The sequence below is a fragment of the Streptococcus sp. Marseille-Q5986 genome (assembly GCF_946902915.1).
In the GTDB taxonomy this organism is placed as follows: Bacteria; Bacillota; Bacilli; order Lactobacillales; family Streptococcaceae; genus Streptococcus.
In genome coordinates this window covers 57,672-173,014 of sequence record NZ_CAMPPY010000003.1, presented here as the reverse complement: position 1 = coordinate 173,014, position 115,343 = coordinate 57,672, and the positions used below count along the sequence as shown (strand labels likewise).

Here is a 115,343-nt window from a genome sequence, read left to right as displayed (position 1 = left end):
GGTTGTATTGGCATTCAGCAAAGGACGTTCACGCAGATATAGGATAAAGGATTCCATGTCTTTCTTTGACATATTTTCCAAGATCGATAAAGGGATATCAGATATTTTATCGGCGTTTGAAATTCCAGACTCCAAAACCCAGCTGAAAAATCGATCGTATTCCTTGAGGTATTCGTACAAGGTTGTAAAACTATAGGGAACAGCAAGTTTAGATTGGTAATATTCCAAAACATACCAGGGCATGATCTGTTTTAGCTTGTCGATTCGTTCCAGTAAAATCTCACGTTTCATGTATTTTCTCCATAAAGTAAGTCTACTAGTAGTATAGCATGGACTTATATATTTTTCAAGAAAATTACAGTTTTTCGGAAAGATATTATCGGTAAAAAATGAGTGAGAGGCAGGAAAAAAGTCTTTGAAATCAGAAAAACGCATAAGTATCCTGGTATTGAATAACCTTGATATTATGCGTTCTATTGTGCTGGAAGATTTAACCCGTTTTCGCCTGAAATTGAGTTTTTGTCCAGCGTTTTCTAGTTTATTTACATAATATGAATTATGTAAATAAACTCTACAACAATAAATCTTTTACTTTGCCAATTTCACTTTTTGGAATCACCAGGTGAATCATATCACCGAGATACATTCTGGTTGAACCATTAACTATTTTGCTCTTTCCGTTATGAACTTGTGTTGTGATGAGGACGTTATGAGGTAAGTTGAGTTCGTGTACTTGTTTTCCAGCGATTTTGTCAGATATAGGGATTTCAATGAGTGTGACTTCTCCTTTATCTGTCGCTTCTTCTGGCAGCATTTTTTCCAACATAGCCTCATAGACTGGTGCCCCTTTAAGCAGATCCATGACGATGTAGGCTACCAAGGTCACTAAGCCAAGTGGCATAAGATTGCGAATGTCCCCTACCATCTCAGTTACGAGGATCATAGCGGTTAAGGGTGCCTTAGATATGGCTCCAAAGTAGCCACTCATTCCCAGAATGACAAATATAGGGAATTGCTCCTGACTGACAAGTCCAAAATTTACACAAATGACACCGACTAGGGCACCAAGTAAGGAACCGAGGGCCAAAATGGGTAGGAAGATTCCTCCTGGAAGACCACTTCCATAACTAATCATACTCCAGATAAAACGAATCAAAAAGTAAGCTAATAAAGCTTGGAAACTAAAATTTTGCTCCGTTAAGGAAAGAACCAGCTGATTTCCACCACCAAGGATTTGTGGCAAGAAGATCCCGACTGGTATGATGAGAATAAAGGCAAGAATTGGGTAATAAGCTCTATCCAAACAGATTTTTTGCCCAATCCAGTCATAAATTCTACCGACATCAAGCACAGCTTTTTCATAGAGAAAACCGGAAAGTCCAAGGAAAATTCCCATCACAAGATAAATCCAGTATTGATCTAGGGTCATGAGAGGAATGTTATCTGGCATATCCAATACTGGTGTCAAACCGAACATGAGCAGCGAGACAAAGTTTGCTACGAGACTAGCTGCTAAAGTTGAGACCCAGAAAAAGCGTGAAAAATGGTGATAGACTTCCTCTACAACAAAGAGGAGACCTGCGATTGGTGCATTAAAGGCAGCTGCTAATCCTGCTGCAGCACCACTGGCAATCAAGGAACGTTCCTCTACTGGGCTGGATTTGAGCCACTTGGCAATACCTTTACCACCAACTGCTCCAAGTTGAATACTTGGTCCTTCTCTACCTAGCATAAGGCCACTGGCAATAGCAAGAATCCCTAGAATATATTTTTTCCAGAGGACACTCCACCAGTTAAGAGTCATGAGTCCTTTTAATTCGGCTTCGACTTGAGGAATTCCTGAACCCTGGATATCTTTTTCCGATCGAGTCAATTTCGCACTGAGCCAGCTAACAATTAGATAAAATAGACCAATGATAAAAAGATTGCGGACTAGGGGCGCTTGATTTTGATAAAGTCCTTGTATCAGATGAAAGCCTTTTTCGATTGAAAACCGAAAAGATCCGACGATTAGCCCGACGACGAGACCGACAATGACTCCTCGCCCAACTTGGGATAATATGGTGCTTGAGGCAAAGGCAAATTCCTTCTTGGAGCTGAGTATTTCTGACTGTTCCTCCATAATCATTCATTCCTTCTAACTTAAACTTTCTTTTTCTCCTGCAACCAGTGACTTAACTGGTTCAAAACTGGTCCGGTGAATTGGGGTGACTCCTAGTTTCTCGAGTCCTTCTAGATGTTTAGCTGTTCCATATCCTGCATTAGCCCTGAAGTCATAACCGGGATATTGATCATCATAGTCCTTCATAATATTATCCCGTGTCACCTTGGCTACTATAGATGCAGCTGCTATAGAGAGAGAGTTGGCATCTCCTTTGATGATGGAAGTTTGGGAAATTGGCAACTCCAGTTTCATGGCATCGATCAAGAGATGCTCAGGTTGCGGACTGAGCTGGGATATTGCTTCTTTCATGGCCAGTTTGGTCGCCTCGTAGATATTGACTTGGTCAATGATGTGATTATCAATGATACCAATACCGATTGCCAAGGCTTGGTCTTGAACGGCTTGATAAATTTCCAGATGTTTCTTTTTGGGAATCTTTTTGCTATCGTTAAGGCCTTTAATCTTACAATTTTTCGGCAAGATAACGGCTGCAGCGACTACAGGTCCAGCCAGAGGACCACGGCCGACCTCGTCAACACCTGCTATTAAGGTCACTCCTTGTTTATAAAGCTCTTTTTCATAGGAAAGCATGGATTCCAAACGAAGGTTTTCATCCAGTTCTGCCCGAATAGCTTTTTTTCGCTTGCTGATTTCCTTTTGAACTCCAGAACGAGGATCTTTTTCGAATTCCAGAAAAAGAGGATTGTCTAATTCTTTGACAGTAGCAAGAAGTTCTTTGATTTCTTTAATCGTCGCCATCGAGGTCTTCCAATGTATCTAAGGTATAGTTACCGAGTTTGCCATCACGAACTTCCTTCACGAAGAGACTGTAAAAGCGGTCGTAATCATCTCGGAAACCGAGAGCACGTGTCATATCCATAATAATCACAGGCGCTTCCTCTTCAATTTTCATTTGTTTGAAGCGTTCAGCTAGCTTTTCTGGATAATGTTTTTTGAAATAATTGAGACCAAAAATGGTCACCTCATCCATAGGAAGCAACTGGTCTTTGATAGCTCCAGTCAAGGCTAGTTTTAGAGCGACAGTTTCATCTTCGAACTTAGGCCAGAGAATCCCTGGTGTGTCTAGGATTTCAAGGTCTTTATTGGTTTTGAGCCATTGTTGCCCCTTGGTAACACCTGGTTTATTGCCGACAACCGCAATCTTTTTCCCAGCCAAACGATTCATGAGAGTTGACTTACCAGCGTTTGGAATTCCGATAATCATGGTTCGTAAGGTTTCAATTTTGATACCGCGTTCTTTCTGGCGTGCAATCTTATCAGCCATGAGCTTTTTAGCCGCATCTGTCACAACTTTTACAGTCACTTGCTCTTTGGAGTTGATAGCCAGAGTTTGGATTCCCTGTGATTCAAAGTACTGACGCCATTCTTTAGTCATTGATGGATCAGCAAGATCTGCCTTGTTCAAAATCAAGAGTTTTGGTTTATCACCCACAATCTTGTTTAACATAGGATTTTGACTAGATAGAGGTAAGCGAGCATCCACCAAAATCGTTACAAAATCAACAAATTTTAGATTCTCCTGAACTTGTCGCCGAGCCTTAGACATGTGGCCTGGAAACCATTGAATTGTAGCCATAAATTTCCCTTTCCGACTGAAAAACGTTTTCTTTCTTACTACCTATTCTATCATAAATTAGGAACTTTTGCACAGGCTTTGACCACAATAAATGACAAATAGTAATCGTGAGAAACATCCCTGATACCAGTAAAGATTTACTTGACTTTTTTTACCAACAGGTATATACTTAGTGTATACAATTTCGTGGAGGTAGAGCGATGAATACAGTAAAGACTCGGAAGGTAGGGAATTCTCTCACTGTGACCATTCCTAAAAATTTGGGGATGACAGAAGGTCAAGAAATGGTTGTCTACAAAGGGATTGACGGAGTCATTGTCTTAGCTCCAAAACTGAAAGATCCTTTTGATGGGATTACTGATTTGAGAATGACAAATGATTTTGAAGGGGTAAGGTCACTTGATAGCGAAATATGAGTATATTCCTGAAAAGCAGGATATCATTTGGCTGGACTTTGATCCATCAGTTGGTCGAGAAATCCAGAAACGGCGACCTGCTTTGGTAGTTTCTAGGAGAGAATATGCCTTGCAAACTGGTTTTGTGGCTGTCTGTCCTATTACTCATGACCAACAACGTTTGGCAGAAAAAGGTTTGCTCGTTCCTGTTTCATCGGACAAGGTAGATGGTGCTGTTAATCCATTTCAACTATATACATTTGATTTTCGGATGCGTAATTCTCAAAAAATAACAAGAATGGACACGCAGTGTTTTCAGAAAGTAGTCCAACTTTACCAGTACATCTTCGGAGATACATAAATCCTACCATGCATAGACAAGGTAGGATTTTTTCTATATGAGTAACCTATTTAAAAATGGGTGAAGGTAGTTTGTCAAAATCACTCTAATCCAGCTTTCTTGAGCTGATGATAGATGTTCTGCCTGAAGGCATTCTTTTAGAAAATCGCGAACTTGTTCTGGTGCAATTTCAAACTCAAAAGCCTTCATCTTGTAGAAAAAGTCGATGAGATGCTCAGATAAGTAATCATCTGAAAAGGGTACTTCTCCACTTTTTCGATATTCAAATAAGAGACGAGAAAATCTAGCTTTTTCATCAGGCAAATCCTGAAAATAGGAATTAAGAAGCCAAGTCTGCTTCTGCTTTCGTTCAATAGGATCTTGATTTGCAATTCGCTAATCCTTTTCCAGCTCTTTCTGGTTTTGTTTAGCCTTGATAGCCCGTTCGTCTCTATTCTTACCAAAGAGGATTTTCTCCCATTTTCGTTCTTCTAGGGTTAGGGTTTCTGTAAAACCAAAGTAATCTTGATAGACTCGTTCTGCAGGTCCCATGGCAAGAATGAGGTTTTCAGCGTCTTGCTTGGCAATTTTATCTATCTTCCTGCGTTCCTTCTGTGCCTGAATCCGTAAATGCTGCTCGTAGTCGATTTTCTCCTTGCCTAGTTTGACAAGGTAGAGTTTGTCATCGGTCTTATCAAGTAAAAAAGGTTTGATACACTTTTCCAGCACCTCTTCCATACGAACTTTTTCTTTGGCTCTGCCTTGTCAAACTTCCTCCTTGAAAGACTTATAGGAAGAGCCGATAATCTTTCTCAGGCGAGAATTAATTACCACGATTAGAAGTCGTTTGTCAAAATCGCTTTTATTGATCTTGATTTTTTCCTTTTTCTTGACTTTTCTAGTCAGATTTTCAAGCTTTCTGAGAAGTTTTTCTTCCTCTTCTAGTTGCTGGTCGAGGCTAATACGATGAAAATGGCGAACACAATCGCTACCAATCGGAAAGAGGCGTTGACCTGTAGCTCCATTAAAGAGTTCGTATGCGTATTTTATGGCATTCCCACAGACGCAATTGCTACGGCCGATACCGTTAAAAACCAAGGAAACTTCATTCCATTCCTTGGTTGCTTGATCCCAAGTATCGGCTTTTGAAGCCTGTAAAATGGCATCGTGCAGGGATTTTCTGACTGGAAGTGGCATGAGGTCTCCTTTCTAGGTTATACTTTTACAACTTGAACTTCGTCTTTACCGAGTAAAATCAAGTATTTCTCAATATTTTCAATCGAATAGGATCGAGATAAAGCCTCTCCGTATAGGGCTAACTGACCACGATAGCGATCTACGAGTTGACTTGGATCATCATATCGGTCTGTCTTATAGTCGAAAAGAACGATACGCTCCTCATAAAGCAGATAGCTATCCAAGATTCCACGTACAACGAAGTCTTCTTGACTCTTGTGTTCCCGCTTGAGCATAGAAAAAGGTTGCTCACGATAAAGATGGCTGGTATTAGTGAGAATTTCCTGACCAAGTGCTGTGTCAAAGAATGAGAGAATTTTAGAAAGATTGATCTTGTCTCTTACGGCTGGACTAGTCTGAACTTGTTTGAGAGTTTCTGTCAGGCTAGCAAGTGTTGGTTGCTGACTAAGGTCAATTCTCTGCATAAGTTCATGAGTGGCACTACCAATTTCTGCTCCAGTTACCCTTTCTTTAGTTGAAAAATCTGGCAAATCAAAGCTAATTTTATTCTCTGGTGATGGAGTTTGGTTAGTAATTTCTACCCCTTCCATATCCATAACGGGTTCGTAGAATTTCTTGATTTGACTTGGGGTTTGAACACTAGGCAGTTCAATGGCTGCGCGATGAAGAGTATTATAGACTTCCACCTCTTTTAGCATTTCCAGAGCTTCTTTAATGGTTTCAGACTGTCGGTTGCTTGCTTGAGAGCTATCTTGTAGAGGACTCTTGTTTTCCAATTGACCAATAGCTTCTCTAGTTAGCTGGTCTTCACCAACAAAACGATAGCTAAAATTGAGATTGTCCTTGGCAAATACTTTGCTGATAGCCCAGACCCAATCTTGGAAATTTCTTGATTGCAGTCTGGTATTGCTATCTAATTTTCCGTTTTCAGTTGCTGGGTATTCCTTGGCTTCTAGCTTTTCACGAGATTCCTTGCCAACAAGATAAAGCTTTCTCTCAGCTCGCGTCATGGCAACATACAGCAGACGCATCTGCTCTGAATAGCTAGCCAATTGCAGTTCTTTCTCATTCTGGATATAAGTTAGACTAGGAATGGAAAGTTTGATGGTTTTAGGATAGTGTGCTTCCACTGCTCCTGTTTCCACCTTTGCAATGTATTTGACACCAAGCCCATTTTGACGGCTGAGAATGACGTCTGACATTGAGTCTTGCTTGTTGAAGTCCTGATCCATATTGAGGATAAAGACATAAGGGAACTCCAGCCCTTTGCTCTTGTGAATAGTCATGAGTTCCACAGCATCTTTTGGCGATGCGACAGCCATGCTTGCAAGATCGTGCTGGGCTTCTAAAACTTGGTCAATCATATGTATAAAACGAGACAAGCCCTTAAAATTACTCTTTTCAAACTGGTCAGCGCGCAGAGCTAGGGCATAGAGATTAGCCTGTCTAGCAGGTCCGTTTGGCAAGGCTCCAACAAAGTCATAATAAAAACGGTCATTGTAAATTTTCCAAATCAAGTCATAGAGAGAGTGGGTTTTGGCATACAGGCGCCAAGAATCCAAAATATCCATGAATTGATTTAGTTTTTCAGCTAGAGCTGTATGAATTAACTCTTTCTGGTTTGTTACCAGTTTTTGAGCATTGACCAGTTTCTCATAGAGATTTTCTTGGACCTTATCTTCTACTTTCTGAAGGGATAAGCGTGCCAACTCGTCCTCATCAAAACCAAACATAGGAGACTTCATCAGCGCAACCAAGGCATAGTCTTGCAGGGGATTGTGAATGACACGCAGGGTGTCCAGCATGACTTGTACTTCTAGGGATTGGAGATAATTGTTTTGTTCACCGTCGGTTTTAACAGGAATTCCGTACTCAGACAGGGCGAGGAGAATCTGGTCATTACGACTGCGACTAGAAGTCAAAAGGGCAATTTCTTTAAAGGCAACACCTTTTTCTTGATGAAGCTTCAGGATTTCCTTGATGACTAGGCGCATTTCACCTGTTAATTTCGTTTCTGTTTGGTTCTCTTCTTCCTCTTGCCCACTATTGTCCTTGTCGTAGAGGAGAAATTCTGCCTTGTTCTCAGGGCTAGGAGTCAGTTTGGTATTGGCAAAAACAAGCTGATGCATGCTATCATAGTTGATTTCGCCGACCTCTTGGTCCATGAGACGTTCAAAAACATCATTGGTTGCAGACAGCACTTCTGAACTACTACGGAAATTTTCCTTGAGGAGTATCAACTTACCCTCTTTAGGATTTTGCGCATAGCGTTGGAATTTTTCATTGAAAATCTGCGGATCTGCCTGACGGAAACGGTAGATGGACTGCTTGATATCCCCCACCATAAAGCGATTGTGACCATTCGACAGCAATTCCAGTATCCGTTCTTGAATATGGTTGGTATCCTGATACTCATCGACCATGACTTCGTGGAAACGCTCTTGATAAGTCTCACGGACTTGTGGGAAGTTCTCTAAAATCTCAATGGTGTAATGGCTTATATCAGCGAATTCAAAAGCATTTTCCTGGCGTTTACGTTCACGATAGGCCTCCACAAAATCACTCATGAAGTTTTGGAAGGTTTTAGCTAGTTCCCAGGTGTCTTCATGATAAAGCTCCTGATAGTCGAGAATTGCTATCTGGTCTGCTAGTTGTCCTAGTTTAGCAAACTGGGTCTTTCTCTCATCATTATAGGCATCAGCCAGTGGCTTCAAATCGCCCTTACGACTGGAGTTAGCCAGAGCTCGACCATTTTTCTCCTTCGAAATGGCAACAACACGCACAAGCACGGCTTGATAAGCCTGACAATCGGACTCTTGATTTAAGGAGCCAATTTCATCCAGAACCTGTTGAACAGCTTCTAAATAGGCAGCTTTGGGGAACTCCTTGGCATCGTTATCCAGATGATAACAGAAGAAACTTTCCAAGTCCCAAAGCGCCCGCTTGATTTGCTCAGTTAGTTTCTCTTTTTCATTTGCAAAGTCAGCTTTTTCAAGCCCTTTGAGGAAAGACTCGTTCAGCCATTTTTGGGGACTGCTGGTGGATTGAAGGAAATCATAGATTTTATAGACTTGCTGACGCAGACCTCGTTCATCCTTGCCTCGCCCAGCAAAGTTCTTCACTAAACGACTAAATTTCTCTTTATTTTCACCTTGGTAATGGTCTTCAAAAACCTGATGAAAAACTTCGTTCTTTAAGAGTAACTGTTCACTTTCATTTTGCAGAATACGGAAGTTCGGTGCGATATCAATCAGATAACCATGTTTCCCAAGGAATTTTTGTGTGAAGGAGTCCATGGTTCCGATGGCAACGTTTGGCAGGTCTGCCAACTGGCGTCCCAAGTGTTGTTTGAAATCAACATCGCTACTTTCTTGGATTTGTTGGCTGATTTTTTTCTCCAAACGTTCCTTTAGTTCAGTAGCAGCCTTGACAGTAAAGGTCGAGATAAAGAGTTGGCTGATTTCCACGCCACGTGCTAATTGGTCGAGAATGCGCTCGGCCATAACAAATGTTTTCCCAGAACCAGCAGACGCTGAAACCAGGATATTTTGACCAGAAGTGTAGATGGCTTCGATTTGCTCGGCAGTTTTCTTCTGTTCCTTTCTCGAATTCGCTTCTGCTTCCTGCAATTTTTGAATTTCTTCCTCAGTTAAAAAGGAAATGGACTTCATCGATTCAACTCCTCTCTCATTTTCTCAAACCAAGCTTGCTTGAGTTTTTCTCCGACCAGACGCTTGCCATCAGCTAAGTTCAACTTCTCTAGGAAACGGGCTTGCCCCAAATGGTAATTGGCTTCAAATCCTGTGATGGCTTGGTGTTGCTGGACGTATGGGGCAATACTTCTGCCATTTTCAGTATAGGGATTGATGGCGAACTGACCTGCTAAAATCTTCTCAGCTGCTTTCTTGTATAGATGGGCATTATAGTCCAGTAGGAGCTGGAATTCCTCATCCGTCAGCTGGTTAGCCTTGTTTTTGTTGTAAAATTCGCCCAAATGACTGCTTTCTTTTTCTAAAAAGAGACCTTGGTATTTCATGGATTTGCTGGCTTCTACTACTGCTCCTGCCAGACTTTTAACAGCTATCAGAGATTGGACAGGCTCAGCCATTTCCAAGTACATGGCACCGAAAAAGTTCTGCTCCCCTTCTCTTTTTAGGGCAGCTAGATAGGTTGGCAGTTGAGAATTGAGCCCATTAAAGAAATGAGGAAACTGAAACTGAGTCAGACTCGACTTGTAGTCCACCACTCCTAGCGCACCATCTGCTTTCAGGCGGTCAATTCGGTCAACCTTTCCTCGCACATGGACACTGCGACCATCATCCAATTGAATAAAGGTCTGGTCTTTTCCACCAAAATTTGCCTCTTCTTTGATGGTTTCGATGGCCGGATTATGACGAAGGATATGTCCCGTAGTCCGAGACACATCAAGCAGAACTTCCTTGGTAAATTGGGCTTCCAAACTTTCCTGATAAATAGCTTCAAATTCGCGTTCTTGACTGGTTTCTTGAATAGCCTGTTCCAAACGTTTGTCAAAGGAATTTTCGTCAGACAACTGTAAGGCGCGTTCAAAAATGCGGTGCAAGAAATTTCCGTGACTACGGGCATCAGGACGCAAACGTAATTCCTCCTGCAAGCCTAAAACATAACGGAGGAAATAACTGTATTCATTGCGGTAAAACTCCGTCAAACCAGAGGTAGACAGGTAAAACTCCTGATCAATAGGATAGAGAGCTTGTAAGGTGTCCTTAGCCAACTGCTTACTACTTGGACTGGTTGGAAGGGCTGGATTTTCCAGACCTTGCTGGTCTAGTTTTTTACCCATGACACGCGCCAGAACCTTAATAAATGTCAAATCTTGCTCAGTATCACTCGTCTCGCCCTGCTGGTGATAGGCAACCAGACTGGACAAAAGACTGTGATAGGAGCCCATATCCTCTTTAGACAGCCCTTTGTGATTCATTCTCTTCTCTATCCGGCTAAATCCAAAGCTCACCAGTTCCTGAAGATAGGCTGATTCCTTGCTTTCACTTTCATTAAAGAGGCTTGGAGCTGACAAGACCAACTGCTTACGAGCAGCATTGACTAAGGAAAGCATAGTGTAGCGATTTTTCTTGAGGTTTTCACTACTTGAAATCAGTAATTGCGCTCCCTCTTCAGTCGCTTGATTTAAGCTTTGTCGTTCTTCGTCTGTCAAAAGACTGGTGTTTTGCGCAATTTTTGGTAAATGATCCTGAGTCAGCCCAATGGCGTAAACAAAGTCAGCAGTCAGAGGAGCAATCAAGTCATAGCTCTGCACCAGAACGGTATCAACAGTTGCTGGAATGGTGCGATACTGAGATAAACTCATTCCAGAATGAAGCAAGACCAAGAAATCCTCCAGACTAACTTGTGAACCAGCAAAAATCGTCGTAAATTGTTCTAAAACATGACAAAAGGCTTTCCAAACTTCGGCTTGTCTTTCCTGTTCTAGAGTTTCCATAGTAGCTGTCAAGTCTTGCATCTGCTTGCTTAAAGCAGCATTTTTTAGAAAAGTATTCCACTTTTGCAAGAGATTTTCAGTCTTTTGCTTTCGACTGGCAAATAAGGTTTCAAGAGGTGACAAAATACGCAAACGAAGAGTATTTAAATGAACTAAATCAAATTTTCCGTGGTGGGATTTTGTGAAGGTCTGTTGAAAAGCTGGCAAGCCATTGATGCCAAGATAGCGGAGATATTGCTCAAAAGCATCAATATCCGCTTGGTTAAGGTCAGTATATAGACCAGTTCTGAGGAGATTAATCAAATCTTCCTGACGGAAACGGTAACGTTTCAAACGTAAAATAGACTCCACAAACTGAGTCAAAGGGTGGTGAGCCATGGATTCATTTCTACCAAGATAGAAAGGAATCTGGTACTGGTCAAAAATGGTCTTAAGAGACAACTGATAAGAAGCGACATCCCCCAGCAAAATACGAAGATTCTTGTAACTCAGATCTGGATGGTCATGTAATTTTTGACGAATGCTACGTGCTACCAGCTCCAACTCCTCTTTTTGCGTCAAGCAAGACCAGATTTGCAGATTCTCACGGTCCTTCTCATCTACATCCAAAGTGAGTTCTGAAAAGTCATAAGAAGACTCCAGCAAACGAGAGGTCTTGTCAAAACTATCCATGTATGCATGAGTCTGTGAACGGTCTTGAACAGGCGTTTGGTATTTAGTAGCTAAATGATGAAGAAATTCCACACTGGCTTGGTAGAGATTCCCTTCAGTGAACGGACTGGTATAAGCCTTCTTACTTGCATAGGCACCAATGACAATCTCGACACCTTTTCGATGAAGCAGATCCACTACACGCTCTTCCTCGGCAGAAAAACGGGTAAATCCATCAATAACCAAGGCAATCTGACTGAAATCACTACTTACCTTGCTATTTTCAATAGCCTCAATCAAATGGGATAACTGACTTCCCTGAGCCAACTGACCTTGATTGAGATAGGCCGTTACTTTCTCAAAAATCAAGAGTAAATCTACTCGCTTATCCTCATCTGTCAAACTTTCCAAGTCTAAAAAGCTCATCTGAGCAGTCGTCATCTCATGATAAAGTTCAATCAGCTGCTGGATAAATTGAGGGTCTTGTTTAATAGCACCGTAAACTCGTAACTCTTTGGGATCAAGTTCAGCAAGGCATTTATAAAAGGCCATTCCAAGTCCGATGTCATCAAGACTGGTCTTTGTAGGCAAGTCATTTAAAACCAGGTAACGAGCCATTTGAGCAAAACGCGTAACGGTAATCGCAAAAGAAGCCTGCTGGGACAAGCATTCCAGCACAGCACGTTCTTTTTCAAATGAAAGAGAGTTGGGGGCAATGTAGAAAACCCGCTTGCCAGCAGCAACCAGCTCTTCCGCCTCTCTGGTCAAGATTTCTGTCAAAGAAGTCCGAATATCAGTATAAAGTAATTTCATCTCAGCCTCGTTTGGTTTCTCAAAGTTTCTTACTCTATTATAGCAAAGTTCGCTTCACAGTCCAAATTCAAAATTCTAGTTGACAATCATTTAACTAACAAATCAATCATACCTCATCATCCACTTTCATATACTGAAAGATATAGAGGAAAAAGTCTTTGGAAACTTCAAAATGTCCATAACGAAGTCGAGAAGTATAGTCTCTCCATTCAGGATGTTGTCTGGCTATTTCTATGGAACAATCTTTGACTGGTAGATAATACTCGATATTTCGTCTAAAGGGAAAGAAGCCTTCAAATTGCTCTACTTGATAGGCTTTGTCATCTATAATTTTACCTAAGGCCACAAAAGCCTGTAACTTATCTTGACCATTCATATCGTATTTTGGACTATAGTATAAAAGATAGTCACCTTTTTTCATACGATTTAAGGGACCGCCCTTTCCATGACAGACCTGACAAAAATTTCCCTCAACTCCTCTTAAAACATGGTTCTTTGAAACAACTCCGACCCAATATCTAGGCATTTTTATCCTCCAACGCTGCTAACATGCGATTAAAACTTTCTCTATCGTTAGAAAGTTTTTCAAAAAATTTTTCATCAATCCCTTCTACTAAGGGGAAAGCTAGATTGACCTTCTCCGCGCCAGACTTCGTTACTGAAACCAGTTTTGCCCGACTATCCTTTGGATGTTGATCACGTCTAATGTAGTCCTTCTTCTCCAGTAGCCTAACAATCTGGGAAACCGTCATGACATCCATACCAGTGAACCGAGCAATATCAACTTGCGTTACATATTCCTCTCTATTGATCAGAAACAAGAGCGAGGTTAAAACGATAAATTGAGGCAAAGTGAGGCCAACCGATTTCAAAACTCTTTTTAAATTACTTTCCCATTTGTTGTAAACTTTAATGAAAAGAAGACCTGTAGACTCTGTTTCATCATTTTTGTAAATTGAATTAAAGTGATACTTTGTCATTATCTCTCCTCAAATATTAAGCATACACATTATATAAGAATTTATTTTGTTTTTTAAGAAAAGGAAAGTCGAATGTTACAATTCTGTCAGACATTTTATAGTCTATATGCTATAATAAAAGCAAAACACCTAGAAAAGGAAGTCTTATGATTAAACTACTAGCCTTGGATATGGACGGAACCCTCCTTAACGAAGCCAAGGAAATCCCGCAAGCCCACATCACTGCTATTCACCAAGCCATTGAAAAAGGTGTCAAACTGGTTCTCTGTACAGGTCGCCCGCTTTTCGGTGTCCTCCCCTACTATAAAAAACTAGGACTTGACCTCCAGAACGAGTATGTCATTGTCAATAATGGTTGTTCAACCCACCAAACCAGTGACTGGAGTCTAGTTGACTGGCAAGAACTCAGTCCAGCTGACATTGAATACCTCTATGACTTAGCAGAAAAAAGCGACGTCCAGTTAACTCTTTTTGATGAGGAACATTATTTTGTTATCGGTGGCAAGCCAAATGAAATTGTTCAAAATGATGCCAAGCTAGTCTTTTCAGACCTGACTGAAATTTCCCTTGATGAAGCCACCAGTGGTAAATATCGTATGTTCCAAGGAATGTTTTTAGGAACCAAAGAACAAACAGATGATTTTGAGCAGCGTTTTTCCAAGGAACTCTGCCAACGATTCAGTGGAGTTCGTTCGCAGCCTGTCATTTATGAAGCGATGCCACTTGGAACTACCAAGGCTACTGCTCTTTCTCGATTAGCAGCGATTTTGAAGATCGAGCCCTCAGAGATTATGGCCATGGGTGATGCCAATAACGATATCGAAATGCTCCAGTTTGCAGGACTTGGTATTGCTATGGGAAATGCTAGCAACCATGTCAAATCCCTTGCTAATGACGTCACAGCCAGTAACGAAGAAGACGGTGTCGCGCGTGCCATTGAGAAGTATATTTTATAAAAAAAGAAAAGCAAATAGACAGAAATTACTGCTATTTGCTTTTTTTGCTATTTAACTAAACAAGCAATCAAGGTTATAATCCATAGATGAGCTGGGTAGAAAATATAAAAGAAATATTTGCTCCAGCTGGTTTCCTTTCCTCGCTGTCCATTATAAAGTGCCATAAAAGGAAATACGGTGATAAAGAGCCAGTCAGAATTGAAAAGTATCATTTCCAAAGTTTGGTACCAAGTATCGTAGATTTGGATGGAAGTCACTAACAGAAAGGGTCATAGAAAAGCATAAAGGAGATTTCGACAAGAGTAACTAATTAAGAGAAATGGTAGCATGGTGATACCGCCCTCAGTAAAAAGACAACCGAAAATCAGAAGACCAGCAACCCCAATCCGACGCCACAACTTCTCTTTTTGATCTACCTCTTTTCTAGGAAAACCAACACAAAGCATGGTAACACCGATGGCTAGAGTCAGGAAAATATTATTATTGACCATTACCCCTTTAGATGCAAATAGGGCATTGAGTAGGCTATTTACAGCAAACATGATAAACGCCCAACTCCAAAGGGGGATGAGGTAGTTTTTCAAATTTCGAGTATGGATGAAGGCTTCCATAGCCATATACGCAAACCAAACTCCCACACAACGGGTCAAGGCGTGAAGAATACCTTCCCACATAGGAGAAATAATTCCGGTGATATGAGGAATATAATCCAAAACCATTAGCAGCTATCAGACACTTCAACTGCGTCGCATTCCATTTTTTCATAATAAACCTCTTTCTTTTTGATCTGCATAGAGTATAGCATATATTTTTACGTATAATCGTACACCCATCTTACATTTAAAAAGCCTATCTTACATTTTGGTAAGACAGGCTTTTAGCAACTGATTTTTATAAAAGAATATTATTTGATTTTATGCTTATTCATTTTTTCTTTGAAAATATCTGTAATGATTTGGCGCAATTCTTCTCGTTCTTTCTCAGGAATCTCACCACTTCTTTTCGCAATAGCATAAAGTTCTGGATGTTCGATAGAAATTCGCTTTATTGTCCGAGTTGTTGCGTGTTTTCGCACGAAAAAGGGAATGCGTTTGATCCATTCCTGAGGCACTAGAGCAAGGATTTTAGTTGCGGTTTCCTTATCTGAGATTAGCGATAAGGAAACCGCATTCAAGTAAGGGCGTATCTAAGTTAACGACTTCTACTCGTTTCTTTTTCCTTTTTACTGATGATTTTTTAATCAAATTACCCTTAAAGTACTGCTCAATAATATCATTGAGTTCCCGTTTTGTACCTCTATATTCAAGTCCTAATGAGCTGTATATCTGTGAAAGTTCATCACGATACCAATAGTCTTTTATTAAACTCAGGTCTGCTTTCTATCAATATTTCACCTCCTTAAAACCAATTTACTTTTTATCTTAAAAGAGAACTCTACTTTTGCCGTTTTTCATACTTAGAATACCGGATCACAATATAAATTACATCACCTTAAAAAACACCAAACCAGAAATTGAGCTTGTCATAAATCTTCAACAATTATATTCGCAGTAAATCTTATTTGAAAGATAGTTTACAAGTTCCTTATCCTTTGAATACTTAAGTATATGATCAATGACATCTTTTTTAGACAATACTTTTGCTATAAATTCCTGTTCCAACTGCTCCAAAAACTCAATTAAAGATATCTTACTTATTTTATTAAAATATTTGACACGGTTGGTTTCTTTAATCTTTCGTTCTGCAACATCCGGTGGAAAACTACTTCCAAATTCTCCATCAAATAGCTTTTCCAGAGTATATTCAAGATTAAGATTTCCTAACCAACCAAATCCCAGTCCCAAAGGTAAACTAGCTACATTCCCATTGTTAATTCTTCCAAATAAGTATGCGTCTTGCGGATTCTGAAGAAAGGCTGATAATAACCCTGGCAGTGTGTTACATGCCAAATTCATTCCTTGCCCTGAAGAACATTCAGTTATTACAAAATCAGCTGCCTTGCTATTAATGAGTAAGGCAATCGAGACCGCGATTTTTGTATATGAATATGAATTTATTTCTTCTGGATAAACCCCAAAATTTATAACTTCATAATTCTTTGATGACACTACTTTGTTTGTTATTCTATATATCATCTCATTTTTATCAACTTGCGTTTTTTCCTTGTCAAAGGCATAGCCTGCTGGAAGGTAATCTTCAAAGGTGAGGCTGGTGGTTTCCACACGATTTGGAGAAAAGGTGTCTACCGTTAAGGGGTAAATGAGCGTTGAATCTTTTGCGACAGTTTTGTCATGAAGGATCACTCGGTCTGTATTGATAACTTCCTTAACAATTTCGGGAGTCGTTATTAGACGATAGTCGTGGTAATGAACCGTTGGCACTTGTGGTGCTTTAGGTAACGGTTCTGGTTTAGGTTCTTTAGGCAAGGTCACCTTGGTGAGTGTCAAACTAGGCTGAATGATTTTCTCCAGTGGTTTTTCCTTAAAGCTCACAGGTTGTTCTGGGGTAAACGTCTTTGGCGTAAAGGTTTTTGGAAGGACCTTAATCGGTTCTGGAATAGGGTCAAGTTTTGGTGTCACATGTGGTTTTGGACTATAAGGTTTGACGGTTCGTGCCACAAGTAAAGTGTTTAAGGCAAACCAATAAGAGAGACCAACATTTTGGGGCATATCTCCTTGACCAAAGGTCACCGTATAGGTGTTGCCTGAAGTAACCGTTGAGACAATCGCTCCCTTATAGGCATATTTACTGTATGACGTATCCCGTTCTTCAGGAAGATTTCAATCACTGGCACGGTTTGACCCAAGTGAACGAGCTAGACCTTCGTCTGTCACTTTAATGGTTGAGCCATTAATAGGGATAAATTTACCTGATATGTCCTTAACGTACTCTAGCCCAATGTTATTATGGTTAAGTGAGGAATGGGTAAAGACGTCTGGTTTTTCCTTGGTAAAGCTGACTTGAGAGCCATCTGCTAAGAAATACTTTGCTTTGACACGAAACTCCATCTTATCTGTTCGCCAATTGCCTGTCCCATCATTACGGTAGGCGATAAAGCCTTCTGTTGGGTCATTTGGTACAACTAACTGCACAGCATTGGTGCCAGTCGGTGAGACAAGATTGGTGATGTCATAAGCGACCTTTATGATTTTCTTACCATCAAAACTGGCATTTTGAAGGTTTTGATAGGTAAAGGAAAGGGCTTCTCCAGTTTTAAAGGTGTCATAGACAAAGAATCCTGTGGAATCTAGGATTTTAGAATAGCCTCCAAGCATGGCGTCACCCTTCGCAATGATACGATTAGGGTTTCTAGTATCTGCTGAATGGCGTGCTTGCGGTTCTCCATTATTCAAGTTGAGAGCCTGAGCAAGAGCTTGAGATATGTAGCCTTCTTCTCCTTTTGAAATCTCAGCTAAATCACGTTTATAGCGCTCCATTTCCTTGGCGTTGTAGGCATCAATGGCTTCATTCTCTGTTCTAGCGACTTCTTCTTTTTCCTTGTTTCGTTTTGTGATAGCAGCAATCTCAGCTTCACAGTCTCTCACCAATTTCTGTTGGATCTTATTGTAAGTATCCACTGCAGCTTGACCGACCTTGTTTTCATCATCCACTGCTTGTTGTCCGGCTTGATTGCGTTTAGTAATAACTTCATTATCTGCCTTTGCCTTAGCAAGACCCGCTTCATTTTCCTTTTGAATCTGAAGGTTCTTTGCGACAATGGCATCTGCATCTTTTTTCTTTGATTGATATTCTGCTAGATTATCTTTGTTTTGCTTATCAATAGCAGCTACAGAGGATAGATAATCCCGATAGCCTGAAACCGTTGAGCTATCTCCTGATGATACGGTTTGAGTTGTAACGGTCACATTATCCGACTGATCTTGTCCTTTAATTTTTGAAGCTGTGCTATCTACTGAACTATTCAAGGTCTTTCCTGCTTGAGTAGCGTCATTATAGTTAGCCTCTAATGTGGCGTTCCCTTTTTCAACACGTGCTTTATCTTGTTCATAAGCGGGTTTATCTACTTTATAGGTACTGGTCACCTGAGTGATGTCCTCAACCTGTTCAGAAGCATCTGCTTCTGCCTTATCCAATTGCTTACTGGTCTCACTCGCAGAGGTGGTGTTTCCCAAATCCATAGGTTTATCCTGAATGGTCGTAACCCCTTCAGCAGTTGCTTGATTAACTACCTTTGTCACAACATCGTGAGGAACGGTCACTGTGATAGCCCCATCTGATTGACCAGTTGAGGCAAGACTAGCTGTCTGTTCAGCAACTGGTGTTGGTTGTGCTTCTGGTAAGTTGGTCGCAGGATTTTCTGTCAACTGAACAATCTTATCTTGCAAGTGTGTTACCACTTCGTCAGCTTGTGCTACTTGGCCACCCCAAGCGACAACAGCTGTCACCATAGTTCCAATAGCTACCGAACAAAGCGTACGGTATTTCTTGCTTTTACGGAAGACGTGCTTTTCTGCCTTTTCCTGATTCACTAAAAAGTGATGTTGACATTATTTGGTCATAAAAAAGTCACCCACAAAAAGTGGATGACCCAATAATTCTCATATCAATATTTCCATTAAGACGACCAATTAACCTTTCTAGCTTTAGACGTCTTAAAACGTTTCTTGTCAACAAGTTTCAACTCTATTTCTCTACAACTTGTAATTAAGGTGTCGTTGATTTTAAGACTTCTTGGAAAGTATTGGTTTCCTTGTTCACGCGATAATTCAACGGTATAACTAATACCATTACTTAATTTGAAGACCACAAAATAAATATTATCTCTTCTAAATCGTTTGCCAACTTTTCTATTCAAAATACCATCCGTTGTGTAGAATTTACATTCCATCACATGTAACATTTGATAAAGTAATAATGTTCCAACGATTTTGAATTTATTTTCGTTAAACCAACCATTATCAGCCTTATTTAGACGCTCCAATGTCCAATCATCCTTTAATCCTTCAAAAATACTCCCTGCGTTATTAGTTGGTAAATTAACATGATGATTTCTTGATAATCCTAATAAATGGGGAATAGAGGAATTTGGGACAGAAAGAACAATTTCGGGATAGTCCTCCATATTTGTCAACACTTATGTTCACTCTTAAGGTTTAGATGAGATGACGCTTTATCCCAAATATCATACAACATTTGAGGCAAAAAGACAAGTATTCTCATATTGTCATTTCGTTGTATAGGCAAAGCTAATCGTATTATCGCCCCCTGATAACTTACGGAAGGTGTAGTTAGGGTTGCTATTATAGTTGGTTTCTGAGATAAGGAAAGACCCATCTGGGTAAACCTTCTCGACAAATGATACATGACCGTAAGCGGCAGGGGTTCCATGAGCGCCTCCCGCAAAGGAAACAATCGCTCCTCCTTTTGGTACATTACCTGTTTCACCACCAAGGCGTGCTGCTGTGGCTACCCAATCTTGACCATTTCTCTAAAATCGCCGCGATCGCTTGATTGATCGCTCCTTGACTTTTCAAATACTCATAGATAGCTTTAGCCCTCGCAAACTCGTCTCCACCAAATTGACCGATAGTAGGTAAAATAGTGGTTTGAAGTTGAATCACTTTAGGAAAGTAAAAGACTAGATTGACGTAAACCAGTTTCTCTGAGTCATCGTCAACCTTTTGATAGGCCACTTTAAGACCAGCACCATCCTTAGTTTGCCCAATCACCTCTCCTGCTTGAACTTTTTGACCGTCTGTCACTCGACCTGTATGGACATTAAACAAGATCAGTTGTGACTGTTGAGTCCCTTACCTGATATCAGAATCATATTCTCCCCATCTAGGGAAATCTTACCATCCATGGGAGCCACAATCACTTGATTTTCTTTAGCTTCTAGAATGATATGGTGATGAAGGGTTGGCTTGTCATCAATCACCTCATAGCCATAGCGAACCGTCATGGTAAGGGCACCTTCTTCGGTTTGTCCTTGAAAGGGATTATCTAATTCTTGAAGAGCTAGGTAAGTGCCTTCTTCACTCAATTCCTTTAAATCTTCTCGATCGTCATCAGAGAGTTTATAGGTAGGTTCTTTGGTCAACTCAAGCATGGTTTTTAGAGAATCCCCACCGTTTAAGTCCTGCCAAAGCTGACTCAAATAAGCTTGATAGGTCCTATCCCCATTTTCCATAACTTCTTCTAAAGCATAATCTTGATACTTGAGGTTCATAAAGACCATGACGTCATCAATTTTCGTGTAGTAGGTAATGCCAGTATCGTTGGTTCTGGTGTTTTCCGCCTCTTCCCACGTCATGTGCGTATAGGCTTTTGTCAGCTCACCCTCATCTTGTTGGATAAGGCTGGTGCCTGAAATTCCAACGACAAAACTCATCATCAAAAGCAAGAAAAATAAGAGACCTGACACGACCCAAGTCATGGGATTGAAAACAATCGTTGAAAAGAAGGTTAGGCTACTCTTAATCGCTTGAACAAGCCCCTTGAGTCCTGAAACACTGTGTTTCCTAGCTTGTTTTAGAAAAATCTGGTAGCGTCTTTTAGGTCTTAGGGGCTTCTGACGAGTAAAGCCTTTCCCCTTTTTGAAGTTCTGGTACCGTTCCTTACCATGGGCAATTTTAGCCTTGGTAAAACGCACACCAGTCTGTCCACTATTCACCAGCAGTTTTCCTGACTGATAGGTAAATCTTCCGTAACGTCTGCTTTTAATGCTCAACTCCTTGACGGTTCGGATACCTTCTAAATCATCATCTTGAGCGACTAAATCCAGTGATTCCAAAGCGACATAGCGTACCCCTCGTTTGACCCTGGTTGAGGGTTTCTTGACCTGATGAACTCTTTTCAGTTGCTTCACTTCACGCTTCGCTGATTTCACCTCTAGGATCGGTTACACAATAGCTACTGTGCATTTGCATTAAGTTCGGTTTTACATAAAATTGAACTTTCCCAGAACCACTACCTCCTATAACAAGTACATTTTTGTTACGAGCATATTTGGGATTTTTAGGTCTACCATTCATAGTTAGTCATTCTGTTTGTGTAAGCAATATAAGATAATTGCTTCCGCTGACAGCCCCTTAAATTCTTCTCCATCAACTAATATCTCCGGTACTTTAAGAAAATTAAATCTCTCTGCTTCTCTGTTATAGAAATAGTCAAAGTCCATCACTTCACCTCCTCTCTTAAAATTTGCAAAGAAAAAGACGATAGTTTTTCTATCGCCTTTGGTTACCATTTGTATTAAATTTTTTAAATTGATTTTATCTCTTCATTGATTCCCTGAAAGAATGCTATAACGGTTGCTCCAATCATCGGTACGCCGTATGGACTAACTAAAAATCCGATAATCAATGCTTCGATTCCGATGGTAACTTCTTTTTGTAAGAAAGATGCTATTGCTCCAAATATGCAAAACATCATCAGCAAATATAGCAGTGCCGTTCCTATTCCGAGTAAGAATGTCAGAAAGGCAGTGAGAATACTAAGCAGGAAGCTGATTGGGAAAAAGATTATTTTTATTATCCATCTCATAAAATATCTTCCCTTTCTATTCAATCATTTTGAAGTGTCTCAAGGCATCCATGATGGCTTCTTCTTTTTCAGGTGTACACTGTGGAATAATTTGTTTCTCCTTTTTAGACTTGTTGTAATGTTCTCGTAATTCTATTCCACATTTCCTTTTTATCTGTGCAATATATAATGTTGGAACTTTTAATTCAAATTTATTCCAAACATATTCTTTGATTTGAGCATACGTTGCCTTACTTTCAGTACTTGTCAAATCAAGCCCATCCAGCTCAATTTCAATATCTATATGCTTATCGACATCAAGTTTGGACAAAAGCGCTACTGTCTCCACGTGGCACGATACGTTCTGATTGATGTCAGTTTTCGGTAACCGATCCAGACTAATGTGGACTGTAGCAAAATATCTCCGTTTGTTTGCGGAAACATATCAACCAATTCTGTAGCGAAAAAGTATTAATACAACTCGCTATCCATATCACAGCCTGAACCTCGCCCGTCCATGGAAAAAGTTCAACTTTTTTATTCGTTTCTACTATTATAGTGATTCCAATAGAAAAGTCAAATTTAACGGAGAACTGCCATCGTCTCAACCTTGTCTGTTCTTCGTACAGAGAACAGGTCAACAGCCATTTTTCTCCCCGACTGATGGCTCAGCTTCCATGCACTCGACCTTGGAAAACTGAAAACTTTAATGGCACTGCTGCTACTTCTTCGCATTCTCTTCCAGTTCCAGCATGTACTTATCAAAGTCAGACATAAACAGTCTATCCTGAATAATACGATATTTTTCAAATTCAGTTTCAGCTTTTGCCTTGGCAATCTCAGCAGTGATCTTACCTGCATCCTGAAGTACCTCTCTGTCATCTGCCATCAGGAATAGATCCAGTCGCTTTGACCAATCCTCTGCCAAATCCAGATAAGCAGATACAATACGCTCCAGTGAACGCATTTCTTTCTCTGAAAGATAATTCTTCGCAATGCTCACATCGCTTTTTATAATCTTACCTTCCGGTGCTGCTGCCCAAGTAGTTAATCCCATATGAGGCTTATCTGCATCGGCTCGCTCATAAATCAACTCCGCTGCTGTATGTCCATGAACTGCATAATGCATCTTGTTTTGAACCTTTGCAAAGAACTGCTTTGTTGTTTTTGCTGTTCGGTCATAATCAAGAGCTGTAGCATAGATGTCTGTTATCTTCTGATAAAATCTACGCTCAGACAAACGAATCTCACGAATCTGCTCAAGCAAACGGTCAAAATATTCTACTGTAAGTACGGATCCACCATTTTTCAGACGTTCATCATCCATGACCCAGCCTTTGATGGTGTAATCCTTCACTATGCCATTGGCCCATTTGCGAAACTGCACTGCTCGTTCATTGTTCACCTTAAATCCAACCGCAATAATCATTTGAAGATTATAATGCTTTGTATCACGAGTCACCTGACGGGAACCTTCGGTTTGAACTATTCGGAAATTCCGAATAGTTGCAGTCTCTTCTAATTCACTATCTGCATAAATCTTTTTAATATGTTCATTTATCGTTGGTAAACCAACGTCATACAATGTGGTCATCATCTTCTGTGTCAGCCATATATTCTCATCCTCATAGCACATCTCAATGCTGTCCTGCTGATCACCAATAGTGGCAACATAGGTTAAGTATTCTGCAGCACTGGAACGAATAGTAATTTCGTCTTTTTTCTTTTTCAAATAGGAGGCCTCCTTTAACGTCCCAAAATCATTATTCTGCCTGTACATCAAAGGATTGTTTCACAATTTCCATGATTTGATCTAATTCATCCTGATGCTCCATAAACAATTCTACATCGCCATTTCCCCAACGTCCTAAGCCAGCAATATCTTTGCAAATACCATTAGGGTCATTAATCTCTGAGAACTTCATATTAATCGAAATACGCAATCTTTGTTTCTGAAAAACAATATCAACAAAATTAGTATCCAGTTTATAGGCAACATACAACTTTTTATATTCCTTCTTTACCGCTGGTGATAAGTTCATAATACGCTTATCTAAAGACTCGAACAATATTCTTGTAAAAGCATTCACATCATACGTTTCCAGGGAATATTTCTGCACTGTTTTTTCTTCAACTTGATATGGCGCAAGTTCTGCGGCTATTAAAGTTGGATATGGCCAAATAGATTCTGCTTTCTTTGCTAATTCGTTTGCTCTCTCTTGGATATGTTTTTCATTCCACTTATTTTGCAAAACCACATATTTATTAAGCCTAAGTGCACTTTCTTTGAATCCACCTGGCATATCCATCTTTTCCAAGAAAGGTCTGTCACTCATCTCAGAATTATATGCAGTCAAAGTAAGATTGCCAATTGTATGTAAATACTTTTTTTGAACCTCCTGCCACTCGGCACCAAGATCAGCTTGCCACTCTGAAGAAAGATTTTTGTTCTGCGGCATAATATGCTCAATGGTGTAATTCTCTATTATAATTGGAGCTTTGTTTTCAAAGTTTTCCAAACGACTAAGAATATAATTTCTAGCACGCATATTATAAATATCACGGCTTACAAATGCACCTTCAAACTTATCGTTATCCGGGAATTCTTTATATGTATCCTGCATCACGAAAAATGCCTTAACAGAATTCATATAATCATCTGGTCTAATATAATTTTTCAACGTTGCAAATGTTTTGTTCATTGAGTTAGTCGGAATCTCACAAATTGCACGTCTGAGAACATAGCTAATACAAAGCTTCAAAATTTTCTTCAGTTCATCTGATGTAATTAGTCCTTCTACGCAGTCATGGTGAATTTTCAGCAAGAACGGGTAAGATACTTCCATTCTTAAATCGATAATGTCCTCATATAACTTCTTTAAATCCGTGTCAGTATTTCGCTTGAATATAATGTTTGTATAATATTTTGCATATTCAAGCAAATCTTGACATAATTCTCTGATAGTTCCAAATTCACAATTCAAATGATACAATTTAAATTCTTCATATACACGTCCTTGCTTTGGAATACGAGAAAGTTTCATGGTCAAGTAATGGCGGAAGAAAGCGTCCATTACCGTTCCTTGCGTTTCATAGATAAACAGCTGTTCCATCGGCCGCCAAAGATGTTCATATACATAAGTTTGTTCAGATGACTCTAATCCCATCAAAACATAGTTACGAATCAAATCGGATTCAGAAAGTTCCTTACCAGTAGAATTCAAACTTTCAAAAATTGCCTGTGCATCGTCAACAGCACGATCTAATGTAATATTAACAATTTGCAATTTTCCAATTGACTCATATACCTCTGCAGGCTGCATTTCTTTATCAGCTAGCTTGTTAGCAAAAAAAATGTAATTATCAATCAGTCTTGATCTAGTGCCTTCTGCAATTGGTTTTTCCTCAACAAGGCTTATAAGAATATCTCTATCTGTTTCAGTCAGCAGTAACTTATATCGTTCATCACCACTTTCATACTCGTTTTTTAGAAGCATATTATCTATACGACGAGCATTAATTGTTGTGTCACTCGAATTCTTTATTGCATAATCGCGCAAAGCCAGAAGAAGCAGTGTTAAGGTAGTCATTCGCTGTTGACCGTCAATAATCATATATTTCTGAACACCTGTTGGCATTGCCTGTTCAGCAATATTAACAATAGAACCTACAAAATGACCAGCTTTACCTTTTCTCTGCATCTCTACAATATCGCTCCAAAGTCGTTTACACTGATCTATATCCCAGCTGTAGAATCTCTGATAAACTGGAATCAAAAACTGTTTATTTCCATTTAATATCTCATAGATATTGCCTTTACGTGCATCCATATCGCACCTCCATTACTTCTTTTCTTCATAAGAAACCGTATCCTCTGCCACCTTGCTTAGTTCTATTTCAGATACATATTTATAGAGATTTTCCTCTTTTCGTGGCTCCACATTATCTGTCCAAAGCTCACACTGACTAATTACTGTGCTTATTGCAAAATCATAGTCTTCCGGCGGATACTTATATTTCTTAAGGAGTCGCTTAACCATCTTACGCATCTGCGCTCTTGCAGTTTCTTTCTTCTGCCAATCGATAGTGCGATTCTTACGAAGCATTTCTGTAAGTTCTCTTGTCAGAGCAATCAACTCATCATTCTTATAAAAATCCTTGATATGTTCTGGTTTTGTAAGAGCATCATAAAATGCAAGTTCTTCTTGTGAAAGCCCCAGTTCCTGACCATTCTTATAGAGATTTGCAATCTCTTCTGCAGTTTTCAGAAGTTCTTTAATAACCTCTTCATTAGTGATCAGTCCGTTATAATAAGAATTCATCAGTTGTGCTATCTTCTCCGAAAATTTTTGTGACTGTACCACATTTGTTCTCTTGTAGAGAGCCACTTGCTCAGCCATAAGTTTTTTCAAAATCTCGACAGCTATATTTTTTTCCTTCATTCTAGAGATTTCATCCAGGACTGCTGGATCAAACAAGCTGAAATTTTCACCGCCACTCTTGCTGCTGTCAAATAAGCTAATGACACCTTCGCTCTGTACTGTCGCTTTCAAAAGTTCATTGATTTGATCATTAATCTCAGTAAGCGATAAACTTTTTCCACCTGTTCCACCATACGTGATCTTAATAACCGTAGAACGCAAAGCCTCCATATAAGCCGCTTCATGCCGTTCCTGCTCTGTTGTCATGCTGGAACAAAGCGAGTGTGACTGTTTCAAAAGCGTGGCTTCCTTCAAGAACAAATCTTTTCTTTCTGGTACACTTGCATCAAGAATAAAGTTTACACCACCCGTAATAAGCTTAGCCATTGTAAGTGGAGAGCCACCTACAAATCCGCTAAAATCAAAGCCATACAATAAATCTTTGCAAACTTGTAGCTTTTCCTGAAACTTCGGATATGCCATCTTTGCAATGTTCATATCACCGTATTTAGACTGATCGCGTTTCGTGTATTCCTTCATTGCAGCCTTTAAAGATGATGCAATTCCAACATAGTCTACGATCAATCCGCCCTCTTTATCCTTGAATACACGGTTCACACGAGCAATAGCCTGCATCAAGTTATAACCATGCATCGGCTTATACACATACATGGTAGCCAAAGAAGGTATATCAAAACCGGTGAGCCACATATCAACTACAATGGCAATCTTCATCGGGTCATTGTTATCTTTAAACTTCCTTGCAAGCTCTTCTTTGTGCGATTTTGTTCCGATGATCTCTTTCCAATCTTCCGGATCGTTGTTGCCGCCAGTCATAACTACACCGACTTTATCCGTCCATTCAGGTCTAATTTTCAAGATTCGGCAATAGATTTTCATTGCAATCGGACGAGAATACGCCACAATCATGGCTTTACCCGTCAGAAGATTTGCTCTATATTTTTCGTAATGTTCAACAATATCATCACAAAGAGATTCTATTGTCGAATCAGCTCCCAGTACACTTTCCATCTGACCAAGCATTTTTTTACTCTTCTCGATTGTTTGTGCATCGGACTGCTGCTCTAAGACATCATAAGTAGAATCAATTAACGCCAATGTGTTCTCATCCAACTTCAAATGAACAACTCGGCTTTCATAATAAACCGGGCGAGTAGCACCATCTTCCACAGCCTGTGTCATATCATAAACATCGATATAATCGCCAAAAACTTCACGAGTATTTCTGTCTTTGGCTGAAATCGGTGTACCGGTAAATCCAATAAATGTAGCATTCGGCAATGCGTCATGGATAATACGAGCATTACCAATTACAGTATGCGCTTCCTTTTCACCATTTTCATTCTCTGACATAACGATTTTTTCATCAAAACCATACTGCCCACGATGTGCTTCATCTGCCATAACAACAATGTTTCTGCGTTCTGACAAAGCTTTCTCTCCACGTTCAAACTTGAACATTGTTGTAAATATAATTCCATTTGCACTTCTGCCATCAAGAAGTGACTTCAAATGTTCCTTGCTCTCTGCCTGTATCGGTGTCTGACGCAAGAAATCTGCGCATTGTGAGAACTGTGCATAAAGCTGATCATCCAGATCAATACGGTCTGTCATAACTACGATAGTTGGACTATCTAATGCATCTTGCAATAAATGTGCATAGAATACCATCGACAATGATTTACCAGAGCCCTGCGTATGCCAGAACACACCACCCTTACCATCGGTCTTCGTTGCCACCTTTGCTTTCTCTATCGCTTTGCGAACAGCAAAATACTGATGGTATCCGGCTAACACTTTGAAACGACTATTGCCAACGCCTGAGAAAAGAATAAAATTTTTCAAAATATCCAACAGACGTTCCTTTTGGAACATACCCTCATAGAAGGTTTCAAAGGAAGCATACGCAGTATCTTCGTAATTACCGTCTGTGGTTTTCCATTCCATAAAACGATCTAATCCAGAGGTAATAGTTCCGGCCTTATTTGTAGACAAATCGCTAATTACACAGATTGCATTGTAATAAAAGATAGATGGAATATCTTGCATGTAGTTGCGGATTTGATGGTAGGCATTCTCTGCTCCAACTTCATCCTTAGCCGGACTCTTCAATTCCATCAAAACAAGCGGCAATCCATTAATAAATAAAATAATATCTGGGCGACGGTTGTTTCCGTTTTCTAAAAACGTAAACTGATTTACCACGTAGAAAGAGTTGTTCCTTACATTTGCGTAATCAATCAAACGTACAATCGATGATTGCTCCTCGCCCTTTACAAAGAACTTAACCGTGATGCCATTTTGCAGATAATCCATGAAAATGATATTCTTCTGCAAGAGACTTCCGGTATCAAAATTCTTCAATTTGGCTAGTGCCTCATCTATAGCTTCTACAGGCAGACCACGGTTGATACGCACCAAGCTATCTCTCAGAATAGAGTCCAGAAGCGGACTGGTATAATCTCTATCAAAATCCGGAGCGTAGAGGTGGTCATAACCCATGTTTTCAAGCAATTTAATGATTGCTTGTTCGTATGTATCTTCTGTAAATAAACTCGGCATATTCAACCTCCTGTATTTTTCGTTATGTTTCTATGGTAAACAAGAATTTAGAGCAGCAATCAAGTGCCTTATTCGTAAATATGTTTGGTCATTTTATTGATTCTCTAGATAATAGCGACATTAAATTAGGCGACTTAATTGAAAGTGTCGATAACAGAGGGAAAACGCCACCATTATCTGACGAACCAACAGACTACCCAATAATTGATGTTAGAGCATTATCCGGTAATTCAAGAATAATTGATTACACCAACTGTACTAAATACGTTTCCAAAGAGACATACAATAATTGGTTTAGAAGTGGACACCCTAAAGAATATGATATTCTCATTTCAACTGTGGGTAGTTTGGCTGAAATGAAAATATTTCTAGGAACTACAGGCTGCATTGCTCAAAATGTTGTGGGATTTAGAACAAAAGGTATATCACCACTCTACTTGTATCAATATCTGAATTACATAAAAAACGACTTGGTAGCATACAATATTGGTTCTGTTCAACCAAGTATTAAGGTAACTCATATAATCAAACATTCTATCTATGTTGCTTCAAAAGAAGATATAGAAATATTTGATAGTATTGCTCGAGACATTACGAAAAAAATATTTGCAAATTGTCAAGAAAACGAAGCATTAAAGCAAATGCGAGACACTCTTTTACCTAAACTGATGTCCGGCGAGCTTGACGTCTCCGACATCGACCTTTAAGCCGCTAAATTCTTGTTTATTTCAGCATTCGTACTAATTTTTCCCTCAATAACATCCAAAATTCCAACTATTCGGTCCTGTGTTTCCAAATCAGGTACATTTATCGGTGTTGGTGCCAATTCAGAAGAAAATGTAATTTGAGGAAAGGTTCCAGATCTCGTCTCAGCAAGTTGTTGCAATTCCTCAAGCACTGATTTTGACGCCAAAAAAGAAAACAAAAATCGTGGACGGACAACATCCTTTCGTGGTCTAAGCACCATCAATTTTGTTGACGCTATATAATTATCTGTATCACCAAAATCCACAAACGCATACCTTTTGTTTGCTGGTCTAATTTCCGAATATAGAATATCATTTTCCTTGAAAGTCTTTTTAAACTGCCCTTTCAAGTTTTTATTTTCAACTACTTGATGGTTTAACACCTTTCCTTCTAATACATCAGAGGTGTTTATTAATACAACATCTTTATCATAACCGCGGTAAGTGTCCGAGATTGTGTCACACAAATCACCGACCGTCATTTTTTCCCATTTTGGCATATTGTCACCTTCATTAACCTATGTATTTCTTGTGAGCCAACTTAACATTGCTCTGTTTAACCATTGCGTACTGCAAGGTCGTATCTATTCGTTTATGCCCCAAAAGCTGCTGTAATTGCTCAATCGGCATTCCTTTATCAATTGCCATCGTTGCAAGTGTCCTGCGGAACTTATGCGGATAGACTTTTTGAATATCCAACTGCTTCCCCATTTCACGCAGGCGAGATTCGATACCGCCTACCTTGATTCTCTCATGCGGAGAACGCAAAGTGACGAACAATGCCGGATTATCATCCGTTCTGCTATCAATGTAGTTTTGCAAATGAATCTTTGTCCTCGCATCAAAGTATACAATGCGTTCCTTATCACCTTTACCGAATACTACACATTCACGCTCGTTAAAATTGATGTCTGCTTTGTTTAGCAAAACCATTTCACCGATACGCATTCCAGTAGAAGCAAGCATATCAACTATCGCTAAATCCCTAAGTTCTGTGCAACTATCCCGCATTTTCTCCAAATCCTCATCTGTGTAAGTTTCTTTGATATTAGTTGCCGTTTTCACCTTATGGATACGGCGAACAGGACTTTTCAAAATGTAATCTTCATCCTCCAACCATGAGAAAAAGCTGGACAAGATCCTGCGAATATTATCTATCGTCACACGGCTAGACTGGTTCTTGCCTTGATAATCTGTCAGATAGGAACGCAGGTCCTCCGTCTGAATGTGGCGAATACCTTTGTCTGTAGAAGCTACCATCGTTTCAATGGTTGTGCGGTAATATTTCAGCGTTTTTTCTGAACAGCCTTCAATCCGCTTTGCTGAAATAAAAGCATCTATCAGCTTTGGATTGTCGTCTGTATCCTTCTTTTCTGTCTGTGCTGTAATCTCGCAGCCAAACAGTGTGTTTTCAAGCACTTTTTGTAACTGCTGCATTTGTGCGTTATCGAGGTATGGTAGCATTTGCTGCATCACCTCTGAAATAATTTGTTGTTTCATAGGTCATTCTCCTTCAAATTTATTTTCCAGAGAACGATTCAACGGCAGTTCCGTTGGCTTTATCTCCCGCCGTTGGTGGGAGTATTTAGGATAAACAAGAATTTAACGGCTTAAAGGTCGATGTCGGAGACGTCAAGCTCGCCGGACATCAATTTTGGTAAAAGAGTGTCTCGAAGTACAGCAAGATGTTCGTCTTGCTTGCCATTGGCAAAAATCTGATTAAAAATTGATTTGCAATAATCGTCAAATGCTATAACTTTATCTACTGGCGGAATTAAAATAGTTTCCGTTTCGATAAAACCTGAAAAGTCAAGGTTCTTAATACCTGTTGTGCCGTTTTCATAAGAGAAAAAGACACCTTTACCATACAGGTATTGCCAATAATAGTAGATAAACAGACTGTATCCTTCTTTTGGCTTCATTGCCTTACAGAAATTTGTACAAACCATACCACTATCATAACGGTCGAGTAATGATTGAGTTATAGCTGTACATCTACCGGTTGATTGAGTAGGACTACCTCCTGAAATTTCAACAACAATGTCACCGGCTGTAAGTTGTTTTGTGGCAAAGTTTTTAGGAAGAATATACCTTGTGGGCATTTTACCTTTATTGCCTACTTTGACTTCGGGAATATCTGCACCCCTAATGCAGTAAACCTTTTCGGTATTATTGCCTGTTGGTGCTTCTTTTCCCCAATCACCATTTAAGGTTGATTTTATAAGTTCAGAGAATGTCCCTGTTGACCATTCATTGTTTTCGGGATTGTCTATAAACCATTCTTTGAATATTGCCTGAACTTGCTGCTCTAAATTCTTGTTTATGTTGCTATTTAAAGCAATTTTGTCATCTATATCTGCCAGGATTCCTGCTATTTTCTTTTGAATCGGCAAATCAAAATGTGGTACTTCATATTGCATTATTGCTGTTTTGTCACCACGTGGCATTTTTGTACCTTTTGATGTTGCTGTTGAATAATCAAAAAAAGCATCATCGGCAAGCACATAGTAAAGGAATCTTGCATCGGTACCCTCTTTTGCTCTAAAGACCAGTACATCATTTGAACAGCCACCATCGAAATCGGCAAACCATATTTTCTTGAAATACGGTCTTATATTTGACACCAAAACATCATCTTTCTTATAAGCCTGTGTTTGAATAGTACTTGGGAGCGATGACGCAGTAGTTATCCCCCCCTTATTGGGAAGCATATTTTCTGTTGAAATATAGTCTGCATCTGATAAACCAGATATATTAACTTTTCCTTTAGCATAGAAGCAAATATCCGATAACTTAGATTTCATACCCAATCGCCTCCAGTTTTTCACGAATTACAAATTCGTTTATTCTTTCTTGTCCTGTATTCATAAGCTAACTCTAACTCTCACTTTCAGTTTCATCTTCATCCGTTCTATAAGCATCTTCAACCGAATAAGTAGCATCATCCAGCATCTTAACATCTATGCCTACGTTGATTGTATCCTGTATTTTTCCTCCATCCTTCAATTCGTATATAAACTGCAAGGCTGCTTCAATATAATATTCAATTCCATTCTCGTCCGAATTCAAGGATTCAATATTATCAATGCTAATCAAATGAGCTGTAGTTGAAGTAATCAACCGTCCTTTTTCAACAAGACCAAAGTCTCGCTCTATTATCTGCACAGAAAAATCTCCAGAGTTTAACCAATCAACAATTTCCTTATTTTCATCATAATCTTCAATTGGTTGATACGAATATTTGTCAATTTCCTTTGCCCACGCTTCTAACTGCACTTTAACTTGATTTTCATTTTTGCATATGAACAGTGATGAATCTGATACATTTTCTGCAAACTCCTTTAGCAGAAATTCTCCAAAAGCATTATCTTTGGAATAATATATGATTTTTGAGTTGCGGTGTTTTAATGCAAATTCCAAAACACTTTCCCATAGCAATGCATCCTTAAATCCTTTATCAGACTTTTTGTCTTTTCCTTCAAAAGGAGGCAATTTACTAAATGCACGATTTACAATGCTTTCAAACCTATTATTAGAAGCAATCGGAATTTCTATAACTTCATTTAGCCCTTCTGAAATTTCTTTCTTATATTCCTCAATCTTAGTTTTTATGTATTCCGAATAATTTATTTCCGGATTCTCATATATAGAATACTCAGGGAACCGTTTCTTCGATATCGTGTTTTTATAGATTATAAGTAATTCATCATGCTTTTCTATAATCTGCTTTTCCATTTCGCTCCAGACAACGGATGGAATTGCTATGGTTACCTGATTATATATATCAAGCTGATTAATCATATCAATTACATTTTCAAATGTTGCATTGAAGCTAAAAGTTGTAAAATCCGCTTTCTTTTCATATGCTTGAAACAGAGCATTCGTATCAAAAATCAAACAATACGTTATTTCATTGCTTGAGCTCATATCCGATCGCCCCCAGCTTCTTTCTGATTTCGTCCTCCAGTTCATGTGACTTTGCAAACATTTCCGCAAGTTCAGATGTTAACCGATCCATCTTTTCTTCAAAGGGCTCATCGTCATCTTCCTGCTCTTCAATACCCACATAGCGTCCAGGTGTAAGTATATAATCTTGTTTCTCAATTTCAGCTGTATCCGTAACAGCGCAAAATCCCTTAACGTTTTCAAGTGTTCTATCAACAAAAGCTTCATAGGTATCTGAAATCTTCTTGATATCATCATCTGTCAACTCTCGAAGCTTACGGCTCACCATCGTTCCCATTTTGCGAGCGTCAATAAATAAAGTCTTTCCTGGTTGTTTCTTCTGCTTATTGATAAACCAGAGCGAAACTGGAATCTGCGTTGTATAGAAAAGCTGAGTAGGCATTGCAACAATGCACTCAACTAAATCAGCATTGATAATATTCTTACGAATATCACCCTCTCCGCCTGATTGAGAAGAAAGGGAACCATTTGCTAATACCATACCAATACGGCCTGCAGGTGCAAGATGAAAAATCATATGCTGAAGCCATGCAACGTTGGCATTTCCTGCTGGTGGTGTTCCGTATTTCCATCGCTGATCTTCTTTTAGTTTATCCAATCCCCAATCGGAAAGGTTAAACGGTGGATTCGCCATAATATAATCTGCTCTCAACGTTGGATGACGATCGTCAAGAAATGTATCTGCCGCATAGCTTCCAAGATCAGGCTCAATTCCACGGATTGCAAGATTCATCTGCGCCATTTTCCATGTAGTAGGGTTTGAGTCCTGACCATAGATAGAAATATTGCTGATGTTACCGCTGTGATTCTCAACAAACTTCGCAGACTGAACAAACATACCTCCTGAGCCACAACAAGGGTCATATACTCGTCCTTTGAAAGGTTTCAAGACTTCCACCAAAGTACGTACTACACATGATGGTGTAAAGAATTCACCACCACGTTTTCCCTCTTGCTCAGCAAACATAGAAAGACAATATTCATAGGTACGGCCCAAGATATCTTTTTCACTGCCGTGTTCAATCATCTGGATGTTGGTAAACAGGTCCACAACATCACCAAGCCTACGCTTGTCCAGCTCCGGACGTGCAAAGTTCTTAGGCAAAATATCCTTCAAACGCTTATTTTCTTTTTCGATGGCACGCATGGCATCATCAATCACCGTTCCGATTTCCGGAGTATGTGCTTTTGCTGCAATCTCACTCCAACGTGCACCAGTTGGTACAAAGAAGATACCCTCAGAAGTATATTCGTCGATATCCTCCTCGAATCCATCGCCTTCTTCAATAAGTTCCTGGTACTTATCATCAAATCTATCTGAGATATACTTCAAAAAAATCAATCCCAGAACAACATTCTTATATTCTGATGCATCCATATTGCCACGAAGCACGCAGGCTGCATCCCATATTTGTTTTTCAAATCCAATATCGGCTGTATTTTTGTCTGCCATTTTATTCTTATCCTTCCTGTTTTGCAGTTTCATCATGTTTTATCGGAATTCGCTCCATAATATCCTGTATATCGCAATCAAGGGATTCGCAAATTCTAAGCAGGACTTCTGTTGTCACATTCTCATTTCTACCAAGCTTTGCTATAGAAGTAGCACTTACTTCACTCATTTCCTGTAGCTCTCGCTTTTTCAATCCCCGATCTATTAACGTCTTCCAAAGTGGATTATAACTAAACTGCGTTTTTAATACTTTTTTACTCTTGCTCTTATTCTCCTTACTCATTTTGCTTCTCCTTATTCCATGCCCAACCAAATAATTCATAACCTCCAGCTTCAAGTTCAATCACCTTACATTTTTCAATTGTAGTTCTAATCTCCTCAGCATAAAATTCATAAGATCTAAAAGATACAAATGCCTGTTTTTCTGTTCTTTTAAGGAATCACAATCCTTAAGCCAGAATGTAAAGATAGGCTTGCAATACCGCTACCAGCAAGGCAAGGTACAAATCAACCATAATCGCTTCCTTGGCTACACAAAAGATGCGGACGGCAACCTTATCATCGATCCAGAACAGGCAGAAATCGTAAAGCGCATTTATCGAGAATATTTAGAAGGACTCAGCATGGATAAGATTGCCGCCGGGCTGGAACGTGACGGTATCCTTACCGGAGCCGGAGGAAAAAGGTGGCACACAAGCACCATCAACAAGATCCTGCGCAATGAGAAATACATCGGCGATGCCTTGCTCCAGAAAACCTACACAACTGACTTCCTGAACAAAACCAGAGTCAAGAACAACGGTCTCGTCCCTCAATACTATGTAGAAGGTAACCACGAAGCTATTATTCCGAAGGAAATCTACTTACAGGTTCAAGAAGAACTAGTCCGCAGGCGAGTGGTCAAAACCAGTGCCAATGGCAAGAAACGTAGCTATAGCTGCAATCACTGCTTCTCCCAAATCGTCATCTGCGGAGAATGTGGTGAAATGTTTCGAAGACTCCACTGGAACAATCGTGGCGTTAAATCTATTGTCTGTCGCTGCATCAGCAGGCTGGAATCCACTGGACTGGAATGCCACGCCAGAACCATCAACGAGCTGGTCCTTCAGGATGCTGTCGTCAAAGCAATCAACCAGATGCTTGGAGACAAAAGTAGCTATCAGGCACAGCTACAGCTCAATATTGCCTCAGTCATCCGAGCTTCACAGGCGACCTCCGTTGAAAACATCGACGAGAAGCTGATGGCCTTGCAACAGGAACTTATCCAGAAAGCCCAGAGCAAGGAAGTCTATGACGAGATTGCCGATGAAATATTCAGGCTTCGAGAACTCCGTCAGCAGACCACTGTCGACACTGCCGCAAGAGACGAGCAGATAAAGCGGATCAATGACCTGCAGGATTATATCGCACAGCAGACTACCCACCTCACCGAATTTGACGAATCGCTGGTGCGACGCTGGATCAAACAGATCACCATCTGGGATGACCACATCACCGTCGAACTGAAATCTGGTGTTAGCATCGATGTGGACGTATAATTTTATAAATGCACGAAGGCTCCTCACCGCTGGAACTCAATCCGGTGATGGGGAGCTTATTTTTAATTATTGTGCGAATAAAAATCTATAATTGGTACTTTTTTATCTATCAAATAATTCCCGATTCCCAACTCTAAATCTCTAACTGAACGATTACCAAGAATTTCAGAAGTCATAGGAAATATCATTACAAAAGATTTATCCCATGCCTCTCCTACCTCTTCAACTAATACAGTAGAACTTATTGGCTGTCCATCGCTTGTCTTTCTATCAAAATTAATATCAAAACTTTTAGCAACCACACCTACATGTCCCTTTGTAGTAAACTTTATCCAGACTATATCTGATGGTTTACAAAGATTAAATTTGTTTTTTATAACATCATACTTGTAATCCCATTCCACATATTTCTGTTTTTTACAATCATATATAGGAGCATCCCATTTTAGTCCCATAGTCAAAATTCCATTATCCATAATTGTATGAATTGTATTATCTAATACAAAAGGTTCAAATCTTACATTCTTTTCACAATACCCATTTGCGGTTCTTAATAGTTCAATGAATTCATTCACATATGAGAATACATTGCAAATTTGAATAGGCGGAAGCTTTGACTGTTCTCTTGCCTTATCGTTTCTTACTGTATCCCCATAATATTTATGTACTCCTCGAAACTTTTTTTCACCCTTATCATTAATATAGAATGCATCATCATTTTTTTGAAAATATTTTTCTAATTCCATCATTTAAAAGGCACCTCTTTTGTTACGTATTTCTGCTTAATATCATTTTCATCGTGTGACAACGCTCCTTGCATAGTGTTGTCAGATTTATACCAATTTTACTGAATTATCATCCATAAATATTATAAAGTCAATTGCACCTTTTAATAAATTAGAAAATGTTTCCGCATAATTTTCATTCTTCATATCAAGTGCTTTTGTTATTTTCTGATATCCTTTCCCTTTACGGTGACCTGTTCCACTTGAACGTAACTTCTGTAAATTTCTTAAGAATTTTATATGTTCATCATAATTCTCTCTATTTTTTTCAATTAACCAAGCCTCTAATTTAGATATACTCCCCACCAACTTTTCATAACTTCCAGTCAGTTGACTGATAATTTTCTTCTCATTCAAAGAATCAATTAGTACTTTTACTAAAGAAAGAACAAGCATATCCATCTCTGCGATTGAATTATTTACTGGTATTCGCAGAGTTTCAAAGTTATATATCTTGCTCTGTTAACAGCAAAAATAATGGTCAACCAAATCTATCTTCATAAGCTTGGTTTGCTCTCCTATATGTTCTTTTAAATACAAAATCCGGAGATTCGGAATCAGATGCAATACACATAAAATCTCTTTTTACTTTTGTTGAGCTCAATTTACCACCAACTGCTTTATTAAAACCTCTCCAGTAATGCTGCTCAGATTCACTTGGTAAATCTCTTCCTAAATCCCCTAAATATGCTGATACATAGTCAGAATTACTATTATCAATATATAATGACCATAGTACGCCACATCGTATAATACCATCTTCAACTTTATAAATCTCTGGTTTAGAATAATACTTGTTTAAAACTGCTGCATCAAAATAAACTGGAGTTAAATAGTGAGGTGCAGTTGGATTTGCACCAAAATAATTACTTAAGCTGCTTGGATTACATATATGGCGTATTTCTTTTCCATTTTCATCTATTCCAATAATGAAATCGACATAGTTCTTTTTCTCATTGTATGACCATATGTTGCTATCACATAAACTGCAACCCCAAATAACGTTTTTAGCAAAAATATATGAATAATTCTCTCTTTTAGTTCCAGTAGATATATTTCCAATGTTCAGTGTATAAAATATAGAATTTTCGTCATTTCTGTATGCTAATCCATCCTCCTCAACCTTTTCTGATGCATCAAGAGCAACACATCTACTGTCAATATGAATAATCAATGCCTTTTCCTTTACTGCTAAATATGTCTTTAAATATCTTTTATGTATAGTAATGTATCCCTTATCATTCATTTTAACAACAGTAATTCCTTCTCCATCAGAAACATCAACATATTCATTTTTTTGCGAATTAAAATATAGATTAAACAGCAGTCTAAATTCTTCTGCAACTTCAACCGAATCTGTTGCTACACCGTTAAAATTTCTTTTAATGATAAGAGGTTCAAAATCATCATCATTTCCCCATCGATGATACACCTTTTCATCATTTTCCCATGAACCATATACTGTTATTCCTGGCTCCATTGTATTTGCATTATACGTATCATTTTTCATATCTGATTCAACAGCATCAATTGGAAGTAAAAAGCTTTGAAGATATACGTCATATTTTTTATCAACTCTATTTTCCAAAACTGGAACCATAATTTCAGCATCTAATCCATTTTCTATCCATTCACGTATATCCACTTGATACAAATGCTTTCTTTCCATATACCAAATTCCTCCTTAGCATCTAATCCACAGCCTAAACCCTACCGCATTTTTTCGGTCATCGACTTTTTCTCCGGTTGAGCTACAAAGTAGATATGTTTCCATACAAGAAAACCGAGCTTTTCACAAGGCTTCTCTGATGATGCTGATCTCGCAAAAATCCTGGAAATACGCCACTTTTCGGTATTTATTTATCTTTTCTTGACAGCAAACAGACCGTCTCCACGTGATGCGTTTGAGGAAACAGATCCACTGGCTGTACTTTCTTCAATTCATATCCCAATTCTTGATAGAGTTTGATATCACGCGACATGGTTGCGACATTGCAGGAGATACAGGCAATACGATTAGCTCCTGTTTGAGCGCTTGCTTTGATAAAGCTCTCGGTCAAGCCTTTGCGTGGAGGATCAACATATATGACGGTTGGTTTAATACCTTCCTTTATCCAGTTATTCATGGCATTTTCAGCTGTGTCACAGATATAGTGAGCATTAGTAATATTGTTTAATGCAGCATTCTTCTGGCTATTCTCTACTGCTTCTGGAATAACCTCTACACCATAGACTTCCTTAACGTGCTTGGCGACTGATAAACCTATCGTTCCAATTCCTGAGTAGGCATCGATAACCACATCATCTGATTTTAATGCTGCAAAGTCAATGGCTGTTTGGTACAGTTTTTCTGCCATTTCTGTATTGACTTGATAAAAGGCTGGGCCGGCGATTTGGTAGTCATTTTCCAACATCTGGTCCGTAATATAGCCTTGACCATAAAGAGTCTTCCACTCCTTACCCAAAATAGCATTAGTATTCTGGTCATTGATATTCTGCATGACAGACACAATCTCTGGGAACTGCTTGATAAGTTGTTCAATCAACTGCTCCACTTGGAAAACTTTAGGACGAGTTGTTACCAAAATCACCATGATTTGTCCTGAGTAGTGCCCACGACGCACTACAAGATTCCGAATTAAGCCAGACTGTTCTTTCTCATCATAAGGTTTCAAATCATAACGACGGAGCAAGTCACGTAGGGCTACTACTACCTCATCAATCACAGGATCTTGGATAAAGAAATCTTCTAGAGGCATGAGGTCGTGGGAATTCTTACGGAAAAATCCAGTTTCCAAGATACCATTTACTCGACGAACAGGGACCTGTGCCTTGTTACGGTACTTGATTGGATTTTCCATACCAAGCGTTTTAGCAACCTCTATATCAGCAATTCCAGCAATCTTGTAGAGACTGTCCTTAACTTGCTTGGTTTTAAATTTGAGCTGTTCTGGATAGGAAAGATGACCTAAATCCGCGATTCCTGAACGCAGGTAAGCCAAATCTAAATCTTGATTACGGTGTGGTGATTGGACAAGGTATTCTTCAACTTTCCCAAAACCAATCTTTTTATTAACCTTGAGGACACGCATAAGGATTTTTTCACTCGGTAAAGCATTCTCAACAAAAAATACCAAACCATCCACCTTGGCAACTCCTGCCCCTTCATGGGTCAAGTCAACAATTTCAACTTCTACAATATCATTTTTATTCAACATTCTCTTCTCTTTCTATTGGCCGACAAAAAAGACGGCAACGTTACGGTTACCATCTATTATACCATGAAATTTCTTAAGAACCAAAACTCTTGAAGAAGTTGACAATGGCTTGCCAGAGGGAGCTTAGGAAATTACCCCCGTCCTCTAGCGCCTTATCAGCATCAAAGTTAAGATTGATATTTTTAAAACTGTCACCAGCTTGTGAAACAATGCTTTGTTTAAGGTCATTTAGAGTTTTAGTGAAGTCTGTATTGCTGAGGATATCACTCTTTGAGAGATTCAAAGCAAAATTGATGATGATATTAACCTGGTTTCCTGTTATAACCTGATCAAGTTTGTAATTTTTTAAGGTATCTTCAACGATTTTACGGACATCTTCCTCCGTCAGATTTCCCTTGCTTTCTTTAGCTTTGGCGAGTCCTGACTTGATATCAGCTAGGGCAACGTTTAATTTATTAGCATCAAAACCAGTCTTATCCTTGTTTTCAGCATTGATATCGGACAAAGCCTTCAACTCTTCTTGAGCCAAATCTTTGTTGGCTTGTGGCACCTTGGCTCCATTAGCTTCCAGCGAATAGTAAATTCCGGCTAAGGCACTCTCACCTGTAACTGGAATAGGTGCTGCTACAGTGATTTTGGCGTGTTCCACACCCAAAGTTACGGCTGCATTTCGGTACATATCCTGCGTCACCTTAGTGATGTTTTCTGGTGTTTCAATCTTGACCTCAAGGGGCGACTTGTCACCTAGTTTTTGAATCTTGGCTGATGAATACAACTGTAAACTAGAGTCATTGGCCACATTCATGATTTTAGAATAGACATCAGGTGTCATAGTCTTGAGTTCTTTAGTATCTGTTGAGGCATTGTAGCCCAGTTTTTTTAAAGTTTGATTTTTTTGGTCTTCAGACAATGATGAACCTAGGACATATTCAGGTTGGACATAGGTTTCATCGATGACTTTTTGAACATCTGTTGCTGCATGGGCGCTATTTATAGCTGTTACTGCCCACAAGACCGCAGCACTGGTCAGAAAGAGTTTCTTTCTCATAGGGAATTTCCTCCTTTACCTTTCTAGAGTAATATATCTATCTTAAAGAAAACTTATAACAAAAACACCTGGGCTAGCCAGATGTCGAAAAGAGAGTGAAACATTTGATGATGTAAAGGTTGAGATGAACCTGTCTAGAATAGTAATAGTTTCCTCCATTTACATAGAGTTCGGCTCCATGAAAAATGGAAATGGGATGAATATAACTATAAGTCTTTCCAGTGGTATTGCCAAGCAAGGGAGCAACAGTCTCACGAGAGTACTGTTTGGCCAGAGCCAAGGTATTTTCCTTGCCATTTTGGGCGATAAAATCGATATAGGCAGGTCCAAAATTATAGGCTTGAACAGCCGTCCAGACATCTACCCCCTTCTTCTGGGCCAGATAGAGATTGTCTGTCAGAGTTTGAACGCCTTGCCGAATGCTAGAGGCGTTATCATTGATGGTATTGGTTGAACCACTGGCAGACTCACTAGACTGCATAACATCGCCTTCTTTTCCTTTTGTTTCAGTATAAATCATAGCGAGCACAAGCTCTTCGTTTGCTGGGGTGTCTTTTTCACTCAAGATTTCTCGCACCATGGGTTGATAGGTCATGACTTGCTTGACATCTTGGTGAACGCGGTAAGCTTTATAGCCAGCAAAAAGGAAGACTGCTAGTACAAGCACTCTTCGAATTCGTTTAAACATTATTTACTTTGGATATCCTCGATATTTTTGATTAAGATAGAATAGGTTCCATTGTCATTTTGGATAAACTCAACAGACTCGGCGTCTTGATAGACGTTATTGGGAACGATGAGCTCAATTCCATTTGACAAGGAAAGTTTTTGGTTTTTAAATTTTTTAAGCTGACGACTGGCATCAATTTCATCAAATTGAACAGGTTCTGGTACGGCTTCCTTGACTTGGTCGATAAAACTTAAGCGAGCTGTCAGATTATTATCAAAAAGGTCGTTAGCCAATTTTTCAGGTGACAGTTCATTGCTTTCTTCAAGATTGTTGAAAATCGCTGATTTGACCTTAGATTGAAATTGAAAATCATCTGTGTTAAAAGTCTCAGCAATTCTCTGGGCTGTTTTTTCTAGTTCCTTGATGGATTTCTTGGGTGAAATCTTAGGGGCGACGGCAAGAAGATTTTCTGAAAAATAGTTCAAGAAAGCCCCGTTGTACTTGATTCGTTTTTCAATCAGATGGTACTTACGGCTCTGAAGATTAACCACCAAGGCCTCATCAGCCCCTGTTCCAAATCCAGGCAGGTTATTCTGAGTCAGCTTGATTGGATTATCAACTTCTACTCCGAGGTGAGTCAAGGTCTCACGCAGGGCAATTCGTAAGAAAGCAAAATGTTCTACACCTTCTTTAGAAAATTGCACAAAAATCAAGTCATTGGTCTTGAGGTTTTCAGAAATACTGAACTCTTCTTTCCAGAGATTAGCCAGTGTTACTGATGTCTCCAACAAATCGTCAGTGATGTGATTGAAGAAGGGATTTTCTTCTTCGAAAATCCCAGTCTTAGCTTCATCTGAATACACTCGTTCGATTTTTTTGCGCAGGTATTCTTCGATTTTTGGAGTAATATTGAGAAATTTATCCGCTAGAAACAGCTCGGTATCATCCGGACTGAACTGGTGAATAATTGCTTTCTTAATATAAATGTCCATAAAAGTTTTAGTCCTCGTATAGTGGGAAGGCATCTGTCAATGCTTTGACTTCACTTCTCACTTCTTCTAAGACAGCTTCATTTTCTGCATTCTTAAGGGTTTTAATGATAAGTTCAGCCACTTTGCGACTTTCTTCTTCACCAAATCCACGCGCAGTGATGGCTGCTGCTCCAATACGAATCCCACTTGTCTTGAATGGTGACAAAGTTTCGTAAGGGATTGAGTTCTTATTTAGGGTAATATTGACTTCATCCAGCAAGTTTTGAGCAACTTTTCCGTTTTCTACAACCTTAGTCACGTCCACTAGGAAGAGGTGATTTTCAGTCCCTCCAGAAATAATACGGAAATCAGGGTCTTGCAAAAAGACATCTGCCATAGTCTTGCTGTTCTTGATAACATTGGCAGCGTATTCCTTGAAAGCCGGATCTAAGACCTCTTTAAATGAAACTGCCTTAGCAGCAACAACATGCTCTAAAGGACCGCCCTGAATACCTGGGAAAATAGCTGAATTGATTTTCTTGGCAAGTTCTTCGTCATTAGTCAAAATCAAACCACCACGTGGTCCACGAAGGGTTTTGTGGGTCGTTGTTGTAGTGATATGAGCGTATGGTACTGGGCTTGGGTGAAGACCAGCAGCAACCAAACCAGCGATATGAGCCATATCTACCATAAGTTTAGCCCCAACAGCGTCCGCGATTTCACGGAATTTTGAAAAGTCAATAATTTGAGAATAGGCTGAAGCACCTGCTACGATTAATTTTGGTTTTACTTCTTGAGCTTGTTTCAAGATAGCATCAAAATCCAAGAGTTCCGTTTCAGGATCTACACTATAAGAAACAAAGTTGTAGGTTTGACCAGAGAAGCTGACAGGAGCTCCGTGGGTCAAGTGTCCACCTGCTGCTAAATCCATTCCCATAACTGTATCGCCAGGCTCAATCAAGGCCATGTAAGCCGCACAGTTGGCTTGGCTTCCTGAGTGAGGTTGGACATTAGCGAATTTAGCGCCGAAAATTTCTTTTGCACGTTCAATAGCTAGACTTTCTACCACGTCTACCACATCAGTTCCACCATAATAACGGTGTCCTGGGTAACCTTCAGCGTATTTATTCGTCAAGATAGACCCTTGAGCTGCCATAACGGCCTTGGATACCACATTTTCGGAAGCAATCAACTCAATGTTGTTTTGTTGGCGTTCTTCTTCTTTGGCAATAGCATTCCAGAGATCAGCATCATATGCTTTAAAATCGTCTTTATCAAAAATCATAGGTCTTCTCCTTTATAGTGTGACTGAGTGTGACTGGTCCTTTAGTTTGTTTTACAATAAGAAAATAAACTAAAAGATGCGAATAAACCGTTTCTGCACTTTATCACAAGTATAACCAACTTTTTCATAAAATGCATGAGCTCCCAGACGATGATCGGCAGAGTTTAAGCGGATAAACCCATAACCACGTCTTTTTGCTTCTTCTTCCAACCCTTGTAATAAGCTTTTACCAATACCTTGCCCTTGTGCTTGAGGTGAAACTGCTAAGCCTAAGATATTAAATCCTGCTTTGGAATAAAGGGATTCATAAACTTCAGCGTGGACATATCCAAGCAAGGCATGACTAGCTTCATCCTCATAAGCAAGTAGGAAATGATGTGAATCCTGAGATAATCTAGCTAGTTGACTAGCCGTGTCCTCTGGACTAAAAGAATAACTCAAAGCCTCTTGGTTGATCTCACATATAGCTTTCACATCTGTTTCTTGCAAATCTCCTAGCATCTCAGTCCTCCTCAAAAGAAATCTCTGGCAACTGTGCAAGAATATCTTCTCGCTTAATCGCCCCCTGGCGTAAGATTTTCACCTTGTCTCCAGACAAATCCAAAATCGTCGAATCTTGTCCAGTTAGAAAAGCATCGTCTTCCAGACCCAGAACCTCTTGGTCAAAATCCTTCAGAATTTGTTCAAAGGTCGCTCCACTTGCCTGACCTGAAATATTGGCAGACGGTCCAATCAAAGGACCTGTCTCTCTAATCAAATCAAGTGTAACGGGGTGACTCGGCATCCGAAATCCAACAGTCGCGAGGCCAGAATTGACCCAATAGGGAACTCGGCCATTGGCTTCGAGGATAATGGTCAAGGGACCTGGTAAAAAGGCCTCTACAAGTTTTTGTAGATAGGTTGGCTGGTCCTTTGAAAAGTGCAAGATGTCCTCTAGAGAAGCGACATTAAGATTGAGCGCCTTATCTCTAGGACGACGTTTGAGTTGGTAAACATGGTTGACAGCTTTTTCATCTAAGGCCTTAGCAAAAAGACCGTAAACTGTCTCTGTAGGCAAAACAACAGCTCCGCCCTTTTCCAACTCTTGTCTAATCCTGTCCATCATCAACTACAACCATCCTATCTTGACCAAATTGGTCCTTGAGTGTTCGTACACGTTTTTCAGGAAGATATTTCCTAAAGAGCGCAGGAACACTTTGACCTTGCTTGTATCCAATTTCAAGGTAAATCTTACCACCATCTGTGAGATAGTCTTTTGCATCTTCCGCAATTCTGCGGTAAATAGCTAGGCCATCCTCATCTGCAAAGAGAGCTAGATGAGGTTCTGAATGCAAAACATTCAAACCAACCTCTGACTCATCTTCACGAGAGATGTAGGGTGGATTGGATACAATTATATCATATTTTCCAGAAATTTCTGTAAAACAGTCAGATTTTTTTAAAAATATTTGAAGATTTTGATTTTTAGCATTTTCGCTAGCTACATCTAAAGCATTTTGAGAAATATCCGCTGCCGTCACTGACCAAGCTGGTCTGTTTTTTGCTAATACAAGAGCAATAGCTCCACTACCTGTTCCAATATCCAGAACTGAAAGATTCGTCTCAGGACTTTCAGCTAAGATAAGCTCCACTAACTCCTCTGTCTCTGGACGGGGAATCAAAACCCGCTCATCAACTTTTAACTGCATTCCATAAAAATCTGCATGACCGATGATGTACTGGGCCGGCTTGTGAGCTGCTAGTTGCTGGTAAATCTCTTTTACAAATTGTTTTTCTTCCTCTGTTACCTCTTGCTGAAGGGCAAAGACAAAGTTCGTAAAAGAGAGATTTTTCAGACTACGATAGACAAAAGAGAGGCTTTCTGCTTCCTCTCCTTGTCTGATCAACTCTTCTTCAAAATCTGAAAATAATTGAGCTAATTTCATTATTTGTTTAATTCTTCTAATTTCTGTGTTTGATCATAAAGAACCAAGGCATCCACGACTTCATCCAATTTACCGGACAAAATGGTATCTAGTTTTTGGAGGGTAAAGCCGATACGGTGGTCTGTGACACGGTTTTGTGGGAAGTTATAAGTACGGATACGCTCTGAACGGTCCCCAGTACCAATCGTTGACTTACGCTCAGCGTCTTGTTCGTCTTGTGCAATCTGAGCAAAGTGGTCAGCAACACGCGCACGAATGATTTTCATGGCTTTCTCACGGTTCTTCTGCTGGGTACGTTCTTCCTGCATCTCAACCTTTATATTGGTTGGCAAGTGAACGATACGAACCGCAGTCGCAACCTTATTGACGTTCTGTCCACCAGCACCAGAGGCGTGATAGATGTCGACACGAAGGTCTTTTGGATCAATGTCGTATTCAACCTCTTCAACTTCAGGCATAACAAGGACAGTCGCAGTCGAGGTGTGAACACGGCCTTGACTTTCTGTCACAGGGACACGTTGCACACGATGGGCTCCAGACTCATACTTAAGTTTAGAGTATACAGATTGACCCGAAACCATGGCAACCACTTCTTTGAAACCACCGACACCATTCATAGAAGCCTCCATGACTTCAAAGCGCCAGCCTTGGGCTTCCGCATACTTTTGATACATAGTTAGAAGGTCTCCAGCAAAAAGTGCTGCTTCGTCTCCACCAGCAGCGCCACGGATTTCAAGGATGATATTCTTGTCATCATTTGGATCCTTTGGAAGCAGCAAGATTTTCAGTTTTTCTTCGTATTCTTCTTTTTCAGCCTTGGCATCTTTGAGTTCTTGCTTGGCCATTTCTTCCAAGTCCGCATCTCCGCCTGATTCCTTAATCATCTCTTCGGCATCGACGATATTTTGAAGGACTTGTTTATACTCACGGTAGGCTGTTACTGTGTCACGAGTTGAAGCTTCTTCTTTTGAAAGCTCCATGAAACGCTTGGTGTCTGAAACGACATCTGGGTCACTCAGCAATTCTCCTAATTCTTCATAACGGTCTTCTACAGCTTGTAGTTGATCATAGATGTTCATTTTTCTTCATTCTCCTTATTGATTTCAGGGGCAAAATAATGTTTACGGCAAACCGAGATATAGGTTTCATTGCCACCAATCTGGATCTGTTCTCCATCGTAAACGGGCAATCCATCCTGAGTACGCAATACCATGGTCGCCTTTTTCTTACAGTACTGACAGATGGTCTTGATTTCTTCAATCTTGTCTGCTAAGAGCAAGAGGTATTTTGAACCTTCGAACAATTCATTACGAAAGTCATTTTTCAAGCCAAAAGCCATGACAGGTATGTCTAACTCGTCAACAACACGAGCCAGGTCGTAAACATGGTGACGCTTGAGAAACTGGGCTTCATCGACCAAAACACAGTAAGGCTTTTCTGGTAGGTCTCGGATATAGCCAAAGATATCCGTCGACTCCTCAATCGCAAGGGCAGGGCGTTTCATACCGATTCGACTCGACACATAGCCAACACCGTCACGCGTATCCAGAGCCGAGGTCATAATCACAACACCTTTTCCTTGCTCCTCATAGTTATAGGCCACCTTGAGAATCTCAATCGTCTTACCAGAGTTCATGGTCCCATAACGATAATACAACTGTGCCATGTTTCTTGCTTCACGTCCATTTCTAAATTTTTGCTACATTCTAGTATATCATAATTTTCTGAAGCTTTAAACGGCAAAATGTGGTAAAATAGAAGAAATACAAAACTAGTGGAGGAAGCTATTATGCCATTTGTACGCATCGATTTATTTGAAGGACGCACGCTCGAGCAAAAGAAAGCTCTTGCTAAGGAAGTAACGGAAGCCGTTGTTCGTAATACTGGAGCCCCTCAATCAGCCGTTCATGTCATCATCAACGACATGCCAGAAGGAACTTACTTCCCACAAGGGGAAATGCGCACCAAATAAGCTAGCTTAAGCAGAATTGCTTAGGCTTTTTCAATCTCCAAGTAGCATCCATTGAAGAAATAGTCTAATTTTGTTACAATTTGAAGAGATACTTGGATACATATCCTAAGAAAAGAATTACAAAAGGAATTAGTATGATTACACGTGAATTTGATACCATCGCTGCTATCTCTACTCCGCTAGGTGAAGGGGCTATTGGTATTGTCCGTTTGAGCGGAACTGACAGTTTTGCCATTGCGCAAAAGATTTTCAAAGGAAAAGACTTAAGCAAGGTTGCTAGCCACACTCTTAACTACGGTCACATTGTTGACCCTCAAACTGGTAAGGTTATGGACGAGGTTATGGTTGGGGCTATGAAGTCTCCAAAGACCTTCACTCGTGAGGATATTATCGAGATCAACACCCACGGTGGGATTGCGGTGACCAATGAGATTCTCCAGCTAGCTATCCGTGAAGGAGCTCGGTTGGCAGAACCTGGTGAATTTACCAAGCGTGCCTTTCTAAACGGTCGTGTGGACTTGACACAGGCTGAGGCGGTGATGGACATCATCCGTGCCAAGACAGATAAGGCCATGAACATTGCTGTTAAGCAATTAGACGGTTCCCTTTCTGATCTTATCAATAATACTCGCCAAGAAATCCTCAATACGCTTGCCCAAGTAGAGGTCAATATCGACTATCCTGAGTATGATGATGTTGAAGAAGCTACTACTGCTGTTGTTCGTGAGAAGACTAAGGAGTTTGAGCAATTGTTAACCAATCTGCTTCGAACAGCCCGTCGCGGCAAAATCCTCCGTGAAGGAATTTCCACTGCTATCATCGGACGCCCAAACGTTGGGAAATCAAGCCTTCTCAACAACCTCTTGCGTGAGGACAAGGCTATCGTTACAGATATTGCTGGTACTACTCGAGATGTCATTGAAGAATACGTCAACATCAATGGTGTTCCTCTCAAATTGATTGATACAGCTGGTATCCGTGAAACGGATGACATCGTTGAACAAATCGGTGTTGAGCGTTCGAAAAAAGCTCTTAAGGAAGCTGACTTGGTTCTGCTAGTACTAAACGCTAGCGAGCCCTTAACTGCCCAAGACCGACAACTTCTTGAGATTAGCCAAGATACAAACCGTATTATTCTTCTTAATAAAACCGACCTGCCTAAAGCGATTGAAACTTCGGAACTACCTGAAGATGTCATCCGCATTTCAGTCCTTAAAAACCAAAATATCAATAAGATAGAGGAGAGAATCAACAACCTCTTCTTTGAAAATACTGGTTTGGTTGAGCAAGACGCAACTTACTTGTCTAACGCCCGTCACATTTCTCTGATTGAAAAAGCAGTTGAAAGCCTACAAGCCGTTAATCAAGGTCTTGAACTGGGGATGCCAGTTGATTTACTTCAAGTTGACTTGACTCGTACTTGGGAAATCCTCGGAGAAATCACCGGGGATGCTGCTCCTGATGAACTCATTACACAACTCTTTAGCCAATTCTGTTTAGGAAAATAAGAAAAATCCATGATCGTTCTTGCGGTCATGGATTTTATTGTCTTATTAGTAATCTGGTCTTAAAACCCCTGTTACAGTTGCCTTAGTCGCTTCATAGTCACCATCTACAACAACCTTGATAATGCGTTTGGCATCTTCTTCTGGTGCTGGAACAAGAGGTAGACGAGTGGGTCCAGCTTCAAATCCCATATAGTTAAGAACGGCCTTAACTGGAGCAGGACTTGGATAAGAGAAGAGGGCATTAACCTTAGGAATGAACTTGCGCTGAATAGCTGCAGCTTTCTTCATATCACTTTCTGCAATGGCAGTGAACATTTCATGCATCTCATCCCCATTTATATGGGAGGCAACAGAAATAACCCCATCCGAACCAAGATTCATAGCATGGAAAGCATCTCCATCCTCACCAGTATAAATCAAGAACTCCTCTGGCTTGTGCTCAATCAAGTATGCCATATTAGCCAAGCTAGTACATTCTTTGATACCAATAATATTTGGATGGTCAGCCAAACGAAGCATAGTTTCTGGAGTCAATTCAACAACCACACGACCTGGAATATTATAGATAATAATTGGTAAATCAGAAGCATCTGCAATGGCTTTAAAATGCTGATACATTCCTTCTTGAGAAGGTTTGTTGTAGTAAGGTACAATAGCAAGACCAGCAGCAAAACCGCCAAATTCTGCGACTTCTTTGACAAACTCGATAGAGTCACGCGTATCATTAGTACCTACACCCGCAATCAAAGGAACGCGTCCATTGACAATCTTTTGTACAGCCGCAAAGAGTTCCAACTCCTCATCGTGGGTTAAAGTTGGACTCTCAGCAGTCGTTCCAGCTAGAAGAATGCCGTCTGTATGATGGACCAATAAATGCTCAATCAAGGCTGGAATGGCATCAAAGTTAATGGAACCATCCTCATGGAAGGGGGTAATGAAGGCCGTGATGATTTTACACTCTTTTAAATCTTGATAAGACATGAAAACACCTCTCTATTTCAAAGAAGGAGTTCATCTGAACTCCTAAACAATATGACTATTTTAATTCAAATTTCAATTCGGCAGTTGGACGAACCAAGCCACGTTCGTGCAAAGTTTCTGCAATCTGAACTGAGTTCCAAGCAGCACCTTTGAGCAGGTTGTCTGAAACAACCCACATGTGAATTCCTTTTTCAGCATCCAAGTCTTTACGGATACGACCAACAAAGGTATCACGCGAACCCACTGCATTGATGGCTTGAGGATAAATTTGATGAGCGACATCATCTTCAAGGACAGCACCTGGGAAGGCTGCGATAGCTGCTTTGACTTCTTCTATTGGAGCCACTTCTTTTGTTTCGATGTAAACAGACTCAGAGTGAGCTGACAAGACTGGAATGCGCACACATGTTGCTGAAACTGCAATGCTATCATCTCCCATGATTTTCTTAGTTTCCTTAGTCATCTTCATCTCTTCGTAAGTGTAATCATTGTCAGTGAAGACATCGATTTGTGGAAGAGCGTTAAAAGCGATAGGATAATGTTTCTTGTCACCGCCTGAAGGTAAGATTTCCGCATGCAAATCACGTGGTTTCACTCCATCATTCAATACTTCACGAAGTTCACATTGTGTCTCAAGAATCGCACCCATACCAGCACCTGAAACGGCTTGGTAAGTTGAAACGATGATACGGTCCAAGCCCCATTTTTGGCGGACCGGCTCAAGAGCCACCATCATTTGGATTGTTGAACAGTTAGGGCAGGCAATAATACCGTTGTGGGCATCAAGTGCGTGAGCATTGACCTCTGGAACAACCAATGGTACATCAGGATTTTGACGGAAATAAGATGTGTTATCCACTACTACCGCTCCAGCTTGAACTGCGTATGGTGCATACTTAGCTGATGTCGAACCACCTGCTGAAAAGAGAGCAATGTCAACTCCTTCAAAAGCTGTTTCAGTCGTTTCTTCAATTGTAGTATCTTGATCTTTAAATTTCAAAGTCTTGCCCGCTGAACGTGCAGAAGCAAGTAAACGAATTTTATCGATTGGAAGTGTTGATTCTTCCAACATTTTTATCATCTGAGCACCGACAGCACCTGTCGCGCCGACTACAGCAACTGTATATCCCATAAGCAACCTCTTTCGGAATTTTCTAAAAATTTCTATAATATATGTATTATACTACTTTTTCCAGAAATTGAAAAGCATTTTGGGGTTATATTTTCTGAAAATTAAAAATCCCTAGTCATTGACCAGGGACTAAGAGGCATCTTCATGTGATGAGCAGGTTCACACAACTCATCAAGGTCCGCTCCTGCGTTATGGCCTCCTTATGCTCAATAGTAATCCGAAGATTACCTATCGACTCATCGCAACTACTATTCTACTAGATAGAGTCACTTTTGTCAACAGGCAAAACGCTTTTGACTTCATTTATACAGGTAGATAAGAAAAACCTTGGTCTCCCAAGGTCATTTCGTCTCTATCATGCTAATTGCCGGGATTGAACCGGCGACCTCATCCTTACCATGGATGCGCTCTGCCAACTGAGCTAAATCAGCTTACTTGAAAAGTATACTATAATCAGAAAAGCTTGTCAAGTTTCCTTAGAAATTTTCTATAAGAAAAAGCCAGGTAAAGGCTACCTAGCTTGTCCTGTTCTATTTGCTTAAATCGATTCGACGACCAATTTTACCAATGATAATCGCTCCAATAATCAATGAGGCAAATTCACCGATCCCTGTTGTGAACCAAGTAAGGAAGAATGGTAATTCTGCTACAATATTTAACTCTGCAGCGATAGTAAACATAGAAATTGAAAAGAGGATTGAAAAGAAGAAATGATCTTTTCGAATCAATCCGTTAAAGAGGTAATCCTTACTATATTTTGCAAAAAGCCAAACACCTAAACTAAGGAATACTAGGGTTGATCCACCACCAACAAAGACATCTAGCAGTCCGAAGCTAAAGAAATTAGCAATCATACAACCGATGGTAACTCCGATGATGTACTTAGGATTGTAAAAAGCCATAAAGTTCATCATTTCTGAAATACGAAACTGATAAGCACCATAGCTAATGGCATTTAGGGGCGGTGTGACAGTCAAAACGACATAAATAGCAGCAACAATTGCAATGTCTGCAACATCACGAATAGTTAATTTTTTCATCTTTTCTCCTTTGGCGGTTATCCGCGTGTAATATGCTTGGTGAAAGAAGCTAAGCACCAAGGGTTGCTTTATTCAACCTTACTAGTATAGCACAATAGCCTGCTTTATGCTATACTTAAAGCATGAAAAAACCTATTCAAAAATTTTTTAACAATGAAATCTTAGCCTATCTCTTTTTTGGCCTTGCAACAACTCTAGTTTCGATTCTCTCACGACTAGTCATTTATCAACTAAGTCATCAGGAACTCCTTGCTACGGCCTTGGCAAATATTATCGGTATCTTATTTGCCTTTATCACAAATGATACGATTGTATTTAAGCAAAAAAAGAAAAATAGACTTATCCGTTTAGTGAAATTTTCTCTTGCTCGCCTTTCTACTTTTCTGTTAGACTTGTTTTTAACTTTTCTCTTTGTAACCCAATTTCCTCACATCATAGGGCAATTCGTAACTGAAAACATTGATAAGATAAATGCTATTGAAACAATAATTGCACAAATATTCATTATTATCATCAATTATATCTTGAGCAAGGTCTATATTTTTAGAAAATAATGCTCCATTTATGAGCCTTTTAATTGCCTTCTATAATGATTTAGGATACAATGAAACACGAAACATTGAAAGGAAAACAGTATGTTAAAAAATCTAAAATCGTTCTTGCTTCGAGGAAATGTTATTGACCTTGCTGTCGGTGTTGTAATTGCCTCTGCTTTTGGTGCTATCGTTACTTCACTTGTAAACGACATTATCACTCCTCTTATTTTAAATCCCGCTTTGAAAGCTGCTAAAGTTGAACGTATCGCTCAACTTTCTTGGCATGGAGTCGGCTATGGTAACTTCTTAAGTGCTATTATCAATTTTATCTTTGTGGGTACCGCCCTCTTCTTTATTATCAAGGGCATTGAAAAAGCACAGAAACTGACTGGCATAAAGGAAGAAAAAACTGCCGAAAAAAAACCAACCGAATTGGAAGTCCTTCAAGAAATAAAAGCTCTCCTTGAGAAAAAATAATCGATTAAAAGGATCTAGCGCAAAGCTAAATCCTTTTTTCTTTACTCTTTGGGTAACTTGCCTGCTTTTTCAAGCATTTTTTTGATAAAATAAGGCATCTTAACATTCTCCCGCCCTTTTTTCTCAATCAGTTTTTTCACAAATTCTGGCATTTGTAAATCTTCAGATTCAGCCAAAATGTTTTTCGTCTCGTCTGAAGGAACTAACTCATCAAAGGTCTCTTCTTCTGGGAGAAATTCCTTAAACTCTTGATTTTCATTGACTCCAACTGTATTGACTAAAGCATCAATTAAACGGGAATCTGTGTTTGGCATAGGTGGTCGATGGTAGGTTACACCTAATTCTTGACATAATTCATAACATTCTACATCGTTATCAAAAAGAACCTCAATATGCTCACTGATAAAACTGATTGGGACAAAGATTATAATGCTTTGGCTGTTGTTTCTGTTCTCTCAAATACTCGAGTACATCTGACTTAATCCAAGGAATTCCTATATCACTTTCGCTCTGCCAAGTATTGGTATACTGATCTGCTGTTAGACTGAGTTGCTCTGCTCTCAACTTGCTATTATCAAAAATCTGATCAATATAAGGAGCTCCAAAGTCCAAGGCAAAAATTGGAACACTGTGGGCTGAAAAAATCACCTTAAAAGAATCTTCTCTCACATGGTTTCGTAAAATTTTGCTAATCTCATCTGTCCAAAAGTCCAGCAAAGATTGTTGCTAATACCAATCCTTAATGACTAAAAATTGTATTTGCTAGCTCTCCAGAAACTTCTCACACCCTATAACCGGGTAGAAGGAATAATGTGGTTCTAAAATCAAACAAATACACTCTTCAACGCCATCAACCTCCATCTGCTTGATCACATCAGGGATAAAGGGGCGAGAAAAAAAGGTAATCTCTTCTGGCGAGCCGAATATCATCATTAAAATTGCTTTTTTCATTGATATGTTCTTGTGATATTTTTTCAATTACCATTGTACCATGAAATATATATTAAGTGAACGCTTCCATTCATTTTATTTACTCCTCTTTGTTTTTCTCTCCATTCTATGATACAATGAAAAAAATGATATTAAAGGAGTTTTTATGTCTTATCCGAACCTTTTGGAACGTTTTTTAACCTACGTTAAGGTCAACACGCGTTCTGATGAACACTCTACTACTACTCCAAGTACCCAGAGCCAGGTAAATTTTGCGACCAATGTTCTTATTCCTGAAATGAAACGTGTCGGCCTGCAAAATATTTACTACCTCCCAAATGGTTTTGCCATTGGGACCTTGCCAGCTAATGATCTGAGCTTGACACGTAAGATTGGATTTATCTCCCACATGGATACAGCTGACTTTAATGCCGAGGGTGTTAATCCGCAAGTCATCGAAAACTATGACGGTGGGATTATCAACCTAGGTGATTCAGGCTTTAAACTGGATCCTGCTGATTTCAAGAGTCTTGAAAAATATCCAGGTTAAACCCTCATCACAACCAATGGCACGACTTTGCTGGGGGCTGATGACAAGTCAGGAATTGCTGAGATTATGACTGCTATCGAATACCTGACTGCTCATCCTGAAATCAAACACTGTGAAATCCGTGTCGGTTTTGGACCAGATGAAGAAATCGGTGTTGGTGCCAATAAATTTGATGCAGAAGATTTTGATGTGGATTTTGCCTACACTGTTGATGGTGGTCCACTAGGTGAACTTCAGTACGAGACTTTCTCAGCAGTAGCTGCTGAACTCCATTTCCAAGGACGCAATGTTCATCCCGGTACTGCTAAAGGACAGATGGTCAATGCCCTTCAGTTAGCAATTGATTTTCATAATCAACTTCCTGAGAATGATCGTCCTGAACTGACAGAAGGTTACCAAGGTTTCTATCATCTTATGGATGTGACAGGTAGTGTCGAGGAGGCGCGTGCAAGCTACATCATCCGTGACTTTGAAAAAGATGCATTTGAAGCGCGTAAAGCAGCTATGCAGTCTATCGCTGACAAGATGAATCAAGAACTTGGGAATGACCGCGTGACACTCACTCTCACTGACCAGTACTACAATATGAAAGAAGTCATCGAGAAAGATATGACGCCCGTTACCATTGCTAAAGCTGTTATGGAAGATTTAGGTATCACACCTATTATCGAACCAATTCGTGGTGGAACAGATGGTTCTAAGATTTCCTTTATGGGAATCCCAACTCCAAATATCTTTGCGGGTGGGGAAAACATGCATGGACGTTTTGAATACGTTAGTCTTCAGACCATGGAGCGTGCGGTGGATACCATCATTGGCATTGTATCTTATAAAGACTAAAAAAGACGAGGTAGCTCGGCTACTTCGCCTTTTTTTATTCCTTTGGTTGAGTACTTGTCTCGGTTTTGCTTTATGCTTGCTATCAGCCATATACAGTACATTTTTGTTTTGAAACTGTAATAAAAAGGATATCATTCTTTCAAAGCAGAACAATATCCTCTCAAATGTATTACAATCACCAAGAATCTTACTATGGTTTTATTTGTTTAAGAGTCTTAATGTCATACATCACTAATTCTCCATTTTTATTGTAAAACTGAACCCCTTCTGGCTGAAAGATTAGAAACTTAGGATCGATTTGTGCAATTTTTGCTAACTTTTCTATATGTTCATTTAAAGTTACTTTATCTAATCCATAGTTTGGTAAATCATCATCACTTTCTTCTTTGGAGTTTTCTTTATTTTCTGAAGGAATTTCGTTGGTTGCACCAGTCTCATTTTCCCTTATATTTTTCTTTGGTTGCTCCTCAGTTTTATCTACAGTAGTCTTATTTTTATCACTATTTTCAGTATTGTTTGAATCAGGTTTTAATTCTTCATTATGATGCGTAGACGTTTCAGTTTTGGATTCTTTTTCTTTCATCCTTTTGGCTATTAAGTCCTGCGCTTGTTTCCATTCTACTTCTGACAAGTGGGATTGAGTGATACTTCTCAATGAACCTCCACCAGCTCTTGGAATACTAAATGATTTGTCTCCCCATACAAAAGTTTCTTTTGCCAATACATCTTTCGGATCAAAAATATAACCATCTGGAGTTGCAAATCGACCTTCCGCAAGAGCTTTCTGAACTTCTTCAGCAGAATGGATAATTTGCCAATTCTGCATTCCAGCGCGTTTTTCAAGAGGAGTTACATTAGCAATAACTGATCCAGAGTCCTCGTGACCTGGCTTAGACCAAACTTCGGGACGAACCTCAGGGTGTTGCATGACATATTTAATAGTCGCAATTTGATCAGGCTCTAACCATGAGTAAGGCACAACATGAATATGATCAATGTGTGGGATAATGAATGAAGTGCCAGTATCATAGGTAGTATTCGCCGCATGCATCGGCAAACTTGAGACATCTACAGCCAATCGTGGTTTGATCCCTGTATCCACAATATCATAGCGATAATGATCTCGATCCTTAAGCATGAGTTCTTGTTCAGAAAAAGCAATTTGAGTAAGATCAAGTTCATCTCGAGAATAGAAATATTCCTTTCCGTCTTCTTTAAGAACATAACCAACTTTACCATCTTTAGTCACTTTACCAGTCACTTTTTTTGAATCAAATTTTGGTTTTTCTTTGTTATCCATACTCTCTGAAGGAATAACACTCTCATTAGGTTGGCCTTTTTCCTTCATCCACTTGCTAACTTCATCTAATTCGAACTGTTCTAACTCTCCAAATCCCACATAATGGAAATGATTTCCATGTCTCGCTATAATGCCTGATTTATCAACTGAATAGATAGAATCTTTACTGAATACATATCCATCACTAGTATCGTATGGTTTGCCATCCAGACCTTTACCATAAGCCTTAATTGAATTTCCTAAAAATGTATGCTCAACTGTACTGTTTGCTGGCTTTTGAGTATTTACTGGCCTGTTGTTTCCGTTATTTTGTCCTTTTACAGAAATCATTCTCGCAATCTTCTGCTCTAAATCAGACATTTGAGAGTAAGGGATGAAGTGGTAATGATCTCCATGTGGCACTGCAACACCTCTAGCTGTTCGACTTGTAATTTGTGCTGGATCAAAGACAAGGCCATCAGATTCCACGTGTCGTTGACTGTGTGGCAAGGCGTAAAGTTGTTTCAGAAGGCTATCAATATCCTCATCGCTTTGACTTGCTTGGCTATCGTCGCTACTGTTGTTAGCTGTGTTTGTGTTCGTATAGCCACTGCCTTGATTATGATAGGATGGGGTCCATCTATCTACAACGCTGCTAGCACTGTTGCTATTGGTACGGCGATAAGTAGGCGTATTTGATTGACCACTTCTACCAGATAGGAAGGCTTCTGCGGCAGCTAACTCGCTGGCTGATAACTCGCTCTTAGGAATATAATGGTAATGGTCGCCGTGAGGAACGATATAAGCATCACCAGTATCTTCAATGATATCAGAAGCATTAAAGATGTAGCCATCATCTGTGGTGTAGCGTCCTTGTGAACGTGCCAAAGCTACCGCACCATCGTTTGCTGAAGTTCCTCCTTCACGATGCTGACTATGCTCTTGTTTTTGTCGATTAATTTCTTCTTTCGTACGGACATTATCTGCGTGGGCTGCATCCTTAAGGTAGACATAGTATTTTCCGTCCACCTTGATGACATAACCACCCTTGATTTCACTGACAATATCTTCGTCTTTTAGTGTATAGTTTGGATCCTTCATCAGCAACTCTTCACTGATGATAGCGTCATAAGGAACCTTGCCATTGTAATAATGATAGTGGTCGCCATGTGAAGTGACATAGCCTTGGTCTGTTATCTTGATGACGATTTGCTCAGCATTGATTCCTTCACGCTTGCTAACCTCATCAGGAGTCAAATTCTCCGTTTTTTGCGTCGCTTGTTTTCCATCTATATAGGAAACACGATTATTTTCCTTGACTGTTCTAGCTTGATACAGTCCCAACTCATAAGAACAAACACTTAAAATCAAGGCTGCCGCAGAACCTGCTAGGTATTTTTTATTAATTTTCATAATCTCCTCATTTTAATTCTTCTGCAAGAACATTCATATTTTCTTCTAGATTTTCTAAGTACGTTTTGTCGTTTTCGGGGTCTGCTTCCAAAGGATTAAGAGTTTTCAGACTAACTCCTGTTGATTTGACTAAGGTTTCAGCAACTTTAGAGGAAGCATTGCTCTCAGTAAAGATCGTTTTGACATTATATGTTTTGACAAATTCTTGGATTTCGGTCAACTGTCTCGGACTTGGCTCTTGTTCAGGGGAAATCCCTGCAATACCAAGTTGTTTCAAATCAAAACGTTTAGCGAGGTAAGAAAAGGCTGTGTGTTGGGTAACAAAGGTCTTTTGACTCGCTTTTTCAAAAATAGGCTGGAATTTCTTAGTCAATTCCTGAGCTTTTTTGATAAAGGCTTGAGCATTTTTCTGGTAAGTTTCTTTGTGCTCACTATCAACCTCTGAAAGTTTGTCAGCGATAATCTGGGCCTCTTCGCCTGCTTTTTCAGGATCTAACCAAGTGTGCGGATCGTAAAGTGTTTTTTCATCAATACCGTCACCAGCTTCTACATCTTCTAGCCCTGGGACGCGGTCCAAAGTCATCCCTTCAGAAGCTTCAAGAACCTTAACTTTAGATTTTTTCAAGTTAGGATCTAGACTTCCCGCCCAAGATTCGAGTGTATGAGAATGGTAGACAAAGACATCCGCATCATAGATAGCAGCAATGTCATTTGCTGACGGTTCAAAGGAGTGAATCCCGTTACTTGACTGAATCATCCGAACATCATTCAAGTCACCCGATACCTCTTTGACCATGGCATAGATCGGGTAAAAACTTGTTACAATCTTGAGCCCTTTTGCTTCTTGTTTTTCTTTTTGATTACATGCTCCTAAGACAAGAGCCAACACACTGGCCATCAATAATAGTATTGTTCTTTTTTTCATCATTACTCCTTAACTAGTGTTTAACTGATTAATTAACCAGTAAATAGTTTACCTTTATTTACACTATCTGTCAAGATATTTTGTACATTTTCATGAAAAAAATGAGAACTAAAACTCACATTCTGCTCTCATTTTTTGTTTTCCCGTTCTCCTATCCTGTTTTTGGGAGTTAGAAAATACTGCTACCTTTACTTACTCCCCTTTAATAAAGCCAACAACTTTTCAGCTTCTGCCATAATGGTATTGTTGTCCTGGGCACCAAATAACAGATTATTCTTTAATCCAGTAAGAGTTTCGGTAGCATTGGACTTAATAATGGGGTCTTGGATTTTTGCAAGTAGCTCTTCAGCCTCTCTTAACTTCACTTCAACCTTTTCCTTTTCAGTCTCAACCTGAGGTTCTTCTGGATCCTCTGGTGATTCTTCTTCCGGTTCCTCTGTTAGTTTTGGAGATTCTGGTTTCTCGCTTTGCAGTTTCTCTTCGCGTGGCTTTTCTTCTTCAGTTTTTTCTGTCTGAGGTTTCTCCTCGTTTGGTTTTTCCATTTGGTTGGTATCAGCTTGACCATTTTGGTTTCTTTGAACATGGTCACTTGCATTTCCCCAACCACTATCTGAATGCGGACGTTCATTTGGATGTTCGACATAGTACTTGACAGTCGCAAAGAGATCCTCAAGACTATACCCCTTAGGTGCCTCATAAATTCCTTCGTCAAACCACTCAAATTTGATATTATGGTAATGGTTATAATGAGGAATAATCAAACTTCCGTTTTTAACTTCCACAGTATGTTGGAGATTGTAAGGCATACGATCAAGTGGAACCTTCTTAGCTGCTTTCACTCGATTGTAGATTGCTTCTGCTCCTTTTGCCTCAGTATTTCCTGAATCCTGATGGTCTGTCGAAGGAGGGGTCAAACCTTTCTCTTTAGCATAAGCCTGGGCTGCCGCTCTTTCGGCTTCAGACAAACTATCTTTCTTAATCCAATGACTATGGGTCATATGTGGAGTTACATAGGCATCCCCCTCATCACTGGTGATATCACGAGAATCAAAGATGTAACCGTCTTCTGTTGTATACTTGCCTGCCAGTTTGGCTATTTGTATCTCATCATCAGTATAGGCAATTTGCGCATTTGGTTTTCCTAAACGTTCTGGATGACGAATCGGTGCTAGGAAGGCCAGGATATCATCCACCAACTTGATTTTATCACTTGAGGCATCATTGAGACGTTCCAACAGTTTATCCAAAGCGTCAAAATCAGCTTGGCGCCCTTTATTATCAAGTAAATCTTGATGAACTCTTACTAGTAAATCATAAGCCTTATTGTAAAATTCTCGATCACTAGATGGGAGGTTGGTTTTCTTAGATCCAAGCTTATGAGTTAAACTTTCTTGCTTGGCTAGTTTACTATCAATGGCTGCTGCTGTTTCAGCTGAAAGTTCCTTAGCAGGAATATAACGTGAGGTTCCATTCTCCTCAAATACATAGCCATCAACTACTTTTCGAATCGCCTGTTTAACCAATTTTTCGTCAATTGGATTACTTGGAGCTGGCTGAGGATTTGGTGCAGGTTGCGGGCTTGGACTAGGTTCCGGAGTTGGTTGTGGACTTGGTTGTTCTGGTCTTGAATCCGGCACCCAATGGTTTGAACGATAGCGAAGTGGGATGATGCGAGCGATTCGTTCTTCCAATTCAGACATTTGAGAGTAAGGGATGAAGTGGTAATGGTCGCCATGTGGCACTGCAACACCTCTAGCTGTTCGACTTGTAATTTGTGCTGGATCAAAGACAAGGCCATCAGATTCCACGTGTCGTTGACTGTGTGGCAAGGCGTAAAGTTGTTTCAGAAGGCTATCAATATCCTCATCGCTTTGACTTGCTTGGCTATCGTCGCTACTGTTGTTAGCTGTGTTTGTGTTCGTATAGCCACTGCCTTGATTATGATAGGATGGGGTCCATCTATCTACAACGCTGCTAGCACTGTTGCTATTGGTACGGCGATAAGTAGGCGTATTTGATTGACCACTTCTACCAGATAGGAAGGCTTCTGCGGCAGCTAACTCGCTGGCTGATAACTCGCTCTTAGGAATATAATGGTAATGGTCGCCGTGAGGAACGATATAAGCATCACCAGTATCTTCAATGATATCAGAAGCATTAAAGATGTAGCCATCATCTGTGGTGTAGCGTCCTTGTGAACGTGCCAAAGCTACCGCACCATCGTTTGCTGAAGTTCCTCCTTCACGATGCTGACTATGCTCTTGTTTTTGTCGATTAATTTCTTCTTTCGTACGGACATTATCTGCGTGGGCTGCATCCTTAAGGTAGACATAGTATTTTCCGTCCACCTTGATGACATAACCACCCTTGATTTCACTGACAATATCTTCGTCTTTTAGTGTATAGTTTGGATCCTTCATCAGCAACTCTTCACTGATGATAGCGTCATAAGGAACCTTGCCATTATAGTAATGATAATGATCCCCATGAGAAGTCACATAACCTTGATCCGTGATCTTGATGACGATTTGTTCGGCATTGATGCCTTCATGCTTGCTAACCTCATCAGGAGTGAGATCCTCCGTTTTTTGCGCTGCTTGTTTTCCATCAACGTAAGACACACGGTTATTTTCTTTGACCGTTCTGGCTTGATACAGTCCCAACTCATAAGAACAAACACTTAAAATCAAGGCTGCCGCAGAACCTGCTAGGTATTTTTTATTAATTTTCATCGAAACTCTCTTTCTATTTGATATTTCTAGTTGCAATTCATTTCTAAATCGCAGAAACTCCTCTCTATTACTTAACTGGTTAATAGTTTACTCCTAAATCTTCAACTTGTCAAGAATTTTATGAACCAGTTAAGTATTTTTTGTTCTGACCACTACTTTTTCAAGGTTGGACTCTCTATAAGAAAGATTTTCTTGAAAATTCTTTTTAAAATATCAAAAAATCCCTGCAACCTAGTTGCAGGGATTTTTCCATTAATCAAAGTCAACGTATTCTTTTTGAAGTTCAAGAACTTCTTCCATTGTTGAGCATTCTGTAAGGGCACGGTTTGCGTACTCTTCCATCTTAGCTGTGTCTAGTTTCTTCATCAAGCTACGTGTACGAAGGACAGATGTTGCTGACATAGAGAATTCATCCAAGCCCATTCCAACAAGAAGTGGAACAGCTTGTTGGTCACCAGCCATCTCACCACACATACCAGCCCATTTACCTTCAGCGTGAGCTGCCTTGATAACGTTGTTGATCAAGCGAAGGATTGATGGGTTATATGGTTGGTAAAGGTATGAAACTTGCTCGTTCATACGGTCTGCCGCCATTGTGTATTGGATCAAGTCGTTTGTACCAATTGAGAAGAAGTCAACTTCTTTAGCAAATTGGTCTGCAAGCATGGCTGCTGCAGGGATTTCAATCATGATACCAACTTGGATATCATCCGCAACTGCAACTCCTTCAGCAAGAAGGTTTGCTTTTTCTTCATCAAAGACTGCTTTAGCTGCACGGAATTCTTTCAAAAGTGCAACCATTGGGAACATGATACGCAATTGACCATGAACAGAAGCACGAAGAAGGGCACGGATTTGTGTACGGAACATTGCATCTCCAGTTTCAGAAATAGAGATACGAAGGGCACGGAATCCAAGGAATGGGTTCATTTCATGAGGCATATCGAAGTAAGGAAGTTCCTTATCTCCACCGATATCCATTGTACGAACGACAACAGGTTTACCGTTCATTCCTTCAAGTACAGCCTTGTAAGCTTCATACTGCTCGTCTTCTGTTGGGAAGTCTTGAGAATCCATGTACAAGAACTCTGTACGGTAAAGACCAACAGCTTCGGCACCGTTGGCATTGACACCTTCAACGTCTTTTGGAGTACCGATATTAGCAGCCAATTCAAAGTGTTTACCATCAGCAGTCACTGTTTGAGCATCTTTCAAAAGTGCCCATTCAGCTTTTTGCTTCGCATAAGCTTCACCAGCAACCTTGAATTCTGCCGCTTGCTCATCAGTTGGGTTAATAATCACTTCACCAGTGATACCGTTAACAGCAAGGATATCACCATCTTTAACAATTTCAGTGATGTTGTTTGTACCCAATACTGCCGCGATTTCAAGTGTACGCGCCATGATAGCTGAGTGGCTTGTACGTCCACCAATGTTGGTTACAAAAGCTTTTACAAAGTTTTTGTCCAATTGAGCTGTATCTGAAGGAGTCAAGTCATGCGCAATCACGATCACTTCTTCATTGATAGAAGCTGGGTTTGGCAATTTTTTACCAAGGAGATTTGCCAATACACGTTTTGTCACGTCGCGGATATCCGCTGCACGTTCTTGCATGTATGGGTTGTCTTCCATGCCTTCAAAGATAGTGATAAACATGTCTGTCACTTCTTTCAGACCTGCTTCTGCATTCACTTTCTTCGCACGGATTGTCTCCTTGATTTGGCTGATCATTTCTGGGTCAGCAAGAACCATTAAGTGAGCGTCAAAAACTTGAGCAGCTTCTTCACCGAGCGTACCTACTGCTTTCTCACGAATAACAGAAAGCTCGTCTTGTGATGCTTTTAGAGCGGCATCAAGGCGAGCTTCTTCTGCGTTTGTATCTTCGACTGTAATAGTCTCAAATGACAAATCCGGTTGAACGAGTAGATATGCTTTTGCAACTGCAACACCGTCTGATGCTGCGATTCCTTTAAGCATTTCTGTCATTTTCCTTATGCCAATCCTTCTTTTTCCATTGTTTCTGAGATTGCAACGATAGCGTCATCTGCATCTGCACCTTCAGCTGAGATAGTTACGTCAGCACCTTGGCCAACACCAAGACTCATAACACCCATGATTGATTTAAGGTTAACTGATTTACCTTTGTACTCAAGAGTGATATCTGAAGCAAATTTGCTAGCAGTTTGAACCAACAATGTTGCTGGACGTGCGTGGATACCTGTTTCTGCCACTACGTGGAAATCTTTAGAAGCCATAGTTTGACTCTCCTTTAATTGTTTCTTATTTGGATTATATGTGATAACCCTTACAAGACTGTATTATATCACCTTCTAGATAATTTTTCAAGTATTTTATGGATTTTCTTCGTTTTCCTTTCTGATAACTTGCTGAAAATCTTCTATCCTAGATAACAAAACACAGGATATAGTTTCTTTAAAAACGATTTATAGGATAATCATTGCTGTTTTATAAAACAAACACTATATATTGTGTTTGTATATAAAAACAACAAAAGAACACCACTATATTTAGTTCAAATCGTTGACAAAAATTTATTTTCTGATATACTAAGATAGTATTAAATTTTGAAGAGGAGTTACACAATGGTAACCGTTTATTCTAAAAACAACTGTGTCCAATGTAAAATGACCAAGCGTTTCTTGGACAGTAATAATGTCTCTTATCGTGAAATCAATCTTGATGAGCAACCTGAGTACATCGATCAAGTTAAAGAGCTTGGTTTCAGCGCAGCTCCTGTTATCCAAACACCAACTGAAGTCTTTTCAGGTTTCCAACCAGGAAAATTGAAACAATTAGCATAAGCTTAGTACATCATCCAGAAGAAACTGCTTCTAGGGCTAACTTAGAAGCCTTTCTTTTGTAATTAGATAAGGGAAATTTTATGGGATTAAAACATCTTGAAGACGTGACTTACTTCCGTCTTAATAACGAAATCAACCGTCCTGTTAATGGACAAATCATGCTTCATAAAGATAAGGAAGCCTTGGATGCCTTCTTTAAAGAAAATGTGGTTCCAAACACTATGGTTTTTGATTCAATTAAAGATAAAATCAACTACCTCATTGAACACAACTACATCGAAACAGCCTTTCTCAAGAAATACCGTCCAGAATTTTTGGAAGAATTGTCACAATTTATCAAAGATCAAAACTTCCAATTCAAGTCTTTCATGGCTGCTTATAAATTTTACAATCAATATGCCTTGAAGACTAATGACGGTGAATACTATCTTGAAAGTATGGAAGACCGTGTCTTCTTTAACGCTCTTTATTTTGCTGATGGGAATGAAGCTATTGCCATCGATATTGCCAATGAAATCATCCACCAACGCTACCAACCTGCTACTCCTTCCTTCTTAAATGCTGGACGTGCTCGTCGTGGAGAGTTGGTATCTTGTTTCTTGATCCAAGTCACTGATGATATGAACTCTATCGGACGTTCAATCAACTCTGCCCTTCAACTTTCACGTATCGGTGGTGGTGTGGGAATTACCCTCAGCAACCTTCGTGAAGCTGGTGCACCTATCAAAGGCTATGAAGGAGCAGCTTCTGGAGTCGTTCCAGTTATGAAACTCTTCGAAGACAGCTTCTCTTACTCCAACCAATTGGGTCAACGTCAAGGTGCTGGGGTGGTTTACCTCAATGTCTTTCACCCAGACATCATCGCCTTCCTTTCAACTAAGAAAGAAAACGCCGATGAAAAAGTTCGTGTCAAGACCCTTTCACTTGGTGTCGTTGTACCAGATAAATTCTACGAATTGGCTCGTAAAAATGAAGAAATGTACCTCTTCAGCCCTTACTCTGTAGAAAAAGAATACGGTGTGCCATTCAACTACATCGATATTACTGAAAAATACGATGAACTAGTTGCAAATCCAAATATTCGCAAGACAAAAATCAAGGCGCGTGATTTGGAAACTGAAATCTCCAAATTGCAACAAGAGTCTGGCTATCCTTATGTCGTCAACATTGATACGGCTAACCGTGCAAATCCTGTTGATGGAAAGATTATCATGAGTAACTTGTGTTCTGAGATTCTTCAAGTCCAAGAACCAAGCTTGATCAACGATGCTCAAGAATTCCTTCAAATGGGAACAGATGTTTCATGTAACCTTGGTTCAACCAACGTGGTCAACATGATGACCTCACCTGACTTTGGTCGTTCTATCCGTGCTATGGTTCGTGCCCTTACTTTCGTTACAGATAGTTCACACATCGTGGCTGTACCTACGATTGACTATGGAAATAGCCAAGCTCATACTTTTGGTCTTGGTGCTATGGGACTTCACAGCTACCTTGCCCAACAATTGATTGAATATGGATCGCCTGAGTCTATTGAGTTTACAAGTATCTACTTTATGCTTATGAACTACTGGACCTTGGTTGAGTCAAACAATATCGCGCGTGAACGTGGTATTACCTTCCATAACTTTGAAAAATCAGACTATGCTAAGGGAAGCTACTTTGATAAGTATATAACTGGCGAGTTTGTTCCAAAATCAGACCGTGTTAAAGAACTCTTCAAAGATGTCTTTATCCCTAGTGCTGCTGACTGGGCTGAACTTCGCGACAAGGTTCAAGCAGATGGTCTTTACCACCAAAACCGTCTAGCTGTTGCTCCAAATGGTTCGATCAGTTACATCAATGACGTTTCTGCTTCTATCCACCCGATTACGCAACGTATCGAAGAACGTCAAGAAAAGAAAATCGGGAAAATCTACTACCCTGCTGCTGGATTGTCAACAGAAACCATTCCTTACTACACTTCTGCTTACGACATGGATATGCGTAAAGTGATTGATGTTTACGCTGCTGCGACTGAGCACGTGGACCAAGGACTTTCACTCACACTCTTCATGCGTAGTGACATTCCAAAAGGTCTTTACGAATGGAAGAAGGAAAATAAGCAAACGACACGTGACTTGTCTATCCTTCGTAACTATGCCTTTAACAAAGGTATCAAGTCTATCTACTACGTCCGTACCTTTACAGACGACGGTGGAGAAGTTGGTGCTAACCAATGTGAAAGCTGTGTGATTTAATCACACCAAACTAAATTTGGACAAGTATCTTAAATACTATGAAAAACCAAAAAGTCGGTCTTCCGACTTTTTGTGCGATACTCTTCTCAGACTATGATAAAATAGAGATGATTGTGAGTTCGCAATACTAAACACAGAAAGAGATTTCAAATGGAAACTTACTACAAAGCCATTAACTGGAATGCCATCGAAGATGTCATCGACAAATCAACTTGGGAAAAACTGACGGAGCAATTCTGGCTTGATACACGTATTCCCTTGTCAAATGACTTGGATGACTGGAGAAAGCTATCTAACAAAGAGAAAGACTTGGTTGGAAAAGTCTTTGGTGGTTTAACCCTTCTCGACACTATGCAATCTGAAACTGGGGTTCAAGCCCTTCGCGCAGACATCCGTACACCACATGAGGAAGCTGTTTTCAATAACATCCAATTTATGGAATCTGTCCACGCTAAATCTTACTCTTCTATCTTTTCGACGTTGAATACCAAGGCTGAAATTGAAGAAATCTTTGAATGGACCAACACTAATCCCTACCTACAAAAGAAGGCTGAGATTGTCAACGAAATTTACCTAAACGGTAGCCCACTTGAAAAGAAAGTGGCTAGCGTCTTCCTTGAAACCTTCCTCTTCTACTCAGGTTTCTTCACTCCCCTCTACTATCTAGGAAATAACAAGTTGGCCAACGTTGCGGAAATCATCAAACTGATTATTCGTGACGAATCTGTTCACGGAACCTACATTGGTTACAAATTCCAACTTGGTTTCAATGAATTACCTGAAGAAGAGCAAGAAAAACTTAAAGAATGGATGTACGACCTGCTCTATACTCTCTACGAGAACGAAGAAGGTTATACAGAAAGTCTCTATGACGGTGTTGGCTGGACTGAGGAAGTTAAAACCTTCCTTCGCTACAATGCCAATAAGGCCCTTATGAATCTAGGACAAGATCCACTCTTCCCAGATTCAGCTGATGATGTCAATCCTATCGTTATGAACGGAATTTCAACAGGAACTTCTAACCACGACTTCTTCTCTCAAGTCGGAAATGGTTACCTCCTTGGTGAAGTTGAAGCCATGCAAGATGATGACTACAACTACGGTTTGGACTAATACTCTTCGAAAATCAAATTCAAACCACGTCAGCTTCGCCTTGCCGTACTCAAGTACAGCCTGCGGCTAGCTTCCTAGTTTGCTCTTTGATTTTTATTGAGTATAATTCTCCACCACTCTTAACCATCAAAAAGTAAACTTGAAACAACAAAATAATAACTTAATAAAAATATCGAAAGTTTTGAAAACAAACCTCGATATTTTTGTTTTTGTTTTATTTTGTTGTTTTTGTATTTGAATGATGAGCTAGTTTATGGTAAGATAGTAGTAGGAAACGAGGTGATAATATGCTCAAACAAGAAAAATTAACCAAAATTTTAGAGACAGTAAATAGTAAAGGAACCATAACGGTTAAACAGATTATGGACGAAATAGCCGTTTCAGATATGACTGCAAGGCGCTATTTACAGGAATTAGCTAATAAAGATTTGCTGATTCGTGTGCATGGTGGAGCTGAAAAACTTCGAACCAACTCCCTTTTGACTAATGAGCGATCAAATATTGAAAAACAAGCTCTCCAAACGGCAGAAAAACAAGAGATAGCCCGTTTTGCAGGCAGTCTAGTAGAAGAAAGAGAAACTATTTTCATTGGACCAGGAACAACATTAGAATTTTTTGCGCGTGAGTTGCCTATTGACAATATCCGCGTCGTGACCAACAGTCTACCTGTTTTTCTGATTTTAAGCGAACGAAAATTAACAGATTTGATTTTGATAGGTGGAAATTATCGCGATATTACAGGTGCTTTTGTTGGCACATTGACCCTACAAAATCTCTCTAATCTCCAATTTTCTAAAGCTTTCGTTAGCTGTAATGGTATTCAAAACGGAGCTCTAGCTACTTTTAGCGAGGAAGAGGGAGAGGCTCAATGCATCGCTTTAAATAATTCTAATAAAAAATATTTACTCGCAGATCATAGTAAGTTCAATAAGTTTGATTTTTATACTTTTTATAATGTAGCAAATCTTGATACTATTGTTTCAGATTCTAAACTAAGTGATTCAATCCTTCTTGAGCTATCTAAACTTACTAAAGTCATCAAGCCTTAATAAACTGAAAGATTCTGGGTAACAACTCAATTTCAGAAGAAAAAAAGTAAATCTTCCCGCAATAAAATGCATAGTATCAAGGTTTTTCAACACCTGATATTATGCGTTTTTCTGTATCAAAGACTTTTTGCCCAATTGCTTTATCTGCAACCTCAAAGCTATGCATTGAGAAACCTGCGACTCGCTTTCTAGTTTAAAGTTACTCTTTGATTTTCATTGAGTATAAGAAACGTGATTAGATAAGAATTTTGCAGAGTACTAGATATAAGATTTAACTTTTTGGGAAATTGGTTACGATTGTTGAAACAGCATAAAATCTGAATCAAAGGAGATAGTATCCCATTCTTCAGGATTGATAAAATTTAAAAATAGATTTTTAAATTCTTCCAGCTCATAATCTAAATGACAAATCCATTCTTTACCGGTCGAGACATACCATTTCCCAAGGCTTTTCAGTTCTTCATTCGTCAAACAAGGTATTTGAGAACATTTATCAAAATTGATAATATAAACTTTTTCATAAATAGATTGGATAAAATTTTTGAACATCTTTTTGCCTCACTAGAATTCTATATCTAATGACCATTCTACTACTCAATCACTTGAGTTTCCGCTACTTTCTTGTACCAGTGAGCTGATTTCTTAGGATAACGTTCTTGAGTTTCAAAATCTACATAGAAGAGACCATAACGTTTCTCATAACCGTTTGACCATGAGAAGACGTCCATCAATGACCAGATGAAGTAACCTTTTACATTAGCTCCATCTGCAATAACATCAGACAAGACCTCTAAGTGTTGTTTGACATAATCAATACGGCCATCATCGTAAACAGTGTTATCAACGAACTCATCTTTATATCCAAGACCATTTTCAGTGATGTAAATCTTCTTGTAGTTCGGATAATCTTTCTTGACACGCATGATTTGGTCATACAAACCTTGAGGGTAGATAATCCAATCCCAATCCGTACGTGGTACATAATCAGGAGCTACACGACGACCAACACCTTTGATTTGATATTTAGAGCTTCCTTTCTCACCCTTACCATTATGAATGATTTCAGTTTCTCCATCAAAGGCTTCCATCCAGTCACTCATATAGTAGTTAATTCCTAGGAAGTCGTTCAAGTCTTTTGCGGCTTCTAATGCAACAAAATCTTCTTCACGCAAATCCAAGCTGCCACCATTGACGGATAAAATATGGTTGACACCTTCCATCGTTTCAACTGAATAGCGACCTAGGTAAGTTGCATCCAAGATAAATTTATTGTGGATGATATCTTCTAGCTCAGCAGCGCGAACATCTGCTGGATTTTCAGGATCTAGAGGATATTTAGTAGGCAGGGCATGAACAACACCAATTTCACCTTTATAGCCTTTCTCTTTATACAATTTTACCGCGCGTGCATGAGACACCATCATATTGTGGTGTGATTGAAAGACTTTGGCAAGGTCGTACTGGATACCTGGAGGGAATTTCCCAACCAAGTATTGACCATCACCGATTGGTCCAATTTCATTAAAAGTAGTCCAAAAGTTAACTTCTGGAAATTCTTCAAAACAGAAGGAAGCGTAGTCTACAAAGTGTTCGATATTTTCACGGTTTAAGAAGTCTCCATTTGAGTGTAGAGCTTCTGGTGTGTCAAAGTGATGAAGAGTTACAAAAGGCTCAACATGACGTTTGTGACACTCTGCAAATAAATTATGATAAAACTCGACACCTTTCTGATTTACTTGACCGTAACCAGTTGGGAAAATACGTGACCAAGCAATAGAAATTCGAATACCATTGACACCATACTCTTCTGCTAGCTTTAGGTCAACTGGATAACGATTATAAAAATCACTGGCTGGTTCTGCAGTGTACCAGTAGTTATCTTCAAGATATTTATCCCAAGCAACTGGTCCTTTACCATCAGTATGTGTAGCGCCTTCTGCTTGATAGGCAGCTGTTGCGCCACCGAAAATAAAGTCTTTTGGTAATGTTTTTGTCATATTTTTCACCTATTTCTTGTTTTAAATAAAGTAAAAGTGAGAGGAGAGGAGTCAGTGAGGCATCCTTCTCCATCTCACTTTTTGTACCAAGTCACAGAATTGTGACATGAGGAGGTAAAAACGATGTCTTTTTACCGACGAATTAACAAGGCGATTAGGAAATTCGCCATAGCGATTTCCGTAACGAGAGGAAACTATTTCATAGTCCCTATTATTAATCGAATTGTGACATGAGGAGGTAAAAACGATATCTTTTTACCGACGAATTAACAAGGCGATTAGGAAATTCGCCATAGCGATTTCCGTAACGAGAGGAGACTGTTTCACAGTCCCTATCGTTAATCGAATTGAGCTTGTACAAATGCTAGAGCACCTTTTCCATCACGGGTTAATTTGATGTATTGAGCGCCTTCTGTCTTGGCAAGTTTAATACCAAGTTTATCTGTTTCTGCTTTCATATCTTCAAAGTTTGAAGCAACTTGAGGAGCAAGGATAACCAAATCAAACTCTGGCAACATTTCACGGTGAGCACCATAGCCACCTGCTGCTGCTTTCACAGGAACATTATATTCTGCAGCTGCCTTGTTCAAAGCATTTGCAAGGAGACCACTTGTCCCTCCACCAGCACAGAGAACGAGGACATTTGTTTCTTCAGTGATTGTATTTTGTGCTGCTTCTACACCAGCTTTTTCAAGAATAGTATCTGCTTTTGCAGTGTTGAAGTTTGCAGCAACTTTTTCCTTCAATTCATCATTAGACTTACCTGAACGTTCTTCTTCAAGAATTTGTTCATCATAGACTTTAAGGAATGGATAGTAAATGACTACGTCAACCACGATAAGAAGGGTAGCAAGAATGAATGATAGAACTTGGAAGTTAGTTCCAAGAACTAGACCTAGTGGACCTGGTGTTGTCCATGGTAGGTTAGCAGTAAATGAGTTCATTCCAAGAGTTTCAATAAAGAATTTAAAGATCCATACGTTTGCAATTGGAGCAAAGATAAATGGAATGAAGAAGATTGGGTTCAATACAAGTGGTGCACCAAACAAGATTGGTTCATTTACACCGAAGAAAGTTGGAACTACTGAAGCACGTCCGATTGCACGGTTACGTTTCGATTTTGTTAACCACATGAACATGAATGGAACAACCAGTGTCGCACCAGTACCACCCATGGTAACGATAAACATTTGTGTACCAGAAGTAAGAATCTTGTCAGCGTGCATCCCTTGTTGAAGAAGATTCAAGTTGACTTCGGCATTGGCATAGGTAATAGCTGCGATAGCAGGTTCAACGATAGATGGACCATGAATACCAACAAACCAGAAGAAGGCAAAGGCACCAAAGATAATGGTAATACCTAGATAGCCATCAGCAGCAGAGAAGAGTGGAGCAAAGAATTTACCGATTGATTCTGCAACGCTGGCTCCAACAAAATGACGAACTAGCAAATCAAGAGCATAAAGAGAAACCACTGATAGAGTGAATGGAATCACATCTTTAAAGACTTGTGAGATATTTGGTGGAACTTCGTCAGGCATACGAATAGTGGCGTTGTTCTTAACACAAACCTTATAGATGGCTACGGTAACAAAGGCAGCAAGGAAGGCTGAAAGCAAACCTTTTGTCCCCAAGAATCCAGTAGCTAGGCCATTTTCGATAGGATCAGCTGCCAACATCAACAAACCAACAATTGCTGCCAACAATGTTGACATATAGTTGATTTGATTGGTTTTCTCCATGCTACGGTTTACTGAGTCGGTCAATGACTTAGCTGTTGTACCAGCTACCAAGAGAGCTAGAATACCCATAGAATAGCTATAAGGTTTCATGAGGAGATTAACAACATCATCAGACCATTTAAAGCCCCATGAGTTTGGTACAAAAGCAATCAAGATAAAGATACTTGAGAAGAGAATAACAGGCATACCTGCAATGAAACCATCACGAATAGCACGAAGATAGATATTACGAGATAATTTCTCAAAGAAAGGTTTTCCTTTCTCAATAAATGCAATTAGTCTATTCATTATTTAACTCCTCTCTTGTAGAGTTCGATTAAGTGGTGCATCAAATCTTTTAACAAGATGGTTGTCATCAAGTGGTCTTGGCCATGCATCATGGTTACACTATAAGCTAAGTCCTCACCTGAAGCTTCCTTAGTTAATAGACTTGTTTGCGCGTGATGAGCCTCGGCGATACAGCTACCAGCTTCCTCTACCAGAGCGTCCGCTTTTTCAAAATCACCAGTTTCAGCAGCCTTTAAAGCTTCCAATAGTTTTGAACGAGCATCGCCAGCATAGGCTACGATTTCAAAACCTAACAATGTTACTTCTTCTCTATTCATGATAGAATTCTCCTTATATATTTTTTAGTAGATGTTATGACAATAAACGTTGAATGTGTAGAACAAGATAAACTCGTTCACTCTTGTAAAGGTCAAGACCAGTTTCCTGAGCAATGACTTCATAAATTTTGCTACCAATCTCGAATGCTTTTGGATAGGTATTCTTTATATGCTCTTCCATATCGAGCAAGGATTGATTATCATCGCGACTACGATCCAGATAATCCAAGAAATAATTTAGATGAATCATAAAGCGGTCGTAGAAATTATTATTTTCAGGTGTTCGCTGGATTTTATAACTCTTCAAAACGCTTTCAACTCTCTTTAAAATTTCCTTTCTCTTATCAATCGACTCAACAACTTCCACTTCATTCTCACCTTCGGCATTGATGAAATGATAAGCAATCCGAATAATTTCATCCTCAGGGAAATGATCTGTCAACTTCTGACGATAGATTTTAAAAGCTTCGTTTGCGATTTGAAAAGCAACAGGATACTTAGTAGAAATATCTGGTAGATTGCTATCCTTGTACCTTCCTTGTGTTAGAGCTTGATAGGAACAGTAAATATGATCTGTCAAGGTCACATAGAGATATTCTTGAATCGGATAGTGATATTTCTTAGAAAGATTATCAATGATCTCGTAGGTCACTGTGATAAAATCAAGCGGAACATCTTTGAGAAGAGCCATAAAGTTTTCTCTGGACTCTTCGGTCTTCATCCGAAAGATTTTCTCAACCTGATTTTCAGCAATCAAATCCCCTTTCTTCTTTCCAAATGTAATCCCCTTACCAATCACAATCACTTCTTCTCCTTTATCATTTCTGACAAGCGAGACATTGTGATTCATTGGATTTAGAATTCGATACATGGCAACCTCCTTTTATATCTTAAAGGTATATTAGTACAAAAAATGACCACAAATGAACTAGAAAATCAGCTGATTTCTAATTCACCTGTGATCATGCCTAATATTACTTAGTAACACTCACCTTGTATTAACTTGTGATTTAAGTATAGCACAAGTCGGTTGTTTTGTAAACCTTTACATGCAACTTTTTTAAAATTTTTTTAGATTCATGTTCCTAAACTAGGAGGAGCTTCTTACACGCGTTCTTTCCATGAAGTCGCTGTTGTTTGAAGAACTTTATTGAGTTCATCAATGTTTTCAAATCCAGTTGTACGAAGCCATTCGCGAGCTGCTGCTTCACCATCTTTGATGTATGCTTCAACTGATCCAGCCCATGTAGCACGGCCACAAAGAACTCCATTGAAGTTTGCACCTGATTCATGGGCAAATACAAGAGTATCTTGGAAGAGTTTAGCTGAAACTCCCGCACTCAAATAGATGTATGGCAAGTTAGTTGCTTCATCTTGCGCTTTGAAGAAGGCTGCTGCTTCTTCGCGTGTATGCACGATTTCACCATTGCCAAAGCCTTCAACATATTTAATGTTTACAGGAACTTCTACTTTCAAGACATCAATGTTAAAGCGTGGGTCTGAGAAGACTTTCATAGCACCGATAACCTTGTGTGGTTTTACTTTAGCGTATTCTACAGAACCAGCGTCAGTAATTTTTTCATCGTAAGCCAAGATTTCAAGGAAGAATGGGATATCTTCAGCCACACACTCAGAACCAATACGTTCAATGTAGGCTTGTTTTTGTTGGTTAAGTTCGTCAGAGCTATCTACGTCATAGTAAAGCAAGAACTTAACAGCATCTGCACCTTCTTCTTTGATACGTTTGGCAGACCAAACATCCAAGCAGTCTGGCAAGCGTTTTGTGCTTGTTGTGTCGTAACCTGTTTTTTCATAAGCAAGGAGAAGACCTGCTTTTTCATCAAGAGCTTTAGTTGCTGGAAGTCCATACTCAGGGTCAAGAAGCATTGATGAAGCGTATTTAGTCAATTCATCTGCTACCAAAACTTTCAGTTCTTCCATTTGAGCTACTGTTGGCTCTTCTGTTTGGTGTTGAGCCATGAGGCGTTTCAAAGCGCCACGTTGGTCAAAGGCAAGAGCTGAGATGATACCATTCTCGTCAGAGAGTTTTTCTAAGCGTGCACGTTTTTGTTCTGTTAAAGCCATTTTATACCTCTTTTACTATTAATTGATCATATAGAGCTTGATAGTTGGCCATGTTGACATGACCAGTCATTTTTTCTTGAGCATTGAGCATACCAAGGACATTTGCCTTGATGAGTAATTCTGAATCCGATTCTTTATGAAGTAGCCCTGAAGAAATCCCAGCTACAGTAGAATCTCCAGAGCCAACAGGGTTGACTACCTGAATTCTAGGAATATCTACCTTGTAGAAAGTGTCACCATGTTTGGCAAAAGCACCATTAGCACCAAGCGAAACGATAATCCATTCAATCCCTGCAAACAAAGGTTCTTGAAGAACTTCTTTTAATTCATCCAAATTCTCAGAAACTTCTCTTCCTAGAAGCTGAGACAATTCCTCATTATTTGGTTTGATGACTGTTGGTTTATGTGGTGATTCAAGAACCGCCTGAAGAGCCGCACCAGAGCAGTCCAAGACTACAGACTTGCCAGCTTGATTAGCAAGTTCTACCAAGCTCGCATAGTAATCAACTGGAAGACCAGCTGGCAGACTACCTGAGATAGCTACTACTTCAACTGACTCCAAGAGTTTTTTGAAATGTTCCAAAAAGTCTTGACCTTCCTGTTCCAATACTTCAGGACCTTTTTCAAGAACTTCTGTTTGGTTATCTCCGTGGAGAATAGCGATACAGTTCCGAGTTTCTCCCTGAATTGAGAAGAAATCTTTCTTTACTTGATCATCGATATGTTCAACCAAAAACTCACCAAGTTTGCCACCCACTAAACCAGTAGCAAGAACAGAATCCCCAAATTCTGAAAGTACTCGGGTAACATTGAGTCCCTTACCACCAGCCGTTTTGGTTACATCCACCACACGATTGACAGTATCAATCTTCAACTCATCCAAGGGATAGGAAATATCAATGGATGGGTTCATTGTGACTGTTAAAATCATAGGTCACCTCTTAATCGTGGTATTCTCCGCGATCCCATTTTTCAAGGAATTCTGTAAAGAAGTTTGAATCTGCTTGATGAGCATTGTGTGTTTCAACATGTTCAATTTTCGCAATCAATTTTTTGTTTTCTTCAGATGGTTTGTATTCAGCATGGATGAAAGCTTCGATGATGTCACACATGAGCAATTCACCAGTAATCTTACCACCAAAACCGATAACGTTGGCATTCAATTGTTCTTTAGCATAAAGGGCTGTTGTCATATCACGAACCAAGGCAGAACGGACACCAGGAACTTTATTTACAGCGTTGTTGATACCAACACCAGTACCACAGATACATACCCCAAGATCAGCTTGACCGCTAGTTACAGCTTCCCCTACTTTTTTACCAAAGATTGGGTAGTGAGTACGTGTATGGTCGTAAGTACCAAAGTCAATGACTTCATATCCTTTTGATTTCAAAAATTCTGAAACCGCCATTTTTTCATCTGTTACGATGTGGTCACATCCAATTGCAATTCTCATTTTTAACTTACCTTTCTTACTGTAATCTAATTAGCACATTTTGTTCAACATATCAACACGAATCTGGTGACGTCCACCATCGTATTTACCGTTAACAAATCCTTTAGCGATGTTTTTAGCCAATTCATCACCAACAAGTTGCGCACCCATAGTGATCATACGTGAGTTGTTGTGACCACGAGTCATATAAGCTGAACGTTCGTCAGATACTTCTGCAGCAACCATTCCTTTGATCTTAGTTGCAACCATAAATGGACCAGCTCCATAAGCATCAATCACGATACCAAGGTTTTGTTCTTCTTTGTTTACTTCTGCAGCAACAGCAAGAGTTACATCAACAAAGTCTTGACCTTCAGCCGTAACATCCACAACGTGGAAGTTTTCTTTTTCTAAGAAGTCTTTCACAACTTCTTTCAATCTCAAACCTGCAGCATCTGCACCAATAACAATAGACATATTGTTTACTCCTTTTTATTTTTCTAGGCTAGTAAAGACTTTTATGGTTAGCAGTTTACCTACAAAAGCTTTCTAGCAGTTTATTGACAAATTGGATTGAATGAGATGAATGACACCTTATTCAAATTTAGGAAAGCAGTTTCCTAGAAATAATCCTTCTCCATGAAAGAAAACATAACAAGCGACTATTTGTTTGTTGCGAACATCGTTTGTTCCTTACAAACATAATATACTCCTATTTACTGAAAAAGTCAACAGTTAATGTTTGTTTTTGTGTTTTTAACTAAAAAATTTCAATGTCAAAAGCAATTTGATCCACTTGACCGGGTTCCAAGAGACGAACATTCTTCTTATCTTCTAAATGATCTCCTTCTTCAAGGGATGTTGACAAGCCAGACCATGGTTCAAAGGCAATGAACGGTCCTTTATTCAAAGTTGACCAGATGATGAGGTTTGGAAACTCTGCAAAGTGCACTTTCAATCCCTTATCATGTTTACGAGAACGAAGCGCAATTGTTCTAGATTGCAATTCATCTAAGGTAACCGCATCTGTGCTGAAAAGATCATAACTAAGATCGATTTCTTTTTGCCCCTCTAGCCATGGGCTTCTATCTTGAAAATCCAGCATACCCGTTTCTGGGAAAGGACGTGGAACAGAGCAAGTCTCTTCTTTATCAAACTCTAAATAGTAATCTTCATAGACCTCATCATCCAGTAGAGGACAATAAAATCCTGGATGTCCACCAATAAAGTAAGGCATGACCTTACTAGTTTCTTTATTGAAAATCTTGTATTGAGTTCTTACTGTCTTTCCAGTAAGGATATAAGTGATTTCTAGGCGGAAATGATAAGGATAGTTTTGATAGCTATTCTCATCGTCTTCAATTGCAAAAGTTACACTCTTGTCTGTCTGTTCAACTAATTCAAATTCTTTCTTACGAACCAGACCATGACGAGGAATCTTTCCTTGGCTTTCTTGTCTCTTCTCATCTATATAGAGTGCTGTATCCTCTCTCAATGAACCACAGATGGGGAAGAGAACAGGAGCTTGTCCACTCCAATAAGTAGGATCCCCTTGCCACAAATACTCAACTCCCTCAGCATCTTTTATAGAAGAAAGAGCCCCACCAAAACTGTTAAATTGAACTCTTAATTGTTCTGATTTTAATTCAATTACCATTATTTTCTCCGATTTCTTAATAGTTTATAAAAAACTAGGCTGTCACTCCTAATGGTATGACAACCTAGTTTCAACAATTTACACTCTGCGAAAATCCAATTCAAACTTCGTCAGCGTCGCCTTGCCGTAGATATGGTCACTGACTTCGTCAGTCTTATCTACAACCTCAAAACTGTGTTTTGAGCAACCTACGGCTAGCTTCCTAGTTTGCTTTTTGATTTTCATTGAGCTTACATTTTATAGGAGCGCATTATTTTGCTTTTGCTGCGTACTCTTCGTTACGTTTGATCATTTGTTTTCTGTACCAAGCAAAGATACCGATATAGAATACAAGGAAGACTACAGCACCAAGAATTGCTTTGATATCACCTGTTGTAGTGTTACCAATTGTCCAACCAAGAAGTTTTTCGATTGGTCCTTCAAGAGTTGAGTGAGTAATCAATTGAGTTTGGCTCACACCTGCTGGGAAGGCACCTACACCTTTAGCAAGCTCAGTTGCGAATGGTGCGATAAGTGTACCTGAAAGAAGGAAGAGTGGCAACAAGAGTGTTCCGAAGATAATCATACGGAGCAATTTACCACGTGTTACAACCAAGAGAGCTGGAGTCACACCCATAGCGATGATACCTGCAAGTGGCAAGATACCATTTCCGACTTTTGAAAGAAGTACTGCTTCAATCAACATGATTGGTGCAAGTACGTTGGCACAAGCCCAGATTTCAGCACGACCAGCGATGAAAGGCCAGTCAAGACCGATATTGAATTTACGTCCTTGAAGACGTTTAGTAGCAACGTTTGTAATACCTTGTGAAAGAGGTTCTACAGCGGCGATGAACCATGAACCAATAAGTGAGAAGAGTTCCAAGCAGACACCGGCAGTCAAACCAAGAGACAACCATCCTTTGATAACGAGACGCCATTTATCTGCATCGGCAACCCCTTCAATTGGATGTGGAGTTCCCATAATACCGATAACGATACCAAGGATGAAACCGATGAAGAATTTAGATCCCCAGAAACCGATTTTTTTGTTCAATTTAGCAGCATCAAAGTCATATTTATCAAGACCTGGGAAGAATTTTTCAAAAATCTTATCCAAAACCATGATAACTGGGTTCATCATGTAGTTCATGTGAGTTGAAGTCATTGGAGATGAACTTGGAGCGTTAAGCAGGTCATCAAATGTTGGTTTCATCAAGTCAGAGTTGATGATTTTAAGAACCCCAACAAGTACAATAGCTGCTGTAGCAATCAATAGTGAAACCCCTTGGCTAACTCCATTGTTGTCTGCGTACCATTTGATCAAAAGACCAGTGATTGACAAGTGCCAGATATCGAAGATATCAACGTCAAGTGTATCTGTTTTCTTCATTGCAAGCATCACAACGTTGACAATCAACATCACAAGCAAGAAGTAAAGTGTCCAGGCAGAACCCCAAGTGATGGTAGCAAGTGGTGCCCAACCAACGTCGGTAATACTCAATTGAATACCAGTATTTTCAACAAATTTTGCAAGTGATGCTGAGAAAGCACCATTTAACATACCGATGATAGCACCGATACCTGTAAGAGCGATGGCAAGTTTGATACCACCTTCAAGGGCTTTGGAGAATTTCACTCCAAAAAGTAGTGCCAATACTGTCAAAATAATCAGCATGATGACAGGACCACCCATATCTAAGATGGGTGTAAAGACCTTTTTGATTAGGTCAAAGATTGCATCCATAACAGTTCCTCCCTTTTTTATGTTATATGAATGTTAACAAATTAAAATTAGCTTAATCCGTGTTCTTTGATAGCTGCTTCAATATTGTCAAATACTGGAGCACTCATAGCTGGGATACGGAATAAGATTGATCCAGCTTCGATAACTGGAATACCTGGGTCAAAACCAAGGTCTGTCGCAGCAATTGGTGTAAAGATGTCATAACCCTTGATAAGGTCTTCGTTGACGTCCTTAACCATAACTGCATCACAGTGAACATCGTAACCACGGTTTGAAAGTTCTTCTTCAAGAGCACTTTTAATTTGGTGGCTTGAGTTAACACCTGCACCGCAGGCAGCAAGAATTTTAATCATATGGATTTCCTCCGATTTAATATTTTTAATAGACAAGATTAAGCGATTGCTTCAGCGATATAAGCATAGAGGGCTTCTGGTTCAGAAATCTTTGATAGGTCTTCAAGATGACCATTTCCAGTAAAGAAGTCCATCAACTGAGCAAGAATATTGGTTTGACTTGAACTTGAGTTATTAATGATAAAGAAGAGTAGGGATACTTCTACTTCCTTATCAGGAGCTATCATATTGTGAAAAGTTACTGGTTTTTCTAATCGAACAACCACTACTTTCTCAGCTAGATTATGAACAATATCTGTATGAGGAATCGCTACATTCGGCAAATCCTTACCTAAAAATTCCATATCTAAGCCAGTTGGAAATAACTTTTCACGCGTGATCAAGGCTTCACGATAAGTTGGAGTGACGATTTCCCGTTCCTCCAATAAAGTTGCAACCTGATCAAAGAGATGTTCTTGATTATCCGCTTCTAAGCAAAACACCAGGTTTTTGTCAAAGAAATGATCTAATCCCATAAGGTTTTCCCTTCTTTCCATTAACTTTATGCCATAAGTATAACACTATATGAAATCGTTGTCAATAGTTTTCTGTTATTTTTTTGTTCATTTTTTTTCTTTTTTGTATCTAACAACCGAATTTCAAACAATTGTTGAAAATATCAAACTAAAGTGAAGTAAAAAACATCCGACTATTTTAGCCAGATGTTGGAATCTTTAATTTTCGTTTTTAAGAATTTCTTCTAATTTATGATAATCTTGGACACTATCAATCTCATAGATGCTATTGCCTTCTAATTCTTCAACATAGACATCTAACTCTTTGATATTGTCCTTAACCATATTGTCCCAGTAGAGATCTACAAATTTACCACTTGCATAGGTCTTGTCGATAAAGCTGACAATTTTTTCTGCTGTTGGAGCATCCCAGAAGGATACACCACTAAGGATGCGACCTGCCTTGCTATCAACAATAATGTCTTGAACCTTGTAGTCATCTCCATAAACCAAGAACCATTCATTAGTACAATCTTCACGATAAACACTAAAATAAGTCGAACGTGTCAAATCATTACGGAACATATTTTTAAAGAGATAGTTATCGGCATCAATAACATAGCTGTTGGCCAATTCTTCTTTTACTAGATAAAGTGAGTAAAAGTTATTGTAATCAGCATATTTATCATTGAAAACGAGTCGAACTCCGTATTTCTCTTTTAAATAATCGAATTGTTCTTTAAGATAACCAACAATGATGATGATATCATGGATTCCTTTTTCTTTGAGAAACTCAATTTGGTATTCAATCAAGGGTTTTTGATTAACCTGCACCAAGGCTTTAGGGGTATTTTCAGTCATAGGGCGCAGACGAGTTCCTAATCCCGCTGCCAAAATAATCGCTTTCACATGAATCTCCTTTATTCTTTAATAATAATATAAACACCAGCCATAACAATAAGTGAAGTGATAATTGTCAGCATATCTAGCGGTGCACCTAAGAAAACAGCTGCAAATAGGACAGTCCAAACTACATAGCTCACATTCAAACCTGTTGCTTTCGCAGGTTGCAAACGATTAATAGCGATATAATAAGCTAAGTAGGAAATCATATCAAAGGCCGCAAAGACAATCAAGAGGCCGAATAATTGCCCATCTGCCACTTCTGCAAATGAATGGTGAGAAAAGAGTACAATCACAAGATAGGACAAGAATGAGGTTACTTGTCGGATTAGCAAGGCTTCAATTTCACTTAATTCACTTTCCATAGCATAGGAGCTGAGAACACTTTCGCTCCCCCATGCAATAGCACAAATCAAAGCACAGAGAATCCCAATATAGAAAGAATTAACCTGTTCAACCTTGTAGGTTTGAGCAATGATCGCTACAATAATCAAGAAAACACCAAATACTGTATTCTTTGAAACCTTGTGTTTCAAAATGAAGAAGGCGAGCAAAACTGAAATTACTGGGTAAATAGCCGATACAGATGAAGCTAAGGAACTTCCAATATACTTAACTGCATAAAGATTGGCCTGCATTCCGATAGGACCAGCTAGCAAGGCTCCAATGATAACACTGACATTACGAATATTTAAGAAAATCGAGAGGCGAACTTTTCCTTCTCTTACCAAAAGAAAAGCTAACAAGATAAAGATACTCAAGAAATCATGAGCGGCAGCCACCACAAAAGGCGAAAGATTTGTAAAAATTGAAAAGATGTAAGCACTAATCGTTAGACCTAATCCCCAGAAGATACCAGAGAGCAGACCAAAAGAAACACCATTTTTATTCTTCATCCTAACCCCCATAATAAGTCAGACCCTCGACAGCTCTTTGGTAACGATTGATACCATAATCTCCAAAATCTGCACCTTGTTCTTCCTTATAGACAGTCCATAGACTCCAAATGGTATCTTGCAAGATTTTATAGATACGAATCTTCTCTCGTGATACTGGCGTTTTGTTACTTTCATAGTAGGAAAGGAAATCATCTTCCTCTTGCTTTGTAAATTCAGATTCTAAGAAAAGAGCTGCCAAATCCCACATCGGGTCATTCATAGAAGAGTACTCCCAGTCAATCAAATAAAGTCGTCCTTGAGGTGATTCGATAAAGTTTTCTGGTACCAAATCGATATGACAGGACTTTCTATCAACACCCAAATCAGCCAATCTCTTTTCGAGTGAAAATACATCTTTTCTAACAGCTTCATAATTTTCATAAGGAATAGCTCCTTCAATCAAGGATTCATATTTGCTGATTTCCTCAAAGGGAGCAAACTCTCCTCTCAATTCCTTAGCAGACGTATGAATAGTTTGTAATATTGGAGCAATTTTGTCGAACTTGGTCTTGATTGACGTTGAATCAAGTGTAATCGCAGATTCGATATACTCATTTACTTTGATACCAGCATCAATATCAAAAAGATAATTTTTTACATCTAAGCCTAAATCCTTTAGTAGTTCAAGATTGTACTTTTCATCTTGACGATTGATCAGTTTTTCAGTCCCTTTACCAAAAAATTTAACAATGTATTGCTTATTTGTTGTTTTGACCAAATAGTTTTGGTTGGTCATGCCTCCCAGCTGTTCAACACTGAGGACTTCCTCTTCATCAGATAGCAACGAAGAAATTTTCTCTTTGATGAGTTTCTCCACAAATAACCTCCATCTTCTACACTTCCCACTTAAATACTGTTTTAAAAGCAGTATTAAGGTCTGTAGCAAAGACACGGTGAATGTCCTTGATTTCTCTCACTGGTTCTTCAACGTAAAGGATATTCTTCAGACGATTGGCAAATTTCTTGACTTCCATCATTTGGATAGCATTTTCAAAATCAATGCGACCAGAACGAGAGGAACCAATCAAGAGCAAGCCTTTTTCTAAGGTATCGCGTGTATTGATGTTAACTTTATACTCGCTAACTCCCATCATGAGAATCGTTCCCTGTGGGCGAATATAACGAATCAAGTCATTGATAGCTGGACCTGTACCATCACCACCACAACACTCAAATCCATGATCAAAGGTCAAATCTTCCGGAATATTATCCGTAATATAGCATTCTTTGGCAAATGAGAAAAGTTCCAACTTTTCCCAATGACGACCAATAACCACAATCTCTGCTTCTGGCAAAGTATAATTGATAATATTGGCAACCACAAATGCTAAACTTCCATCTCCGATAACAGCGATCCGCTCCCGCTTGCTATGAGCAAGGGTCAATAGACGATTCATGGCATGCATACCGACACTGACAAACTCTGTAATGGCTGCAACCGTATCTTCAATAGCATCATAAGCCACCACACGATCTTTAGGGAGAGAAACAAACTCTCTCATAAAGCCATCAAATCCACTAGACAAGAAATGGGTCCCTGTCATGTAGTTCTCGTAGAATTCCTTATCACTCTGCATAGGCGGTTGATTTGGAATCATAACAACTTTTTGACCAACTTCGTAGGTTCCGGTCGGGTCAGAAATAACGGTTCCACATGACTCGTGAATCATGGCCATAGGAAGCTTTTTAGCCAATATCTTTGGATCGCGTTTTCCTTGATAGTAACGCTGATCCGCATGACAAACCGCCATATAATTCGGACGAATAAGGATATGATTCTCCTGATCAATGTCCTCTTCTTGGTATTTTACATTGATAAACTTTGGTTTTGTCAGTTGATAAATTTGATTAATCATAGCCTTAGTCTTTCTCAATCATGCTTTTTGCAATTTTCAAATCTGTTACAGTTGTGATTTTAAGGTTTGAATATTCCCCTTTGGCTAGGGCCACATCTTTTCCTTTGATCACAAAGATTTTACATGCGTCTGTCAAGATTTCTTTCTCTTCAGCAGAAAGAGAGCCATAAAGGTCCATGAAGTCCTTGCAACGGAAAGTCTGAGGTGTTTGACCTTGATAAAGATGAGCACGATTTGGAATATCCGTGATAAATTGGCCATTAGTGCTTTCAACAATGGTGTCAACCGCTTCTACTACTGTATCAACTGCATCATGATTTTGCGCCAGTTTGATATTGTCCTGGATCATGCGAAGTGTAATAAAAGGACGAACAGAGTCATGGGTAATCACGATATCTTCTGGAGTGATTGGACGATATGCATTAATGGCTTCTATAATTTTCTCAATACTGTTATTGCGATCAGCCCCACCCTTGGTAATGATGATGCGATCCTTGTGGAGAGAAAGATACTTGTCAACTAGATCCTCAGCATGAGAGGCCCAATCTCCATGAACTCCAACTACAATTTTTTCAATACTTGGTTCTAAGACAAATTTTTCGATTGTGTGGATCAAAATAGGACAATCACCCAACTCCAAGAATTGTTTTGGTAAATTACTGATTCCCATGCGTGTGCCAGTTCCTCCGGCTAGGATTCCTGCATAGATCATATATTTTCTCCTTTGTTTATTCTAAAAAACTCATCACTGTCTATTATATCACAATATATGCCTATCATGAAGAAAAGATAAAGAGCCACCATGTGAATCGGCTCATTATTTAGGATGAAAAATGAACAATATTCAACAAAATCTGAAAAATCATAACAAATTAAGAAATAAATTTAGATTATTCTCTATCCCCCTCACTCAACGTTCGGTTAATATAGAGTTCTTTAGAATATAATAGAACCCTTAAAGAAAACTTAAACATATTTTTAGAAATACAAGAAAAAGCTAAGAAAATTATAGCATCCATTTTTGTAAATTTAAGAAAGCAATCTCTACGATGTTTTAAACTATTGTTAGACTTTTGCCCCTAAAATTGGTAAAATAAAAAGAAAATAATAGAAAAAGGAAACTATAAACCGCTATGATGAACATGCAAAACATGATGCGCCAAGCACAAAAACTTCAAAAACAAATGGAGCAAAGCCAAGCAGAACTCGCTGCCATGGAATTTGTTGGAAAATCAGCTCAGAACCTTGTCCAAGCAACCCTAACTGGTGATAAGAAAGTGGTCGGCATTGACTTTAACCCCGCAGTTGTAGATCCAGAAGATCTCGAAACCCTTTCTGACATGACTGTGCAAGCGGTTAACGCTGCACTTGAACAAATTGACGAAACAACTAAGAAGAAACTCGGTGCTTTCGCAGGAAAATTGCCTTTCTAATCCACAAAAAAAGAGAAACATCTGTTTCTCTTTTTTTCTTAGAAATCAAAGAATTCCATTGCTTTCTTTAAGAGTAATTCCGTGTATTCCGGATCGTCTTGAGCCATTGTGACTTGTGACTGGACCATTTCAAGATCATCCGTTATCATGCCATCTGCTCCAAGTCTGACTGCCTTATCAAAAGACTCAGAACTATTCACAGTCCAAACATATAGTCTCTGATCTGTTGTCCAAAGTTTATTGACAAAGTATTCATCCAAAGTTGAATATTCCATGGTATAACCAGTCGCCTTGGTTCTTGGAAACACACTATTATATGGTAGGATGAAGTACACTGGAATTTCAGAATCATAAGCCAAGACCTTATCAATCACATGATAGTCTAGTGACTGCATCTGGTGGCCATATTTCTTGATTGTCGTTCCATACTTTTCAAGGAAACGGTCCATCATTTGCAGACTATCTTTTTTACTGGTTTTAATCTCAATCAGCAATTTTTGGTTTAATGCATTTGCGCGTTCTAAATAATCATCAAAACTTGAAATCTTTGTTTGATAACCATTCTCGTAAATATCTGTATTGGTTAATTCATCCAGAGTTAAGTCTTGCGGTGTAGCATTAATTCTTGCTAGCGATTTGAGGTTAGCGTCGTGCATCATCACGAACTGACCGTCTTTCGTTTCCTGCACATCCATCTCGATGAGGTCTGGTTTTAGTTGGGCTGTCTTTTCTAAAGACTGTACCGTATTTTGAACACCATTTTTGTTACTTACTCCTCTGTGTGAAATCACTAAAGGTGTATTGGTATCCGGAGACTCCAGATAGATGTAACCTTCTAAAGCAAAGAAGATACTTGCACACCCCATGACTCCCCACCTCATCAAATGGTCTTTCTTTCGCCTTGGCATGATCTCCAACTCTCCTCCTGTCAGGAGGGAAACAAACTTCACTAGGAAATAAGTCAGAGTCATGTAATGGAGGTTTTTAATCAAGATAAAATTAATCACACCAAGAATCAAGGATTCTTTTTGAGTAAAATTATCCATTACCGCCTGAGCAAAGAGCAAGGGAATTAACAAGACAAAAAAGAAGAGATAGGTTTTAATGATAATGAGTAGGAGATGCCAAGAGAAGAAAAGGACATTTTTCTTCGTCTTTTGGAGACTATATTTCACACTTTCTCTTACTGTCTTTCTTTCAAAGAAAATCTTAGGAAGGGCAAACATGAAGCGAACAGAAATGTAGAGAAAGATCCAAGCGGATGCTATGATCAAGAGTCCTACCAGCCAGTTCTTATCTTCTAGGTATGTAACGATAAAATCGGGGATAATAATCTTATTGAGATAGTAGATTTTTAAAATTTTCCTAATAAAAGGAAAAAGTAGAGCTACATAAAAGAAGACAAAGGCCATCTTACAAAAGCTCAATCGTTTGACAAATAGAAAGCTCTGGTGAAAGACTTTTCGACTATATTCAATCAGGGTTCTCTTTTCATGGTAGAGAAGGTGACGCGCCCCGATGAACAAAAGACAGATTTGAAAATAAGCCACTAAAAGATTGATTGCTATTAAAACGAGAAAAGCTAAACTGATAAAAGGCGAGCCTTGTATAATCGCCCAAAAGTTATTATAGGAGATAAACAAGTAACCTGTTTGTCTCAAAAGGATACCAGCAATCCATGAATTTAATGGTAGCCAAACAAACTCTACCATCATGAAAATCAAGAAAAATAGAAATAGTATTTTATCTAAGTTATAGTAAATCTTCCTAAAACCTAGCTTTTTAGGTTTTTCAGGTTTCATAGGCACTCCTAGTCTAAAAATTGGGATAAGTCTAAGCTACCAAAGGGATTCATGGAAAGCTTGCTCTGTTCTTCTAATAATAGCTTTCCTTCATCCGATTCCAAAAAAGCTTCGTAAACACGCGCTGTCATGCGGGCATCTTCTAAACTATTATGTGATTTCCCATGAAAGCCTAAAAAGCTTGCAACAGTTTGTAATTTAAGATTAGCTATCCCGTGTAGGTCAGAACTACGGCGTTCAAAAGCCTCCTCATGTAAATCAACCTTATACTGGTCACGATAATCGATACCGTGCTCCAAGAGAATAGGCAGATCACTCTTGGCCGCATTGTAACCAACCATAGGTAAATTACCAGCAAAGGTCTGAAAATCTCTTAAAACTTGTTCCACCATTGGCGCATCTTTCAAGGTTTCAGCTGTGATTCCAGTCAAACCATTGATAAAACTCTTTAAAGGTGCTGTAGTATGAACATAAGAATCAAAGGCACCTATTTCTTGACCATTTTGAAAGCGAACTGCTGATACTTGAATTAAATGGGTAACCCCTTCGTATTGATTGAACTCCAAATCAAAGGCAATATAATCTCTTAATTTTTCCATTTTTTCCCTCAGTTCCGACTCGATTTAAACCATAAATAATAAAAGAAGCTATCAGGTTAGTGAATAACCCAAACAGCTTCTTTATTTTCCTCCAAATAAGCGAGCAAAAAAGCCTTTTTTGGTAGCTTGAACTTCTTCTTTTGCTTGGTCCAACTCTAGTTTCAAACTTTCTTGATCCTTCATGGCTTGAAGAGTTAATTGTTGCTGTTGGTCCAATTGTTTATCCTTTTCAGCAATCTGTCGATCTTTAACACGCATCTGTTCATCTTTTTCTGCTAACTGCTGGTCTTTAGCCTTAAGTTGCTCGTACAATCGAAGAATTTCAGCATTCTTCTCGTCGACCAAGATTTCCATCAGTTCACGTTGTTTGACATCATCACTGACTGGTTCATCTTCAAAAATCGTTTTTTTGTAGATTTCTTCTAGCTTAATCAAGCCACTTCGAGTAACTACAGTTACACCTTTGTCATTTTTTTTCGTGTCCTCTTCTGGAAGTTCTTTGACACGATTGTTGATTGCTTGACGAGAGAGTCCTAGGACCTCTGCAATCTCACTGACGGTCATTTCAATACTCATAATATCCTCTGAAACGTTTTCTAGCTTTTCTTTACTTAAATCTTATCATAAGCTAGATAAACTGTCAAATTTCCGCTTAATCCATAGCCTTTAAAAAGGCCAGTAAAACTTGGGCAGAACGACATCCAGCTTCAATGATAAACTCATCAAAAGAGATAGAAGCTTCGTAATTGGCATTGTCGCTCATGGCACGAATGACTAAGAAAGGTAGGCCAAGAGCCTGAGCTGCCTGTGCAATCGCTGCCCCTTCCATTTCAACTGCTAAAACATCTGGAAAGTGAGATTTGATACTAGCAATCCTATCATCACCAGCTATAAAACTGTCCCCTGTAGCAATCAAGCCTAGGTGCCAGGTCTGTTCTAACTGAGATAAGTTTTCTTTAATCCTAGCGATAAACTTCTGATCTGATTCAAAGTAAAGAGGTTGACTGGGCATCTGACCATAAGCATATCCAAAAGCAGTTACATCCACATCATGGTAAGCCAATTTATCCGCAATCACTACATCTCCAACGGCAATCCCTTCTGCAACTGCACCTGCTGATCCTGTATTGATAACGGCATTCACTTGGAAATGGTCAGCTAGAACTGCTACACTCATAGCCGACATGACCTTCCCAATCCCACTCTGGACCAGAACAACTTCTGTCTCGCCCACAGTGCCAGTATAGTAAGTATTTCCGAGGACTTGGACTTCTTGTGCTTTATCTAAATTCTGAGTCAAGTGTAGGAGTTCCTCTGGCATTGCTGCAATGATTCCAATTTTCATTTTATTTCCTTTTCTATTACAAAAGTTTCATCGCCAACACAAGTAAAATCAAGAGTAGGATGACTGTAAATAAGATTCTGTTTAGTTTCGAGTTAAAAACATTTCTCTTAGTATTCTCAATGCGACGGCTTTTATGAATAGACGGTTCAACCTGAATCTTCAAGGTTTCTTGGCTAAAGCCATGTCCCTTAGGATTGGCATAACCAAAACAGGCAGAAGAGGTTGGTAAAATCTTAGTCTCCTCATCATCTAGCAAAGGGGGACCTGAAATTTTTTCGCCTCTATTAGCTCTTTCAATCATTTCATCCGTTAATAAAGGTTTACCCATACTGACCTCCTCTATCTTTTCTGCAATTCCCAATACTGAACAGCCATAATTGTCTTGGCATCACAGATATGACCCGATTGGATCAATTCCTTGGCTTCTTCTAAGCTCACTTCAAGGACTTCTAAGGTTTCATCCTCATCCTGCGGACGCGGATTTTCCACTTTTGTCAAATCGCTGGCTAGGTATAGTTTTAACTTCTCATTACAGAAGCCAATGGCTGAGTAAAAGTCATACAAGAGTTCTAACTTACCTGTATAGGCAACCTCCTCCTCCAATTCACGAAGGGCCGCCGACATGGGATCTGCATTTTCACCAAGTTCCAGTTTACCAGCAGGAATTTCATAAGAGATAGCTTCAATAGCTTTTCGGTATTGCTTAACAAGGACGATTTTATCCTCAGCTGTCACAGCTAGAACGCATACGCCTCCATTGTGAAAAATCAGATCACGTTGGGCAGTTCCCTTCCCTTCTGGTAGTTCCACCTGATCTTGCACTAGCTTAAAAATAGGACCTTGGTAGATTTCCTTCCGGCTAATCGTTTTTTCTTCAAATTCCATGATAGACTCCTACTGATTCTTAGGATGATGAGGCAAACATAGTGCATATTCATCTTTATTAACTTGACGTCCACGTCCAATAGCAACAGCGTCAGCTGGAACATCTTTTGTAATCGTTGAACCAGCTCCAACTAGTGAATTATCACCAAGTTCCACTGGAGCAATGATGGTTGAGTTTGATCCAACAAAGACATTATTACCAATGACAGTCTTGTGCTTATTCTTCCCGTCGTAGTTAACTGTAATCGTACCTGCACCAAAGTTAACATGGCTACCCACTTCACAGTTTCCGATATAGGTCAAATGACCTGCCTTGGTATTTTCACCGATTGAAGATCCTTTTACTTCAACAAAGTTTCCAATGTGAACTTGGGAAGCTAGACTTGAGCCTGGACGAATATGAGCATACGGACCGACTGTCACACCATCTGCAACTGTACTTTCCTCAATCATGGAATTCGTAATCACAGCTCCAGCTCCGATAGCGCTATCCACGATATAAGTTCCATTTGTCAAGACAGTTTCCGCCCCAATCTTCGTTTGACCTTTCAAGGTAACGTTGGCTTCGATTTGGACTTCCGGAGCAATCTCAACATCAACATCGATGTAAGTTGCTTCTGGATTGACAAAGCTGACACCATTAACCATATGCTTTTGGTTGATACAGCGGCGCATCACTGCTTCCGCAGTGGCAAGAGCCACACGGTCGTTTACTCCAAGACTTTCATCAAAATCCTTGAGAGTATAGGCGCCAACCTTCTCACCCGCATTACGGAAAATACCAATCACATCAGTAATATAGTATTCACCTTGGGCATTGTTGGTGTTGATGTTTTTAAGGGCTTCAAAAAGACGTTCATTGTCAAATACATATGTTCCTGTATTGATTTCCTTAATTTGCTTTTCAAAGTCTGTGGCATCTTTCTGCTCCACAATGCGAAGAACTTCAGCGTTATCGTTACGGACGATACGACCATACCCAAAAGGATCAGCTGCTTCAGCTGTTAAAATCGTCGCCACATTTTTATGATTAATATGGAAATCCAAGAGATTTTTCAAGCTCTCACCTGTAATTAAAGGAGTATCTCCAGCGATAACCAAGGTGTGCCCAGAGCGATTTTGGAGAATGGGTTCTGCCATCATAACGGCATGCCCTGTGCCCAGCTGTTCCGATTGAGTGACAAAGTCTGTCTGTCCAGCCAAGACTTGCTCAACTAGCTCCGCCTTGTGACCAACTACAGTAACTGTTTTTTCAGGTTGAATAGCACCAACACTACGAAAAACGTGTTCCAACATCGAAATTCCTGCTACCTTATGAAGTACCTTTGGAAGATCTGATTTCATGCGAGTACCTTTACCCGCTGCTAAGATAATGGCATAACTTGACATACTATTCTCTTTTCTGTAAAAATTCTCTTATATTATACCATAATTTACTTCCTTAGGAGTATACAAACAGAGAAATAGGGGAAAACATGCTAGTTCATTCATCTTTTCAACATTTTCTTTGATTTTTTTATCTATTTACGTTAAACTAATTAGATATGAGAAAAGAGATTCATCCAGCTATTATTTTTAGTCTATTCACCATTTTTATAGCTATTTTAATCTTTAATAAACCATCTTATGAAGACCATTCGGTCAAGTCAAAAAGCAACACTGTCCAAGTTGAAAACCAAGCCTTGCATAATCTTGATAAACCCATTATTGACATTTCTGGTTGGCAAAGACCGGAGGAGATAAACTACGATATTTTATCTCAAAATATTTCTGGAGCTATTGTTCGCGTACACAGTGGTGCTCAACACACGGAAGCAAATGATGCAGCCTTTATCAACGGGGTCGATAAATCCTATAAAAATCACATTTCAGAATTTCAAAAGCGCAATGTCCCCGTAGCCGTTTATGCTTATCTAACTGGTACGAACAAAGAAGAAATGGAAAAAGCGGCTGAAGTTTTCTACAATTCTGCTTCTCCATATAATCCTAGTTATTACTGGCTTGACGTTGAGGAAAAAACAATGGCAGATATGAATGACGGAGTCGAAGCTTTTCGAGCTAAACTTGAATCACTGGGCGCTAAAAATATCGGGATTTACATTGGTGTCTATTTCATGCAAGAACATAGCATCAATACGGGAAATTTCTCCGCTGTTTGGCTTCCTTCTTATGGGACAGACTCAGGCTACTTTGAGGCTACACCCAATACTGATTTAGACTATGACCTTCATCAGTATACTTCCAAAGGAAAAATTGCAGGATTTGAACATCACCTAGACATCAATCTCATTTCTACTGGTAAGGAAAAAGAAGAAACCTTCAGAAAGCTATTTTTAAGACCATAAAGCAAGTGAAAATCGCAACTTTTTCACTTGCTTTTTCATTTTTTTGCCGTCTGTGTTATAATTGATAAGATAGAGAAAGAAATTTATGAAATTGAGGAGTCTAATATGTTTTCATGGATTGCAAGAGTTATTAAAGGAATCATCATCGCCTTAGGCTTTATCCTACCTGGAATTTCTGGTGGTGTTCTGGCAGCGATTTTGGGGATCTACGAGCGAATGATTGGCTTTCTTGCTCATCCCTTTAAGGATTTTAAAGAGAGTGTCCTATACTTTATCCCAGTAGCTATTGGGATGTTGCTAGGTATTGGTTTGTTTTCTTATCCAATCGAGTATTTGCTAGAAAATTACCAAGCCTATGTTTTGTGGAGCTTTGCGGGAGCTATCATCGGTACAGTTCCTAGTCTCCTTAAAGAATCTACTCGAGAATCTAATCGTGACAAGATTGACCTAGTCTTGTTCTGGACCACCTTTATCCTTTCAGGACTAGGGCTCTACGCGCTAAACTTTGTTGTTGGTTCTCTCAGCGCCAGTTTCTCTAGTTTCATCTTGGCAGGTGTTCTTTTAGCTCTTGGTGTCTTGGTGCCTGGTTTAAGTCCATCAAATCTACTCTTGATTTTAGGACTGTACGCTCCAATGCTAACTGGCTTTAAGACCTTTGATTTATTTAGTACCTTCCTTCCTATCGGGATTGGTGCAGGAGCAACTCTTATTATCTTTTCAAAATTAATGGACCATGCCTTGAACAACTACCACTCCCGTGTTTATCACTTTATTATTGGGATTGTGCTATCAAGCACCCTCTTGATTTTGATTCCAAATGCTGGAAGCGCTGAAAGTATCCAATACACTGGACTTTCCATCGTGAGCTATGTTCTCATCGCCTTCTTCTTTGCACTTGGCATTTGGCTTGGTATCTGGATGAGTCAATTGGAGGATAAGTATAAATAATGGCAAAAAAAGTAAAGATTAAAAAAACTCTTGTCGAGCAAATCTTAACCAAAGCAGGAATTGAGCACACAGGGATTCAAATCAATGCGCTTGAGGGAGAACTTCCTTCGGAATATGATCGAACACATATCTTTAAAACCTTGGCTCTGCTGGGGGACAAGACAGGCCCAATCATCGGAATCGTCCCCATAACAGAACACCTCGCTGAAAAAAAATTAGCAAAGGTTTCTGGTAATAAAAAAGTGAGTATGATTCCACAAAAAGACCTAGAAAAAACGACAGGCTATATTCATGGGGCAAATAACCCCGTCGGCATTCGCCAAAAACACAACTATCCTATTTTTATTGATAAAACAGCTTTAGATTTGGACAAGATGATCGTCTCTGCTGGGGAAGTCGGGCATAGTATTATCATTGCTCCACAAGACTTAGCTAGCTTTGTGAAAGCAGATTTTGCAGATATCTTGGAGGAAAACAACTGATGAAACTCTATTTTGTGCGTCACGGCCGAACTATCTGGAATCTTGAAGGACGTTTCCAAGGTGCTGGAGGGGACTCACCTCTTCTTCCAGGGTCCATTGACATCCTAAAACAACTGGGTCGACATCTCAAGGAAATTCCTTTTGATACGATTTATTCTAGTGATTTACCCAGAGCGGTTAAGTCTGCTGAAATTATCCAAAGTCAACTCCAGATACAATGTCCTTTAAAGGCTATTCCTGACCTGCGTGAATGGCATCTCGGAAAACTAGAGGGATTAAAAATTGCAACATTAGAGGCCATTTATCCACAACAAATCAAAGCTTTTCGTACAAACTTAGCTAAGTTCGATACAAGAATGTTTGAAGCGGAATCCCTCTACAGTACAACTCAACGTACCATTCAATTTATCAAATCTCTGAAGGGGAGTCAGGCTGAGAGAGTTCTAATTGTTGGTCATGGTGCAAATCTCACTGCTAGTCTTCGTACCCTTCTAGGTTATAAAGAACCCCTTCTTCGAAAAGATGGAGGTTTAGCAAATGCTAGTCTAACAATTTTAGAAACTGAGAATTTTGAAACCTTCACTCTTGAAAATTGGAATGACACTTCCTATCAGGGAAAATAATGGAACTCGATCTTAATGGTCAAGTTCTTTTTAGTTTTCAAAGAATATCCGTGAATTTCTTGACTATTTATGATAAAATGGGAGTATCGCAAAAAAGACTCATCGTATCAAATTTTGAGTAAAACTAGGAGGATCCCATGTCTACAGAACATATGGAAGAACTAAATGACCAGCAGATCGTTCGCCGTGAAAAAATGGCTGCACTCCGTGAACAAGGAATTGATCCTTTCGGTAAACGTTTTGAACGTACTGCTAACTCTCAAGAACTAAAAGACAAATTTGCAGAACTCGATAAAGAACAATTACATGAATTAAACGAAACTGCTACTATCGCAGGACGTTTGGTAACCAAACGTGGTAAAGGTAAAGTTGGATTTGCCCACCTTCAAGACCGTGAAGGCCAGATTCAGATTTACGTCCGTAAAGATGCTGTCGGTGAAGAAAACTACGAAATCTTCAAAAAAGCAGACCTTGGTGATTTCCTTGGTGTCGAAGGGGAAGTGATGCGTACTGATATGGGAGAACTCTCTATCAAGGCCACTCACATTACACACTTGTCTAAGGCACTTCGACCACTTCCAGAGAAATTCCATGGTTTGACTGACGTTGAAACTATCTACCGCAAACGTTACCTTGATTTAATTTCAAATCGCGAAAGTTTTGAACGCTTTGTCACTCGTTCAAAAATTATCTCTGAAATTCGTCGTTATCTAGATCAAAAAGGTTTCCTTGAAGTTGAAACACCTGTTCTTCATAATGAAGCCGGTGGTGCTGCTGCCAAACCATTTATTACACACCACAATGCTCAAAATATTGATATGGTGCTTCGGATAGCTCTAGAACTTCATCTCAAACGTCTAATTGTCGGTGGTATGGAACGCGTCTATGAGATTGGCCGTATCTTCCGTAACGAAGGAATGGATGCAACTCATAATCCTGAATTTACTATGATTGAGGTTTACCAAGCCTATGCTGACTTCCAAGATATCATGGACTTGACGGAAGGTATTGTCCAACACGCTGCTAAGGCAGTTAAGGGGGATGGTCCAGTTAATTATCAAGGAACTGAAATCAAAATCAACGAAGCATTTAAACGTGTTCACATGGTGGATGCTATCAAGGAAATTACTGGCGTGGATTTCTGGCAAGACATGACTTTCGAAGAAGCTAAAGCTATCGCTGCTGAGAAGAAAGTTCCAGTTGAGAAACACTATACTGAAGTTGGTCACATCATCAACGCTTTCTTTGAAGAATTTGTCGAAGAAACCTTGATCCAACCAACCTTTGTCTATGGTCATCCAGTAGCTGTATCCCCACTTGCTAAGAAAAATCCTGAAGACGAACGCTTTACTGACCGTTTTGAACTCTTCATCATGACTAAGGAGTATGGTAATGCCTTTACTGAGTTGAACGATCCAATCGACCAACTTAGCCGTTTTGAAGCCCAAGCGAAAGCCAAAGAACTTGGAGACGATGAAGCAACAGGTATCGACTACGATTACATCGAAGCTCTTGAATATGGTATGCCACCAACAGGTGGTTTGGGAATCGGTATCGACCGTCTCTGCATGCTCCTCACTGATACAACCACTATCCGTGACGTATTGCTCTTCCCAACAATGAAATAAACTCTCATCCTCTGGCTCATGCCAGGGGATTTTGTGATCTTGAATAAAAGTAAATTTCCTACATTTAAAGTTATGCTAAGGTTTTACTAAAATGCTAAAAAGTGCTATAATGTGAACGGTTAAAACAATTTACAAAAAGGAGAATTTTAATGTCTTACCAAGAAAATTACCAGAAATGGATTGATTTTGCGGAGCTTCCTGACTACCTTCGTCAAGATTTAGAAAACATGAACGAAAAAATAAAAGAAGATGCCTTCTATACAAATCTTGAATTTGGTACTGCAGGTATGCGTGGCTTGATTGGTGCTGGTACAAATCGCATCAACATCTACGTTGTTCGTCAAGCTACTGAAGGATTGGCTCGTTTGATTGAATCTAAAGGTGGAAATGAAAAAGAACGTGGTGTCGCAATTGCCTACGATAGCCGTCACTTCTCACCTGAGTTTGCATTTGAATCTGCAGCAGTTCTTGCTAAACATGGTATCAAATCTTATGTATTTGAAAGCCTTCGTCCAACTCCAGAACTCTCATTTGCAGTTCGTCATCTCAACTGTTTCGCAGGTATCATGGTCACAGCCAGCCACAACCCTGCTCCATTTAACGGTTACAAGGTTTACGGTGAAGACGGTGGACAAATGCCTCCACACGACGCGGACGCTTTGACAACTTATATCCGTGCAATCGAAAACCCATTTGCTGTTGAAGTTGCTGATGTGGAAGCTGAAAAAGCTTCTGGCTTGATTGAAGTTATCGGAGAAGCTGTCGATGTAGAATACCTCAAAGAAGTCAAAGATGTGAACATCAACCCAGCCTTGATTGAAGAATTTGGTAAAGACATGAAGATTGTCTACACACCACTTCATGGTACTGGTGAAATGTTAGCTCGTCGTGCTCTTGCCCAAGCAGGATTTGACTCTGTTCAAGTCGTTGAAGCGCAAGCAACTGCTGACCCAGACTTCTCCACTGTAACATCTCCAAACCCAGAAAGCCAAGCAGCCTTTGCCCTTGCTGAAGAACTTGGTCGTCAAGTTGGTGCAGATGTTCTTGTCGCAACTGACCCAGACGCTGACCGTGTTGGTGTTGAAGTTCTTCAAAAAGATGGTAGCTACCTCAACCTTTCAGGTAACCAAATCGGTGCTATCATGGCTAAATACATCTTGGAAGCCCACAAAAACGCTGGAACTCTTCCAGAAAACGCAGCTCTTTGCAAATCTATCGTTTCAACTGACTTGGTAACGAAGATTGCTGAAAGCTACGGCGCAACCATGTTCAACGTCTTGACTGGTTTCAAATTCATCGCTGAGAAAATCCAAGAATTCGAAGAAAAACACAATCACACATACATGATGGGATTTGAAGAAAGCTTCGGTTACTTGATTAAACCATTCGTACGTGATAAAGACGCTATCCAAGCTGTTCTTGTCGTTGCTGAACTTGCTGCCTACTACCGTTCACGTGGTTTGACACTTGCAGACGGTATCGAAGAAATCTACAAAGAGTACGGCTACTACGCAGAAAAAACTATCTCTGTTACCCTTTCAGGTGTCGATGGTGCTGAACAAATCAAAGCAATTATGGCCAAATTCCGCAACAATGCTCCAAAAGAATGGAATGCAACAGCTATCACTATCGTAGAAGACTTCAAAGCTCAAACAGCTACTGCTGCTGATGGAACTGTTACAAACTTGACAACTCCTCCAAGTGATGTGTTGAAATATACACTTGCTGACGGTTCATGGATTGCCGTTCGCCCTTCAGGTACCGAACCAAAAATCAAGTTCTACATTGCAGTTGTAGGGGAAACCAACGACGAATCACAAGCTAAGATTGCTAACATCGAAGCAGAAATCAATGCTTTTGTAAAATAAAATCCTATAAAAGATGAGACAAACCAATCTCATCTTTTTTTTGTATCAAATCTAAGCAATTTTAGGAACTTTATGGCATACTAGACATATCAATGAAAGCGAGGTAATCTCATGGAACAATTTTTAGATAATATCAAAGACCTTGAAGTCACTACAGTTGCGCGTGCGCAAGAAGCTCTTGACAAAAAAGAAACTGCAACCTTCTTTATCGGTCGCAAAACTTGCCCTTACTGCCGTAAATTTACAGGTACATTGGCTGGTGTCGTAGCTGAAACTAAAGCTCACATCTACTTCATCAATAGTGAAGAAGCAAGCCAACTTAATGAATTGCAAGCATTCCGCTCACGCTACGGAATCCCAACTGTACCAGGTTTTATTTATATCGCAGATGGCCAAATCAATGTCCGTTGCGACTCTTCAATGTCAGCACAAGAAATCAAAGAATTTGCAAGATTGTAAAAGATATAAAAAAGAAGGTCAATGCCTTCTTTTTTAATTATCTTCAAAATAGGAATCAACCAACTCCTGAATTCTTCCATCTTTAGCTGCTGGAATAGTGTCTTCTAAAACAAAATTCTTCCTACGTATATCTTTAGAAAGATTGCCAAATATAAAATTAGTAGAAATGTTATAGATAATCTCAGACGGAGCAAATCCATAAACTTGCTTTTCCAAAATATGTTTTAAGCGTTCCTCAGGATTTGGAAAGGCTTCTTTCAAGCCATCGCTATTATATAATCGCTTCACAAGTTCTGCAATATAGAGACCTGACTTCATGTATAAATCAATAAAAGTCTTAGATGGATCATCAAAAATCCCTGGATTTTCCTTTTCTAGATCATCTACCATCCTTTTTACCACACGTTTAGGCGTGAAAATCTGGTTGGTCTTCTGCGGTGGAATATAGTCAAAAATATCTTCTTTTTGATCTTTAAAATAATCTGCCAACTCCTTTTTCTTGCGAAGAAATTCTTGAATAGCTTCGTCAAATGTTGCTTTATCAAAGAGATGCCCTGCAAAATCTTGCCCACCATCTCGCAAATATCTAAACTGATCAATCGTAATCCCTGTTACTTCATAAAAAACATGGGCAGGAACAAAAGTGTCAAAATTATCAAGTGTTAGAGTTTGATCACCGTAAGCCATAATAAAACTTGGAATTGTTCTTGCAAACCCTCGTAGATGGTCACGAATCTCATCTTGAGCTGATTGTTTCAACTGTTCAACCCGTTTTATCTCAACCTGTTCGATAAACTTCTCAGGCATTTTTTCAACTTCTTTTTTGAGTGTTTGCTCTAGTTTTTCTTTATGAATGAGATTATTTTCTTCTATTCGTTTTTCAAGAACTTCTTGAATCTTATCTTTTTGCTCCTTATCATTTGCTTCCTTGAGTTGTTCTTTCAACTCTTCCTTGATATGAGCTTCAGAAATTTTGCGTTCTATCTCATTTTTTCGAACTTCATTCTCAAACGTTGCTACAATTTGTTTCTTGATGTGGTCTGTTTCCCGATTTTTCAGGTCATATCCAGCTTTCAATTCCTCTACAATCACTGAAGAAACGGTCTTACTCAAGTCATTGACCAGCTGTTTTTGAGTTCGTTCCTCATCTTTTGTGACTAACTCAGCAACAGATTCACCAAGCCCATAAACTTTTTCACCAAAAAGTCGCATTTGTTGATTGACCACGATTTCATGGTCTACTACTGCATTTCCCTCATCATCGACTGTAACATCTGAAAAGTCTAATAAATCAGAACTATCTTGTACCTTCCCTTCCTTTTCAATTGGGAGTTCATTTAAAATGTCTAGAACTGTTTGACTAGCTTGGAAAATACCGCTGATATTATCAAATAAGAGATTGGACATAAATCCACGTTTAAGAACTTCTCTAGCTTTTATCTGGCGGGGAATGGTTAGAACCGCCTTGGCATCAATTTCAACCATCTTACCAGCACGGTCTTCGGCAATAACTGGAAAGAAGTTTAATAATTCTCTAATATTTTCTTCACGAGTTGTCGAAGTCCCGCCGCCTCCTGCAGTCGCAAGCGATAAGTTATTTGCAAACTCATCAAAGAGAATCAAGGTTCTTTCTGGTGCAAAGTCAAAGACATAGGCTCTTTCTTTGCGGAAGTGATTTCCTTTGTTATCGCTCCATGAGTATGGATTTTGAGCACGGAAGGCAGCTTGCATATAAAGGGCAGGTGATTTCAAGTTTGACAACATCAATACGCCTGTCCATTCAGGGATAGTCACACCTGTCGTCAACTGACCGACGGAAAGGGTAATGGTTTTGTCATTTTCTGCTATCGCTTTTCTAACCAAGTCTAAGGATTTGAGTTTGACCTTATCATCTTCCTCTGACATACGCCCGTCACCAGCAGCTAGAACAATCTCATAGTTTTCATAAATTGGGTGTTCTTCTAGTAGTGCTTTTAAAGCCTTAGCTGAGGCTACACGTTCCAACAACCAAAAAGTATGTTTGAGTTCATTACGGAGTTCTTTGGTTGAAAATGGATACTTTTCATTGCTTGATAGAGTATCTAACCAATTTCTGACATCATGCTCATGAATAAATTTCCCTTTATCATCTGTAGCGAAAAATTCACTTAAGTCAAAAGCATAGTCAATATTTTCACCATCGAGCTGAGCGCCTTTTTCTAACTTTTCGCCAATCATCTGAGACATTTGATAGGTAAAGAGATTCAACTGAGGCAAGCTTTCATAAGGATTTTCCTCTTCTTGCTCAGGAGACCAGGTCGATTTAGCAGACTGTTCATCCGCATAAGACCAGTTGTAGATCTGCTCCTCTGCAAACTCTCCCTTAGCCAATGCTTTAAATGGAGTTCCAGAAAGGTGTAAGGTAAAATTCCGTCGAATCTTGTTAAAAGCCTGGTCTGTCTTAAAGGTATCAACTCCTTCGTGAGCTTCATCGATAACCAATAAATCCCAATGTAGGTCAGTTACCCATTTGAGTTTATTGTGCTCTCCACCAAGATAAGCAGAGCCTTTCAAGTCTTGGAGACTGATAAAAGCAAGTTGTCTTACATCGTCATCTAAAATACCAACAAATTCTTTACGTGACAAGGTTGGACGACTCTTAAGGCTATCTGATTCAGAAACAAACTTATAAGTCGTTTGACCTGCTATGAATGTTTCAAAATCATCATACCATGAATTAGCAATGGCAGGGCGGTTTGTGACAATCAGGACATTGACAGCTTCCATCCGTCGAGCTAGGTCGTAGGTAGATAAGGTCTTACCAAAGCGCGGCTTAGCATTCCAGAGAAACTTGCCTCCTGGATGATCTTTAAAATAAGCTAATGTCTTAGCAACTGCTTCTTCCTGCTCTTGTCGCAGGGTATAGTCCTGTCCTTGTCCAGGCTGATAACCTGACAAATCATGCTGAACAAATTTATCGAAGAGATTTTTAGATTTTTCAGGAGTTCCATTAAAGTAAAACCATTCCGTCTTGGGACGACGTTCTACATCATGGAAAGAAAGGAAATGGTGAAAATCATGATCCTTGAAAGTTTTCCCCTTATCAGGCTCTTCTGTATAGGTCGCATCTCCAGTCCATAAGACATCTGTAGATATATGAGCTATATGCGTTTGCTCCTTGATACGTTGCGTGACATCACGTTCTGTATAACCAATCTTAATCCATCCCTCATTGCTAGTTACTGTCGGTGTGGTGTAGGCATAGATTTTAGGATGAATCTCTTTTGAGGTTTTAATTTCTACCATCAATCCATCTCCCGTACATGAGTCTCAATAAAGGCAATTTCTTCAGGAGACAGGTCATATTTTTTATATAGCTGGCGGTCAATATCAGCCACTGATTGTGTCCAATCAATGTCCGAATTGACCGTAAAATCTTGGAGAGGAATATAATGCCATACCGCTTTCGTATTATCTTGAGTAATTTTCAAAACTCCAAGCATTGTGCGCAAAAACTTAGATTTAATGTATTTTAAACAAGCCTCTGCCTCTTCTAAAGAATCAAATTCACCAACAGAAATAAATGTTTCTGTGTACCCGATGACGGGGTACCCGATGACGGGGGTCGATAGGACTTCGCCAATCGCCCCACTTCCATTTGCTTTTGGAAGAATTATTTTATACTTTTCAAAATTTGATGGACATGTTACATAATCTTTTCTAAACCATTTATATACACGTTCATTATTAAAACGTCCATATATTTTAATATACTCATTTCCATCTTCAGGTTTAACATCAAAAAATAATTCAGGCAATTTTTCAAAAGCATTAGAAGCAACTCTCCTATCTGAAACTCTCTTCATAAGATTAGGAAAATCTGTATAAATCAAATCAGAATAGCGATATGATCCTCTATTAGTAACAAATTTATCAATAGATTCAAAATTTTTCTTAATCACTTTTTTTCTAATTGAATTCATTTCTATAAAGGGAACAAAAACTTCAATTGGTTCAAATTCTTGTTCAGTATCATAATAAGTAACTGCTACCCCACCTTTAATATCAGTTCCAGGAAATACATTACCGCTTTTTTGTTCAAAAAAAGAAACTTTTACATGTCGATTATTCAACATTTGTTGATTCCAATTTTTTGGAGTCCCTCCAGCATTTGATAAAAATCTAGCAGGGGTTATTAAAGAGGTTTTTTTAGAAATTTTATATGATTCTGAAATAAATTTATGATATATAGGCATATCCTTCGTACTTGTTCCCTGTGCCTCCTCCTGATACGGCGGATTTCCTATCACAACATCAAATTTCATTTCACTTTCCTCGCTAGATAGGCGCTCAAAACCTATCATTCTATTCTTTTTCCAGTCTTTGATTTGGGTTTTAGATTCTTCTACTTCTTGGGCTTCTAGCTCATCCGCAAACAAACTCAATTGTTGAGATTGCCTTTGTTTAGCTGAATAAGGACTGATTTTTTTCAATCCATCCATCTGAAAGACATTGTAGGATATAATAGTCGCAATTTCTTTCTTTTGCTCTAATGTCGGTTGATTTCCAGTCTTAGCTAGATAATAGTCCTCAAAGGTCGCTAAAAGATTTTCACGCGCCAAGAGGAGAGAGTCCCCTTGGTACTCATAACCATAGGAAGCACGATAAGCTTCTTTTATAAGTTCATAAAAGGCGACTTCATCTGAAACCTCACGACTAATACGCTGTAATTTTCTATCAACAAAACCAACTCGCTCAGATAATGGAATTTCCTTACCAGTTACGGTATCATAGCGAGTAACCATATAAGGTGCTTCACCACAAGTTATCTCCAACCATCTTAGGTCAACATACTCCTCAAGACTTAGAGAGCCTAGTTCCGATTCTACATATCCATTTTGCTTTGCAACCAACCAAGTTGGCGTAAACACTTCTGCCCTTATTTTTGTCCGATCTTTTTGTTCATATTTGGATTTTTCAGATCTGGGCTGAATCAAGTTGGCAAAGTTTCCAGTAACCTTACTTGGATTGATGCGATTACTTGGAGCAAATCCCTTTCCTAACAATTCATAAGAATGCGTAGCCCAAACAATATTTTTCTTGGTCGTTCGATCTTTTAAAAGAATTTTTAATAAGTCAGCCGATTCTTTAGCTAAACTTTCTTCACTAATATCTATTGTCATAAGCAACCTTTCTCCTACTATAAACTTTATTATATCATATTTTAAGGAATGAAAATTTACTTGGAAAAAGTAATTCAATAAATATCTCTTCGATGACCAACTTCTAGAGTAGCAACGACTAATTCATCATCTACAATTTGTACGATAACTCGATAATTACCAATTCTATAGCGCCATTGACCAACACGATTACCAAGCAAAGCCTTTCCGTTTTGTCTTGGATCTTCCAAAACATTGGCTTGTAAATAGTTTGTAATTAGCTTCTGCGTATAACGGTCCATTTTTTTCAATTGCTTGATGAAACGTCTTGTTGGAACTAATTTATACAAATTATTCATCCTCCAAGCCTAAATCGTGCATCATTTCTTCCCAAGTAATGGGTTTAAGTCCTTTTTCCAAGTCTTCTATATACTCTTGATAGGCTAAATCTGCCACACGAGCATCATATTCATCCTCTAAAGCTTCTAAAGTTTTTGTTCGTATCAACTCGGATAGCGAAACTCCTTCAAACTTAGCCATTGCTTTCATAAATGTTTTATCAGCTTCAGAAACTTTTAATGTAATAGTCGGCATGTTTATTCTCCTAGAATTATTGGTAATACCATTGTATTACTTTTTAGATGTTCAGTCAATATAAAAAGAACACCTTCTCAGCGTTCTTTCTATATGTCTGTCAAGGGTGTTGCGGTATCTGGTGAGGTATCATAAACCTTAAAGTCTACTCCGACTCCCAGATCAGCTTGTGCTAGCTGATTGACCATGGTCATATGAGCCAGCTCCTTGATATTGTTCTCTTTGGACAAATGCCCGAGGTAGATTTTCTTAGTCCGATTTCCCATTGCACGAATCATGGCCTCAGCACCGTCCTCGTTAGAAAGGTGACCGAGATCCGATAGGATACGTTGTTTGAGTCGCCAAGCATAAGAACCTGCTCGCAAAATCTCTACATCATGGTTGGCCTCGATAAGATAGCCATCCGCATTTTCGACAATACCTGCCATACGGTCACTAACATAACCTGTATCAGTCAAAAGGACAAAACTCTTATCATCCTTCATAAAACGATAGAACTGCGGAGCGACTGCATCATGACTGACCCCAAAACTCTCGATATCTATATCTCCAAAAGTTTTGGTTTTGCCCATTTCAAAGATATGTTTTTGCGAAGAGTCCACCTTGCCAAGATACTTGCTATTTTCCATAGCTTGCCAAGTTTTTTCATTGGCATACAAATCCATACCATACTTGCGAGCCAATACACCGACTCCATGGATATGATCTGAATGCTCATGGGTAATCAAGATGGCATCCAAGTCCTCTGGCTTGCGATTGATTTCAGCAAGTAGGCTAGTAATCTTTTTACCAGACAAGCCCGCATCTACTAGGATTTTCTTTTTTGAGGTTTCCAGATAAAAGGAATTTCCACTGGAACCTGACGCTAAAACACTGTATTTAAAGCCTTTTTCACTCATTCTAGTCTTCTACTTCATCCTCCCATACTTCTTCTTTCACTGCATCCTTATCATAAGGGAGCACAATGGTAAAGGTTGAACCCTTACCGTATTCACTTTTTGCCCAAATAAAGCCCTTATGTTGTTTGATAATTTCTTTGGCAATAGCCAGACCCAGACCAGTTCCACCTTGAGCCCGACTTCTAGCACGATCCACACGATAAAAACGGTCAAAGATACGTGGTAAATCTTGCTTTGGTATCCCCAATCCTTGGTCTGAAATAGATAAAATCATCTGGTCATCCGTGGTTTTCATGCTGACCGTAATCTTCCCACCATCTGGGGAATACTTGATGGCATTGTTAAGAATATTATCAATCACCTGGGTCATCTTATCCGTATCAATCTCAATCCAAACTGAAGTTATTGGATAATCTCTCACCAACTCATATTTTTTCTCCTTTTCCGGTCCTTTCATCTTGTCAAAACGGTTGAGGATAAAGGTAATAAAGGCTGTAAAGTTAATCAACTCCACATCCAGTTTACTAGTCGCATTGTCAATACGAGAGAGATGCAAGAGATCTGTCACCATCCGCATCATCCGGTTGGTTTCATCGAGCGATACCTTGATAAAGTCTGGGGCTACAGTTTCACACAAAGCCCCCTCATCCAAGGTTTCAAGATAGGATTTAACACTGGTTAAGGGTGTCCGTAACTCATGACTAACGTTGGAAACAAAGAGTCTCCGTTCGCGTTCTTCCTTCTCCTGCTCCGTCGTATCGTGCAAAACAGCAACCAAACCAGAGATGAATCCAGACTCACGACGAATGAGGGCAAAATGCACACGAAGGCTGAGATATTCTCCATTAGCATTTTGGGAATCAATGATGAGCTCAGGAATTTTGGTGATCAAATCACGAAGTTCATACTCATCTTCAATCTTAAGCAATTCTAGAATACTTTTGTTGATAACATCTTTTTTCTGAACACCTAACTGTTTCTTAGCCATGTCATTAATCATGGTAATCTTACCACGACGATTGGTAGCAAGGACTCCATCAGTCATGTATGAGAGGATACTATGCAATCGTTTACTCTCTTGTTCCAAATTTTCTTGGGTTAAACGAATTACTTCTGATAAATCATTGAGATTATTGGTAATATTGGTGATTTCAGAGCTCCCCTGCATATCCAATACCTGAGAATAATCCCCTGCAATCAAGTCTTTTACCTTTTGATTGATTTGTTTTAACCGGATATTATCTCGCCGACTTTCTAGCAATAGCAAGGTCACGACTAAAATAAAGCCAAGTAAAATGAGGATAAAGATAAAATCTCTGGTAAAAATCGTTTGTTTCAGTAAATCAAGCATTATTTCTCATATAATAACCAACACCACGGCGCGTCAAGATATACTCTGGTCGGCTGGGTGTATCTTCAATCTTCTCACGCAGTCGTCGGATAGTCACGTCCACCGTACGAACATCACCAAAATAGTCATAGCCCCAAACAGTCTCAAGCAAGTGTTCGCGCGTAATTACTTGACCGATATGAGAAGCCAAGTGATACAAGAGTTCAAATTCGCGGTGGGTTAAGTCGAGTTCTTCACCGTATTTTTTAGCCACATAGGCATCTGGAACAATTTCTAAATCCCCAATTTGGATAGGCTGAGGTTTACTATCTATTTCCTGCCCATCTAATGGCATAGGTTGAGAACGACGCAGCAAAGCTTTAACACGCGCCTGCAACTCACGATTGGAGAAGGGTTTGGTTACATAATCATCTGCACCTAACTCCAAACCGATAACCTTGTCAAACTCGCTATCCTTAGCTGAGAGCATAATAATCGGCACACTACTAGTCTTACGAATAGCTTTAGCAACTTCTAAACCATCAATTTCCGGAAGCATCAAGTCTAGAATAATAATATCTGGTTGCTCTGCTTCAAATAGCTCAATTGCTTCACGACCATCGAAGGCTGCTACAACTTCATAACCCTCCTTGGCCATATTGAACTTAATAATATCCGAGATTGGTTTCTCATCATCTACAATTAATATTTTTTTCATTTGTTCACCTTTTCTCTCTCTATTATAACAAAAAAATACAAGGAAGGCACAAATGGCTACTGTAAGCCTTCATCTTCAAGAGCTGTTTTATAAGCCCCCCAAATCTTTTGTTGAGGTTTAGCAAGTGGATAATCAGAAAACTCCTGAGGAGAAACCCAGCGAATTTCTCTGTCAGAAAACTGTTTCGAATCTGTCACTTGACCTGCTAGGATTTGAATATGCCATTTCCGATGACTAAATACATGCTTTACCTGGTCAAATACTTGCTGGGACCAATTCACTTCTAAATCATAATCCTGCTCAAAGTTTTCTTGAGGACTTGGTCCAAAAGCTCTGCTTTCCTCTTTGACTTGTGAAAAGAGATCTAGTTGATTATCATCGCTGTAGAAATCCTCAACTTCAATCAGTGGGAAATGCCAAAAACCGGCTAGCAGTTTCTCACTTTCATTTTTCTCTAGTAAATATTGCCCTCGGTCATTGCGCACAACTAAAGCCTTGAGATAGATTGGGAGGGGCTTTTTCTTGGGTTCTTTAATCGGATATACATCCATAGTACCATTCTGATACGCCGCACTAAAGTCCTTAACAGGGCTTTCTTCTGGCCTAGGATTAACTGGCGCCTCTATGTCAGAGCCCAAATCCATTAGAGCTTGGTTAAAGTCTCCTGGTCGTTTCGGGTCAATCAAGATTTCCATAATCGCCTGAAAAATTTTGCGATTGCTGGGAACTCCGATATCATGATTAACCTCAAACAAGCGTGCCAAAACCCGCATGACATTACCATCGACCGCTGGCTCAGGCAAGTTAAAAGCAATACTAGAAATGGCTCCTGCTGTGTAAGGACCAATCCCTTTTAAACTAGAAATGCCTTCATAGGTGTTTGGAAATTGAGCTCTAAAGTCAGCCATAATCTGCTGAGCCGCAGTCTGCATATTGCGCACTCGAGAATAATAGCCCAATCCCTCCCAAGCCTTCAGCAGACGCTCTTCAGGGGCATTCGCCAGACTTTCAACAGTTGGAAACCAGTCCAAGAATCGTTCGTAGTAGGGAATAACTGTATCCACCCTGGTCTGCTGGAGCATGATTTCAGATACCCAGATGTGATAAGGATTTTTACTTCTCCGCCAAGGTAAATCTCTTTTGTTTTCATCATACCAGTTGAGGAGTTTCTCACGAAAAGAAATGATCTTCTCCTCCGACCACATGACGATACCGTATTCTTTCAAATCTAACATATATCTAGTATAACATAGAAGCTTCTAACTGTCCTTTTCTCAGTACTAAAAAGCCTCTTCCCATGGGAAAGAGGACTAAATCTTATTGATGAACTGCTTGAGCTGCTGTGATAAGGGTTAACTTGTACACATCATCTGCATTACATCCACGAGAAAGGTCGTTAACTGGCTTGTTCAAACCTTGCAAAACAGGCCCTACAGCCGCAAAACCACCAAGACGCTCAGCCATCTTGTAACCGATATTTCCGGCTTCGATACCTGGGAAGATAAAGACATTTGCTTGACCAGCTACATTACTTCCTGGAGCTTTTAGAGCTGCAGTTTCAGGAACAAAGGCTGCATCAAATTGCAACTCACCATCAATCTCAAGGTCAGGACGCAAGTCGTGAGCAATTTTAGTAGCTTCCACTACCTTATCAACACTTTCACCAAATCCTGAACCTTTAGTAGAATAGCTTAGCATAGCAATTTTAGGTTCAATACCAAACATCTTAGCTGTGATTGCTGAATTGATGGCAATTTCAGCCAAGGCTTCTGCATCTGGATTGATGTTAATGGCACAATCTCCAAATAGGTAACGTTCCGTACCACGAACCATGAGGAAGGCACCTGAAGTACGCGTTACGTTTGGACGAGTTTTGATGATTTGTAGGGCTGGGCGAACTGTTGAGGCAGTTGAGTGAATCGCACCAGATACCATACCGTCAACCAAGCCCAAGTATACCAACATAACACCAAAGTAGTTGACATCTTCAGCCAAAACTTTGCGCACTTCTTCTTCAGTCATTTTCCCCTTACGACGCTCTACTAAAGCAGCAACCATTTCTTCAAATTGAGGATAATGTTGGGGATCAATCACTTCATATCCATCCATAATCCCTTCGATTTCAAGATAAATTTTAATTTTTTCAGGATTTCCGAGCAAAACAGGAATTACTTCTGTTTCTTTTACCAAGCGTTTTGTAGCTTGAAGAATACGTGGCTCTTCCCCTTCAGGGAGAACGATACGAGCATTTTTGCCAACCAGGTTGGCTTTGAGACTTTCAAAAACTTCCATGAGTTTTCTCCTTTAAGAAAATAAATTATACTCCAAATAGATACTAAAGAGTATTAGTTGATAACTGAGTAATAAGATTGCTGAAATCATCCGGTAAGGGGCTTTCTAGTTGCAAATCTTGCTCTAGAAAAGGATGATAAAAAGATAAATAACGACAATGCAAGGCCTGACGCTGAATGCCGTCGTCTAAGCTTCCTCCATAGAGATCGTCTCCCAACAAAGGAAAGCCGATATGAGAAAAATGCACTCGAATCTGATGAGTTCGCCCAGTATGCAGGCGAATATCGACCAGGTGAATATCTCCATAAGACGCTACAACTTTATAAGATGTATGAGCGTATTTCCCACCTTTGGCAACCCGTCTCGTGATAATGGAGTCCACATCACGCGCAATCGGGGCAATAATTTCTCCTTCCGGATCCAAGTGCCCATCTCCTTTAACCAGTGCAAAATACCGTTTTTCGATAGACTTTCGTTGCAGTTGCTTGTCTAAACGTGCATGAGCGTAACCATGCTTGGCAAAAAGCATCAAACCAGATGTATCTCTATCAAGCCTAGTCACGATGTGAACTTGCTGATTTTCATAGTTTCGCTTGACATAGTAGCCCTTGATAAAATTGGCAATGGTATTGGAATGATTGACACTGGGGATGGAAGCTACTCCATAAGGCTTATTCAAAACCAGAAAATGGTCATCCTCATAGAGAATATCCAGTGGTCGCTCAATTGCTTCCAAGGTTTCAAAGCCTTCCTCAGCTGGAATATCGATGGTAACCCTATCTCCAATATCTAAGAGATGGATTGCATTTTGAGGTTGGCCATTGACCAAAATAGCCCCACCTCGAAACTTAATCTTAGCCAGAAGTCCCTTAGAAACCTCGTATTTCTTGAGGAAGGTCTTGACTTTGACATGCTCATCTGCGATAAATTCGAACCTCATTCATCCACCTCGCCAATGAAGGCATCTTTGACACGATTCCAGAAACTAGTATGACTTGGGGTCGCTACGAAGTGAATCTTGTGATGATCAATTTGATACTCTATCCGTTCGATATTACGGAATGAATAGACGCTGTTATCGACTGATATCGTGTGGTAATCATTACGTGTCGGCAAAAGTTCAATCTTATCTTTTTTGGGAATAATGATCGATGAACCCAAAGTGCGATAGACTCGGTTGTTAAGGCTTGCTATTTCCGTCAACTGCAAGGCTTCAATGGTAGGATGCAAGACAGCTCCCCCCAAGGACTTGTTATAGGCAGTACTTCCCGTCGGCGTTGAAACAGTCACTCCATCTCCACGAAATCTCTCAAACGGAACGTGGTTAATGATGATATCCGCAACCATGGTGCGGTCTGATCGACGGATACTCGCCTCATTTAAGGCTCGGAAGATTTTCACTTCTCCATTTTCAAGCGTTACCTTGACATTCAAAACAGGATAGGAAACTTTGGCACCAGTGTCTAGCAGAAGATTGGTCACCAACTGATCCAGCTCAAAATCACGATAATCTGTGTAAAATCCCAAATGCCCTGTATGAACACCTACAAATCGAACCTTGTCTAACTGATTCTCATACTTGTGAAAGGCAGACAAAAGCATCCCATCACCACCAATCGAAATGACGATGTCGGGATTGGTATCGTTCAGTATAAAATGTTGTTTCTTTAGTTTTTCCCTCAGCTCATGTAAAACCTTCTGACTCTGCGGCTTTCTATTTGCTATGAGGTCAACTCGTTTACCTGTATTCTTCATCTGTATCGTCACTATTTCCTATACCATCGTTTAGTTTTCTGCTCAATGGATCAAAGAGAGCCTGCGCTTCCTGTATATCGTCACGAATCTTACCCATTTCTTCATCCAGTTGATAGGCTATTTTGGCCGTAATTTCCAGTCTTTTCCTGATTTCTTCTGGGAAATCGCCCTGGTATTTATAATTGAGCGAGTGCTCAATCGTAGCCCAGAAATTCATGGCTAAAGTACGTATTTGAATTTCCGCCAAAATCGTCTTAGCTCCGCTAATCGTATCAACCGTGTACTCGACAACCACGTGATAAGAACGATAACCTGAAGCCTTACGATGAGTGATATAATCTCGTTCCTGAACGATTCTCATATCTTGGCGCCTACGTAGAATCTCAACTACTTCTTTAACATCATCAACAAACTGAACCATGACACGTAACCCCGCAATATCTTGTAGATCATGTTCCAGACTGGCATAAGTGATTCCTCTACGAGCCATCTTTTCTTTGATACTTTCAATCGGTTTGACACGACCCGTTACAAACTCAATCGGAGAATGCTTGTTTTGCTTACGATACTGTTTGCGAATCCCCCGAAGTTTAATCTTTAACTCACCCACAGTCTGAATGTAAGGATCTAAAAATTCTTCCCATTCTATGGTCATACTTTCTCCCTTGTAATGTTTGATTGCTCTGTCGAAAATCTTTGATTTTTTTAGTACATTCGTATACAATAAATACATTGTACATTATACCATAAATCGCTTTCAAAGATATAGAAAAGGTTGAAAAAATGAAACATTTAGAAATAGAATTGAAAACACTTCTGAAAAAAGAGGAATATAATCATCTAAAAAAGCAGTTTTCCCATATCCAGCCCGTCCTTCAGAAAAACTACTACATTGACACACCAGATTTCCAATTGCGTGAAAAGAAGGTTGCCATGCGCATTCGCACTTTTGCAGATTGGGCGGAATTGACCTTGAAAGTGCCTCAAACTGTAGGAAATATGGAATACAACCAGAAACTAACTCTTCCAGAAGCTGAATCGTACCTAGAAAAACAAAAACTACCTCAAGGGCTCGTTCTAGAAAAGCTTGCTAAAATTGGTATTGAAAGTCATGACTGGCTTGTTTTAGGCTGTCTTTCAACTCTGCGTTATGAAACGAAAACAGAAATTGGCTTAATGGCCTTAGATGGAAGTCACTACTTTGACCAAATAGACTATGAACTCGAGCTTGAAGTCACCGACCATGAAAAAGGGAAAGCCGATTTTCAGAGATTTTTAGATGAAAATCAGATAACTTATCAGAAAGCTCCATCAAAATTAATTCGTTTTATTGAAAGCATGAAAAAAAGCTGAAATAATCTCCTTTTTTTGGTAGAATAGAAAAGATAAAAATAAAAGAATCTTGCTTTGAAAAACAGAATTTTCTCAAAGGAGATTCACAAAGTTTACAGAGGACGGTCTATAATGTCAGATAGAAACAACATGAAACTTTTCACCTTAAACTCTAACCCAGAAATCGCTCAAAAGATTGCGGATACAGTAGGTGTACCTCTCGGGAAATTATCCTCTCGTCAATTTTCTGATGGTGAAATCCAGGTCAACATCGAAGAAAGTGTCCGTGGTTACGATGTTTACATCATCCAGTCAACTAGCTATCCCGTTAGCAACCACTTGATGGAATTATTAATCATGGTTGATGCTTGTGTACGTGCAAGTGCTCATAGTATCAACGTTGTCCTTCCTTACTTTGGTTATGCTCGTCAGGATCGTATCGCTTCTTCTCGCGAACCCCTCACTGCGAAACTAGTTGCCAATATGCTTGTCAAAGCTGGTGTAAGCCGTGTTCTAACGCTTGATCTCCATGCTGTTCAGGTCCAAGGTTTCTTTGACATTCCTGTAGACAATCTTTATACTGTTCCTCTATTTGCTAAGCACTACTGTGATAAAGGATTTCTTGGCTCTGATGTTGTTGTTGTTAGTCCAAAGAACTCTGGTGTTAAACGTGCACGTAGTTTGGCTGAATACCTTGATGCTCCTATCGCTATCATTGACTACGCCCAAGACGATTCTAATCGTAACGAAGGCTATATCATTGGGGATGTTGAAGGCAAGAAGGCTATCTTAATTGACGATATTCTAAATACTGGTCGTACTTTCTCTGAAGCAGCCAAAATCGTTGAACGTGAAGGCGCAACTGAGA

104 protein-coding genes, 1 tRNA gene, 9 pseudogenes and 1 riboswitch (2 of these 115 cut by a window edge) are annotated in these 115,343 nt (G+C 39.5%); of the genes and pseudogenes, 24 read left to right on the top strand and 90 right to left on the bottom strand.

Going from position 1 to position 115,343, the window contains the following annotated elements; translation table 11 throughout:
- The 4 genes from xerS to ylqF all read right to left on the bottom strand — a co-directional run.
- Positions 1-291, bottom strand: the 5' end (the start) of a protein-coding gene (gene xerS / locus OVN21_RS06120) for a tyrosine recombinase XerS (RefSeq protein ID WP_267247701.1). Its footprint begins 780 nt before the window's first position; only the first 291 of its 1,071 coding nucleotides appear in the window; its start codon is at positions 289-291; its stop codon lies off the left edge, out of view.
- A gap of 280 nt (positions 292-571) precedes the next feature.
- Positions 572-2,122: a ClC family H(+)/Cl(-) exchange transporter gene (locus OVN21_RS06115; protein ID WP_267247816.1), complete on the bottom strand. Its 1,551-nt coding sequence runs from the start codon at positions 2,120-2,122 to the stop codon at positions 572-574.
- Positions 2,123-2,137: 15 nt separating this feature from the next.
- On the bottom strand, positions 2,138-2,923 hold the full coding sequence (locus OVN21_RS06110) for a ribonuclease HII (RefSeq protein ID WP_267247700.1): 786 nt from the start codon (positions 2,921-2,923) through the stop codon (positions 2,138-2,140).
- Entirely contained in the window at positions 2,910-3,761 is an 852-nt protein-coding gene (ylqF, locus tag OVN21_RS06105) for a ribosome biogenesis GTPase YlqF (protein ID WP_267247699.1), read from the bottom strand. The genes OVN21_RS06110 and ylqF overlap by 14 nt, the downstream gene beginning before the upstream one ends.
- A 200-nt stretch (positions 3,762-3,961) precedes the next feature.
- On the opposite strand from ylqF, the gene mazE reads away from it, so the two are divergent.
- Positions 3,962-4,177 (top strand): type II toxin-antitoxin system PemI/MazE family antitoxin, encoded by a 216-nt coding sequence (gene mazE, locus OVN21_RS06100; RefSeq protein ID WP_001098942.1) that lies wholly within the window; start codon positions 3,962-3,964, stop codon positions 4,175-4,177.
- A complete protein-coding gene (locus OVN21_RS06095; RefSeq protein ID WP_267247698.1) occupies positions 4,161-4,517 on the top strand; it encodes a type II toxin-antitoxin system PemK/MazF family toxin in 357 nt (118 codons plus the stop codon). The genes mazE and OVN21_RS06095 overlap by 17 nt, the downstream gene beginning before the upstream one ends.
- Before the next feature lie 33 nt (positions 4,518-4,550).
- Here OVN21_RS06095 and OVN21_RS06090 read toward each other — a convergent pair.
- The 5 genes and pseudogenes from OVN21_RS06090 to OVN21_RS06070 all read right to left on the bottom strand — a co-directional run bounded on the left by OVN21_RS06090 (position 4,551) and on the right by OVN21_RS06070 (position 13,616).
- A pseudogene (locus OVN21_RS06090) lies at positions 4,551-5,693 on the bottom strand (hypothetical protein).
- Between the two features lie 17 nt (positions 5,694-5,710).
- Entirely contained in the window at positions 5,711-9,364 is a 3,654-nt protein-coding gene (gene addA, locus OVN21_RS06085; RefSeq protein ID WP_267247697.1) for a helicase-exonuclease AddAB subunit AddA, read from the bottom strand.
- Positions 9,361-12,636, bottom strand: coding sequence for an ATP-dependent nuclease subunit B (rexB, locus tag OVN21_RS06080; RefSeq protein WP_267247696.1), 3,276 nt, complete (start codon positions 12,634-12,636; stop codon positions 9,361-9,363). The genes addA and rexB overlap by 4 nt, the downstream gene beginning before the upstream one ends.
- A 106-nt stretch (positions 12,637-12,742) precedes the next feature.
- Positions 12,743-13,162 carry an EVE domain-containing protein gene (locus OVN21_RS06075; protein ID WP_267247695.1) on the bottom strand — a complete coding sequence of 140 codons (420 nt, stop codon included), beginning with the start codon at positions 13,160-13,162 and terminating at the stop codon, positions 12,743-12,745.
- Entirely contained in the window at positions 13,155-13,616 is a 462-nt protein-coding gene (locus tag OVN21_RS06070; RefSeq protein ID WP_267247694.1) for a MarR family winged helix-turn-helix transcriptional regulator, read from the bottom strand. Before OVN21_RS06070 ends, OVN21_RS06075 begins: the two co-directional genes overlap by 8 nt.
- A 146-nt stretch (positions 13,617-13,762) precedes the next feature.
- Here OVN21_RS06070 and OVN21_RS06065 point away from each other — a divergent pair, with 146 nt between their 5' ends.
- Positions 13,763-14,572 (top strand): Cof-type HAD-IIB family hydrolase, encoded by an 810-nt coding sequence (locus OVN21_RS06065; protein WP_267247693.1) that lies wholly within the window; start codon positions 13,763-13,765, stop codon positions 14,570-14,572.
- A gap of 47 nt (positions 14,573-14,619) precedes the next feature.
- Here OVN21_RS06065 and OVN21_RS06060 read toward each other — a convergent pair.
- The 14 genes and pseudogenes from OVN21_RS06060 to OVN21_RS06000 form a co-directional block, all read right to left on the bottom strand.
- Positions 14,620-15,337 (bottom strand): annotated as a pseudogene (locus OVN21_RS06060) (TraX family protein).
- 139 nt (positions 15,338-15,476) lie between these two features.
- A complete protein-coding gene (locus tag OVN21_RS06055) occupies positions 15,477-15,746 on the bottom strand; it encodes a hypothetical protein (protein ID WP_323744018.1) in 270 nt (89 codons plus the stop codon).
- Positions 15,733-15,958, bottom strand: a pseudogene (locus OVN21_RS06050) (SAP domain-containing protein); the annotation flags it as partial. The pseudogene OVN21_RS06050 and the gene OVN21_RS06055, both read right to left, overlap by 14 nt.
- Before the next feature lie 146 nt (positions 15,959-16,104).
- Positions 16,105-17,262 carry an RpiB/LacA/LacB family sugar-phosphate isomerase gene (locus OVN21_RS11165; protein WP_416370416.1) on the bottom strand — a complete coding sequence of 386 codons (1,158 nt, stop codon included), beginning with the start codon at positions 17,260-17,262 and terminating at the stop codon, positions 16,105-16,107.
- 90 nt (positions 17,263-17,352) lie between these two features.
- Entirely contained in the window at positions 17,353-19,062 is a 1,710-nt protein-coding gene (locus OVN21_RS11160; protein WP_416370415.1) for a GbpC/Spa domain-containing protein, read from the bottom strand.
- Between the two features lie 86 nt (positions 19,063-19,148).
- On the bottom strand, positions 19,149-19,664 hold the full coding sequence (locus OVN21_RS06040) for a hypothetical protein (protein WP_323744017.1): 516 nt from the start codon (positions 19,662-19,664) through the stop codon (positions 19,149-19,151).
- A gap of 93 nt (positions 19,665-19,757) precedes the next feature.
- A pseudogene (locus tag OVN21_RS06035) lies at positions 19,758-21,431 on the bottom strand (CHAP domain-containing protein).
- A pseudogene (locus OVN21_RS06030) lies at positions 21,415-21,597 on the bottom strand (type IV secretory system conjugative DNA transfer family protein); the annotation flags it as partial. The pseudogenes OVN21_RS06030 and OVN21_RS06035, both read right to left, overlap by 17 nt.
- A pseudogene (locus tag OVN21_RS06025) lies at positions 21,588-21,782 on the bottom strand (hypothetical protein); the annotation flags it as partial. The pseudogenes OVN21_RS06030 and OVN21_RS06025, both read right to left, overlap by 10 nt.
- A gap of 14 nt (positions 21,783-21,796) precedes the next feature.
- A complete protein-coding gene (locus OVN21_RS06020) occupies positions 21,797-22,078 on the bottom strand; it encodes a CD1845 family protein (RefSeq protein ID WP_055318231.1) in 282 nt (93 codons plus the stop codon).
- A gap of 16 nt (positions 22,079-22,094) precedes the next feature.
- A pseudogene (locus OVN21_RS06015) lies at positions 22,095-22,409 on the bottom strand (23S rRNA (uracil-5-)-methyltransferase RumA); the annotation flags it as partial.
- Between the two features lie 369 nt (positions 22,410-22,778).
- Positions 22,779-23,837 (bottom strand): virulence RhuM family protein, encoded by a 1,059-nt coding sequence (locus OVN21_RS06010; RefSeq protein ID WP_267247692.1) that lies wholly within the window; start codon positions 23,835-23,837, stop codon positions 22,779-22,781.
- A complete protein-coding gene (locus OVN21_RS06005; protein WP_267247691.1) occupies positions 23,821-25,887 on the bottom strand; it encodes a DUF262 and DUF1524 domain-containing protein in 2,067 nt (688 codons plus the stop codon). Before OVN21_RS06005 ends, OVN21_RS06010 begins: the two co-directional genes overlap by 17 nt.
- 12 nt (positions 25,888-25,899) lie before the next feature.
- A complete protein-coding gene (locus OVN21_RS06000; RefSeq protein WP_267247690.1) occupies positions 25,900-29,061 on the bottom strand; it encodes a type I restriction endonuclease subunit R in 3,162 nt (1,053 codons plus the stop codon).
- Between the two features lie 32 nt (positions 29,062-29,093).
- On the opposite strand from OVN21_RS06000, the gene OVN21_RS05995 reads away from it, so the two are divergent.
- Entirely contained in the window at positions 29,094-29,768 is a 675-nt protein-coding gene (locus OVN21_RS05995; protein ID WP_267247689.1) for a restriction endonuclease subunit S, read from the top strand.
- Here OVN21_RS05995 and OVN21_RS05990 read toward each other — a convergent pair.
- The 6 genes from OVN21_RS05990 to OVN21_RS05965 form a co-directional block, all read right to left on the bottom strand.
- Positions 29,765-30,307, bottom strand: coding sequence for a restriction endonuclease subunit S (locus OVN21_RS05990; protein ID WP_267247688.1), 543 nt, complete (start codon positions 30,305-30,307; stop codon positions 29,765-29,767). The genes OVN21_RS05995 and OVN21_RS05990 overlap by 4 nt on opposite strands.
- A 13-nt stretch (positions 30,308-30,320) precedes the next feature.
- Positions 30,321-31,307, bottom strand: coding sequence for a site-specific tyrosine recombinase/integron integrase (xerA, locus tag OVN21_RS05985; protein ID WP_267247687.1), 987 nt, complete (start codon positions 31,305-31,307; stop codon positions 30,321-30,323).
- Positions 31,308-31,417: 110 nt separating this feature from the next.
- Positions 31,418-32,611, bottom strand: a complete 1,194-nt coding sequence (locus OVN21_RS05980; RefSeq protein WP_267247686.1) for a restriction endonuclease subunit S — start codon at positions 32,609-32,611, stop codon at positions 31,418-31,420.
- Positions 32,612-32,684: 73 nt separating this feature from the next.
- A complete protein-coding gene (locus tag OVN21_RS05975; protein WP_267247685.1) occupies positions 32,685-33,704 on the bottom strand; it encodes a PIN domain-containing protein in 1,020 nt (339 codons plus the stop codon).
- A 13-nt stretch (positions 33,705-33,717) separates the two neighbouring features.
- Complete coding sequence (locus OVN21_RS05970; RefSeq protein WP_267247814.1) at positions 33,718-35,226, bottom strand: type I restriction-modification system subunit M; 1,509 nt, start codon at positions 35,224-35,226, stop codon at positions 33,718-33,720.
- Positions 35,227-35,233: 7 nt separating this feature from the next.
- Positions 35,234-35,509, bottom strand: a complete 276-nt coding sequence (locus OVN21_RS05965) for a helix-turn-helix domain-containing protein (RefSeq protein WP_267247684.1) — start codon at positions 35,507-35,509, stop codon at positions 35,234-35,236.
- 190 nt (positions 35,510-35,699) lie between these two features.
- On the opposite strand from OVN21_RS05965, the gene OVN21_RS05960 reads away from it, so the two are divergent.
- The gene (locus OVN21_RS05960; protein WP_267247683.1) at positions 35,700-36,764 is read left to right on the top strand and encodes a recombinase family protein; all 1,065 of its coding nucleotides are present in this window, start codon (positions 35,700-35,702) and stop codon (positions 36,762-36,764) included.
- 62 nt (positions 36,765-36,826) lie between these two features.
- Here OVN21_RS05960 and OVN21_RS05955 read toward each other — a convergent pair whose 3' ends face one another.
- The 13 genes from OVN21_RS05955 to OVN21_RS05895 all read right to left on the bottom strand — a co-directional run bounded on the left by OVN21_RS05955 (position 36,827) and on the right by OVN21_RS05895 (position 48,332).
- Entirely contained in the window at positions 36,827-37,513 is a 687-nt protein-coding gene (locus OVN21_RS05955) for a hypothetical protein (protein ID WP_267247682.1), read from the bottom strand.
- Between the two features lie 84 nt (positions 37,514-37,597).
- Positions 37,598-37,951, bottom strand: a complete 354-nt coding sequence (locus OVN21_RS05950) for a hypothetical protein (RefSeq protein WP_267247681.1) — start codon at positions 37,949-37,951, stop codon at positions 37,598-37,600.
- Positions 37,952-38,030: 79 nt separating this feature from the next.
- Positions 38,031-39,218: a hypothetical protein gene (locus OVN21_RS05945; RefSeq protein ID WP_267247680.1), complete on the bottom strand. Its 1,188-nt coding sequence runs from the start codon at positions 39,216-39,218 to the stop codon at positions 38,031-38,033.
- A gap of 187 nt (positions 39,219-39,405) precedes the next feature.
- Positions 39,406-40,767 carry a 23S rRNA (uracil(1939)-C(5))-methyltransferase RlmD gene (gene rlmD / locus OVN21_RS05940; protein ID WP_267247679.1) on the bottom strand — a complete coding sequence of 454 codons (1,362 nt, stop codon included), beginning with the start codon at positions 40,765-40,767 and terminating at the stop codon, positions 39,406-39,408.
- A 73-nt stretch (positions 40,768-40,840) separates the two neighbouring features.
- Positions 40,841-41,815 carry a DUF1002 domain-containing protein gene (locus OVN21_RS05935; RefSeq protein WP_267247678.1) on the bottom strand — a complete coding sequence of 325 codons (975 nt, stop codon included), beginning with the start codon at positions 41,813-41,815 and terminating at the stop codon, positions 40,841-40,843.
- Between the two features lie 73 nt (positions 41,816-41,888).
- A complete protein-coding gene (pmp23, locus tag OVN21_RS05930) occupies positions 41,889-42,503 on the bottom strand; it encodes a cell wall hydrolase Pmp23 (RefSeq protein ID WP_220052375.1) in 615 nt (204 codons plus the stop codon).
- Positions 42,503-43,477: a nucleoid-associated protein gene (locus OVN21_RS05925; RefSeq protein WP_267247677.1), complete on the bottom strand. Its 975-nt coding sequence runs from the start codon at positions 43,475-43,477 to the stop codon at positions 42,503-42,505. Before OVN21_RS05925 ends, pmp23 begins: the two co-directional genes overlap by 1 nt.
- A gap of 7 nt (positions 43,478-43,484) precedes the next feature.
- Positions 43,485-44,741 carry a serine hydroxymethyltransferase gene (gene glyA, locus OVN21_RS05920; RefSeq protein WP_267247676.1) on the bottom strand — a complete coding sequence of 419 codons (1,257 nt, stop codon included), beginning with the start codon at positions 44,739-44,741 and terminating at the stop codon, positions 43,485-43,487.
- 69 nt (positions 44,742-44,810) lie between these two features.
- The gene (locus OVN21_RS05915; protein ID WP_267247675.1) at positions 44,811-45,242 is read right to left on the bottom strand and encodes a GNAT family N-acetyltransferase; all 432 of its coding nucleotides are present in this window, start codon (positions 45,240-45,242) and stop codon (positions 44,811-44,813) included.
- Between the two features lies 1 nt (position 45,243).
- On the bottom strand, positions 45,244-45,846 hold the full coding sequence (locus tag OVN21_RS05910) for an L-threonylcarbamoyladenylate synthase (RefSeq protein ID WP_267247674.1): 603 nt from the start codon (positions 45,844-45,846) through the stop codon (positions 45,244-45,246).
- Positions 45,830-46,666, bottom strand: a complete 837-nt coding sequence (gene prmC / locus OVN21_RS05905) for a peptide chain release factor N(5)-glutamine methyltransferase (protein WP_267247673.1) — start codon at positions 46,664-46,666, stop codon at positions 45,830-45,832. The genes OVN21_RS05910 and prmC overlap by 17 nt, the downstream gene beginning before the upstream one ends.
- Positions 46,666-47,745 (bottom strand): peptide chain release factor 1, encoded by a 1,080-nt coding sequence (prfA, locus tag OVN21_RS05900; protein ID WP_267247672.1) that lies wholly within the window; start codon positions 47,743-47,745, stop codon positions 46,666-46,668. The genes prmC and prfA overlap by 1 nt, the downstream gene beginning before the upstream one ends.
- Positions 47,742-48,332, bottom strand: coding sequence for a thymidine kinase (locus OVN21_RS05895; RefSeq protein WP_267247671.1), 591 nt, complete (start codon positions 48,330-48,332; stop codon positions 47,742-47,744). Before OVN21_RS05895 ends, prfA begins: the two co-directional genes overlap by 4 nt.
- A gap of 123 nt (positions 48,333-48,455) precedes the next feature.
- Here OVN21_RS05895 and OVN21_RS05890 point away from each other — a divergent pair, with 123 nt between their 5' ends.
- Complete coding sequence (locus OVN21_RS05890) at positions 48,456-48,638, top strand: 4-oxalocrotonate tautomerase (protein ID WP_001117401.1); 183 nt, start codon at positions 48,456-48,458, stop codon at positions 48,636-48,638.
- 134 nt (positions 48,639-48,772) lie between these two features.
- Positions 48,773-50,146 (top strand): tRNA uridine-5-carboxymethylaminomethyl(34) synthesis GTPase MnmE, encoded by a 1,374-nt coding sequence (gene mnmE / locus OVN21_RS05885; RefSeq protein WP_267247670.1) that lies wholly within the window; start codon positions 48,773-48,775, stop codon positions 50,144-50,146.
- A 45-nt stretch (positions 50,147-50,191) separates the two neighbouring features.
- Here mnmE and dapA read toward each other — a convergent pair whose 3' ends face one another.
- The 4 genes from dapA to OVN21_RS05865 all read right to left on the bottom strand — a co-directional run bounded on the left by dapA (position 50,192) and on the right by OVN21_RS05865 (position 53,299).
- Positions 50,192-51,127 (bottom strand): 4-hydroxy-tetrahydrodipicolinate synthase, encoded by a 936-nt coding sequence (gene dapA / locus OVN21_RS05880; RefSeq protein WP_267247669.1) that lies wholly within the window; start codon positions 51,125-51,127, stop codon positions 50,192-50,194.
- Between the two features lie 55 nt (positions 51,128-51,182).
- Complete coding sequence (locus OVN21_RS05875) at positions 51,183-52,259, bottom strand: aspartate-semialdehyde dehydrogenase (protein ID WP_267247668.1); 1,077 nt, start codon at positions 52,257-52,259, stop codon at positions 51,183-51,185.
- Between the two features lie 358 nt (positions 52,260-52,617).
- Positions 52,618-52,690, bottom strand: a tRNA-Thr gene (locus OVN21_RS05870).
- Positions 52,691-52,789: 99 nt separating this feature from the next.
- Positions 52,790-53,299 (bottom strand): QueT transporter family protein, encoded by a 510-nt coding sequence (locus OVN21_RS05865; protein WP_000737071.1) that lies wholly within the window; start codon positions 53,297-53,299, stop codon positions 52,790-52,792.
- A riboswitch (PreQ1 riboswitch) is annotated at positions 53,297-53,393 on the bottom strand. Its footprint overlaps the gene before it by 3 nt.
- Before the next feature lie 28 nt (positions 53,394-53,421).
- On the opposite strand from OVN21_RS05865, the gene OVN21_RS05860 reads away from it, so the two are divergent.
- A complete protein-coding gene (locus OVN21_RS05860; RefSeq protein WP_000742997.1) occupies positions 53,422-53,853 on the top strand; it encodes a GtrA family protein in 432 nt (143 codons plus the stop codon).
- A gap of 81 nt (positions 53,854-53,934) precedes the next feature.
- On the top strand, positions 53,935-54,312 hold the full coding sequence (gene mscL / locus OVN21_RS05855; protein WP_000916790.1) for a large conductance mechanosensitive channel protein MscL: 378 nt from the start codon (positions 53,935-53,937) through the stop codon (positions 54,310-54,312).
- Positions 54,313-54,353: 41 nt separating this feature from the next.
- Here mscL and hemH read toward each other — a convergent pair.
- Positions 54,354-55,263: pseudogene (gene hemH, locus OVN21_RS05850) on the bottom strand (ferrochelatase).
- Positions 55,264-55,408: 145 nt separating this feature from the next.
- Between hemH and pepT the strand changes: the two are divergent.
- Positions 55,409-56,632, top strand: a pseudogene (gene pepT, locus OVN21_RS05845) (peptidase T).
- A 190-nt stretch (positions 56,633-56,822) separates the two neighbouring features.
- On the opposite strand, the gene OVN21_RS05840 reads toward pepT, so the two are convergent.
- The 5 genes from OVN21_RS05840 to OVN21_RS05820 form a co-directional block, all read right to left on the bottom strand.
- The gene (locus OVN21_RS05840) at positions 56,823-59,324 is read right to left on the bottom strand and encodes a pneumococcal-type histidine triad protein (protein WP_267247667.1); all 2,502 of its coding nucleotides are present in this window, start codon (positions 59,322-59,324) and stop codon (positions 56,823-56,825) included.
- A gap of 7 nt (positions 59,325-59,331) precedes the next feature.
- Positions 59,332-60,249, bottom strand: coding sequence for a metal ABC transporter substrate-binding protein (locus OVN21_RS05835; protein WP_267247666.1), 918 nt, complete (start codon positions 60,247-60,249; stop codon positions 59,332-59,334).
- A 188-nt stretch (positions 60,250-60,437) separates the two neighbouring features.
- Positions 60,438-62,981 (bottom strand): pneumococcal-type histidine triad protein, encoded by a 2,544-nt coding sequence (locus tag OVN21_RS05830; protein WP_267247665.1) that lies wholly within the window; start codon positions 62,979-62,981, stop codon positions 60,438-60,440.
- A 252-nt stretch (positions 62,982-63,233) separates the two neighbouring features.
- Positions 63,234-64,967, bottom strand: coding sequence for a phosphoenolpyruvate--protein phosphotransferase (gene ptsP / locus OVN21_RS05825; RefSeq protein ID WP_267247664.1), 1,734 nt, complete (start codon positions 64,965-64,967; stop codon positions 63,234-63,236).
- A 5-nt stretch (positions 64,968-64,972) separates the two neighbouring features.
- Positions 64,973-65,236, bottom strand: coding sequence for a phosphocarrier protein HPr (locus OVN21_RS05820; protein ID WP_000146949.1), 264 nt, complete (start codon positions 65,234-65,236; stop codon positions 64,973-64,975).
- A gap of 348 nt (positions 65,237-65,584) precedes the next feature.
- Here OVN21_RS05820 and nrdH point away from each other — a divergent pair, with 348 nt between their 5' ends.
- The 4 genes from nrdH to OVN21_RS05800 all read left to right on the top strand — a co-directional run bounded on the left by nrdH (position 65,585) and on the right by OVN21_RS05800 (position 70,205).
- Positions 65,585-65,803: a glutaredoxin-like protein NrdH gene (nrdH, locus tag OVN21_RS05815; protein WP_000259247.1), complete on the top strand. Its 219-nt coding sequence runs from the start codon at positions 65,585-65,587 to the stop codon at positions 65,801-65,803.
- A gap of 80 nt (positions 65,804-65,883) precedes the next feature.
- Positions 65,884-68,043 (top strand): class 1b ribonucleoside-diphosphate reductase subunit alpha, encoded by a 2,160-nt coding sequence (gene nrdE, locus OVN21_RS05810; protein WP_267247663.1) that lies wholly within the window; start codon positions 65,884-65,886, stop codon positions 68,041-68,043.
- Positions 68,044-68,193: 150 nt separating this feature from the next.
- A complete protein-coding gene (gene nrdF / locus OVN21_RS05805) occupies positions 68,194-69,156 on the top strand; it encodes a class 1b ribonucleoside-diphosphate reductase subunit beta (RefSeq protein ID WP_000451364.1) in 963 nt (320 codons plus the stop codon).
- 287 nt (positions 69,157-69,443) lie between these two features.
- Positions 69,444-70,205: a DeoR/GlpR family DNA-binding transcription regulator gene (locus OVN21_RS05800; RefSeq protein ID WP_267247662.1), complete on the top strand. Its 762-nt coding sequence runs from the start codon at positions 69,444-69,446 to the stop codon at positions 70,203-70,205.
- 291 nt (positions 70,206-70,496) lie between these two features.
- Here OVN21_RS05800 and OVN21_RS05795 read toward each other — a convergent pair whose 3' ends face one another.
- The 19 genes from OVN21_RS05795 to OVN21_RS05705 form a co-directional block, all read right to left on the bottom strand.
- Positions 70,497-70,754, bottom strand: a complete 258-nt coding sequence (locus tag OVN21_RS05795; RefSeq protein ID WP_267247661.1) for a DUF3884 family protein — start codon at positions 70,752-70,754, stop codon at positions 70,497-70,499.
- Between the two features lie 41 nt (positions 70,755-70,795).
- Entirely contained in the window at positions 70,796-72,202 is a 1,407-nt protein-coding gene (gene lacG, locus OVN21_RS05790) for a 6-phospho-beta-galactosidase (RefSeq protein WP_267247660.1), read from the bottom strand.
- 338 nt (positions 72,203-72,540) lie between these two features.
- On the bottom strand, positions 72,541-74,232 hold the full coding sequence (locus OVN21_RS05785) for a lactose-specific PTS transporter subunit EIIC (protein WP_267247659.1): 1,692 nt from the start codon (positions 74,230-74,232) through the stop codon (positions 72,541-72,543).
- Positions 74,232-74,549: a PTS lactose/cellobiose transporter subunit IIA gene (locus OVN21_RS05780; protein WP_050096770.1), complete on the bottom strand. Its 318-nt coding sequence runs from the start codon at positions 74,547-74,549 to the stop codon at positions 74,232-74,234. The genes OVN21_RS05785 and OVN21_RS05780 overlap by 1 nt, the downstream gene beginning before the upstream one ends.
- Positions 74,550-74,583: 34 nt before the next feature.
- Positions 74,584-75,420: a transcription antiterminator gene (locus tag OVN21_RS05775; RefSeq protein ID WP_267247658.1), complete on the bottom strand. Its 837-nt coding sequence runs from the start codon at positions 75,418-75,420 to the stop codon at positions 74,584-74,586.
- Positions 75,421-75,653: 233 nt separating this feature from the next.
- A complete protein-coding gene (gene lacD / locus OVN21_RS05770; RefSeq protein ID WP_267247657.1) occupies positions 75,654-76,634 on the bottom strand; it encodes a tagatose-bisphosphate aldolase in 981 nt (326 codons plus the stop codon).
- A gap of 1 nt (position 76,635) precedes the next feature.
- Complete coding sequence (locus OVN21_RS05765; protein WP_267247656.1) at positions 76,636-77,565, bottom strand: tagatose-6-phosphate kinase; 930 nt, start codon at positions 77,563-77,565, stop codon at positions 76,636-76,638.
- Positions 77,566-77,575: 10 nt separating this feature from the next.
- Positions 77,576-78,091 (bottom strand): galactose-6-phosphate isomerase subunit LacB, encoded by a 516-nt coding sequence (gene lacB / locus OVN21_RS05760; RefSeq protein WP_261148301.1) that lies wholly within the window; start codon positions 78,089-78,091, stop codon positions 77,576-77,578.
- Between the two features lie 30 nt (positions 78,092-78,121).
- Complete coding sequence (lacA, locus tag OVN21_RS05755; RefSeq protein ID WP_000029277.1) at positions 78,122-78,547, bottom strand: galactose-6-phosphate isomerase subunit LacA; 426 nt, start codon at positions 78,545-78,547, stop codon at positions 78,122-78,124.
- Positions 78,548-78,830: 283 nt separating this feature from the next.
- Positions 78,831-79,727, bottom strand: coding sequence for an aldose 1-epimerase family protein (locus tag OVN21_RS05750; RefSeq protein WP_267247655.1), 897 nt, complete (start codon positions 79,725-79,727; stop codon positions 78,831-78,833).
- Positions 79,728-79,805: 78 nt separating this feature from the next.
- The gene (locus OVN21_RS05745; RefSeq protein WP_267247654.1) at positions 79,806-79,952 is read right to left on the bottom strand and encodes a hypothetical protein; all 147 of its coding nucleotides are present in this window, start codon (positions 79,950-79,952) and stop codon (positions 79,806-79,808) included.
- Positions 79,953-79,977: 25 nt separating this feature from the next.
- Positions 79,978-81,453, bottom strand: a complete 1,476-nt coding sequence (locus OVN21_RS05740) for a PTS galactitol transporter subunit IIC (RefSeq protein WP_267247653.1) — start codon at positions 81,451-81,453, stop codon at positions 79,978-79,980.
- A gap of 47 nt (positions 81,454-81,500) precedes the next feature.
- On the bottom strand, positions 81,501-81,806 hold the full coding sequence (locus OVN21_RS05735; protein WP_267247652.1) for a PTS sugar transporter subunit IIB: 306 nt from the start codon (positions 81,804-81,806) through the stop codon (positions 81,501-81,503).
- A 38-nt stretch (positions 81,807-81,844) separates the two neighbouring features.
- Positions 81,845-82,321, bottom strand: a complete 477-nt coding sequence (locus OVN21_RS05730) for a PTS sugar transporter subunit IIA (protein ID WP_267247651.1) — start codon at positions 82,319-82,321, stop codon at positions 81,845-81,847.
- A 198-nt stretch (positions 82,322-82,519) separates the two neighbouring features.
- Positions 82,520-83,209 (bottom strand): sugar phosphate nucleotidyltransferase, encoded by a 690-nt coding sequence (locus tag OVN21_RS05725; protein WP_267247650.1) that lies wholly within the window; start codon positions 83,207-83,209, stop codon positions 82,520-82,522.
- Positions 83,210-83,220: 11 nt separating this feature from the next.
- Positions 83,221-84,099, bottom strand: coding sequence for a DMT family transporter (locus OVN21_RS05720; protein ID WP_267247649.1), 879 nt, complete (start codon positions 84,097-84,099; stop codon positions 83,221-83,223).
- Between the two features lies 1 nt (position 84,100).
- Positions 84,101-84,958 (bottom strand): phosphotransferase family protein, encoded by an 858-nt coding sequence (locus OVN21_RS05715; protein WP_267247648.1) that lies wholly within the window; start codon positions 84,956-84,958, stop codon positions 84,101-84,103.
- Positions 84,959-84,974: 16 nt separating this feature from the next.
- Positions 84,975-85,997 carry a ribitol-5-phosphate dehydrogenase gene (locus OVN21_RS05710; protein ID WP_267247647.1) on the bottom strand — a complete coding sequence of 341 codons (1,023 nt, stop codon included), beginning with the start codon at positions 85,995-85,997 and terminating at the stop codon, positions 84,975-84,977.
- Positions 85,998-86,001: 4 nt separating this feature from the next.
- Positions 86,002-86,709 (bottom strand): 2-C-methyl-D-erythritol 4-phosphate cytidylyltransferase, encoded by a 708-nt coding sequence (locus tag OVN21_RS05705; protein ID WP_267247646.1) that lies wholly within the window; start codon positions 86,707-86,709, stop codon positions 86,002-86,004.
- A 421-nt stretch (positions 86,710-87,130) separates the two neighbouring features.
- Between OVN21_RS05705 and OVN21_RS05700 the strand changes: the two genes are divergently transcribed.
- Positions 87,131-87,430, top strand: coding sequence for a YbaB/EbfC family nucleoid-associated protein (locus OVN21_RS05700; RefSeq protein ID WP_267247645.1), 300 nt, complete (start codon positions 87,131-87,133; stop codon positions 87,428-87,430).
- 38 nt (positions 87,431-87,468) lie between these two features.
- Here OVN21_RS05700 and OVN21_RS05695 read toward each other — a convergent pair whose 3' ends face one another.
- The 7 genes from OVN21_RS05695 to glmU all read right to left on the bottom strand — a co-directional run bounded on the left by OVN21_RS05695 (position 87,469) and on the right by glmU (position 93,450).
- Positions 87,469-89,232: a glycerophosphodiester phosphodiesterase gene (locus tag OVN21_RS05695; RefSeq protein WP_267247644.1), complete on the bottom strand. Its 1,764-nt coding sequence runs from the start codon at positions 89,230-89,232 to the stop codon at positions 87,469-87,471.
- 8 nt (positions 89,233-89,240) lie between these two features.
- Positions 89,241-89,831 carry a 3'-5' exonuclease gene (locus OVN21_RS05690; protein ID WP_267247643.1) on the bottom strand — a complete coding sequence of 197 codons (591 nt, stop codon included), beginning with the start codon at positions 89,829-89,831 and terminating at the stop codon, positions 89,241-89,243.
- Between the two features lie 81 nt (positions 89,832-89,912).
- Complete coding sequence (gene rocS / locus OVN21_RS05685) at positions 89,913-90,407, bottom strand: chromosome segregation protein RocS (protein WP_000021249.1); 495 nt, start codon at positions 90,405-90,407, stop codon at positions 89,913-89,915.
- Positions 90,408-90,483: 76 nt separating this feature from the next.
- A complete protein-coding gene (locus tag OVN21_RS05680; protein WP_267247642.1) occupies positions 90,484-91,176 on the bottom strand; it encodes a 5'-methylthioadenosine/adenosylhomocysteine nucleosidase in 693 nt (230 codons plus the stop codon).
- Between the two features lie 16 nt (positions 91,177-91,192).
- Positions 91,193-91,504: a cell wall synthase accessory phosphoprotein MacP gene (macP, locus tag OVN21_RS05675; RefSeq protein ID WP_267247641.1), complete on the bottom strand. Its 312-nt coding sequence runs from the start codon at positions 91,502-91,504 to the stop codon at positions 91,193-91,195.
- An 11-nt stretch (positions 91,505-91,515) separates the two neighbouring features.
- Positions 91,516-92,061 (bottom strand): NUDIX hydrolase, encoded by a 546-nt coding sequence (locus tag OVN21_RS05670; RefSeq protein WP_267247640.1) that lies wholly within the window; start codon positions 92,059-92,061, stop codon positions 91,516-91,518.
- Between the two features lie 9 nt (positions 92,062-92,070).
- Positions 92,071-93,450 (bottom strand): bifunctional UDP-N-acetylglucosamine diphosphorylase/glucosamine-1-phosphate N-acetyltransferase GlmU, encoded by a 1,380-nt coding sequence (gene glmU, locus OVN21_RS05665; RefSeq protein ID WP_267247638.1) that lies wholly within the window; start codon positions 93,448-93,450, stop codon positions 92,071-92,073.
- A 155-nt stretch (positions 93,451-93,605) separates the two neighbouring features.
- Between glmU and OVN21_RS05660 the strand changes: the two genes are divergently transcribed.
- The 7 genes from OVN21_RS05660 to OVN21_RS05630 all read left to right on the top strand — a co-directional run bounded on the left by OVN21_RS05660 (position 93,606) and on the right by OVN21_RS05630 (position 100,414).
- A complete protein-coding gene (locus OVN21_RS05660; RefSeq protein WP_267247637.1) occupies positions 93,606-94,406 on the top strand; it encodes a glycoside hydrolase family 25 protein in 801 nt (266 codons plus the stop codon).
- Positions 94,407-94,511: 105 nt separating this feature from the next.
- Positions 94,512-95,354, top strand: a complete 843-nt coding sequence (locus tag OVN21_RS05655; protein ID WP_267247636.1) for a DUF368 domain-containing protein — start codon at positions 94,512-94,514, stop codon at positions 95,352-95,354.
- Positions 95,354-95,836, top strand: coding sequence for an aminoacyl-tRNA deacylase (locus OVN21_RS05650; RefSeq protein WP_001085914.1), 483 nt, complete (start codon positions 95,354-95,356; stop codon positions 95,834-95,836). The genes OVN21_RS05655 and OVN21_RS05650 overlap by 1 nt, the downstream gene beginning before the upstream one ends.
- Positions 95,836-96,459 carry a histidine phosphatase family protein gene (locus OVN21_RS05645; protein WP_267247635.1) on the top strand — a complete coding sequence of 208 codons (624 nt, stop codon included), beginning with the start codon at positions 95,836-95,838 and terminating at the stop codon, positions 96,457-96,459. Before OVN21_RS05650 ends, OVN21_RS05645 begins: the two co-directional genes overlap by 1 nt.
- 137 nt (positions 96,460-96,596) lie before the next feature.
- Positions 96,597-98,087 carry a lysine--tRNA ligase gene (lysS, locus tag OVN21_RS05640; protein WP_267247634.1) on the top strand — a complete coding sequence of 497 codons (1,491 nt, stop codon included), beginning with the start codon at positions 96,597-96,599 and terminating at the stop codon, positions 98,085-98,087.
- Positions 98,088-98,236: 149 nt separating this feature from the next.
- Entirely contained in the window at positions 98,237-99,955 is a 1,719-nt protein-coding gene (locus OVN21_RS05635) for a phospho-sugar mutase (RefSeq protein WP_267247633.1), read from the top strand.
- 111 nt (positions 99,956-100,066) lie between these two features.
- Entirely contained in the window at positions 100,067-100,414 is a 348-nt protein-coding gene (locus OVN21_RS05630) for a thioredoxin (protein ID WP_267247632.1), read from the top strand.
- 33 nt (positions 100,415-100,447) lie between these two features.
- Here OVN21_RS05630 and OVN21_RS05625 read toward each other — a convergent pair whose 3' ends face one another.
- The 12 genes from OVN21_RS05625 to OVN21_RS05570 all read right to left on the bottom strand — a co-directional run bounded on the left by OVN21_RS05625 (position 100,448) and on the right by OVN21_RS05570 (position 113,798).
- Positions 100,448-103,702 carry a DEAD/DEAH box helicase family protein gene (locus tag OVN21_RS05625; RefSeq protein ID WP_267247631.1) on the bottom strand — a complete coding sequence of 1,085 codons (3,255 nt, stop codon included), beginning with the start codon at positions 103,700-103,702 and terminating at the stop codon, positions 100,448-100,450.
- Positions 103,699-105,576, bottom strand: coding sequence for an Eco57I restriction-modification methylase domain-containing protein (locus OVN21_RS05620; RefSeq protein WP_267247630.1), 1,878 nt, complete (start codon positions 105,574-105,576; stop codon positions 103,699-103,701). Before OVN21_RS05620 ends, OVN21_RS05625 begins: the two co-directional genes overlap by 4 nt.
- A gap of 74 nt (positions 105,577-105,650) precedes the next feature.
- Complete coding sequence (locus OVN21_RS05615; protein ID WP_267247629.1) at positions 105,651-105,905, bottom strand: type II toxin-antitoxin system RelE family toxin; 255 nt, start codon at positions 105,903-105,905, stop codon at positions 105,651-105,653.
- Position 105,906: 1 nt separating this feature from the next.
- Positions 105,907-106,149 carry a type II toxin-antitoxin system RelB family antitoxin gene (gene relB / locus OVN21_RS05610; protein ID WP_267247628.1) on the bottom strand — a complete coding sequence of 81 codons (243 nt, stop codon included), beginning with the start codon at positions 106,147-106,149 and terminating at the stop codon, positions 105,907-105,909.
- An 89-nt stretch (positions 106,150-106,238) separates the two neighbouring features.
- On the bottom strand, positions 106,239-107,048 hold the full coding sequence (locus tag OVN21_RS05605) for an MBL fold metallo-hydrolase (RefSeq protein WP_267247627.1): 810 nt from the start codon (positions 107,046-107,048) through the stop codon (positions 106,239-106,241).
- 1 nt (position 107,049) lies between these two features.
- Positions 107,050-108,399: a cell wall metabolism sensor histidine kinase VicK gene (vicK, locus tag OVN21_RS05600; protein WP_267247626.1), complete on the bottom strand. Its 1,350-nt coding sequence runs from the start codon at positions 108,397-108,399 to the stop codon at positions 107,050-107,052.
- Positions 108,392-109,096, bottom strand: a complete 705-nt coding sequence (yycF, locus tag OVN21_RS05595) for a response regulator YycF (protein WP_267247625.1) — start codon at positions 109,094-109,096, stop codon at positions 108,392-108,394. Before yycF ends, vicK begins: the two co-directional genes overlap by 8 nt.
- A 56-nt stretch (positions 109,097-109,152) precedes the next feature.
- Entirely contained in the window at positions 109,153-110,331 is a 1,179-nt protein-coding gene (mutY, locus tag OVN21_RS05590; RefSeq protein WP_267247624.1) for an A/G-specific adenine glycosylase, read from the bottom strand.
- Between the two features lie 82 nt (positions 110,332-110,413).
- Positions 110,414-111,388 (bottom strand): phosphate acetyltransferase, encoded by a 975-nt coding sequence (pta, locus tag OVN21_RS05585; RefSeq protein ID WP_267247623.1) that lies wholly within the window; start codon positions 111,386-111,388, stop codon positions 110,414-110,416.
- Between the two features lie 43 nt (positions 111,389-111,431).
- Positions 111,432-112,328 carry an RluA family pseudouridine synthase gene (locus OVN21_RS05580; protein ID WP_267247622.1) on the bottom strand — a complete coding sequence of 299 codons (897 nt, stop codon included), beginning with the start codon at positions 112,326-112,328 and terminating at the stop codon, positions 111,432-111,434.
- Positions 112,325-113,143, bottom strand: coding sequence for an NAD kinase (locus tag OVN21_RS05575; RefSeq protein ID WP_000799063.1), 819 nt, complete (start codon positions 113,141-113,143; stop codon positions 112,325-112,327). The genes OVN21_RS05580 and OVN21_RS05575 overlap by 4 nt, the downstream gene beginning before the upstream one ends.
- The gene (locus OVN21_RS05570) at positions 113,127-113,798 is read right to left on the bottom strand and encodes a GTP pyrophosphokinase (RefSeq protein WP_267247621.1); all 672 of its coding nucleotides are present in this window, start codon (positions 113,796-113,798) and stop codon (positions 113,127-113,129) included. The genes OVN21_RS05575 and OVN21_RS05570 overlap by 17 nt, the downstream gene beginning before the upstream one ends.
- A gap of 128 nt (positions 113,799-113,926) precedes the next feature.
- On the opposite strand from OVN21_RS05570, the gene OVN21_RS05565 reads away from it, so the two are divergent.
- Positions 113,927-114,496 (top strand): CYTH domain-containing protein, encoded by a 570-nt coding sequence (locus OVN21_RS05565; protein ID WP_267247620.1) that lies wholly within the window; start codon positions 113,927-113,929, stop codon positions 114,494-114,496.
- Between the two features lie 111 nt (positions 114,497-114,607).
- Positions 114,608-115,343, top strand: the 5' portion of a protein-coding gene (locus OVN21_RS05560; protein ID WP_267247619.1) for a ribose-phosphate diphosphokinase. Its footprint extends 224 nt past the window's final position; 736 of the gene's 960 nt are visible here — the first part of the coding sequence; it begins with the start codon at positions 114,608-114,610; its stop codon lies beyond the right edge, outside the window.

Bases quoted from the DNA above. Each gene is read 5' to 3' on its own strand.
- relB (WP_267247628.1), bottom strand. From the start codon at position 106,149: ATGCCGACTATTACATTAAAAGTTTCTGAAGCTGATAAAACATTTATG.
- OVN21_RS05655 (WP_267247636.1), top strand. From the start codon at position 94,512: ATGTTTTCATGGATTGCAAGAGTTATTAAAGGAATCATCATCGCCTTA.
- lacB (WP_261148301.1), bottom strand. From the start codon at position 78,091: ATGAGAATTGCAATTGGATGTGACCACATCGTAACAGATGAAAAAATG.
- mazE (WP_001098942.1), top strand. From the start codon at position 3,962: ATGAATACAGTAAAGACTCGGAAGGTAGGGAATTCTCTCACTGTGACC.
- OVN21_RS05935 (WP_267247678.1), bottom strand. From the start codon at position 41,815: ATGAGAAAGAAACTCTTTCTGACCAGTGCTGCGGTCTTGTGGGCAGTA.
- OVN21_RS05740 (WP_267247653.1), bottom strand. From the start codon at position 81,453: ATGGATGCAATCTTTGACCTAATCAAAAAGGTCTTTACACCCATCTTA.
- OVN21_RS05950 (WP_267247681.1), bottom strand. From the start codon at position 37,951: ATGGATATGCTTGTTCTTTCTTTAGTAAAAGTACTAATTGATTCTTTG.
- ptsP (WP_267247664.1), bottom strand. From the start codon at position 64,967: ATGACAGAAATGCTTAAAGGAATCGCAGCATCAGACGGTGTTGCAGTT.
- OVN21_RS05565 (WP_267247620.1), top strand. From the start codon at position 113,927: ATGAAACATTTAGAAATAGAATTGAAAACACTTCTGAAAAAAGAGGAA.
- prfA (WP_267247672.1), bottom strand. From the start codon at position 47,745: ATGAACATCTATGATCAACTACAAGCTGTAGAAGACCGTTATGAAGAA.
- pmp23 (WP_220052375.1), bottom strand. From the start codon at position 42,503: ATGTTTAAACGAATTCGAAGAGTGCTTGTACTAGCAGTCTTCCTTTTT.
- OVN21_RS06020 (WP_055318231.1), bottom strand. From the start codon at position 22,078: ATGAGATGGATAATAAAAATAATCTTTTTCCCAATCAGCTTCCTGCTT.
- OVN21_RS05695 (WP_267247644.1), bottom strand. From the start codon at position 89,232: ATGAAACCTGAAAAACCTAAAAAGCTAGGTTTTAGGAAGATTTACTAT.
- OVN21_RS05800 (WP_267247662.1), top strand. From the start codon at position 69,444: ATGCTCAAACAAGAAAAATTAACCAAAATTTTAGAGACAGTAAATAGT.
- OVN21_RS05785 (WP_267247659.1), bottom strand. From the start codon at position 74,232: ATGAATAGACTAATTGCATTTATTGAGAAAGGAAAACCTTTCTTTGAG.
- OVN21_RS05670 (WP_267247640.1), bottom strand. From the start codon at position 92,061: ATGGAATTTGAAGAAAAAACGATTAGCCGGAAGGAAATCTACCAAGGT.
- vicK (WP_267247626.1), bottom strand. From the start codon at position 108,399: ATGCTTGATTTACTGAAACAAACGATTTTTACCAGAGATTTTATCTTT.
- OVN21_RS05895 (WP_267247671.1), bottom strand. From the start codon at position 48,332: ATGGCACAGTTGTATTATCGTTATGGGACCATGAACTCTGGTAAGACG.
- OVN21_RS05795 (WP_267247661.1), bottom strand. From the start codon at position 70,754: ATGTTCAAAAATTTTATCCAATCTATTTATGAAAAAGTTTATATTATC.
- OVN21_RS05645 (WP_267247635.1), top strand. From the start codon at position 95,836: ATGAAACTCTATTTTGTGCGTCACGGCCGAACTATCTGGAATCTTGAA.
- OVN21_RS05680 (WP_267247642.1), bottom strand. From the start codon at position 91,176: ATGAAAATTGGAATCATTGCAGCAATGCCAGAGGAACTCCTACACTTG.
- mnmE (WP_267247670.1), top strand. From the start codon at position 48,773: ATGATTACACGTGAATTTGATACCATCGCTGCTATCTCTACTCCGCTA.
- OVN21_RS05915 (WP_267247675.1), bottom strand. From the start codon at position 45,242: ATGCTAGGAGATTTGCAAGAAACAGATGTGAAAGCTATATGTGAGATC.
- OVN21_RS05835 (WP_267247666.1), bottom strand. From the start codon at position 60,249: ATGAAAAAAAGAACAATACTATTATTGATGGCCAGTGTGTTGGCTCTT.
- ylqF (WP_267247699.1), bottom strand. From the start codon at position 3,761: ATGGCTACAATTCAATGGTTTCCAGGCCACATGTCTAAGGCTCGGCGA.
- OVN21_RS05700 (WP_267247645.1), top strand. From the start codon at position 87,131: ATGATGAACATGCAAAACATGATGCGCCAAGCACAAAAACTTCAAAAA.
- OVN21_RS05630 (WP_267247632.1), top strand. From the start codon at position 100,067: ATGGAACAATTTTTAGATAATATCAAAGACCTTGAAGTCACTACAGTT.
- pta (WP_267247623.1), bottom strand. From the start codon at position 111,388: ATGGAAGTTTTTGAAAGTCTCAAAGCCAACCTGGTTGGCAAAAATGCT.
- OVN21_RS05605 (WP_267247627.1), bottom strand. From the start codon at position 107,048: ATGAGTGAAAAAGGCTTTAAATACAGTGTTTTAGCGTCAGGTTCCAGT.
- OVN21_RS05635 (WP_267247633.1), top strand. From the start codon at position 98,237: ATGTCTTACCAAGAAAATTACCAGAAATGGATTGATTTTGCGGAGCTT.
- OVN21_RS06110 (WP_267247700.1), bottom strand. From the start codon at position 2,923: ATGGCGACGATTAAAGAAATCAAAGAACTTCTTGCTACTGTCAAAGAA.
- OVN21_RS05650 (WP_001085914.1), top strand. From the start codon at position 95,354: ATGGCAAAAAAAGTAAAGATTAAAAAAACTCTTGTCGAGCAAATCTTA.
- OVN21_RS05730 (WP_267247651.1), bottom strand. From the start codon at position 82,321: ATGGGATTAGATCATTTCTTTGACAAAAACCTGGTGTTTTGCTTAGAA.
- lacG (WP_267247660.1), bottom strand. From the start codon at position 72,202: ATGACAAAAACATTACCAAAAGACTTTATTTTCGGTGGCGCAACAGCT.
- OVN21_RS05765 (WP_267247656.1), bottom strand. From the start codon at position 77,565: ATGATTTTAACAGTCACAATGAACCCATCCATTGATATTTCCTATCCC.
- OVN21_RS05570 (WP_267247621.1), bottom strand. From the start codon at position 113,798: ATGACCATAGAATGGGAAGAATTTTTAGATCCTTACATTCAGACTGTG.
- nrdH (WP_000259247.1), top strand. From the start codon at position 65,585: ATGGTAACCGTTTATTCTAAAAACAACTGTGTCCAATGTAAAATGACC.
- OVN21_RS05890 (WP_001117401.1), top strand. From the start codon at position 48,456: ATGCCATTTGTACGCATCGATTTATTTGAAGGACGCACGCTCGAGCAA.
- OVN21_RS05775 (WP_267247658.1), bottom strand. From the start codon at position 75,420: ATGTATCGAATTCTAAATCCAATGAATCACAATGTCTCGCTTGTCAGA.
- OVN21_RS05965 (WP_267247684.1), bottom strand. From the start codon at position 35,509: ATGAGTAAGGAGAATAAGAGCAAGAGTAAAAAAGTATTAAAAACGCAG.
- mscL (WP_000916790.1), top strand. From the start codon at position 53,935: ATGTTAAAAAATCTAAAATCGTTCTTGCTTCGAGGAAATGTTATTGAC.
- dapA (WP_267247669.1), bottom strand. From the start codon at position 51,127: ATGTCTTATCAAGATTTAAAAGAGTGTAAAATCATCACGGCCTTCATT.
- lacD (WP_267247657.1), bottom strand. From the start codon at position 76,634: ATGGCTTTAACAGAACAAAAACGTGCACGCTTAGAAAAACTCTCTGAC.
- OVN21_RS05990 (WP_267247688.1), bottom strand. From the start codon at position 30,307: ATGCCAAAATGGGAAAAAATGACGGTCGGTGATTTGTGTGACACAATC.
- OVN21_RS05745 (WP_267247654.1), bottom strand. From the start codon at position 79,952: ATGAAAATCAAAAAGCAAACTAGGAAGCTAGCCGTAGGTTGCTCAAAA.
- OVN21_RS05780 (WP_050096770.1), bottom strand. From the start codon at position 74,549: ATGAATAGAGAAGAAGTAACATTGTTAGGTTTTGAAATCGTAGCCTAT.
- OVN21_RS06000 (WP_267247690.1), bottom strand. From the start codon at position 29,061: ATGCCGAGTTTATTTACAGAAGATACATACGAACAAGCAATCATTAAA.
- rlmD (WP_267247679.1), bottom strand. From the start codon at position 40,767: ATGTTGAATAAAAATGATATTGTAGAAGTTGAAATTGTTGACTTGACC.
- OVN21_RS05575 (WP_000799063.1), bottom strand. From the start codon at position 113,143: ATGAAGAATACAGGTAAACGAGTTGACCTCATAGCAAATAGAAAGCCG.
- rexB (WP_267247696.1), bottom strand. From the start codon at position 12,636: ATGAAATTACTTTATACTGATATTCGGACTTCTTTGACAGAAATCTTG.
- nrdE (WP_267247663.1), top strand. From the start codon at position 65,884: ATGGGATTAAAACATCTTGAAGACGTGACTTACTTCCGTCTTAATAAC.
- OVN21_RS05875 (WP_267247668.1), bottom strand. From the start codon at position 52,259: ATGGGATATACAGTTGCTGTAGTCGGCGCGACAGGTGCTGTCGGTGCT.
- OVN21_RS05580 (WP_267247622.1), bottom strand. From the start codon at position 112,328: ATGAGGTTCGAATTTATCGCAGATGAGCATGTCAAAGTCAAGACCTTC.
- glyA (WP_267247676.1), bottom strand. From the start codon at position 44,741: ATGATTTTTGATAAAGACGATTTTAAAGCATATGATGCTGATCTCTGG.
- OVN21_RS05865 (WP_000737071.1), bottom strand. From the start codon at position 53,299: ATGAAAAAATTAACTATTCGTGATGTTGCAGACATTGCAATTGTTGCT.
- prmC (WP_267247673.1), bottom strand. From the start codon at position 46,666: ATGAAATTAGCTCAATTATTTTCAGATTTTGAAGAAGAGTTGATCAGA.
- OVN21_RS05710 (WP_267247647.1), bottom strand. From the start codon at position 85,997: ATGATTAATCAAATTTATCAACTGACAAAACCAAAGTTTATCAATGTA.
- OVN21_RS05970 (WP_267247814.1), bottom strand. From the start codon at position 35,226: ATGGCAGACAAAAATACAGCCGATATTGGATTTGAAAAACAAATATGG.
- OVN21_RS05980 (WP_267247686.1), bottom strand. From the start codon at position 32,611: ATGAAATCTAAGTTATCGGATATTTGCTTCTATGCTAAAGGAAAAGTT.
- glmU (WP_267247638.1), bottom strand. From the start codon at position 93,450: ATGTCAAGTTATGCCATTATCTTAGCAGCGGGTAAAGGTACTCGCATG.
- OVN21_RS05955 (WP_267247682.1), bottom strand. From the start codon at position 37,513: ATGATGGAATTAGAAAAATATTTTCAAAAAAATGATGATGCATTCTAT.
- OVN21_RS05690 (WP_267247643.1), bottom strand. From the start codon at position 89,831: ATGGAAAAATTAAGAGATTATATTGCCTTTGATTTGGAGTTCAATCAA.
- mutY (WP_267247624.1), bottom strand. From the start codon at position 110,331: ATGTTAGATTTGAAAGAATACGGTATCGTCATGTGGTCGGAGGAGAAG.
- OVN21_RS05925 (WP_267247677.1), bottom strand. From the start codon at position 43,477: ATGGACATTTATATTAAGAAAGCAATTATTCACCAGTTCAGTCCGGAT.
- OVN21_RS05720 (WP_267247649.1), bottom strand. From the start codon at position 84,099: ATGAAGAATAAAAATGGTGTTTCTTTTGGTCTGCTCTCTGGTATCTTC.
- nrdF (WP_000451364.1), top strand. From the start codon at position 68,194: ATGGAAACTTACTACAAAGCCATTAACTGGAATGCCATCGAAGATGTC.
- macP (WP_267247641.1), bottom strand. From the start codon at position 91,504: ATGGGTAAACCTTTATTAACGGATGAAATGATTGAAAGAGCTAATAGA.
- OVN21_RS05705 (WP_267247646.1), bottom strand. From the start codon at position 86,709: ATGATCTATGCAGGAATCCTAGCCGGAGGAACTGGCACACGCATGGGA.
- OVN21_RS06070 (WP_267247694.1), bottom strand. From the start codon at position 13,616: ATGACAAAGTATCACTTTAATTCAATTTACAAAAATGATGAAACAGAG.
- OVN21_RS05860 (WP_000742997.1), top strand. From the start codon at position 53,422: ATGAAAAAACCTATTCAAAAATTTTTTAACAATGAAATCTTAGCCTAT.
- lacA (WP_000029277.1), bottom strand. From the start codon at position 78,547: ATGTCTATTGTTATTGGTGCAGATGCTGCAGGTTTGAGATTGAAAGAA.
- OVN21_RS05620 (WP_267247630.1), bottom strand. From the start codon at position 105,576: ATGACAATAGATATTAGTGAAGAAAGTTTAGCTAAAGAATCGGCTGAC.
- OVN21_RS05830 (WP_267247665.1), bottom strand. From the start codon at position 62,981: ATGAAAATTAATAAAAAATACCTAGCAGGTTCTGCGGCAGCCTTGATT.
- OVN21_RS05840 (WP_267247667.1), bottom strand. From the start codon at position 59,324: ATGAAAATTAATAAAAAATACCTAGCAGGTTCTGCGGCAGCCTTGATT.
- lysS (WP_267247634.1), top strand. From the start codon at position 96,597: ATGTCTACAGAACATATGGAAGAACTAAATGACCAGCAGATCGTTCGC.
- addA (WP_267247697.1), bottom strand. From the start codon at position 9,364: ATGAAGTCCATTTCCTTTTTAACTGAGGAAGAAATTCAAAAATTGCAG.
- OVN21_RS05995 (WP_267247689.1), top strand. From the start codon at position 29,094: ATGGTAAACAAGAATTTAGAGCAGCAATCAAGTGCCTTATTCGTAAAT.
- OVN21_RS06075 (WP_267247695.1), bottom strand. From the start codon at position 13,162: ATGCCTAGATATTGGGTCGGAGTTGTTTCAAAGAACCATGTTTTAAGA.
- OVN21_RS05735 (WP_267247652.1), bottom strand. From the start codon at position 81,806: ATGATTAAAATTCTTGCTGCCTGCGGTGCAGGTGTTAACTCAAGCCAC.
- OVN21_RS05750 (WP_267247655.1), bottom strand. From the start codon at position 79,727: ATGGTAATTGAATTAAAATCAGAACAATTAAGAGTTCAATTTAACAGT.
- rocS (WP_000021249.1), bottom strand. From the start codon at position 90,407: ATGAGTATTGAAATGACCGTCAGTGAGATTGCAGAGGTCCTAGGACTC.
- OVN21_RS06005 (WP_267247691.1), bottom strand. From the start codon at position 25,887: ATGGATGCACGTAAAGGCAATATCTATGAGATATTAAATGGAAATAAA.
- OVN21_RS06115 (WP_267247816.1), bottom strand. From the start codon at position 2,122: ATGGAGGAACAGTCAGAAATACTCAGCTCCAAGAAGGAATTTGCCTTT.
- xerA (WP_267247687.1), bottom strand. From the start codon at position 31,307: ATGAAACAACAAATTATTTCAGAGGTGATGCAGCAAATGCTACCATAC.
- yycF (WP_267247625.1), bottom strand. From the start codon at position 109,096: ATGAAAAAAATATTAATTGTAGATGATGAGAAACCAATCTCGGATATT.
- OVN21_RS05910 (WP_267247674.1), bottom strand. From the start codon at position 45,846: ATGATGGACAGGATTAGACAAGAGTTGGAAAAGGGCGGAGCTGTTGTT.
- OVN21_RS06065 (WP_267247693.1), top strand. From the start codon at position 13,763: ATGATTAAACTACTAGCCTTGGATATGGACGGAACCCTCCTTAACGAA.
- OVN21_RS05820 (WP_000146949.1), bottom strand. From the start codon at position 65,236: ATGGCTTCTAAAGATTTCCACGTAGTGGCAGAAACAGGTATCCACGCA.
- OVN21_RS05660 (WP_267247637.1), top strand. From the start codon at position 93,606: ATGAGAAAAGAGATTCATCCAGCTATTATTTTTAGTCTATTCACCATT.
- OVN21_RS05945 (WP_267247680.1), bottom strand. From the start codon at position 39,218: ATGGAAAGAAAGCATTTGTATCAAGTGGATATACGTGAATGGATAGAA.
- OVN21_RS06010 (WP_267247692.1), bottom strand. From the start codon at position 23,837: ATGTACAGGCAGAATAATGATTTTGGGACGTTAAAGGAGGCCTCCTAT.